General features: G+C 33.9%; 95 protein-coding genes, 1 tRNA gene, 1 other RNA gene and 2 pseudogenes. 11 read left to right on the plus strand and 88 right to left on the minus strand.

The annotated features are described in order from the left end of the window. Positions 1–180, minus strand: a pseudogene (locus tag BLV37_RS05770) (transposase); the annotation flags it as partial. A 185-nt stretch (positions 181–365) separates the two neighbouring features. Between BLV37_RS05770 and BLV37_RS05775 the strand changes: the two are divergent. Then, positions 366–653 (plus strand): hypothetical protein, encoded by a 288-nt coding sequence (locus tag BLV37_RS05775; protein WP_091728572.1) that lies wholly within the window; start codon positions 366–368, stop codon positions 651–653. Between the two features lie 117 nt (positions 654–770). On the opposite strand, the gene BLV37_RS05780 is transcribed toward BLV37_RS05775, so the two are convergent. The 4 genes from BLV37_RS05780 to BLV37_RS05795 form a co-directional block, all read right to left on the minus strand. Continuing rightward, positions 771–1,064, minus strand: a complete 294-nt coding sequence (locus BLV37_RS05780; RefSeq protein WP_091728575.1) for a sodium ion-translocating decarboxylase subunit beta — start codon at positions 1,062–1,064, stop codon at positions 771–773. 32 nt (positions 1,065–1,096) lie between these two features. Further along, the gene (locus tag BLV37_RS05785; RefSeq protein WP_091728577.1) at positions 1,097–1,621 is read right to left on the minus strand and encodes a hypothetical protein; all 525 of its coding nucleotides are present in this window, start codon (positions 1,619–1,621) and stop codon (positions 1,097–1,099) included. A gap of 753 nt (positions 1,622–2,374) precedes the next feature. Further along, complete coding sequence (locus tag BLV37_RS05790) at positions 2,375–2,659, minus strand: hypothetical protein (protein ID WP_091728580.1); 285 nt, start codon at positions 2,657–2,659, stop codon at positions 2,375–2,377. A 5-nt stretch (positions 2,660–2,664) separates the two neighbouring features. After that, positions 2,665–3,591 (minus strand): ParM/StbA family protein, encoded by a 927-nt coding sequence (locus BLV37_RS05795; protein ID WP_091728583.1) that lies wholly within the window; start codon positions 3,589–3,591, stop codon positions 2,665–2,667. Positions 3,592–4,162: 571 nt separating this feature from the next. On the opposite strand from BLV37_RS05795, the gene BLV37_RS05800 reads away from it, so the two are divergent. Further along, complete coding sequence (locus BLV37_RS05800) at positions 4,163–4,567, plus strand: four helix bundle protein (protein ID WP_091728585.1); 405 nt, start codon at positions 4,163–4,165, stop codon at positions 4,565–4,567. Positions 4,568–4,954: 387 nt separating this feature from the next. Here the strand turns inward: BLV37_RS05800 and BLV37_RS05805 are convergent, their stop codons facing one another. The 24 genes from BLV37_RS05805 to BLV37_RS05920 form a co-directional block, all read right to left on the minus strand. Beyond that, positions 4,955–5,518: a pyridoxamine 5'-phosphate oxidase family protein gene (locus BLV37_RS05805; RefSeq protein ID WP_091728587.1), complete on the minus strand. Its 564-nt coding sequence runs from the start codon at positions 5,516–5,518 to the stop codon at positions 4,955–4,957. A gap of 5 nt (positions 5,519–5,523) precedes the next feature. Then, positions 5,524–5,958 (minus strand): hypothetical protein, encoded by a 435-nt coding sequence (locus BLV37_RS05810; RefSeq protein WP_091728589.1) that lies wholly within the window; start codon positions 5,956–5,958, stop codon positions 5,524–5,526. A 35-nt stretch (positions 5,959–5,993) separates the two neighbouring features. Then, positions 5,994–6,449 carry a hypothetical protein gene (locus tag BLV37_RS05815; protein WP_091728592.1) on the minus strand — a complete coding sequence of 152 codons (456 nt, stop codon included), beginning with the start codon at positions 6,447–6,449 and terminating at the stop codon, positions 5,994–5,996. A 57-nt stretch (positions 6,450–6,506) separates the two neighbouring features. Beyond that, on the minus strand, positions 6,507–7,133 hold the full coding sequence (locus BLV37_RS05820) for a DUF6518 family protein (RefSeq protein WP_176967884.1): 627 nt from the start codon (positions 7,131–7,133) through the stop codon (positions 6,507–6,509). A 94-nt stretch (positions 7,134–7,227) separates the two neighbouring features. Beyond that, a complete protein-coding gene (locus tag BLV37_RS05825) occupies positions 7,228–7,680 on the minus strand; it encodes a hypothetical protein (protein ID WP_091728595.1) in 453 nt (150 codons plus the stop codon). Positions 7,681–7,683: 3 nt separating this feature from the next. Next, a complete protein-coding gene (locus BLV37_RS05830; RefSeq protein WP_091728598.1) occupies positions 7,684–8,043 on the minus strand; it encodes a hypothetical protein in 360 nt (119 codons plus the stop codon). A gap of 124 nt (positions 8,044–8,167) precedes the next feature. After that, complete coding sequence (locus BLV37_RS05835) at positions 8,168–8,392, minus strand: glycine zipper domain-containing protein (RefSeq protein WP_091728601.1); 225 nt, start codon at positions 8,390–8,392, stop codon at positions 8,168–8,170. A 28-nt stretch (positions 8,393–8,420) separates the two neighbouring features. After that, entirely contained in the window at positions 8,421–8,804 is a 384-nt protein-coding gene (locus tag BLV37_RS05840; RefSeq protein WP_091728604.1) for a hypothetical protein, read from the minus strand. An 82-nt stretch (positions 8,805–8,886) separates the two neighbouring features. Then, a complete protein-coding gene (locus tag BLV37_RS05845; protein WP_091728606.1) occupies positions 8,887–9,582 on the minus strand; it encodes a hypothetical protein in 696 nt (231 codons plus the stop codon). 138 nt (positions 9,583–9,720) lie between these two features. Continuing rightward, on the minus strand, positions 9,721–10,050 hold the full coding sequence (locus tag BLV37_RS05850) for a hypothetical protein (RefSeq protein WP_091728609.1): 330 nt from the start codon (positions 10,048–10,050) through the stop codon (positions 9,721–9,723). A 1,492-nt stretch (positions 10,051–11,542) separates the two neighbouring features. Further along, positions 11,543–12,142, minus strand: coding sequence for a recombination mediator RecR (recR, locus tag BLV37_RS05855; RefSeq protein ID WP_091728611.1), 600 nt, complete (start codon positions 12,140–12,142; stop codon positions 11,543–11,545). Positions 12,143–12,259: 117 nt separating this feature from the next. After that, positions 12,260–12,595 carry a YbaB/EbfC family nucleoid-associated protein gene (locus BLV37_RS05860; RefSeq protein ID WP_091728614.1) on the minus strand — a complete coding sequence of 112 codons (336 nt, stop codon included), beginning with the start codon at positions 12,593–12,595 and terminating at the stop codon, positions 12,260–12,262. A 16-nt stretch (positions 12,596–12,611) separates the two neighbouring features. Next, on the minus strand, positions 12,612–14,276 hold the full coding sequence (dnaX, locus tag BLV37_RS05865) for a DNA polymerase III subunit gamma/tau (protein WP_091728617.1): 1,665 nt from the start codon (positions 14,274–14,276) through the stop codon (positions 12,612–12,614). Between the two features lie 107 nt (positions 14,277–14,383). Further along, positions 14,384–17,035 carry an HD domain-containing phosphohydrolase gene (locus tag BLV37_RS05870; protein ID WP_091728620.1) on the minus strand — a complete coding sequence of 884 codons (2,652 nt, stop codon included), beginning with the start codon at positions 17,033–17,035 and terminating at the stop codon, positions 14,384–14,386. 224 nt (positions 17,036–17,259) lie between these two features. Next, positions 17,260–17,524: signal recognition particle sRNA large type (gene ffs, locus BLV37_RS05875), an RNA gene on the minus strand. Positions 17,525–17,535: 11 nt separating this feature from the next. Beyond that, a tRNA-Ser gene (locus BLV37_RS05880) sits at positions 17,536–17,628 on the minus strand. 70 nt (positions 17,629–17,698) lie between these two features. Beyond that, positions 17,699–18,364 (minus strand): molybdate ABC transporter permease subunit, encoded by a 666-nt coding sequence (gene modB / locus BLV37_RS05885; protein ID WP_091728622.1) that lies wholly within the window; start codon positions 18,362–18,364, stop codon positions 17,699–17,701. A 12-nt stretch (positions 18,365–18,376) separates the two neighbouring features. Further along, positions 18,377–19,210, minus strand: a complete 834-nt coding sequence (gene modA / locus BLV37_RS05890; protein ID WP_091728623.1) for a molybdate ABC transporter substrate-binding protein — start codon at positions 19,208–19,210, stop codon at positions 18,377–18,379. A 93-nt stretch (positions 19,211–19,303) separates the two neighbouring features. Further along, on the minus strand, positions 19,304–19,630 hold the full coding sequence (locus BLV37_RS05895) for a winged helix-turn-helix domain-containing protein (RefSeq protein ID WP_176967886.1): 327 nt from the start codon (positions 19,628–19,630) through the stop codon (positions 19,304–19,306). Between the two features lie 134 nt (positions 19,631–19,764). Then, a complete protein-coding gene (locus BLV37_RS05900; protein WP_091728628.1) occupies positions 19,765–20,220 on the minus strand; it encodes a hypothetical protein in 456 nt (151 codons plus the stop codon). 44 nt (positions 20,221–20,264) lie between these two features. After that, positions 20,265–20,669, minus strand: coding sequence for a YtxH domain-containing protein (locus tag BLV37_RS05905; protein WP_091728631.1), 405 nt, complete (start codon positions 20,667–20,669; stop codon positions 20,265–20,267). Between the two features lie 358 nt (positions 20,670–21,027). Beyond that, the gene (locus tag BLV37_RS05910; protein WP_091728634.1) at positions 21,028–22,047 is read right to left on the minus strand and encodes a calcium/sodium antiporter; all 1,020 of its coding nucleotides are present in this window, start codon (positions 22,045–22,047) and stop codon (positions 21,028–21,030) included. 295 nt (positions 22,048–22,342) lie between these two features. Continuing rightward, complete coding sequence (locus BLV37_RS05915) at positions 22,343–22,909, minus strand: biotin transporter BioY (protein ID WP_091728636.1); 567 nt, start codon at positions 22,907–22,909, stop codon at positions 22,343–22,345. A gap of 222 nt (positions 22,910–23,131) precedes the next feature. Then, complete coding sequence (locus tag BLV37_RS05920; protein ID WP_091728639.1) at positions 23,132–23,776, minus strand: peroxiredoxin; 645 nt, start codon at positions 23,774–23,776, stop codon at positions 23,132–23,134. Positions 23,777–24,006: 230 nt separating this feature from the next. Between BLV37_RS05920 and BLV37_RS05925 the strand changes: the two genes are divergently transcribed. After that, entirely contained in the window at positions 24,007–25,455 is a 1,449-nt protein-coding gene (locus BLV37_RS05925) for a S41 family peptidase (RefSeq protein WP_091728642.1), read from the plus strand. 60 nt (positions 25,456–25,515) lie between these two features. Here the strand turns inward: BLV37_RS05925 and BLV37_RS05930 are convergent, their stop codons facing one another. From BLV37_RS05930 to BLV37_RS05950, 5 genes are all read right to left on the minus strand, one after another. Continuing rightward, entirely contained in the window at positions 25,516–26,475 is a 960-nt protein-coding gene (locus BLV37_RS05930) for an ABC transporter ATP-binding protein (protein ID WP_091728644.1), read from the minus strand. Between the two features lie 55 nt (positions 26,476–26,530). Further along, the gene (locus BLV37_RS05935; RefSeq protein ID WP_091728647.1) at positions 26,531–27,307 is read right to left on the minus strand and encodes an ABC transporter permease; all 777 of its coding nucleotides are present in this window, start codon (positions 27,305–27,307) and stop codon (positions 26,531–26,533) included. Position 27,308: 1 nt separating this feature from the next. Beyond that, entirely contained in the window at positions 27,309–28,085 is a 777-nt protein-coding gene (locus tag BLV37_RS05940; RefSeq protein WP_091728650.1) for an ABC transporter permease, read from the minus strand. A 184-nt stretch (positions 28,086–28,269) separates the two neighbouring features. Beyond that, positions 28,270–29,106 (minus strand): YjjW family glycine radical enzyme activase, encoded by an 837-nt coding sequence (locus tag BLV37_RS05945; protein WP_091728652.1) that lies wholly within the window; start codon positions 29,104–29,106, stop codon positions 28,270–28,272. Continuing rightward, complete coding sequence (locus BLV37_RS05950) at positions 29,099–30,592, minus strand: YjjI family glycine radical enzyme (protein ID WP_091728655.1); 1,494 nt, start codon at positions 30,590–30,592, stop codon at positions 29,099–29,101. The genes BLV37_RS05945 and BLV37_RS05950 overlap by 8 nt, the downstream gene beginning before the upstream one ends. A 191-nt stretch (positions 30,593–30,783) precedes the next feature. Between BLV37_RS05950 and BLV37_RS05955 the strand changes: the two genes are divergently transcribed. Then, complete coding sequence (locus BLV37_RS05955; protein ID WP_091728657.1) at positions 30,784–31,713, plus strand: serine hydrolase domain-containing protein; 930 nt, start codon at positions 30,784–30,786, stop codon at positions 31,711–31,713. A 70-nt stretch (positions 31,714–31,783) separates the two neighbouring features. Here BLV37_RS05955 and BLV37_RS05960 read toward each other — a convergent pair whose 3' ends face one another. The 14 genes from BLV37_RS05960 to fabG form a co-directional block, all read right to left on the minus strand. Continuing rightward, positions 31,784–33,772: a methyl-accepting chemotaxis protein gene (locus BLV37_RS05960; protein ID WP_091728661.1), complete on the minus strand. Its 1,989-nt coding sequence runs from the start codon at positions 33,770–33,772 to the stop codon at positions 31,784–31,786. Between the two features lie 237 nt (positions 33,773–34,009). Then, positions 34,010–35,713 carry a methyl-accepting chemotaxis protein gene (locus BLV37_RS05965; protein ID WP_091728663.1) on the minus strand — a complete coding sequence of 568 codons (1,704 nt, stop codon included), beginning with the start codon at positions 35,711–35,713 and terminating at the stop codon, positions 34,010–34,012. 90 nt (positions 35,714–35,803) lie between these two features. After that, entirely contained in the window at positions 35,804–36,622 is an 819-nt protein-coding gene (locus BLV37_RS05970; RefSeq protein ID WP_091728666.1) for an alpha/beta fold hydrolase, read from the minus strand. Between the two features lie 56 nt (positions 36,623–36,678). Further along, positions 36,679–37,998: an acetyl-CoA hydrolase/transferase family protein gene (locus tag BLV37_RS05975; RefSeq protein WP_091728669.1), complete on the minus strand. Its 1,320-nt coding sequence runs from the start codon at positions 37,996–37,998 to the stop codon at positions 36,679–36,681. A gap of 113 nt (positions 37,999–38,111) precedes the next feature. Next, on the minus strand, positions 38,112–39,143 hold the full coding sequence (locus BLV37_RS05980) for a 3-oxoacyl-ACP synthase (protein WP_091728671.1): 1,032 nt from the start codon (positions 39,141–39,143) through the stop codon (positions 38,112–38,114). A gap of 17 nt (positions 39,144–39,160) precedes the next feature. Then, positions 39,161–39,985, minus strand: coding sequence for a methyl-accepting chemotaxis protein (locus tag BLV37_RS05985; RefSeq protein WP_176967887.1), 825 nt, complete (start codon positions 39,983–39,985; stop codon positions 39,161–39,163). A 372-nt stretch (positions 39,986–40,357) separates the two neighbouring features. Beyond that, the gene (locus BLV37_RS05990; protein ID WP_091728676.1) at positions 40,358–41,374 is read right to left on the minus strand and encodes a branched-chain amino acid ABC transporter permease; all 1,017 of its coding nucleotides are present in this window, start codon (positions 41,372–41,374) and stop codon (positions 40,358–40,360) included. Beyond that, positions 41,371–42,237 carry a branched-chain amino acid ABC transporter permease gene (locus BLV37_RS05995; RefSeq protein WP_091728679.1) on the minus strand — a complete coding sequence of 289 codons (867 nt, stop codon included), beginning with the start codon at positions 42,235–42,237 and terminating at the stop codon, positions 41,371–41,373. The genes BLV37_RS05990 and BLV37_RS05995 overlap by 4 nt, the downstream gene beginning before the upstream one ends. Positions 42,238–42,249: 12 nt before the next feature. Beyond that, positions 42,250–42,954 (minus strand): ABC transporter ATP-binding protein, encoded by a 705-nt coding sequence (locus BLV37_RS06000; protein WP_091728682.1) that lies wholly within the window; start codon positions 42,952–42,954, stop codon positions 42,250–42,252. Continuing rightward, complete coding sequence (locus BLV37_RS06005) at positions 42,938–43,708, minus strand: ABC transporter ATP-binding protein (RefSeq protein ID WP_091728685.1); 771 nt, start codon at positions 43,706–43,708, stop codon at positions 42,938–42,940. The genes BLV37_RS06000 and BLV37_RS06005 overlap by 17 nt, the downstream gene beginning before the upstream one ends. Positions 43,709–43,747: 39 nt before the next feature. Beyond that, a complete protein-coding gene (locus BLV37_RS06010; protein WP_091728687.1) occupies positions 43,748–44,971 on the minus strand; it encodes a substrate-binding domain-containing protein in 1,224 nt (407 codons plus the stop codon). 471 nt (positions 44,972–45,442) lie between these two features. Further along, a complete protein-coding gene (locus BLV37_RS06015) occupies positions 45,443–45,859 on the minus strand; it encodes a MaoC family dehydratase (RefSeq protein WP_091728690.1) in 417 nt (138 codons plus the stop codon). Positions 45,860–46,000: 141 nt separating this feature from the next. Beyond that, complete coding sequence (locus tag BLV37_RS15425) at positions 46,001–47,464, minus strand: sigma-54 interaction domain-containing protein (RefSeq protein ID WP_280140112.1); 1,464 nt, start codon at positions 47,462–47,464, stop codon at positions 46,001–46,003. 266 nt (positions 47,465–47,730) lie between these two features. Then, a complete protein-coding gene (fabG, locus tag BLV37_RS06025; protein ID WP_091728692.1) occupies positions 47,731–48,471 on the minus strand; it encodes a 3-oxoacyl-ACP reductase FabG in 741 nt (246 codons plus the stop codon). 394 nt (positions 48,472–48,865) lie between these two features. Between fabG and BLV37_RS06030 the strand changes: the two genes are divergently transcribed. The 3 genes from BLV37_RS06030 to alr are packed head-to-tail and all read left to right on the plus strand — an operon-like array spanning position 48,866 to position 52,557. After that, positions 48,866–49,948: a D-alanine--D-alanine ligase gene (locus tag BLV37_RS06030; RefSeq protein ID WP_091728695.1), complete on the plus strand. Its 1,083-nt coding sequence runs from the start codon at positions 48,866–48,868 to the stop codon at positions 49,946–49,948. Continuing rightward, positions 49,945–51,348: a UDP-N-acetylmuramoyl-tripeptide--D-alanyl-D-alanine ligase gene (locus BLV37_RS06035; RefSeq protein WP_091728698.1), complete on the plus strand. Its 1,404-nt coding sequence runs from the start codon at positions 49,945–49,947 to the stop codon at positions 51,346–51,348. The genes BLV37_RS06030 and BLV37_RS06035 overlap by 4 nt, the downstream gene beginning before the upstream one ends. Further along, positions 51,349–52,557, plus strand: a complete 1,209-nt coding sequence (gene alr / locus BLV37_RS06040; protein WP_091728700.1) for an alanine racemase — start codon at positions 51,349–51,351, stop codon at positions 52,555–52,557. 93 nt (positions 52,558–52,650) lie between these two features. Here alr and BLV37_RS06045 read toward each other — a convergent pair whose 3' ends face one another. The 32 genes from BLV37_RS06045 to BLV37_RS06180 form a co-directional block, all read right to left on the minus strand. Beyond that, on the minus strand, positions 52,651–53,442 hold the full coding sequence (locus BLV37_RS06045) for a CPBP family intramembrane glutamic endopeptidase (RefSeq protein WP_091728702.1): 792 nt from the start codon (positions 53,440–53,442) through the stop codon (positions 52,651–52,653). Between the two features lie 162 nt (positions 53,443–53,604). Next, positions 53,605–54,648, minus strand: a complete 1,044-nt coding sequence (gene hydE, locus BLV37_RS14995; RefSeq protein WP_176967888.1) for a [FeFe] hydrogenase H-cluster radical SAM maturase HydE — start codon at positions 54,646–54,648, stop codon at positions 53,605–53,607. Between the two features lie 12 nt (positions 54,649–54,660). Next, on the minus strand, positions 54,661–55,857 hold the full coding sequence (hydF, locus tag BLV37_RS15000) for a [FeFe] hydrogenase H-cluster maturation GTPase HydF (protein WP_176967889.1): 1,197 nt from the start codon (positions 55,855–55,857) through the stop codon (positions 54,661–54,663). Between the two features lie 12 nt (positions 55,858–55,869). Next, entirely contained in the window at positions 55,870–57,240 is a 1,371-nt protein-coding gene (gene hydG, locus BLV37_RS06055) for a [FeFe] hydrogenase H-cluster radical SAM maturase HydG (RefSeq protein ID WP_091728705.1), read from the minus strand. 13 nt (positions 57,241–57,253) lie between these two features. After that, positions 57,254–57,505, minus strand: coding sequence for a TM1266 family iron-only hydrogenase system putative regulator (locus tag BLV37_RS06060; protein WP_091728708.1), 252 nt, complete (start codon positions 57,503–57,505; stop codon positions 57,254–57,256). A gap of 283 nt (positions 57,506–57,788) precedes the next feature. Continuing rightward, positions 57,789–58,772, minus strand: coding sequence for a DUF3221 domain-containing protein (locus BLV37_RS06065; protein WP_091728711.1), 984 nt, complete (start codon positions 58,770–58,772; stop codon positions 57,789–57,791). A gap of 101 nt (positions 58,773–58,873) precedes the next feature. Continuing rightward, complete coding sequence (locus tag BLV37_RS06070) at positions 58,874–59,329, minus strand: zinc ribbon domain-containing protein (protein ID WP_091728714.1); 456 nt, start codon at positions 59,327–59,329, stop codon at positions 58,874–58,876. Positions 59,330–59,605: 276 nt separating this feature from the next. Further along, positions 59,606–60,286 (minus strand): putative periplasmic lipoprotein, encoded by a 681-nt coding sequence (locus BLV37_RS06075; RefSeq protein ID WP_091728717.1) that lies wholly within the window; start codon positions 60,284–60,286, stop codon positions 59,606–59,608. Positions 60,287–60,324: 38 nt separating this feature from the next. Next, positions 60,325–61,122 carry a class I SAM-dependent methyltransferase gene (locus BLV37_RS06080; RefSeq protein WP_091728720.1) on the minus strand — a complete coding sequence of 266 codons (798 nt, stop codon included), beginning with the start codon at positions 61,120–61,122 and terminating at the stop codon, positions 60,325–60,327. Between the two features lie 49 nt (positions 61,123–61,171). Beyond that, the gene (locus BLV37_RS15005; RefSeq protein ID WP_176967890.1) at positions 61,172–61,345 is read right to left on the minus strand and encodes a hypothetical protein; all 174 of its coding nucleotides are present in this window, start codon (positions 61,343–61,345) and stop codon (positions 61,172–61,174) included. Positions 61,346–61,447: 102 nt separating this feature from the next. Then, positions 61,448–61,738 carry a hypothetical protein gene (locus BLV37_RS06085; protein ID WP_091728722.1) on the minus strand — a complete coding sequence of 97 codons (291 nt, stop codon included), beginning with the start codon at positions 61,736–61,738 and terminating at the stop codon, positions 61,448–61,450. A gap of 114 nt (positions 61,739–61,852) precedes the next feature. Next, the gene (locus BLV37_RS06090) at positions 61,853–62,563 is read right to left on the minus strand and encodes a hypothetical protein (protein WP_208975210.1); all 711 of its coding nucleotides are present in this window, start codon (positions 62,561–62,563) and stop codon (positions 61,853–61,855) included. A gap of 77 nt (positions 62,564–62,640) precedes the next feature. Further along, a complete protein-coding gene (locus BLV37_RS06095) occupies positions 62,641–63,168 on the minus strand; it encodes a GNAT family N-acetyltransferase (protein ID WP_091728728.1) in 528 nt (175 codons plus the stop codon). 89 nt (positions 63,169–63,257) lie between these two features. Next, complete coding sequence (locus tag BLV37_RS06100; protein ID WP_091728731.1) at positions 63,258–63,605, minus strand: DUF6054 family protein; 348 nt, start codon at positions 63,603–63,605, stop codon at positions 63,258–63,260. A gap of 126 nt (positions 63,606–63,731) precedes the next feature. Then, a complete protein-coding gene (locus BLV37_RS06105; RefSeq protein WP_091728734.1) occupies positions 63,732–64,925 on the minus strand; it encodes a winged helix-turn-helix domain-containing protein in 1,194 nt (397 codons plus the stop codon). Positions 64,926–65,421: 496 nt separating this feature from the next. Then, positions 65,422–65,874, minus strand: a complete 453-nt coding sequence (locus tag BLV37_RS06110; RefSeq protein WP_091728737.1) for a GNAT family N-acetyltransferase — start codon at positions 65,872–65,874, stop codon at positions 65,422–65,424. Between the two features lie 107 nt (positions 65,875–65,981). After that, the gene (locus BLV37_RS06115) at positions 65,982–66,479 is read right to left on the minus strand and encodes a GNAT family N-acetyltransferase (protein ID WP_176967891.1); all 498 of its coding nucleotides are present in this window, start codon (positions 66,477–66,479) and stop codon (positions 65,982–65,984) included. Between the two features lie 51 nt (positions 66,480–66,530). After that, a complete protein-coding gene (locus tag BLV37_RS06120; RefSeq protein WP_091728743.1) occupies positions 66,531–66,764 on the minus strand; it encodes a hypothetical protein in 234 nt (77 codons plus the stop codon). A 17-nt stretch (positions 66,765–66,781) separates the two neighbouring features. Next, positions 66,782–67,111: a hypothetical protein gene (locus BLV37_RS15305; RefSeq protein WP_244270480.1), complete on the minus strand. Its 330-nt coding sequence runs from the start codon at positions 67,109–67,111 to the stop codon at positions 66,782–66,784. Between the two features lie 102 nt (positions 67,112–67,213). Further along, the gene (locus BLV37_RS15310; RefSeq protein ID WP_244270481.1) at positions 67,214–67,438 is read right to left on the minus strand and encodes a hypothetical protein; all 225 of its coding nucleotides are present in this window, start codon (positions 67,436–67,438) and stop codon (positions 67,214–67,216) included. A 93-nt stretch (positions 67,439–67,531) separates the two neighbouring features. Further along, the gene (locus BLV37_RS06130; protein WP_091728801.1) at positions 67,532–67,957 is read right to left on the minus strand and encodes a GNAT family N-acetyltransferase; all 426 of its coding nucleotides are present in this window, start codon (positions 67,955–67,957) and stop codon (positions 67,532–67,534) included. 277 nt (positions 67,958–68,234) lie between these two features. Further along, positions 68,235–69,305: a hypothetical protein gene (locus BLV37_RS06135; protein ID WP_091728746.1), complete on the minus strand. Its 1,071-nt coding sequence runs from the start codon at positions 69,303–69,305 to the stop codon at positions 68,235–68,237. 19 nt (positions 69,306–69,324) lie between these two features. Further along, positions 69,325–69,666, minus strand: coding sequence for an SHOCT domain-containing protein (locus tag BLV37_RS06140; protein ID WP_091728749.1), 342 nt, complete (start codon positions 69,664–69,666; stop codon positions 69,325–69,327). 2 nt (positions 69,667–69,668) lie between these two features. Continuing rightward, the gene (locus BLV37_RS06145; protein ID WP_091728751.1) at positions 69,669–70,118 is read right to left on the minus strand and encodes a MarR family winged helix-turn-helix transcriptional regulator; all 450 of its coding nucleotides are present in this window, start codon (positions 70,116–70,118) and stop codon (positions 69,669–69,671) included. A gap of 384 nt (positions 70,119–70,502) precedes the next feature. Further along, positions 70,503–70,967, minus strand: a complete 465-nt coding sequence (locus BLV37_RS06150; RefSeq protein ID WP_091728754.1) for a GNAT family N-acetyltransferase — start codon at positions 70,965–70,967, stop codon at positions 70,503–70,505. Between the two features lie 82 nt (positions 70,968–71,049). Beyond that, complete coding sequence (locus BLV37_RS06155; protein WP_091728756.1) at positions 71,050–71,598, minus strand: GNAT family N-acetyltransferase; 549 nt, start codon at positions 71,596–71,598, stop codon at positions 71,050–71,052. A gap of 16 nt (positions 71,599–71,614) precedes the next feature. Then, the gene (locus BLV37_RS06160) at positions 71,615–72,289 is read right to left on the minus strand and encodes a DUF998 domain-containing protein (protein WP_091728758.1); all 675 of its coding nucleotides are present in this window, start codon (positions 72,287–72,289) and stop codon (positions 71,615–71,617) included. Then, positions 72,286–72,927, minus strand: a complete 642-nt coding sequence (locus BLV37_RS06165; RefSeq protein WP_176967892.1) for a TetR/AcrR family transcriptional regulator — start codon at positions 72,925–72,927, stop codon at positions 72,286–72,288. Before BLV37_RS06165 ends, BLV37_RS06160 begins: the two co-directional genes overlap by 4 nt. Positions 72,928–73,034: 107 nt before the next feature. Then, positions 73,035–73,202, minus strand: a complete 168-nt coding sequence (locus BLV37_RS15010; protein ID WP_176967893.1) for a hypothetical protein — start codon at positions 73,200–73,202, stop codon at positions 73,035–73,037. A 931-nt stretch (positions 73,203–74,133) separates the two neighbouring features. After that, entirely contained in the window at positions 74,134–75,486 is a 1,353-nt protein-coding gene (locus BLV37_RS06170) for an RCC1 domain-containing protein (protein WP_091728763.1), read from the minus strand. Positions 75,487–76,081: 595 nt separating this feature from the next. Continuing rightward, on the minus strand, positions 76,082–76,987 hold the full coding sequence (locus tag BLV37_RS06175; protein WP_091728765.1) for an ATP-binding cassette domain-containing protein: 906 nt from the start codon (positions 76,985–76,987) through the stop codon (positions 76,082–76,084). 226 nt (positions 76,988–77,213) lie between these two features. Next, on the minus strand, positions 77,214–78,806 hold the full coding sequence (locus BLV37_RS06180) for an ABC transporter ATP-binding protein (RefSeq protein ID WP_091728768.1): 1,593 nt from the start codon (positions 78,804–78,806) through the stop codon (positions 77,214–77,216). 321 nt (positions 78,807–79,127) lie between these two features. Here BLV37_RS06180 and BLV37_RS15015 point away from each other — a divergent pair, with 321 nt between their 5' ends. Then, positions 79,128–79,298, plus strand: coding sequence for an antitoxin VbhA family protein (locus tag BLV37_RS15015; RefSeq protein WP_208975211.1), 171 nt, complete (start codon positions 79,128–79,130; stop codon positions 79,296–79,298). 1 nt (position 79,299) lies between these two features. Continuing rightward, the gene (locus tag BLV37_RS06185) at positions 79,300–79,932 is read left to right on the plus strand and encodes a Fic/DOC family protein (protein WP_091728771.1); all 633 of its coding nucleotides are present in this window, start codon (positions 79,300–79,302) and stop codon (positions 79,930–79,932) included. Between the two features lie 329 nt (positions 79,933–80,261). Here the strand turns inward: BLV37_RS06185 and BLV37_RS15020 are convergent, their stop codons facing one another. The 3 genes from BLV37_RS15020 to BLV37_RS06195 all read right to left on the minus strand — a co-directional run bounded on the left by BLV37_RS15020 (position 80,262) and on the right by BLV37_RS06195 (position 81,675). Beyond that, complete coding sequence (locus tag BLV37_RS15020) at positions 80,262–80,426, minus strand: hypothetical protein (protein WP_176967894.1); 165 nt, start codon at positions 80,424–80,426, stop codon at positions 80,262–80,264. Positions 80,427–80,511: 85 nt separating this feature from the next. Further along, complete coding sequence (locus tag BLV37_RS06190; protein ID WP_091728774.1) at positions 80,512–81,183, minus strand: hypothetical protein; 672 nt, start codon at positions 81,181–81,183, stop codon at positions 80,512–80,514. A gap of 33 nt (positions 81,184–81,216) precedes the next feature. Then, positions 81,217–81,675, minus strand: coding sequence for a hypothetical protein (locus BLV37_RS06195; protein WP_208975212.1), 459 nt, complete (start codon positions 81,673–81,675; stop codon positions 81,217–81,219). 214 nt (positions 81,676–81,889) lie between these two features. Between BLV37_RS06195 and istA the strand changes: the two are divergent. Continuing rightward, positions 81,890–83,456 (plus strand): annotated as a pseudogene (gene istA, locus BLV37_RS06200) (IS21 family transposase). Further along, positions 83,453–84,214: an IS21-like element helper ATPase IstB gene (istB, locus tag BLV37_RS06205; RefSeq protein WP_091728780.1), complete on the plus strand. Its 762-nt coding sequence runs from the start codon at positions 83,453–83,455 to the stop codon at positions 84,212–84,214. The pseudogene istA and the gene istB overlap by 4 nt, the downstream one beginning before the upstream one ends. A gap of 256 nt (positions 84,215–84,470) precedes the next feature. Here istB and BLV37_RS06210 read toward each other — a convergent pair whose 3' ends face one another. The 5 genes from BLV37_RS06210 to BLV37_RS06230 form a co-directional block, all read right to left on the minus strand. Continuing rightward, positions 84,471–90,266, minus strand: coding sequence for an S-layer homology domain-containing protein (locus BLV37_RS06210; RefSeq protein ID WP_208975213.1), 5,796 nt, complete (start codon positions 90,264–90,266; stop codon positions 84,471–84,473). A gap of 24 nt (positions 90,267–90,290) precedes the next feature. Then, positions 90,291–91,397: an S-layer homology domain-containing protein gene (locus BLV37_RS06215; protein WP_091728786.1), complete on the minus strand. Its 1,107-nt coding sequence runs from the start codon at positions 91,395–91,397 to the stop codon at positions 90,291–90,293. 40 nt (positions 91,398–91,437) lie between these two features. Next, positions 91,438–92,304, minus strand: coding sequence for a hypothetical protein (locus tag BLV37_RS06220; RefSeq protein WP_091728788.1), 867 nt, complete (start codon positions 92,302–92,304; stop codon positions 91,438–91,440). A gap of 54 nt (positions 92,305–92,358) precedes the next feature. Next, complete coding sequence (locus BLV37_RS06225) at positions 92,359–92,694, minus strand: helix-turn-helix transcriptional regulator (protein ID WP_244270484.1); 336 nt, start codon at positions 92,692–92,694, stop codon at positions 92,359–92,361. 155 nt (positions 92,695–92,849) lie between these two features. Continuing rightward, positions 92,850–93,137: helix-turn-helix transcriptional regulator (locus tag BLV37_RS06230; protein WP_143031485.1), on the minus strand; the 288-nt coding region annotated here is incomplete at its 5' end.

Consider the following 93,137-nt stretch of genomic DNA (forward strand, 5'->3'; position numbering starts at 1 on the left):
CATAACGATAAAGGATCTTAAAAGAGCATGAAGACAATAACCAGTAGGTCCAACTTTAGACGAATGATATTTTGGGAAACTAGACAAATCAATGATATCGAAGATTTTTTCATAAAATTTTGTTTTGCTATTAGATGTAAATAAATCAATGTTATTAAAGATTAATTGACGTTCAAACAAGGGCTTCGCCTCCTTAATATAATATTTGGTGGTACTTATATTATTTGACATAAAGAGGCGAAAACCCTTTTTGAAAATAGAAATATTTTTGAGTGATAAGAAAAAATCACTGTATAGAACACAGTGATTTCAAGCGTTGCAAGTTATGACAAACGCTATACCTTTAATAGAATGGAGGTGACATCATGAAAAACAAACATCTTAAACAAGAAATTAATAGACTGCTAACTTCTGTGATGCAAGCCTTTGGTAAAGATTCTAGGGAATATCGGGATGCCGAATACTACTTCGATGTCCTTGAAACGGTCTACCATTACAACTACAGTGATGGATTAGATTTACTGGATGAGTTAAAGAACTTGCTGGGCAAATTATCAGGTAGAATACCTGAATTATCATCTGATATGTTCACACAATGCTATCCAAATATCAGTGAGATGATAAAATGTCTTGAGGAATGGCTATCTGATTAATAATCTTATGGCTTTTCAGTTTTTTCTGAAAAGCCTTTTTACATAATATCACACTGTTTTTTTGCAATAAAAAACCTGCATTCTGCACACTTTTTATTGTTAAAATGTGGTTCTGGATTATGATTTTTTTACTGAATTTTTAACCGCAATTAAATATATAACTCCCAAAATCGCTAATGCTGCAAAGATAACTGTAACCCAGTGCGAAGAAATTTGACCTGACAAATAAATTGCTGTTGGTCCGTCTGCACCACCTATAATTCCTACTGAACCCGCATCTCTTATATCCTTATTAAGTTTATATGATAAGTATAATGGCAATAAGTAACTGGAAAATGCACTGATAACGGCTATTAAAGTGCATGTAACGGTAACTGCTGTAATTGCCTTCGTTAATTTCCTATTTTTCATATCTTACTCACTCCATATATATTCGTTTTTTATTAAGGCATCATCTTTTGCTGCTTACTTGTTTTTATGATATTTCTTTCATCTGCTTTATCAATGTCAAATAGAGAGTCATCGTTTATAACAGGACTATTAATCTGTGTAAAATCCACATCATTCCTGTCGAGAGTAATATCTAGAACTACTTTATTATCTTTTACAAAAATTAGTTTATGAAATATATCATCATCCAATGGGTGCTCTCCGAACCAAGTTTTATCACATATTAGATAACCGATATAAGTGTCCGCTGTAGTCCATTTTATGCCTATTACCTTCTGCATTTCTGTTCTGCTAATATAAGGTCGTATAACATACATCCTATCCCATTCAAAAGGAGTTATATTATTCATATCAAAAGATGAGTTTTGCTGGACAGTTGTCATCAGTTCACTTTTGAAACTTTCTAAGTGCTCATTATCGATTCTTTGACTACGATAATTTATATAACTTAATAAAAATAGTATCAAAGGTATTATTAAAAGTACTGATATAATGATAGTTTTCTTTTTGATTTTCATATCTTCCTCACCTCATAAAGGTTACATGTACTATCTCTCTACATTTTCCCAAGGTTATATATTTACTATTATATTGTATAACCGAAGTTATTAATAGAGTCTTTTCTATAGATTTTTAATAAGAAAATGGGTAAGAAAGAACGAACTGTTATTATTCGCAATACACTATATTCCACGACACCTATCTCCTTTTAACCAATAATCTCCCCTGTACCTATTATAGTTATATTTTAGAATCGCTTTTTATCCCCTAATACTTAAAAACCATTTCTAACCCTTTTTCCTTAGCCAAAGCATATAATACCTATCAAATTGCTCCGTTTCTGACGCAAAAAGGTGCATTTCTAATAATTCATTCTTATTACTTCTCTATATAAGAGTAACGTTTCTAAAATCGAGTTTCGCCCCTTAAAATGCAAAATATTTTAATATAAAAACAAAACAGAGGAAATAAATTGCTACAGAGCAACCATTTCCTCCATTTTGTCCGCTTATTAACACTCCCTAGAATGTCTGCATTAAAAGTATCATATTAGATGTTGATTGTAAAGAGTTTTATCCCTTTATTCCCTAAAGATAGAGTATTAGTTCCTTTTAGTTCCTAACTTTTTATTCCAGTTCGTTTGAGAACCCTTTATGTGAATGCAATATAGGGACTCGAGGGGTAAAGGATAAAGATTAAGGTTGAATACTAAAAATGTTCTATAGTAAAAAGAGCAGAAATAAGGCTAAACCTTACTCCTACTCTTCACATCATATCTGATTTATAATATCAAAAACATCATCAGGGATACCGTCTGCTATTTCTTCACCATTTGCTTTATTAACTGTAAAAACCCCTATTTCCTCAATGGCCTCCTTGAAAGCATCTTTTATAGTCTGCTTATCTATCGATTTGTTGTTCTCTAAATAAGCAAAGACAGTTTCTATAACAAATGCTGTTTTTGCAGAACGCTTGGATATTATGATTTCATAAACTTCTCTTGCTTTCTCGCTTCTCAAATCAAAACTAAGGTTTATTCTCTTTGTTTCTCCCATCCTTTTCACCTTCTTCTCAAGGCTTCTTTAATAAGCCTTTCATATCCAAGAGCATTAGCAATCTGACTTTCAGCAAGTATTTCAGTATATCCGATGCGATTTTGATGTTGTCCAAGGTCAAGGGTCTTTTGTACAATATAGGCTCCCCCACCCATCAACAAATTCATTGTTGCCTGAAGTTCATAGCCGTTTTCACGGAGTTCGTCCAGCATTTCATTAACAAAAGCAATAGTTGCTGTCTTTATGATTTTGTCTATCCTATCATCGAAAAACAATGCCTTTTTTCCTTGAAGTGTCATCTCAATTTGTTCCTCTGAAATTTCAATACCTGTTTCCTTTCTTATCTGTTCTTGTATCTTTTTAACTAGTTTTATCATTCCCCAGTTCAAACTAATTGCTGAATTAATAATTGGCTTCCCTTGATGTATTTTTACCGCATCCAAGGTTACCTGCCCAAAATCGAGCAGATTCAAGTAGTCAATTCCTCTATACTTTTCAAAGTGAAGCATGTAGCCTGAAATAGCCTGCGGGAAGCACATAACCTCTTTAATATTTACCTGGTATTTCTTCTGATTATAGGTAAAATCAATATTTTCCCTTTTAAAATAATTGATGAACTTTTGTTTTAGTTGAAAGTGGGATAACGGTAATCCAACTCCTAAAATTGCATCTGCACTTGTTAGTCCTTCTTTATTTAACCTCATAGCCAACGCTGGAAGCGTGAGGATAAAGAAAGTTTCATCTAACGTTTTATCATAACGATATTTAACTCTATTTCCCCCGATTGAATAGTATTTGTCGTTGTAATACAGTAAGTTTTCTGTTATAGGGGGAACAGTAAGGCTTTCAACATATCCTGACGAATAAATTCCTTCTAAAGACTTAATAAATCGGTTGCCGTGGTCAACTCCAATAATTGTTTTATTTTCCATATGCAGCACTCCTTTTCCAATTTTATTTATGAAAGGTCCTTCTTAGATTTATCAGGTTCCTTTATGTTCTTTTGCATCTTAATGAAACATTTTTTATGATTTCAAGTATTTCTGCAAAAAAAATTGCTTACCCGCAAAACCAGGTAAGCACAAAATTAAATAATACGGAGGTTATTTCATAAACATTGTAAAATGCCTTAATAAACGTAAACATATATTTTATAATAAATCATTCTATGCAAAGTCAAGCATTTTTTCTAATTTTTTGACTTTTTTCTCATTTCCTTTTACCTAAATCCTTTTTATATATTATGTATTTAGTAAATCTCTTCAAACCCTTTAATTCACGGCATTCGTAGAAGTTTTTAAGCGACAAAAACTAGTTTAGGGTATATTAGGGAGAAGGTTTATTGGGTTAAGGAACAAGTATATATATTGTGCTCCCCCTTAATACAATACCTTAACCCTTTTCCCTTCTAATGATTACCTTACAAAAATCCTTCTATCAAAATTTGACTTATCCCTGCTCTTCCGTATAATGTGGAAAATCAAACTTGAAAGGATGAATTCTATGAGTCAAAATTTATACATAAAAGACTTCAAAAGCCTAAAAGTTTGGCAGAAGTCGAATGCTTTGGAACAGGATATAGGGGAATTAGTTAAAGGATTTCCCAGTTATGAGCAATATAGGCTTACAGACCAGTTAGTACGGGCTGTTAGAAGCATAGGAGCAAATATTGCAGAAGGAAATACCCAACTGTTTATAAAGCGGGAATTATTCCATGCAAACGCTGCTTTAGGTAGTGCAGGAGAAGTAAGAAATCATCTTCTTACCGCTTTTCAGAATAATTATATTTCAAAAGAACAATATGAGATTCTAGATAATAAAACAACCGAGATTATCAAAATGCTCTATGGTTATATAAAAAGGTTGAAACTGGAGATAGGTAATGATTCAGATTTTAGTGACTCCTAATAATGGTACAAACAAGGGTTAAGAGTTTTTCCCTTTCTACCTTAACCCCTTATGCCTTATTCCTCCTTCTAGCCTTCCTATACGCATTTTTTAGCCCTACAGGTAATGTTGCCCCTTTTAAAATTAGTGCAATCAATAAGAAAAAACGCCTTGGAAAGACCGCTAATCCTCCAAAGCATTCTAAAAAATCCTAATAGTCCTATTATAAAAAAATGTTCCTAAAGTTAAGGTATTGACCCACCTTGGCTTTCACATTCCTTTATATATTATACTACATTTTACTCTTAATTTTCATAACTGTATAATAAATTCCCTTAATATACTTTAAGTTCCCGTAATGTACCCTATATTCCCGTAACGTACATAGAATATCCTTATCCCCGACACTTATTCAATTCTGCCCCACTTTAGTTCTTCTCCGTTTACATTATATTTCTTTCTTTTGGCTGTAATTTCTTCAATTTCTATAGAATATACATTAGTCCCTTTTAATCCTGCTTTAACTGCCATAGGGAAGTAAACCATCTTTGTTGGGGTGTATTTTTCACATATTAGCCTTAGTCCTCTGACCCTTTCTTCGTCATCCTCTACTAATTTCACCCTCCCTACTACAATAGCAGATTCAAATTCGGTAGTAAAAACTTTACTACTAAGTATTCCTGCTTTTGATTTATCTTTCATGATTTCATCTAATTCCTCGTTGGAGTAGATTTCTGGAATTTTTGTCTCCCCAACGAAAACTACACTAACCTTAGGATTCTCCTTAAGTGCCTTAACCTTTCTCCCATCCATAGCCGAATGAAAATATAACGTATTTCCATCTCTTGCAATAGAAAGGGGAACACCGTAAAGTTCATTATCATTATCTACCATCGAAAGAACTCCATATATGGATTTATCTATAACTTTAAGCCCAAATTCCCTGTCCATTTCTCTATCTTTTCTTCTCATAAATTTCACCTGCTTGTTCCATATTTTAACTTACTCCCAAGCCACCCATCCACACTTCTCCATTTTATATTTTTGGAAGAAAGCCATGTAACACTATTATCTCCTATCTCCCAATCCCCTGCTTCAGCCCAATAATATAAGCCATCCTTATAAACCAATGTTGTATCAAATATCATATACCAGTGATTTGGAGGAGTTGATATAATATTTATCTTATTGACACCCCAAAATAGCATTTCTATTGTAGAAGGCTCTTTTCCTTGCCTTTGAAATAATACTTTCGCATTAAGCATTCCATCTCCAGAATCCATGCTTAAATCTTCGTCTACATAATAATCATTCCAAAGATGCATTTCCCTTAAAACTCCATCATGGAATCCTCCAAAAGTCTTTAGCAAATCATTTATATCATTTTCTGAATTAATCTCTTTCCAATCCATCTCATTATCCTCCCATTTTACTGCTTAATTAACTTTCATAAATGCTTTTCTTTCAGTAGCCACGGCAGCGTAACTTCAAATTCTAATTGAAGTACTGGTCTTGGAAAGTTCTCTGATACAAGGTCCAACTCATCAGTAAATATAAACTTCACATTGTCAATTCCTATAATATTTAAATCATCCCACTTCCTAATTCCAGCACTAGGTCTTTTAACGATTTTACCCACCAAATGATACAACCCCATATATAAATGTTCATTAGTATTAATATCAGTTTCATACTCCATAAACTCCCCTTCTTTTCGAGGGTCAATTCCTAAAATCGTATAAAAGTCCATAACTTCTTTCGAAAATGTTTTACAATTCATTATGTAGTTTTTACAGTAATCACAGTCACAGCCTTCTTCAACTGTTATACTATTATAATATTCCTTAGTTTTTTCAACATCAATTTTAAGCACCCAATCTTGTAAATAAAAGGTCTTCATCATAACATTTTATTCCTTTCAGATTTCTTTAGCCTTATTCATTCTCTACATTTCATACTTCTATAGCCCACCAATTATATAAGACAACAAATCAAATTTACTGAGAAATACTGATGTTAATATTGTAAATATCGATACTTTTAAACATTGATATTTGTTTTTCGGTAAAATGCAAAAAAGTATAATAGAAGCAATTAAATCAAACCCTGAAACTGGAGAAAAGGTATAAAAAAAGTTGTACCCTTCTGAAACCAATAATCCAATAGGAAGGGCAGCACATAATGCTGAAATCCATCCATTTCTTTTGCTAAACCAAACAATATAGGCAGCCAACGGAGATAATAAGGCAATTAATCCCCAGCGAATGAAATAATATGTAGGAAAGAAATTAAATAATTTCATAGAATATATATAGTAAGCCAGCAGCATTCCGACGAAAAAAGCAAAAACATGAATTGCTCCTGCTTTGGGTGTTCTGCTCCATGCGGCAATAATACTAGCAATAAAGACCCATATTCCTATTCTGGAACTTATGTTGCTAATTATGTTAATTAGACTGCCAATCGTACCATTCGAAGGTATAGTATCAATATATTTTGCAAGAAATCCGGAAAGGATTCCTAAAACAAAAAATAACATAATTCGGGTTGCCTTTTGTTTGGTATTTAGCATGGTTTCATTCCTCATTTCACTAACAGCATTAATTTAATACTCCTCAATAATATTCTCTATTATCTATTAGGTGATTATATTAATCTCATCTACTTCATCACTATTAAAATTATCTATCGTACACATCAAAATGAAAATCTTTTGGTATAATTGAATGAATGTATTCAACCTCTTCTTTAGTCAAACATTCAGCAGCAAATTCACTACCATAATGCTCCGCTGAAAAAACATACTTATCCTCATCCATGAAAAAGATGCTAAACCATTTTATTTTGCCTTCCTCATCAAAAGGATTATGTATTAATTCAAATACAAATTCTTTTGTAATTTCTCCAGTGAAAACTTTCATGTTATCTATGCCTGTATCAAGAACTCTCCCAAAAACTTCTGCTCCTTCAATGGCTATTTCTTCATCAATCCAGCAGTCAATTCTAAAATGAGTACATTTTTTTATAAAATGAGATAGTAATGGTTCCCAAAAATTATAGTTAGTTGGAACTATCATCCCATTTTTAGTTTTACGTCCTTGTGATATCTCAAAATGTATAGAATACTTTTGCACTTGTTATCCCTCCATTACCTCTATAAAAGTTTCTTCAACAGCATTTCCGTATATTGTTCCTGATATTGTAATATGACCTGTTTTATCCAAACAAAATTGTATGTTAGAGCCGTAGCAAATATCATTTAGTTCTACCTGTCTTAATTTAAAATCATATAACTCTCTTATTTCCTTAACAAAACGTATAAAGTCTTTAATGTTGTATTCAAATTCAGAAACCCCTGTAAAATCTCCTGAAATTACTTTAACATTAAAAGTTGTATTATACGGATTCCCATTATTGAAATCTTCGTAGGAAACACTGATATTACTAATAATTAGTTGCTCATAGGGGTTCCCCGTAATAATAGAGTATGATTTCAAGTTTATCACCTCTTAAAACTTATATTGTACTTGGTAAGTATTTTAATACTGTTCTGTCACAACATAACAAGAATATGCATTAATTAATCACACATTATGCTCATAATCCTATTACCAAATACAACTATTTTTTCTGTTTAATGCTTGAGCCAATTGCCAATCCCAAACACATTCCAATACTCATACCTATACCTGTATTTTTAAAAAGCAAATTACCTACTATCATTCCAAGACACATACCCATGCACATTCCTACTGCCAAATAATTATCTTCTTCGTTTTCTTCAGAACTGTCGTTGTTTTCATCATCAATCTCTGTATCTTTATTTTCCTTATCCTTTTCATCCATGATTTCAATTTCCTCGTCTTTCTATTTTCTACTTAATATTTATAGGTATAGACTTCTCGAGACTTTCTCTATTCCCATCAAGATAATCAGGTAACCTTTCCTCTATACTACAACCATCTAGCGAATACCATGTTACTTTTTCAATAACATCACGCATACTTTTTCCATTAAAGACCTTTGCATTTATAATGTCCTCTAATCTAGTATAATCATATGCTTGTGAACCATCTGGAACCAACCCGTACCAGTATACTGCTTTTCTAGGATTATCTCTATCTGGCATTTTCCCCAGCCAGCAATCATCATACACTATATCGTTATCAATACAAAAATTCATTTCAATACAGGAATTATACTTTACTACATCTGTGTTTAAAACCTTTCTTAAATCTTGTAATTTGATTTTCGGCAATATTCTCACCCCTCAACATTTTCCTTTCTCTACATCTCATACTTCTATAACCCACCAGTTAGATAGGGCAACCAACCAAATTTCAAAACTTATATTCAAACCTATCATTAAAATTCCCATTAAAGCAGTAATATACTGTACGAAGATTCTTTGAGTAAACCATAGAAAAGTCAGTAACCCATTCCCCATTTCTTTGACTTACAGTGTCAAGAATACTAAATGCTGTTTCAATATTTACTTGCTTTGCTTTTTCTAATGCATAGGATACGGTTTTAAATCTGATGCAGTCACATTCAACATTTTCATATAAATTGTCCCATAACGAGAAATTCGTCATAACAAAAAATGGTGAAGATTTTGCTGGATTGCTTATATTGCCACGGCCAGGTTCTACTACCCAAACATTTGCATTTGAATCGCAAATCATATTATGACTGCTCCAGTTTGGAGTATTTACAACCTCAATGTTTTCTAGATATTCCCCCAGATTTTCCGTACAAATAACGCCATTGATAATATCTGTGATAAGTTTGGTGGTATGAGTAACTTTTTTGCTTGCTCTTTTGTATAAACCTTTCCCATTTGAATTGACTACAAGATTATTAAAAAACCTACCAAAACAATCCACTCCAAAAGATGGATATTTCCCATGTCCATTATCAACTTGTACAATAAACCAGTTAGGATTTTTAGTGTCAATAGAGTATTTCATACCATTGTTATCAAAATTCATTCCAATAATTGTATCTTGTCCTCGATAAATAAAACTTGTACACATAAATAACTCCCCTATACTTACATTGATTGAATAGCGATTTCTTCATCCAAATATCTCGCTATAAATAATCTTTATTACACAATAACATGTTGTTTTTCACGACATATAAATGGTGTGTCATAATAACTTCATTACATTCTAAAATTTCTTTAACAACAAAAGGTTAAAAAACCAAAAGCAAACCCCATATATAGCACCTGCCAAAGCAAGTACAGCAATCCAAATTATGATATTGGACATGCCTATTTCTAAAGTGATTTTGTTTTTGATAGCCAAGAAAAATAAAGATACTGCTATTCCACCAATTGTGAAAAAAAGAAAATTCTTTATAAATAAATTTTTCTTTTTTTCACGAAGTTGTGGTAAAAAGTTTTGCAAATATTTATATTGAATGAAGTCTAAAATTGCAATTAGTAGTATTAACCACAAAAAACCGATTGGCGGAGGAAAGTCTGCACCTAAAAACATTATTAATGTCCACCCACAAAAAAACAATACTGTGTTTATTAGAATGATTTTCAAATTACTCAAGCCACCATCTCCATTTCCATATAGGAAATTTTTATTTCGTACCACTATACCAATTCGTAATATTTATAAATTATCTTTGCTTCATATAATCCTACTGATATAACTAACTCATATATATTTCCATTATACATATATAAATTTAAAATAGTAGATTATATTTGGATAAAACTAGTATAACTTTATTTTCACTTTGATAGAACTTTCCTTACAGCAAAAATATTTTTTTGTTTCTAAATTATTATCCATATGAGTTTAAGAAACAGAAAAAATAGGGCATGTTCTATAGAGATGCAAATAAAGTCCTTATATGAATTCCCTACAATTACCAACCCTCTTGTACCTTAAACCATTATCAAATCTCGTATTCCCAATGCCTTTCCTTGTTCCTTATACCTTTAAATGACACAACTTTATTTTCATTATAAAAGAACTTTACCATCCATAAAAATATTTTTTCTTTTTCTAAAACTTATTTCTATCATTTCTGAAACAGAAAAAACATGCTAAGTTCTTATAAAAAGTAAATAATGTCCTAATTCTTTTTCCCTTTTATCCACAATTCCCTTATATTTTATATACTTTATCCCCATTCATGTATCAAAAAATGTGGGTAAAACACCATCTAAGAACTTTATTTTCTTTTTGTAACTACTTTTCTGCAATGCAAGGACTTTTCTGTTTCTAGAATTTTTCGCAACATTATTTTTAGAAACAGAAAAATAGGCCTATGTTATATAGTAAAAGTAAATAAAGTCATTTCACGAATTACCTTTAATCTCCATATTCTTTTAACCTTGGAACTTAACCAAACCCTGTATTACCAATGCCTTCCCTTATTCCTTATCCCTTCTAATACCACTACTTTATTTTCTTTTTACAACAACTAATTAACCCCTATATTCTGCCTAATTTATTTCCTATATTCCTTACCCCTTTTTCCTTGTTCCTAACTATGTGTTCATCAAACAAACTCCTCCTCTTTTTCAAATAAAGTTCTCTCACCAACGCCCCTCAAACCCTTGATACTACTGACTTGTTATTCTCTTCCAATTATCCATTTAATTCCTTAATCCTTGAACCTGACCTTATAAAGTACTTGTATTTCTTAAAAATCAGGGTAAAAAACGAAAATAAAGTTCTATTAGGATTGAGGAAATAATAGGATTTAGGAACTAGGGATAAGGGGAGATTTTGTCCATTTATTCTTCCATTTTCTTATCCATTCAATCTTCCAATTCATTGATTTATCTGACTTTTAGCCTTGTCTCCTTTTTCTATATCCGTCGTAAACTTCTAATAAAAAACATGGCCTACAGGGCTTTCCTTGACCCTAATAAACCATGTTTCCTAATACTACTTTATTTACTTCCTATCGAGAATTTGCATAATGATAGGACTTTATTTGATGGGGACATAAAAAAATTCCATGCTATATTTCCCTTCTACCCTCTAAAGCCTTAGAGATTGTCACTTCATCAGCGTATTCCAGGTCACCACCTACTGGTATCCCATGAGCTATTCTTGTGGTTTTTATGCCTAGTGGCTTTAGAAGCTTTGATATATACATTGCTGTGGCTTCTCCCTCTATGGTTGGATTAGTGGCTAGTATTACCTCTTTAATATCTACTACTTGTAGCCTTTGAAGAAGCTCTTTTATCCTTATATCCTCTGGCCCTATGCCTTCCATAGGGGAAATGCTTCCATGGAGTACATGATATAAACCGTTAAATTCCTTTGTTCTTTCTAGGGCTATAACATCTCTAGGGTCTTCTACAACGCATATTACAGTTTTGTCTCTTCTTGTGCTATCACAGATAAAGCAAGGGTCTTTTTCGGTAAGATTGCTGCATATGCTGCAATATTTAATATTTTTTTTCGCATTTATTATAGAATTAATAAATTGATTTACATCCTTTGTATCCATATTAAGCACATGAAATGCAAGCCGTTGGGCTGTTTTCCTTCCTATACCTGGTAGCTTTGAAAATTCTTCAATAAGACTTGCCAAGGGAGGCGCAAAGTACTCCATATACATCATCCTTTCAAATAAGCTGGTTTCAGCAAAATAAAACTAAAAAAAACGAGACCACAGGAAAGAAAATTAAAGCTTCTCAGTGGTCTTATTAATACTTATATACTGAAACACCTAGAATAGTCCTGGTATATTCATACCGCCAGTTACTTTTTGCATTTCTCTATTTACCATGTCATCTGCATTTCTTAGTGCTTCGTTTGTTGCTGCCATTATCAAGTCTTGTAGCATTTCAACATCATCTGGATCTACTACATCCTTGTCTATTTCTATTGCAAGTATTTCTTTTTTACCATTTACCTTTACAGTTACTGCTCCTCCTCCTGCACTTGCCTCTACTTCTCTTTCCTCTAGCTCTTTTTGCATTTCTGCCATTTGCTTTTGCATCTTTTGAACCTGTTTCATCATATTTCCCATATTTCCCATTCCTGGGAATCCACCTCTTGCCATTATTAAAACCTCCTCATTATTCTTCAATTTCTACTAAATCTTCTCCAAATAGGTCTATAACCTTTTGTATAAGCTTCTTGTCTTGTTCATCATCATTGTTTTCTAAGTTGTCCTCTGACATAATAAATTTGACTTTTATGTTTGCTTTTAGGCATTTACTTATAATACCTTCTACAATTTCCTTGTTTTCTGTTTTATCAATAGCTTCTTTATGAAACATAAATCCTTCATCAAAAGCTATCGTAAGTGTGCCAGTTTTATAGCCTACAGGCTTTCCCTCCATAATCAAGGCATGAAGAGCTATTCTCTCAGATTTTATAGCCTTTAATATATTGTTCCATTCCTTAATGATAGTGTCCATATTTATGTTTATATTGGCAGCATCCTTTATTTCCATAGAATCACTAGAAGCCTCTGTCTGTGTGTCTTGATTATCTTGATCTGGAGATGTGTTTTCTACAGGAGCAATCGGTCTTCTTTCTGCTCCCTTATTTATCTGTCTTTCTAAAGAAGCATTGCTATCAATATTGCCCTTATCAAGCCTTTCTTCTAAGGTATTTACTCTTTCCATAAGCTCCCTAAGCTCTAAACTAGATGATTCGTTTAGCATTCTTATGAGGCTTACTTCTAATATTATCTTGGGCTGAGATGACCACTTACACTGAGCATCTGCATCTGATAGAATTTTTAGTATATTAATTATTCTATTTATATCTATTTTATTTGATTGCTCTTTTAGTCTATCTATAATCTCCTCAGGCTCATCTATTATATTTTCCAGATTGTTAGACGCCTTTGCCACCATTAAATTTCTAAAATGGAGTATTAAATCTTTTATAAACTGATTTATGTCTTTACCATTTACATCTATATCATTTATTAGTTCAAGAGCTTTTTGAGTATTTTTTTCTATTACAGACTCTGCTATATTGTATATTATATCGTTATTTACTATTCCTAATATGGAAAGCACATGATTGTTGGTCAATTCGTCCCCAGAAAAAGAAAGACATTGATCTAACAAGCTGAGAGCATCTCTCATGGCTCCATCTGAATTTCTGGCTATTAAATTAAGTCCTTTTTCTTCTGCTTTTACACCTATTTCTTCTAGTATGACTTCCATGTTTTTTATTATATTTTTTACGGATATTCTTTTAAAATCAAATCTTTGACATCTAGATAATATGGTTGCTGGAAGTTTTTGTGGTTCTGTAGTTGCAAGGATAAATATTAAGTGCTTTGGTGGCTCTTCTAGAGTTTTTAAAAGTGCATTAAATGCACTCTTTGATATCATATGAACCTCGTCAATTATATAAACCTTGTATCGGCATTTTGAAGGTGGATATTTTGCCTTTTCTCTAAGGTCTCTAATATCATCTACACCTGTGTTTGAAGCAGCATCCATCTCTATGACGTCCATTATAGTTTCTTCTAGTAGCCCCTTACATGCTTCACACTCATTGCAGGGATTGCCGTCTGTATTATTAATACAGTTAATTGCCCTTGCAAATACCTTTGCAGTTGATGTTTTCCCTGTGCCTCTTGTTCCTGAAAACAGATAAGCATGAGATATGTTGTTGCTATTTATTTGGTTTTTTAAGGTTGTAGTTATATGCTCTTGACCCATGACATGGTCAAAGGTCATAGGTCTGAATCTTCTGTATAAAGCCTGATAAGCCATTTAATCACCTTCATGCATTTAATAAATATATTATACCAAATCTTTCAGCCTTATACCAGAATGTATTGACTAAAAAAAGATTAGCTTTGAAACTCTGCTAATCCTTTTTACATTGCATCACTTTCTATAATTGTATCAATTATGCTTTTGTTGCTCTTATATAAATCTGACATAATGTCTACTATATAAGGATGGAACTGTGTATTTTTATTTTGGATTAATTCTTCTATAGCTTCCTTTGGCGTAATGGCATTTTTGTATGCTCTATTTGTAGTCATAGCATCAAAAGCATCTGCTACTCCTATTATAGCTGCTTCTAAAGGAAGCTCATCAATATATATTTCCTCTGGATATCCTTTTAAATCATATCTTTTGTGGTGAAATTTGATTCCATTCATTATCACATCTGAAAATCCTACTACCTCTAGTATCTTGCTGCCTATCAAAGGATGCCTTCTAATCATTTCATATTCTTTTTCTGTTAATCTGCCTGGTTTTGTAAGCACCCCATCCTTTATTCCAAGCTTTCCTATGTCATGTAGTATACCTGCTACTTCTATTTCTTCACAGAATTTCTTTGGCATTCCCATGTATTTAGATATCTCTAGGCTATATTTAGATACTCTATAGGAGTGTCCTTCTGTGTATTCATCCTTTGCTTCTATGGCTGCTGCTAGTGTCTTTATAGTTTTTATATAATTTTGCTTTAAGCCTTCATAAAGTGCTATGTTCTCAGCAATCAAAGCTATCTGATTAGATATGGATGCAAGTATATGGAACTCTCCTTTTTCAAGACTTCTTTGGCTACCTACTACCATAACACCTGATATTTTACCCCTCGCCTTTATAGGAAGGGTGTTTAAATAATTTATTTTATTCGAGTCAATTATTCTCTCTGTATATCTGCTCTTTTTATATTCCCTGCCTACCTCAAAAATATGTAATCTACCAGTTTTAGCTACCTTGCCTATATCATCTTCATCTATTGGTATATCCTCTAATGTAATTAAATCCGAAGCATCTCCTGAATATGCTTTTAGCTTCAGTCTATCCTCATCTAAAAGCCTAATAGTGCATACAGGCACATCCATTAATCTTGTAATACCATCAGCAGCTCTTTGGGCTAAGGTTTCTATATTCATAGTAGTAGTTAATCCTCTGCTTACCCTATTGATTACTACTAGCTCTTCATTTTTTCTCTTTAAATTTTCTTCCATTTCTTTTCTTGAAGTAATATCTCTGATGACTCCATGTATGGCTACTAATCTATCATTCTCTATTACTCTCTTAGTATTTGCTTCTACAATTGATCTGTGTCCTTGTCTGTTTGCAAAGCTAATTTCTTTATTTCTTAAATCGCTACTTATTATCTCATTATAGAGCTCTTCTTTATTTTCTGTTACATAGCTTAAAATCGTTTCTAGATTGCTGCCTACAAAGTTTTCCTTGTTTGTCTTTAATACAGACTCTATTTGTTCATTTGCAAACACTACATTATAATCGCTATCCATAATCCATACTAAGTCATACATATTTCCTATAAGAGTTCTAAATTTCTGTTCTGATTCGTTTAACTGCTCAGTTGTTGCCATTAGCTGATTATAAGAAGCTTCTAGCTCCACATTCATATCCTGCAGCTGTTCATTGATTTCTAATAGCATTTCATTATTAGAGTTTAAGTCTTCGTATGATTTTTTTAGCTTAGATGCCATATCATTAAAGGAAAGGGCTACTTGCCCAAATTCATCATCTTTTTTGATATTAAATTTGTAGTCATAGTTACCATTTTGTATCTCTATAGCACCTTCTTTAAGCTTTTCTAATGGCTCTGTAAAAACCTTAGATATCATCATAGAAAGAAGTATTATGAATACAAAGGAAATCGCTGAGACATAAATAACATCTTTTATCAATACATTCATCCCACTATAAATATTAGATTTAGGGATAAGGGAAACAATTTTCCAGCTAGTAGAAGGAACTGTAGAGAATATAGCTAAATAATCCTGGTCAAGGGTAATATTTTTTGTTCCACTGTCTGTATAAGCTATCTCCCAGGCTAGGGAGGATATGTTTTTTTCATAGTGTTTTCCTGCCTTGTCTATGTCTATTAGTTCGTCACCAGAAACGTTTAACACTTTCCCCTGTCTGTTTAATACATACTTTATACTATTTCCCTCTGTTTCTATTTCAGTAATTCTTTTAAATATTCCTTCAAAGCTGAAGTCTACTAATAGGGCCCCTTCTATTTTTTCCTCCTTGTCAAAAAAGGGTATTGATGCAGTAATATAGCCAGGAGTATCGTATTCTCCTCCTTGCAATGTCCAAACTAACTCTTTTTTTAATAAGGCATTAATATAATCATGTTTAAGTCTGGGATCTCCTGAAGAAAGAATTGGTTTTGATGAATACTCCTCAGAGTTTTCAGTGACTATTCTTATATTAATTATTTCTTTTGAGGATTTTAATAGGGAAGAAAGATACTCATTAACTCTTTTTTTACCATCTGTCTGAATCATGAGTTCTTTTATTAGAGGATAATTAGCTGATAAATCAGATATTTTCTCAGCATTTACTGTAAACCATATATCAAGCTTTTCAGCTTCGCTTTCAAGGTGGAAATTTTTTGCCTTTATATTTTCTTCTACTATATAGGTGTTAATTTTTGTATATGTGCTAGCTGCAAATAATAAAATAGGAATAATAGCTATTATGGTAAATATTATTATCAGCTTTTTTCTATATGTATTTGAAAACATAAAGGTCACCTGCCATCATAATAATCGGGTCAAACAAACGAATTTTCCGCAAAGCACAAAAGCTTTGCATAATTCTACATGTTTCGCTAGAATTGTCCTCACAATATAAGGTTATTCTACAATAAAATAAAAAATCCTTTTTTTAACTAGATTTTAGTTAACAAATTATTTTTTACAAAAACAAAAAAAATAGACTATGGATATCCATAATCTATTTTTTAAAGCCGTGCACCCAGTTTTGACATACTGCTACAAGCGTTACCTAAGTAGTTAACTCGGATTAGGTACCCCTGCGGCACACGAAAGAGTCCACTTACCGCTGCTTCCTTCCGGACCTGGCGGGGTTCATAGATTTCCGTTGCGCAGGACCAAATCGTCAACATCACTTTCCTAGGGCAGACCTCACAACAGGATGCCTAGACTGGGAATTCAATCCTGCTATAGCGGGTTGCAGGTTACAGGGCACCGCTACCTCCCCATCTAGCACGGCAAAATTTAATTGGCGGAGAGAGCGGGATTCGAACCCGCGAGACGGTTTAGCCGTCTACCCGCTTTCCAGGCGAGCGCCTTCAGCCAGACTCGGCCATCTCTCCACATGCTAATGTGTTTAATTTATAATCACAGATTTATATTATAGCTTAAAATAGAGAGTATGTCAATCTATCAATTTTGTTTATCTTTTTTCTTTAACCACCAATTCATACCATAGACTACAGCAAAGCTAAAGATAATTACTATAGATACTAATATATTTGCAGTTTTGCTATCTCCTACTTCAACTGCATAGTATATAGCCAAGGGTATGTTCTGTGTTTTTCCAGGTATATTACCTGCAACCATAAGAGTAGCTCCAAATTCACCTAAGGCTCTAGCAAAGGAAAGAACTATCCCACTTATTATACCTGGCAGGGCAAGAGGAAGAGTTACTTTTAAAAACACCTTTATTTTATTGGCTCCTAGAGACATGGCTGCTGCTTCGTATACTGGATCTACTTTTAAAAACGCACTTTTGCAGCTTTGATACATAAGAGGAAGAGAAACTACGGAGGCAGCTATACAAGCTGCCACCCATGTAAAAATTAGCTTTACTCCAAATGCTTCATATAAAAATCTGCCTATTATTCCCCTTCTACCTATGAGAACTAGCAAACCATAGCCTACAACAGATGGTGGTAATAGCATAGGCAATAAGAGAAATGTCTCTATAGCATCTTTGCCTTTAAAATTAAATTTTACTAATAATCTTGATATTAATAATCCTACTATTAATGTGAAAATAGTAGATACTGTTGCTATCCTTAATGACATTAGTATTGGATTTATTATCATTTACATCCCAGCCTATTTTTCATATATCTTAAAACCATATTTCTCTAATATTTCTTTTGCTTTATCTGTTCTTAAATATTTTAAGAATTCTGATGCAGCCTCTTTGTTTTTAGTTGATGCAACTACTGCTGCAGGGTATACAATTGGCCTGTGAGTTTCTTCTGCAAAAGTTTCGGCTAGATAGCTTTGCTTTGCTCTAACTGCATCTGAGCTATAAACCATCCCCCCTGCTACTTCACCCTTCTCTACATATGCAAGCACTTGACTTACGTCCTTAGCAAATACTATGTTTGGCTCTAGCTTATCCCATATTCCTAAATACTCTAATGCATCCTTTGAATACTGGCCTACTGGAACTGTTTCTGGAACTCCCAGTGCTAGTTTTAAATCTGTGCCTACTATATCCTTTATAGATTTAATTTCATCCTTGTATTCTTCAGGTGTTATAAGTACTAGTTCATTTCTATATATATCTTCTCTAGTATCTTTTAAGATTAAATCCTTTTCCTCAAGTTCATTCATTTGCTTTTGTCCTGCAGAAACAAATACGTCTACTTCTGCTCCTTCTTCTATTTGCTTTTGAAGAGGTCCCGAAGCTGCATAATTAAATGTAAGCTTTACACCTTTTTCTAGCTCATATATTTCTTTTAGCTCGTTATATGCCTCTGTAAGACTAGCTGCCGCACTTATAGTAAGTTCTATAGGATCTTCATTTGTTTTAACGTTTTCGTTTTGACTAATATTATCATTTTGATTTGTGTTTTCATTTGAAGTATTGCCACCTGAACATCCATAAAGTCCAAAAGCTAATGTGAAAATTAATAATAAAGCGATTATTTTTTTCATATGCATCTATCCTCTCTTTTTTTCATATTAATTTAAATCCGTGTACTTCTTCAACTCGTTATGTATTAAAAAGTATAACGACTGCCAAAAAAATTAGAATATTTCTTCATAAATTTTTAAAACTGCCTCTTCTACTCTTTTTTCTAGTTCTTCATATTTTCTAATTAATTCCTTGCCTTCTTGTGTAAGTGTAGAGCTACCTCCATCTATCCCCCCTATTGTTTTGTCAAGTATTCTGATCTCTAATGCTTTCTCTAAGTTGGAAATAAGGTTCCAAGCTTTGCTGTATGACATGTTCATAGACATGGCAGCTTTTCTAAGAGAGCCCATGCTTTCTGTTCTAAGCAAAAGCTCCTTTGGTCCCTTTCCAAAGATTCTAGAATCTTCTTTTGATAGCCATATTCTCCAACCTAAATTCATAAATATCATACCACCTTGTATGTTATACATGCATTATAGCATAAGAGGCTTGTGATTACAATAACAAAGAACCTTTTGATTTTGATATAATTTTAAAAGCCAGCAGAAATCTATTATTTCTGCTGGCTTGCATACTATCTGTCTCTTAAAATTACCTGCTTTATGACCTTGATTATTTCTCCAACAAGCTTTATGTAATTAGTAGCTCCTAATGCACTATCTCTAATTGCCTCAACTGTATCACTTATGCTTTCACCAACTACTTCTACAGTTCCGATTGCTATATCCATGCCATCATTTACACTTTCAGTAATAGAATTAACATTTTCTAATATTTCTGGCAGTACTGGCTCTACATCTTGGATAATATCTTTAGTTTTTTCGGTTATAATATTTACGTTTTCGCTTATTTCTGGCAAATTTGAAATAGTCTCTTTTACAGCCTTCTCATTATCATCAATCATTTGCTTTACTTTTTTTAGTATCCCATTTAGGTTATTTAGCACTATTATCAAATATATACCAAAGCCTATGGCTACTAAGGATAGTATAAATATTAACAGTTCCTTAATGGTAATAGCAGTATCCATATTGCACCTCCAAATTTTTTTCTATATGTATTATTCGGTGCAGATTATTGGTTTTCCTCTTTTTCTTCTTCACAATCGCATTCTTGACATTCTTCTAAATCTTCGCAGCATTCTATTTCCTTATTTTCTTTTTTACTTTTCACTTCTTCAATTTTTTCTCTAATGTTTTTTTCTAGCTCTTCTTTTTTTTCTTTCATAACTTGAGCGGATTCTTTTAATGTTTCCTTTACTGTTTCTGTAGTTTCTCTCGTCTTCTTTGCTATATCTTCTCTAGTTTCTTTTCCAGACTTTGGAGCAAATAGTAGCCCTGCGAGAGCTCCTAATGAAGTGCCTATGGCTGTTCCTACTGCTGTCCCCTTAACTATTTTTTTAGCAACCTCTCTTTTTGCTCTTCTTTCCTTTAATTCTTTTTCTCTTCTTGATTTTTCGATTAAACTTTTAATTGGCATAATACGACCTCCTCAGTAAATTTAAATAATAAACTAAAAACTTAATACACTAACAAATATTTGCTTGTACTTAATAGTATTCAGTATATTAAATTTTTATTTTAAAAACAATCCTTCTTATATATATACACAAAAAATACTGCTATAAACATGTTTTCTCCTTATTTGTATTATTTTTAACACTTTTATCTCTGAAAAAAGCTTATGTTGAAGCTCATTTAAGTCAAGTCCGTTAAATAAACATATTAAAGTTGAGCCTCAATATCTAAACAAAAGAAAAAATAATAGAAGTTTTTACACCCTATTATTTTTTTCTTGAGTACCATATTAAGTTTATAATTATTCCCTATTTACTATATTATACATAGCTAATTATAGTTACTAAAGCATATGTTGCAAGTAATATGAAACCAAAAGGTCTTTTAAGACTGTCTTTTGAAACTATGGTTCCTACTCTGAATAAGGCCAGTACAAACATCATAGCAGGAAAATATAATGTGAAGAATTCTGGCGGCACTGCAATGCCTCCTTTTGTAACTGCTGTTGCAGAACCCATTACAAATAATACATTGAGGATATCTGCTCCAATGATGTTTCCTACAGCAAGCTCTCCATGCCCCTTAAGAGTAGCTGTGATTGCAGTTACTAGCTCTGGAAGTGATGTTCCAAATGCTACAAGAGTTGCTGCAATAATACTGTTTGGTACTTTCATTCTAATAGCTACCTCTGTTACGGCAGGGATTAGCACTTTTGAAGAAAGTATTACTACTGCCATTCCAATTATTAACCTTATAAAAACAGATACTTTGTTGATTTCAACAGATCCTTGGGCTATTGTTGCCGCTTCTTCTTCATTTTGATTCCTTGTCCATTTTATGGATATATAAATATATGCTGCTAACAAAGCTAACAGTAAAAAGCCTGATAATTGGTTTATACGTCCACCTTCTGATAATATCCCTTTGATATTGCTATATGGTAAGGAAAGTAATACTAGCAATATACCTGATCCTAATTGAATCCATCCATGTCTATTAACAATTTCTTTTTTTAATGGCAGTGGCGAAATCAAGGATGCAATACCAAGTATAAGGGCGGTATCACATATTATGGAGCCTACGGCATTTCCAAGAGCTAAATCTGCATTACCCTTTATTGCAGCCATAACTGAAACTGATGTTTCTGGCAGTGTAGTTCCTAAACTGACTATAGTGGCTCCTATTATCATCTTTGGTATTCCTAGCTGTTCTGATATAGATACTGCATTACTTACTAAAACATCTGCTCCCTTACTTAATGTGTAAAGTGATCCTGCTATTATTAAAAATATTACTGGTGATGATAGATTAATTATAAATCCTTCTAATAGCTTGTCCATTAAATTGCTCCTCTCTGTACTCATCTTGTAATATATTAAAAATAAAAGACCTGCGTATAACTTATTGAGTTATACGCAAGTCTCACTATTTCAAATTAAGCCAGATAATTTAAATAAATTATCACGATGTTGACTTAATTACACAATAACTGTGCTAGTTACTCCCCTGCATAAGTATATTGACTTTAATTATTATAATATACAATATTTGATATTTGTTGTCAAGCAGGTTAATGTTGTAATTATATTTCAAACTTTTTACTTGTTTTTGATTCTTATCAGATCATCTATTAAACTATGATTTCTTGGGAATATAACCCAAACGTCCTAATATAGGTACGATTTTAACTGCAGTAACTGCAACTATAATGCATTTTATTATATCTTGAACTATAAAAGGAATTAGGCCCATTTTTATAGCAGCTGAAAATGTAATAGGTACTTCTGCTACTCTATTTATCATAAAATAAAGATATGGTACTCCAATAATATAGACTGCAGTTAGACCAGCAATTGAAGCAATGAAAAATCTTATAAACCTGCACTCTTTAGCCCCTTCTGTAACTTTGCCTATTATGAAAGCACATAAAATAAGACCTAATATATATCCAAAGGTTGGTTCATATATATATGCAAGCCCACCGCCCTTAGAGAAAATAGGTATGCCTGCTAATCCAATGATTACATATAGTAGCTGTGATATTAATCCATTTTTTGAACCTAGAAAAACACCTGCATACGCACAAAATAATACTTGAAGAGTAAAAGGTACTACTGGTGTTGGAATCTTTAAAAATCCTCCTACTGCCGTAAGCGCAGCAAATAGTCCAATTAATATCATATCTCTTGTTGTGATTTTCATTATGTATTCCTCCTATGCTCTTTGTGAATTTATGCTCTAATTGTATATTAGAATTTCTTTATTGTCAACTATGTTTTTGTTTTTGGTTGACAATGAGTAAGAGCATTGATTTGTTATTTTATAAAAGAGAATCCTTTATTTAGGATTCTCTTGTTTAGCTATGATTTTGAATAGTTTTAAAAACAAATGTAGACATATTGTTATTGCTATCCACATTTATTTTTAGCTTAGATTTTTATAACACAAATACCAATCCATACAGCAAAGCCCCTCTTCTCCCTCTACTCTCTTTAATAAATCCTCAAAGGTTTGTGGTGCAGGAACTACTACAGGACAGCCTGGAACCCAATCAGCAGGAGTTGCTACTTTTTCTCTGTCTGTTGTCTGTAGAGCATCTATAATTCTAATCATTTCTGGCACGTTTCTACCATTTGTGAGAGGATAAACAAGTATGGCTCTAACTATCTGGTTTTCATCAATAAAAAACACATTTCTTACTGTTTGAGTTGTGCTTACGTCAGGAGCAAACATTCCATATTGTCTTGAAATACTTCCATCTCTATCTGTAATTATTGGGAAAGGTATTTGAATACCTGTGTTTTGATATATATTATATACCCAAGCTAAATGAGATGGATTACTGTCTATGCTTAATCCTAATAGCTGTGTATTTCTCCTTACAAATTGATTATTATGCTTTGCCAAAGCAATGAATTCTGTGGTTCACACAGGGGTAAAGTCTCCAGGATGTGAGAAAAGCACTACCCATTTTCCCCTAAGACTTGAAAATTTAAGTGGGCCAAAGGTAGTTTGAGCTGTAAAATCGGGAGCCTTCATTCCTATCTTAAGACAATTGCTATCAATCATAATATACACCACCAAATATAATATACTTTACTATATATTATGATTTAGATTTGTTTTGTGAGTATAATCATTAATAAATAGAAATATGAAAGCTTTAATGATTTTTGGAGAGTCTTACTATATAATGTTTGTTAAGTATAGTTTTGTTAAATGTTTGTCTATTGTAGATTAAAAGCTAATGCCTTAGCTTTACATATATAAACTATAAAAAGAAGATTTAGGAGGTATATATGAACAAAAATTTAAAATATTCATTAATAGTCTTGTTTAGTATAGTGGTAATCATAATAGGCATAGGATTTTTTATTCATAATAATGGTCTATCAAATATTGTATTTAAGGAGCCTGCCTATCCACAATTTGCAATAGGTAGGGGTATTGATGAAGTCCTTTCTCCAGAAGAAATGAAAGAAGACCTGCTACAGTTAAAAAAGGATTTAGAAGAAGTACATCCAAAAACAATAGAGGGACTTAGTGATGAAATGTTAAAGGCTTTTGAGGCTGCAAATGAAATAATAAAGGAGCCTATGACGGTTTCTGATTTTACAATAGTAGCCTCTGAGTTGGCATGTATGCTAGAGGATGCTCATACAGCTGTTAGAGGATTTTATTCCTTAGATTTGTCCCTTCCTATGGCTATTAAGGTAATTGATGATACATTCTATGTATTGGAAGGCAAAGACTTAGAGCCAAAGGATAAAATAATATCTTTTGGTGGAGTACCAATTAAAGAAATATATGAAAAGAGTCAAAAAAGAATACCCTCTGAAAATATATATTGGACAAATTATAATTTTGAGAAATACGCTTTACTTCAATCTACATTAACTCAAATGGGAGCGGAAATAAACAATAAAAAAATAGATGTGGTAGTAAATCGTAATGGAGAAAATATCACTGTAGAGATGAAGTTTGGAGATGTTTACTTTAAACCTATTAATGAAAGTCAAAGCACTAAAACATATAAGACTTATCCACAGGACACTGCCTATAATCCACAATTTTTATATCATTTAGATATGGATAATAGCCTGTGCCACTTTGTATTAAAATCCTGTGACAACTCTGCTGAATATAGACATTTCCTTCAAATTATGTTTGAGGATATACAGAAAAACAATATAAAAAGCATAGTGGCAGATGTTAGACAAAATACAGGTGGAAATTCTAGTGTTCTTGATGAGTTCTTAAAATATGTAGATGTAGATAAGTATGCTTCCTATGGCTCTTTAAGAAGACTATCCCAGCAAGGCTCAGAGCAAAGAGGATATGTAAAAACCAAAGGAACTATGAGCAATCCACCCGGTTTAAGGATGAATAATAAAATGAAGGACTTTCTATTTGATGGAGATATTTATGTTCTAATAGATAATGGGACTTTTTCATCAGGAAATTGGTTTGGAGTCATAATATCTGATAGTGAAATAGGCACCATTGTTGGTGAACCTTCTGGTAATGCACCTACTTCCTATGGAGATATACTTTCTTTTCAGCTAAAAAACTCAAAGCTTATGTACTTTGTTTCATATTCTCAATGGATTAGACCTAATGAAGCTAAAAGATATGAGGATGCCTTATACCCTGATTTCCAGGTAAGATACACAATAGATGATTATTTAAATAAAAAGGACCTAGCTATGGAAAAGGTTCTTGAGCTAATAAATGATAGTAATCAATAATTTGATGCATTTTATATTGATATAGTATTGGGGACGAAGAAAATCGTCCCCTAATTGTTTTTAGCTCGTATATATGGTTTTAATAACTTCTTCAATGCTAGGCTCTTGAACGCTGAAATCATCTATATCAAAGTTGTTAAAAAGAATCTTGGCTATTTCAGAAATCTCCTTTTTATTCTTCAGATTTAGAACAAGCTGTGATTTTTGGTCATCATAAGTACCTGAGTGTTGAGATATTATCTCCATAAATAAGTCATTGTAGCCATTTCGTTTCATTTGTGCAACAATTTTAATTGGTAATTTTCCTATCGTCTTAAGTTCTTCTACTTTACCTTTATATACAATATCTCCATGATTTAATACTAGCATTTCATTACATAATTTCTCTATATCTTTCATATCATGTGTCGTTAAAAAAATAGTCTTTCCTTTTTTATTAATTTCTTGTAAAAAATCTACAACCCTGTGCTTAGACACTACATCTAAACCAATGGTAGGCTCATCAAGAAAAAGTATATCAGGGTCATGAATCATACATGCACCTAGCTCGGCTCTCATTCTTTGACCTAAACTTAGCTGTCTTACAGGCTGTTTCAAAATATCTTGCAGAAACAGCTTGTCTACTAAATATTCTAATTGCTTTTTATACTTTTTTTCATCTACCTTATATATTCCCCTTAAAAGTTCATAGGTGTCTATTACAGGTAAGTCCCACCACATCTGAGTTTTTTGCCCGAAAACTACACCTATATTCCTTACATACTTTTTTCTATCTCTATAGGGTATGTACCCGTCTACTTTAACTATGCCATCGCTTGGAGTCATAATCCCTGTAAGTATTTTAATAGTTGTAGATTTACCTGCCCCATTTGGTCCTACATAGCCTAAAAACTCACCTTTTTTTACTGTAAAGTCAATCTCTTTAAGAGCTTCTATTTTTCTTTTATTTCTTCGAAAAAGATTTTTCTTCTCATATACAATATAATCCTTCTTTAACCCTTTTACAGTAATAAACTCCATTGCTATTCTCCCCCAATCATTTAATTTTGTTAGAAGTACAATAAAAATGTATGCTCTAGGTTCCCGTACTTGAATATCTTTTTATTCCTAAGCTCCATATTAAATATGATATGGGTGTCATAGCTATTATTCCAAATAAAGGAGCCAATAAGTAAAAGGCATTACCAGATCTCCCAGTGTAATATACTAGGGGATAGTAGGTTAAAGAAAAGAAAGGTATTACAAAGGTTAGTATATGGCGAAATATATTATTATAGATTGTTGCAGGGTATGCAGCAGCAGTTCTTGTAGAATAGTGTCCAAGTACTACTATATCCTCATTTTTTCCTGTCCAAAAAGCTACAGCTGCAAGTATGATGCCTATTTGCATATTAATTATTACAGAGGCTAGTAACAACAGGGGCAAATAAAAATAAAAACTGTTATTTATAAAAGAACATCTTTGTAGACCCCATATTCCTACCCCTAATGCTTGAGCTACCATACCAAGCCTTTTTAAATCAACTTTCTGTAACATAACTTGTACAAGTGCTGGTGCTGGTCTAATAAGCAATGTATCAAATTTGCCTGAAAGGATTAACAATTCAAAATTATTAAATCCATCGCCTATTAATCTATACATTCCAAAGCCAAATTCTATGACGGAATACATTAATGCAACCTCATGGAGAAGCCAACCGTTAATGTTTTTAAAACGCATTAATATAAACACCACAATAATAAAATCTCCTAGGAGTCCTAATATGTTTCCAAGTATATTGATAAGAAAGTCAAATCTATACTGAGCTTCACTTTTAAAAGAAGCCTTAAAGAGTGTTAAAAAGAGTCCCATGCTAACCTCCCTGAATAGCCATCTTTTTTGTTAATACTGATGTTAGTAAATAGGCAGTAATAAATAAAAATATTATCCATGCCCACTGATTTATGCAGGCATTTAATAGACTAAATTGTCCTTGATAAACTGCGGTAGGTACATATGAAGTATATGCGAAGGGCAAGTTCATAACTATGCTTTGAAAAGATACAGGATAGTATTTCAGGCTAATAAAAGCACCACTAAACAATGTGCATCCAAAATAATAAAGCATTTGAATACCACTAATAGATAGAAATTTAATACTCCAAAGCCCAATAAAATAGTTAATTAAAAAAGATATAAGAATTCCATTAAATAATGTTATTAAGTATGGTAAAATTTGATGAACACTTGGAAGAGAAACTCCCATGACTAATACACCGAAAAGAAAAATAGGTATTGAACGGAATAAGAAGTTGTAAGCAATATGACCTAAGATTTCAAAAAAGCTACCGTATAAGAGTCCATATGGTCTCAGCATCTCGTATGCAATTGAGCCATCTTGAACTTTTCTTGGTATGTAACATCCATAAGGAATAAACATTACAATCCACAATCCAGCCTGATTGACCATTTGATATGTTACTGCTTCCATGCCTTCACTTGTATTCCCTAATACTGCAAGCCAAATCCGAATGTTTATATAGCCAAATATAATACTGCCAATATTGTTAACAATATGATTTAGTAGATAGACACGATCCCTTTCAAAGGACTTTTTTGCAAGCTCTAATCCTCTAAAAATACTAACCACCTCCAGTATTAAATTGTAAATAGATTTTGTGAAATGCGATTTTTATTGGGTAGATAAGGTCCCAATAGTGAACGGATAATCAGTATATCATACATATTTTGTATGTTCAATATGTTTTAGAAGAATAAATAAAATAAAAAGCTTACCATTATATAATATTTAATGGCAAGCCTATTATTTTTCCTTATAATAGCACTATATCCTCTAAACCATTTCCTTTTGCTATACAATAAAGCTCTTTCATCATTTGGTCTGAGGGAGTATAGCTTTGTATTAAATTTGTTCTAACTCCTAGTGGTCTGTATTTTATAATCTTGTATCTAATTTTAGGATTTAGCTCTGCTATTAGTCTGCTTATATTATCAACATTATAATAATTCTCTAATACTTCTGGTACTATAACAGTTCTTACCTCGTAAAGCTTATCTATGCTAGCTAGGTATCTGATATTTTTTAGAACAGTTTCATTGTCTTTTCCAGTAAGCATTTTATGCTCTTCTCTATCAAAAGATTTCATATCTACCATAGCTTTGTCCATGACTCCTAAAAAGTCTTTTTTATCTTCAAGTAGTATATATCCATTTGTATCTACAAAGGTTGTTAATCCAAGTTTTTTCACTTCCCTAAATAGTTCCGTTAGAAACTCTGATTGAAGAGTACATTCTCCACCTGAAACTGTTATGCCTGATATAAAGGATTTTACTTTTTTTATTTCATTAACAACTTCTTCAACTGTCATTGAAGTTACTTTAGGTGAACTATTTCTATTACATGCCTTTATGCATTCATCACATTGTTGACAGGCATTTTTGTTCCATACTACCGCTCCATTTTCTATAGAGAGAGCATTGTAATGACAGGCATTAACACATAATCCACAATTGTTGCATGGATTTATAGTCTCTGGATTGTGACAATAAAGGCAGTTAAAATTGCAGCCTTGCAAAAATATTGCCATTCGATTCCCAGGTCCATCTACAAAGCTAAAGGGAATTATTTTATTTATTAACCCCTTAACCATTTTTCCTTACCTTTCTTTCAAGTATCCTAGCATTATTTGCAGAACCTAGTCCTAATACTACTGTATCTTGAAGAACTTGTTCGCCTCTAGCTAGTTTTTCCATGTCTGATTTTTTTACTAGATATCCTGTTATTCTTATTACATCACTGTCTGATGAATAAAGGGAGAAATATCTCATGCCTTCTCTAAAGGCTCCCTTGATAATATCTAATATAGATTCTGGATTTTTCTTTGCTGTTTCCTCAAATGGGAATATATCCCCTATGCCAGATGGAAAATATTTATGAAACATAGCTGTTTGAGGTATATGAATATTAAGATCAGGTTCTTCACCTATGGGTATTCTACAGCCTGGGCTTATACCATAGTCCGTTTCTATGCCTACTTGTGCATGAAGTAAATATTTACTGTCTGAAATTTGGCAGTATGGTGCATTGTGTTTATTTACCTCTTCCTCAAGTTTTGCTATTATCTTGACTCCTAATTCATTTGCTCTTTGGCTATGTCCAAATCTATCTGATTGTACTTCTGAATTTATAAAATAGTTAACAGCTTCTGCAAGTCCAAACATACCAAACATGGCTGTAAATCTGTCCTTATTCAATAAACCTTCTTTTACTAGAAAATGAGTTTCGAAAAAGCCACTTTCTTCAACTATGAATTTTACTCTTTCATCCATATATCCTGCCATTTTATCTACCGCATATGGTAAAACATTGTTTATAAAGTCTTCTGCATCTTTAGCTTTCTTTGCTAAACCTGCAAGATTAAGTCTTACTAATGTATAGCTGCCACCACCTATTGTAAGCCCATTATAGCAGCTTACTATGGCATAGTTGTTGTTAAATTCACTTGAAAACATTTCATGGTTTGCAAAGCTAGGCTTAGCAGTTACTAAGGCTGTATTTATAGAGTCAATTGCAAGTTCATCTGGTGTATTCAAACTATATTTTAATGTTATGTTTGGAATAGCTGTTTCTAGTTCTCTTTGCGCTTTTAATATTATTCTACCTGCTTTCGTATCCTCTGGTCCTATGTTTGCGTGGCAGAAGGAATCTGTAAGTGTTCTATCTATATGCAATAAAAACAGCTTTATAGCCTTATATGCTTCTTCTTCGTCTTCTATATATGGCTCTAATAATGTGTCTATGTTGCCAATATACACAGGAAAAGTTGTAATAGATGGTACATGCTTATAAAGAATCAGTAGATTGTTTGTAGCCTCCCATATATCATTTGCTGGCTTTAAGCCTAAAAATTCACTTCCTTTTTCCATGAATTTTTCATAATCAGGAACTATATACCTAGGTCTATAGGGTGCATTCCCTTCAAAAAGATCACATATTATGCCCTCATCTCTAAGCTTTTGGGCTTCTGGACTTATATCTAATACGTCTATACTATTTTCTGCAGCTTTTGCAAGGGAAACAACTCTCTGCTCAAAGGTTAAGGTTTTGTCTTTAATAATGTCTAATATATTGCTCATAGCCTTCACTCCATCTAAAATAATTTATATTTTATTTATACCCTAAGGTTTTTGAATGTATCATAGTTTTAGTCTGTCAATATATTTTAAACTTTTTGTTTAATTTTTACAAGTTCAATTGTCACAAAGCTTTAATAAAAACTTATGTAATAGTATAATAATAGTAATGTCTGTGTAAAGAAGGTGTTTGTATGAATGAAATTTTATTTGAAGACCTAATTAATAGGATAAAAAAAGAAAATATCCTAAACCTAGTTATAATGAAAGACGAAGAAATAGTAGCGGATTACAATAAAAAAGATGAGTATAAAGAGAGTAAATTTATAATAAATTCGTGTACTAAAAGTATAATATCTGCTCTCATAGGTATAGCTATAAGCGAAGGGTTAATATTAGGTGTAAACCAGCCTATCTCTGATTATTTTCCTGAGCTGAAAAAGGATAGTGTAGATAAGAGAAAAAAGGATATTACTATATATCATCTTTTAACTATGAGTAGTGGTATATCTTGGCCTGAGTTTAATAACTGGGCCTTTATTTCAGAGCTAATGCAAAGTCATAATTGGGTTAATTTTATTTTAGATAGACCTATGGAAGCTAATCCTGGTGAAAGGTTTAATTATAGCTCGGGAGGCTCTCATCTCCTTTCTGCTATTATAAGTCAGTCCACAGGTATGAATGCTTATACATTTGCACAAAAGCACTTATTTAAACCATTGGGGATTAATAATATTACATGGATGAGTGATCCTCAGGGTAATAGTAATGGCGGCTTTGGTATAGAAATGTCTGCCTATGACATGGTTAAGATAGGGAAGCTTTATTTAGATATGGGTAAATATGGAGATGCTTATCTTATTCCTAAAGAGTGGGTGAGGGAAAGCTTGAAGCCTGGAATGCTGGCTTCTAAAGCCATGGGGAATTATGGATACCAATGGTGGATGAAGGATTTTAAATATCCAAAGGAAATAGTTACTGTTTATTTTGCTATGGGTAATGGTGGGCAGTTTATTTTTGTAGTGCCTAGTAAGAATATGGTAGCTGTATTTATTTCAGATAACTATGAAGATTCCTTTAGACCTTTATATTATCTGAGAAAATATATATTGAAGATGTTTTAGAAGCCTGATGAATATAAGTTTAAAAAAGCCCTTATACTAGCTTTATTGCTTAGTATAAGGGCTAAATAATTTATATCTTAAATCTTTCAATTATTGATTTTAGAGTTTCTCCTAGGTTTGCTAGCTCTTCACTAGAGCTTGCTATTTCTTGTATTGAAGCAGTTTGCTCTTCCATAGATGCAGTTACCTCTTCTGTAGCAGCAGAGTTTTCTTGTGCAATTGCTGAAAGATTTTGTAGAGTGTCTAATATTTCATTTTTCATCTTTTCCATTTCTCTGCCTGTAGTATTTAGTTTTTCTATGGCTTTTTCTGTATCCTTCATTGATTCTAGCACTAATAGGTATTTATCTTTGTTGTTGATTACACTATGGCTTTGTTCTTTAGATATATCTGATACTCTTGCCATGGTTTTAACAGCATCCTGTGAATTTTTCAACAGTTCCTCAACCATTTCAAAAATTTCTTGTGTTGAAGATGAGGATTGTTCTGCTAGCTTCCTTATTTCTTCTGCTACTACTGCAAAGCCCCTTCCTAATTCTCCTGCTCTAGCTGCTTCTATGGCTGCGTTTAATGCCAATAGATTTGTTTGCTCTGCTATGGATGCTATTACATCACTTGCTTGTCCTATTTTATTTGAGCTTTCGTTGGTTTTTAATATAACCTCATATATTTCTTTTTGTGCTTTATTGCTTTCTTCTGTTATTTTAGATAAATTTTCAATCTCTAATAAGCCTTCATTTACAACCTCTGTTACTCTACTGGAAGCTGAGTTTAATTCCATCATATAGCCTAAATCTTTTTCTATACACTCTCCTAATTCAATGGCTTTATTAGAGCCTAATTCAGTATTATGAGCTTGATCAGAAGCACCCCTTGCTATTTCCTCTGCTGTTTTTGCTACTTCTTCAGCAGAAGCAGATGATTGATGTGATGCAGCTGATAGCTCTTCTGAGGTTTGATATACCTGTTCTGCAGAATGACCTATTTCACCTATTATACCTCTAAGATTGTCTGTTATGCTTTGCATTGATCTGGCTAAGTTGCCAATTTCATCCTGGCTTTTCAGGATCTTTTCTGGCAAGTCTTGAGTAATATCTAGGCCTGCTACTCTTTCCGTATGTTTAACAGCTAAAACAATATGCTTTGATATTTGGTTTCCTAATAAGTATGTAAGCACTATACATATTAATAAAATAATAACTGTTGATGTAAATACTGCTATTTGCATAGCTGAGATGGAAGATAGCATCTCCTGTTCATTTGCAACAGTAACCATTATCCAGTTGCTATCTTTTATAGGATAATAGCCAGCATATAATTTATTACCTTTAAAGGAATAAGGACTCACACCTTCTCTTTCTTCTAATATTTTCTTGAAAAGCTTAGCTACAGGTGCTAACTCTATATCCTCTTCTGCTTTTTCAATAGGATTTTCTTGAGCTAAAACTCTACTTACATCAGGATGTGCAACTACTGTACCTGTGTCGCTAATAATATATGAATACCCTTTATTCCCATAACCAGTATCCTGGATGGCCTCAGACAAAGCATTACCTGATATGCGGCCTACTAAAACACCGACTATCTTACCACCTCTTTCAATAGGTGCAGCATACATTAGAACAGGCTCTCCTGTTACACGACTTATTAATAGGTCTGATACATTAGCTTCTCCACTAAAAGCTTTTTTTACATAATCTCTATCACCTAGATTAGCAGTCGAGCCATCAGTATAATTAGCAGTACCATTAGGCTGAACTACTCCAATGTCAAGAAAGTCTGTTTTTGCAACTATTCGTTTAAGTACAGGTAACTGTGCATACCAATACATGGTCTGTATGTCCGTAACTCCCGATACAGTTTCTAGGATCCCTATTCGACCTTGTATTCGGGTCTCTATAAGCCTTGCACTTTCTGTAGCTAATGAGGAAAGTGTTTTTTCTGCTTCATTTGTTAGAGATTTACTAGACACATTTATAGCAATAAGTCCTGTGGCAATAGATGACAATAAAATCAAAATTGAAAAGTATACTACTAGCTTAGTTTTTATGCTTTTCATCTTGCTCCCCCCTTAATTTAAAGAAAACCCCTGTTCTGTTGAAAATCTGGTTTATTTATCGCTTCTAAACTTAATCATAACTGAAATATAGGTAAAATTCAACAATTTATAGTGAATTTTAAGAAATTTTGTAGCACTATTTCAATGTAATTGGTTCATTATACCACTTTTAGGATGCAAAAAAGTTTAAGATAATTTTTTTATCTTAAACTTTTTTAAAATTAATTAATATATTCTTTATAATCTAAATCCTGATATATTTAGCTGTAGCTCCTCAGCTAGTCTAGCCAATTCCTGTGCTGAATTAGCTATCTCTACCATAGCTGAAGCCTGCTCCTCTGAGGCTGCGCTTACTTCTTCACTTGAGGCTGCAGTTTGCTCTGCAATTGATGCAATATTTTCTATAGACTCATCTACAGATTGGCTGCCTTCGGCAATTTGTTGTATCAAAGCATTTATATGCTCTATTTCTCTTCCCATATTATTAATTTCTTTAAAAATTAGCTCAAAGGAGCTTCCAGCTTTACTTACTGCTTCTACTCCTTCTAATACCTCTTCCATTGTAATGTCCATAATCTTAACAACTCTATTAGTTTCATCTTGAATATTCTCAATTAAACTTGATATCTGTAAAGCAGATGCTGTAGAGTCTTCTGCTAGCTTCCTTACCTCTTCTGCTACTACTGCAAAGCCTCTTCCTTGCTCTCCCGCACGTGCTGCTTCAATAGCAGCATTTAAAGCCAGCAAGTTTGTTTGATCTGAAATACCCTTTATGACCTCTACTATTTCTCCTATTTTTACAGATTCATCTCCTAGGCTCCTTACGCTTACTGCTGATTCTTCTGTTATTTCTTTTATTTGGTATATTTTTTCAACTGCCTTTTTTGCCTCATCTAGTCCATTGTTTGCTTCCTTAGACACATTAAGGCTTATTGATAGAACTAAATTTGCATTGCTTGAAACGTTTTGAATACCTACAGCCATTTGGTGAACTACATCGCTTACTTCTGAGGCATCCTGAGCCTGCTTTCCTGCTCCTATAGCTAGCTGATTTATTGTAGACGCTACTTCTTCTGTTGAAGCTGTGGTTTCTTCTGAAGCTGCAGAAAGCTCTTGACTAAAAGCGGCAACCTGTCCCGAAGCATCTACTACGTTTCTAATTACTTCTCTTAAGCCTTCTGTCATTGCATTAAATGAATTTGCTAATTCTCCGACTTCATCTTTAACCTTTAATTTTATGCTTTGAACTGATAAATCTCCTTCTGCTATTTGCTTCGTAGCCTCTGCCATTCTTATTATTGGTGTGCCAATTGTTCTAGACATATAAAAGGCTATCCCTATTCCAATTAGTATATTTGATGCTATGATAATAATTGTTATTACTCTAATTTTAGAATATGCCATTTGACTTTCATTTGCAGCTTTTTGAGCTAATTCGTTTTTTAATTTGACTAGTAAATTGATTTTTACTTTGATTTGATCCATGATGATTAAATTCTCTAATGACTGCAATTGAGCATCTTCAACCTTGTCCTTTAAAACTAGGTCTATAACTTTTTCTTCTTTAGGTTTTAGCTGCTCCCATAATTTAAGTATTTCATCAGAGGTTTGCAAGCCTTCCTCAACTATTACAGTTTCTTTAAAGCTTTTTATATTATCTTCAAAGCTTTGAAAGGATTTCTGTATTTCCTCTGAATACCTCTTTTTTACTGTGGAGCCTAGAGCTAAAATTAAATTATTACGATCTTGACCTATGGTTACTAGGTTTACTTGTGCATCTTTAATATATTCAACACCTTTGAGATGCATATTATACAGGGTATTCATCTCATTATTTACCATAGCTAGGTTATAAACACTGAATGCCCCTAGTATAAAGGTTAAAATGTTTAAAGCACTAAACACAATTACTAGTTTTTTTCTTATAGTTAATTTAATCATCCATTATCCTCCCTGTAATAACATTTTGCTAGTCTTTTCACTATTCATACAAAAAGACCCAGAATAAATCCTAGATCTTTTTTGATTTCTTTAGACAACTTTAATTTCTTTATTATAGCTTTTAACAAAACCTAGTATTGCAGAGACAAATTCATAGGGCTTTTCATACATACTTGCATGTCCACAGCCTTGAATAAGGATTAATTTTGAATTTCGTATTCTTTTTTGTATCTCTTCCTGATACCTTAATGGTGTTGTTGCATCATATTCTGAGCTCATTATAAGTGTAGGCACTTTAATGTTATGTATTTCCTCAGTAATATTTAAATCTTCTGCACTTCTAACTAGCCTAATAAAGCCCTCATACCAGTCAGGTTTAAGAGATGCCGAAAATGCCTTCTCTCTATTCTTTAACCAATCTATATTCTCTTCATAAAACTCTGGTGAATAAATATATGGCATAGTTGCTTTAAAGAAAGTGCTTCCATCATAGGTTTTTGCTGCAGCTATCCAGCTCTCACCAATATCCTTTAGCATATGGTTAGTATAGCTAGTCGTATTGGCTAAAACAAGGCTATGAAGCCCTTCTTCGTATTTTAATGCATATCTTTGAGCTACTTCACCACCATAGGAAATTCCTATTAGATGAACTTTTTCAAGCTCTAGTATGTTGAACAGCTCCCTTAGAGTTTCAACATGTGAATCTTGAGTATATTGTTCTTCTGCTTTATCTGATTGTCCTTGATCTATGAAATCTACTAGCACTAGCTTATTGTTGCTTGAGAGAACATCTATAAAGGATGTCCAGCTTCCTGTGCTCATCATAATACCATTTAATAGGACTAGAGGTTCTCCTTCGCCATAGATTTCGTAATAAATGTTTTTTCCTTTTATCAGTACTTTAGGCATATTCAGGCCTCCTTAACACTTGCTATCTGACAAACCTAGAAAAATACTAAAGCCTTCTACCATATCATCAATTCTTTTGCTTCTTCTCTAAGCTCATCTCTAAAATCCGGATGTGCAATATCTATTAAAGCTTTTACTCTATCTCTTATTGATGTACCTCTTAAAGAGGCTACTCCATATTCAGTCACTACAAAGTCAACATCATTTCTTGAAAGAGAAACTGCAGCCCCATGTGCGAGTCTGGTGACTATCTTAGATATTGTCTTTCTTTCATCACTTCCAGGAACCCTTACATTAGCAGTAGAATATAAGGCTATTATAGATTTTCCACCTTTAGACATTTGAGCTCCTATAGCAGTATCTGCTTGGCCGCCAGTTCCACTGAATTGAACATGGCCTATTGATTCAGAGCAGCATTGACCTGTTAAATCGATTTCCAATGTAGTGTTTATAGAAACCATCTTATAATTTTGTCCTATTACATAGGGGTCATTTACCCAAGTACCTCTCATTATGTTAACAGCTGGATTATCATCTATAAAATCATATAGCTTTTGCGTTCCAAGAGCAAAGGTAGCAACCATCTTTCCAGGCATAAGAGTTTTATACTTTCCTGTGATTACTCCTGCTTCATATAAATCAACCATGCCATCTGTAAACATTTCAGTATGAATACCTAAATCCTTCTTGTGCATTAGCTCTGCTGCTACTGCATTTGGAATACCACCTATGCCTAACTGTATAGTTGAACCATCTTCTACTAGCTCGGCTATATATTTTCCTATTATTTTATCTTTTTCAGAAGGCTCTACTACTCCTAGCTGTGGTACTGGATAATTTGCTTCTATTATATAATCAATCTCACTAATATGTATTATTGTATCTCCAAAGGTTCTTGGCATATTAGGATTGATTTCAAGTATTACAATATCAGCATCTTCAATCATTTCCCTCTCATAAGTTGCACTAAGAGAAAGAGAAATATACCCATGCTTATCCATTAGAGAGCCTGTTCCTAAAAACACATTTGGCTTTCTGTGAAAATTTCTTTTTGGTGCCGCTAGGTGAAGATGATTAGGTATGAAAGACACATTACCATTTTTGTGAGCTTTTCTTATTGCTGGACTATAGAACCACCCTTCCATTAAGAAGCTTTCTCTATATTCCGGATTTACAAAGTAATCATAATTACCCATTGGAAGACAAGTAGCTACATTTACATTTTTTACTTTATCCCCTATTGTATGAAGCTTTGAAAGTATTTCTCTTGGCTCTGCAGCAGAAAGCGCAGATACAACATTGTCATCTGTCTTTATTTTGTTTAATGCCTCTTCTACTGTTATAAGCTTGCTTTCATAAATTTCTTTGATATTCATATGTCTAATCCTCCTATACAGTCGTTTTGTCACCTCTATTAGAGATTTTTATTTAGATGACTAAAAACTGTTAACTTAATATTTCTGTTATTCTTTCAGTTATTGTAAGGCTTTTATTCAGCTTTACCCCATTTAATAACATTAGCTGCCCATGCATATCCGATGCCAGCTGCTATCATAGATATAACTGTTCCGTCTTTAACTTTGCCTTGCTCTAGTGCTAGATGTAATGAAAGAATCTGATCTACTTGCCCCATATGACCATAATCAGAAAGATATATTGATTGTTCTTCAGTTAGACCAAGGGATTCAACCATTGCTTTGTGCTGTGAATATTTAAAATGTAGTACAGCTAAATATCCTAGCTCTTCTTTTGATACTCCTGATTTTTCAAAGGCTTTATCTATACAATGGTACCAGTTTGGCATAGAAACCTCATTCAATCTATCCTTCATATGCTTTGCATCAAATAGTCTTAAGGATTTGTAAGCTTCATCAATATTGTCACAGGTTATCGGCTTTGCAGTTCCTCCAAACTCTACTCCTGCATCTCTTGCCATAGTTCCATCTGTCATTATATGTGTGCCAAGCAGTAAATTCTTGTTATAGTTTTTCTTCAATATTATGGCTCCACCACCTGCTGAAAGATTATACATCATTGACATGTCTTTATCTGTATAATCGACAAAATCACCGTTTCTATATCCACCTACTACCATTACAGTGTTTATATCTTCATTTGCGATCATCATATCCTTAGCTATTTTCATGGCAGCAACAGTAGTACAGCATCTTTGCTGAACATCTATTGCCCAAGCTTTTGTTGCTCCTATTTTTTCTTGAATGTAAATTCCTGATGTTGTTAGAGGGTACTCCTTCCATTCTTCTCCCATACATATGACTAAATCTATTTCCTTTGGATCCACTCCAGTTCTTCTAAGTGCATCTAAACCAGCCTTTACTCCCATTTCTTGTGTACCATCATCTTCACCAGGCATAGGTTTTTCTACAATCCCTAATTTGTTTATTACTGCTTCTTCAGTCCAGTGCCCATTAGTAGCCTCTGAAATCTCCTTAGCTGTCATTCTGCCTTCTGGAATATATATACCTGTTCCTACTATACCTACATTAATTTTAGCATCCATCATAATCCCTCCTATTTTTATTCGCTCAATAGCTGAGCATTTTCTTTTAGCTTTTCTGCTCTTTCGTTTATATCTTTTACTAATATACTAATGTAATTGTTTATGTCTATTTGATTAGAGGAAATGCTTAAAAGCTCGTCAAGTCTTCCAGTAATTTTGCTAGTGGATTTTCTAAGCTCTCCAATAATTTTATCTGCATTTTTTATATATTCATTTGTTGCATTGGCCAAACTTCTGATTTCCTCTGCAACTACCATAAACCCACTGCCATCTTTACCTAGCCTAGCCGCTTCTATGGCAGCATTTAGACCTAGCATGTTTGTTTTATTTGAAATACTTGTTATAAAGCCAAGTATGTTTTCAGTATCCCTTACGCTTTTTAAGGATTCATCTGTAATATGACTAAGGCTTTCTCCTACGTCTTTAAGCTTTATAGAATTTTCTGAAATCGACTCAGTTATTGATACCATTTGCTGCATTGTATCGTGAAGATTGTCAGCTAATGCTAATAATAAATCTTGTCTATCTACAGCCTCAGTAAATACAACAGAACCAATAACCTTGTCATTATTATCACGAAGAGGAATTGCTATTGCAATGTAGGGAAACCCAAAGACTTCACTTCCTACTCTCCTAATAACCTTTTTCCCACTAATAATGCTTTCATAGGATACTGAGTTTTTTACATGAGGAGAACCACTCCTTATTTTATGATCCTGCTTTTCACTTGGAACATATATAAGACATTTTTCAAGATCACATACTGAAACAGAAAAATCAGTGTTTGTAAGTTGGTTTATATAGGGAGCAACAGCTACAAAACTGTCCAGAATATTACTCATCTTTTTCCCCCTTTTCATTTATCTAAATATAATTAATTTTCTATCTAATTTAATATATCAGCAATTTTTATGCCAGTTTTATACTTTAATTCGTTTCCTAGAATGATTTTTTCTAATGTGTATAAATACATAAGACTATATGTTTTTTGTCCATTAATGACACAGATGTATTATCTTTTTATGTTTTATATATGTACTCTTTTTAAAACATGTATGAAATAAGTACATTATTAATGAGTTATGGGCAAAAAAGAAGCTACCTTACACAGCAGGGTAGCATCTTTTTTGCTATATCTATAAATTTCCTGGGGGAAATTAATGTTTCATTGCTAGCCCTACCCACAGAAAATTTCCCAATATTTTTATACAGAATTAGCTACTGGAACTAGCCTCTATTTTAGCTGTTTCCTTATCTTTTCTTTTTTTATTTTCACGATATTTGAGCCATAGCCCTACAAAGCCCTGAGGCATAAAAAGAACTACCAGTACATACATGGAACCAAAGAATATTAGCCATCTTTCAAATATAGGATGTACTGAACGCAATGTTAATAGAATATTTTGGACCACATTCACTACAGCACTACCTACTATTCCACCATATAAGGTTCCAGTTCCACCTACTAAGGTATACAACAATGCATTTAATGTCTGCTGTATAGACAATAAGTCTGTATTGGCAAATCTATTGAATATACCAAACATTATCCCAGCAAGTCCACCAGCAATTCCAGCTACCTGTAAAGAAATAAGCTTGTATTTTTCAACATTATAGCCAAGAAACTGTGCTCTTTGCTCATTTTCACGAATAGCTAAAAGTACTCTACCTGTTGGTGACATTATAAACTTCCTTAACACTATTGCCATTACTATTAAAAACAGTAATGCAAAGTAATAAAACATTAATCTATCTCTTAGGATATCTGGAACTCTAAATGTAAGTCCGTCAGCACCATTCGTTACGCTTCTCCATCTCTCAGCACTATTTCTAACTATTTCACCTAAGGCCATAGTTATCATTGTAGCTGTAAGCACATTTCCGCCACCTCTTAGGGAGATCTTTCCCATAAGAAATGCGCATATTGATGAAAAAACTACTGTAACTATAATTGCTAAAAGAAATACTGGTATATTAGCCCCGAAGTTTGTAAATAGAATCCCAACTATATATGCTCCGCTCCCAAAGAACATCGCATGCCCAAGATTAATAAATCCCGTATAACCCCTTAAAATATCATAACTCATTCCATATACTGCTAAAATAAAAATTCTAGTGAACAAATTGATAATTGATAATGAAGAAAAAAATGGAATCACCGATAGTATAACTAGCAATATTATTGTAGGTATAATGTGTTTTCTATTTAAGCTTTTTCCTAATGTCATCATTTCTTCACCGCCAATCCAAATAATCCTTGTGGTTTAAAGGCTAATACTAATGCCATTAGCGTTACGTTGGCTACAACAGCAAGTGATGGTGCATACCAGCCTATTATTGCCCCCATTAGTCCTAAGAAAATACTTCCCATTGCCGAGCCTATAAAGCTGCCCATACCGCCAACAACAACCACTATAAATGCTAATATCTGGTTATATACTCCGGCTGTAGATACCATGTTGCCTACTAGTGGAGCATATAAAGCACCGCCTAATCCTGCTAATGCAGCTCCTCCTGCAAATACTAAGGTAAAGTAAAGTCTGATATTTTTACCTAATGCCTGTACCATGTCCGGTCTTTGTACTCCAGCTCTTATTACCATACCTACCTTAGTGCGATTTAATAGGAAGTGTATTCCTAACGCAACCACTAGCCCTACTGCTATTAAGAATATTCTGTAATGAACTATAGTAACTCCGCCTATTATAGTGGTACCTGAAAGAAAATCTGGTCTAAGTACAGCAATAGGAGTTGCACCCCAGAATAAACGTACCAAGTCTGTAAATATTACTTGAAGCCCAAGTGTAATAAGTATTTGTGCAGGTACATTACCATATACTCTGCTTACAAATAGCTTTTCGAAGAAAATTCCCAGCAAGAACACTACTACTATAGCGGCTAGTATGCCTAATATAAAGCTGCCTGTCATATGATATATCCATATGAAGACATAGCCACCCCATAAGAATAAGGTTCCATGTGTGAAGTTTACAACTCCCATTAAGCCGAGAATAATAGACAACCCGGATGCCATCAAGAATATTAATGCACCTTCTGCAAAACCATTTATTAAAAGTGTTACAATAATGTCCATAGTATCCTCCCTCTAAATTCCAAGATGCTTTGCCTGAAGCTCTGTATCTTTTATTAGGTCCTTTATAGTCCCATCATGCACAGTTCTTCCCTCGTCGATAATATAGTATCTTGATGCTACTGCACAGGCTAAGGCAAAGTTCTGCTCTACTAACAGAATAGTACTTTCCTTGCTGATTTCTCTAAGTGCTAGCCCTAATCTTTCAATAACTACTGGTGCTAGCCCCTTACTAGGTTCATCAATTAGTATAATCTTATTATCATTTAATAAAGCTCTAGATATAGATAGCATTTGTCTTTGTCCCCCGCTAAGGGTTTTAGCTAATCTTTTATAGGCTATTTTCAGGTCAGGAAACAGGTCAAGTACACGTGCTAATCTATCAAGTGTTACCTTGTCTTCCTTCCACATTGCAATTTTTAAATTCTCTTCAATAGTTAATTCATCAAATACTCCATAATCCTCTGGAACGTATCCTATTCCTTTTTTTGCTATATGATAAGTTGGTACCCCAACGATTGATTCACCATCTAACATAATAGATCCACTTCGGGTGTTCACTAGTCCCATTATTGTTTTTAAAAAGGTGGTTTTCCCTGCACCATTCCTACCTAAAATAGCTATGGCCTCACCTTTATTTACTTCTACATTAACACCCTGTAAAATAGTATAAAGTCCGATATATGATACTAAATCTTCTGTTTTAAGAATTGATGTCATCTAGAACCCCTCCTCCCAGATAAGCCTTAAGAACCTCAGGATCTTTTGAAACTGCTTCTGGATCCCCCTCAATAAGCTTCATTCCATTAACTATAATAATTAATTTGTCTGAAAGGGTCTTTACCATGTCCATCTTGTGCTCAATCAAAATTATAGTAGTTCCCTGCTTCTTCGTTTTTTGAAGTATGTCTATCATAGTTGGTACTTCTTCTATAGCCATGCCGGCAGTAGGCTCATCTAATAATAGTACCTCTGGGTCAAGAGCTAAAACCATACCTAATTCAAGCTTTCTCTGCTCACCATGACTTAATTCACTTGCTTTAAAGTCTTTTTTATCCTTTAATAGTACTCTTTCTAGGATTTCTTCTGTCTTTTCGTTTAACTGACTATATTTCCTATGATCCGTAAAAATCTTATATCCTACATTTTCACGAGCCTGCATAGATAATCTAACGTTTTCGTAAGCTGTTAAGCTTGGAAAAACATTTGTTAATTGAAACGACCTGCCCATGCCCATTTTTACTCGGTCAATAGGGGACAGACTTGTAACGTCTGTCCCTTTGAAAAAGATTTTTCCCTCTGTAGGCTTTAAAAGACCACTCATTAGGTTAAATAAAGTTGTCTTTCCTGCCCCATTAGGTCCGAGTATGGTAGTAAACACGTTTTTCTCTAATTCGAGATTAACCTTGTTTACCGCTTTATGGGCTCCGAAACTTATGCCTAAATTTTCAGTACGAATTAATGTTTCACCCATTTCATACATCCTTTCTGCTATTAGCCATTTCTATTGGTTTTAACGCTTTGCATCAGCTGGAACTGTTATTGCTGGTGCTATATCTTCAGCTGGTATTTCACGTACTAGTTTTGGTACTGGATGGTCTACGCCATCTACTTCTGTAAGTACGATTTCATACAATGGTTGTATTGCTTGATGGTCTTCTTCACGGAAGTATCTCTTACCAGTAGGGCTATCAAATTCCATTCCCCTCATGGTTTTGATTAGCTCTTCTGCATCAGCATTTCCGCCAGTTTTTTCTAAAGCTGTAACTACTGCCATAGCACATGCCATACCACCAGATGTAAATAAATCTGGAACTGAGTTATATTTTTCTTTATGTTTTTCAACTAGCCAATCATTAACAGGGTTTTGTGGAACGCTGTTATAATATACAGTAAATCCAGGCATACCTATCATTGGTTGCATCATTCTTAATGCTGCAATTTCTGGAGCACCTGTAGTAATTTTAATTCCATGGCTTTCAAGGTCAAGCTCCATTAATTGTCCCCATGGGTTATTAGCTCCAGCCCAAATAACGTATAGATAATCTGGTTTTGCTTCTCTAATTCTTAATATATAAGGAGTAAAGTCTGTAGTTTCTGCTGGTGGGAACTCTTGATGAATAAGCTCAGCTCCACCATCTTGTAATGCACCAACAACTGGGTCAACCATTGAACGTCCAAATGCACTGTCTGGTGCTAATGTAGCAACCTTCGCACCTGGCTTATTGTTAATAATAACGTTTGCCATAGCTTTAGCATCCTGTGCTGAGTTTCTTCCTGTACAGAATGTATATCTATTCCAAGCAGGTCCAGTTAAAAAGTCTGCAGCTGCAGGATCAATAACTATTACTTTTTTGAATTCTTCTGCAAGCTCTAATATAGCAGCAGCATCAGATGATGATGCAGGCCCTACTAATATATCTACTTTGTCTACGTCTAATAATTTAATTGCTCTTTCTCTAGCTACATCAGGTACAGTAGTAGTGTCTTCCCAAATAACTTCTATCTTTCTACCTGCTACTTCCATAGTTCCCTTTGTTGCATATTCTAATCCTAGCTCAAAGCCTCTTTGCATTTGTTGACCATAATCTTGTAGGGCACCACTCAAAGATGTAATTCCCCCGATTCTAATAGGTTCGCTTTTGTCTACGCCACCAGTTGTCTTGCCTGCACAACCTGTTAAGAACAGTGACAATGCAAACGTTATCACTAATAGTAAAGAAATTGCTCTTTTCAAAATAAAACCCTCCTTAAAATTATATGTTTATTTTTTATAAATTTTAGGTTTTAAGACCTTGTCTAAAATAAATTGCAATTCTTATGCCATTTGATAAGAATTGATGCAAAGTATTTTTCTCTTAGCTTGTCTGCTTTTAAAATAGCCTTGATAATTAGTGCTTTATACCTAAAACCCCTGTTGATTTATTTGTTATAATTTTGAATTTTATTTTCGAAGTATATTTCTAGGTATAATAATTTTGTATATTACTAGGAGTTTCCTGTGTTTATTTCGTACATGTGTATGGATTTCATACACATTCCATTTCCTTATAAATAACAAGATATTTTACTTTTCTTTAAAATTTCTCCAATAATTCTTTTTTATTTTACCTGTATGTAGCTTATTTACCTACTTAAAAAGCACTGTGTGTTTTTTATACACTACTTATGGCTCAATACTCTCTATAAAGGTTAATGATTCTTAACCTTATTTTGGTGGCATTACTGTAGCTACACCATCAAGAACTATGTCCCCATTTTGATTTATGCAAGTAGTTCGTAATTTCAGTCTATTTTTTTCTGTTACAATTTCAGTTACCTCAACTTCTGCCTTTATAGTATCTCCTATTCTAACAGGTGCAGTAAATTTTAACTCTTGCCCCATATATATTGTACCTGGCCCAGGCAGCTTCATTCCTAAAACTGCAGATATTAATCCAGCAGTTAGCATTCCATGTGCAATCCTACTTTTAAAGAATGTATCTTTAGCATATTCTTCATTTATATGGGCTGGGTTTAAATCCCCTGTTATACCTGCATAAAGATACACATCTGTTTCAGTGATTGTTTTCTGGAAAAAAGCCTTCTCTCCCAATTTTAGCTCCTGTATTGTTTTACCTTTCATTTTATTTCCTCCTTTCTTTTTTACTCTGTTAAATAAATTATGCAATTATTGTACCAATTAAAATACAAAACAGCCTTTTATATTATTTGTATTTAACTGGCAATAAAAAAAGGAAGAAATTATTCTTCCTTGATTTTAGTTTTATGAAATTCCATACTTCTCTAGCTTATCATACAAGCTAGAACGACTTATCTCTAGTAGCTTAGCAGTTTGTAGCTTGTTCCCATCAGTATATTCTAAGCATCTTGCTAAGGCTTCTTTTTCCGTATCTTCAATTATGTCCTTTAATGGTCTTATAGGCCCATCTACTATTCTTCTTGTGTGCTGCTTTAAGTATATTGGTAGATGGACAGGTAATATAGTATCTGAGTCAGTTAGATTAATAGCTCTCTCTAGTACATTTTCCAGCTCTCTAACATTTCCTGGCCAGCTATGTCCTATTAAGTGCTCCATAGCATTCTCAGATATATTAGATACATATTTCCCAAGCTGATTTGAAAGCTTATTAAGTAGTATTGAAACAAGCTCTCCAATATCTCCATGCCTTTCTCTTAAAGGTGGTATCTCTATAGTCATTACATTAAGTCTATAGTATAAATCTTCTCTGAATTTTCCTTCATCTATTAACTGTCTTAGGTCTTTGTTAGTAGCAGCAATAACTCTAACATCAACCTTTACTATATTGTTCCCGCCAACTCTTTCAAATTCTTTTTCTTGTAAAACTCTTAATAGCTTTGCCTGCATTTTAAGTGGCATGTCTCCTATCTCATCTAGAAAAATGCTTCCTCCATTAGCCAGTTCAAACTTACCTATTTTTCCTCCTTTTTTAGCACCTGTAAATGCTCCCTCCTCGTATCCGAAAAGCTCTGATTCTAGAAGCTCTGAAGGTATTGCTGCACTATTTACTTTAACAAAAGGAGAAAAATTTCTCACACTGTCATTATGTATCGCATGGGCAAATAATTCTTTCCCAGTACCACTTTCTCCTAGGATCAGTACATTAGAGTTTGTTTGAGATGCTCTTCTCCCTATGAATTTTGCAGCTGACATTTTTTCGCTGTTGCCAATTATATTGTCCCAGGAATATTTAGCTCCGTGCATTTCCTTTAGCTGGTTTTTGTACAGATAAAGCTCTGTTTCTAAAAGCTTATTTTTTTCAATAATATCCCTAAATTGATGAAGGTCTTCAAAAAGTACCATTCCAACTCCATATTTTATTTCTCCGTTTTCATCAAGAACAGGAAGTCTATGTACTATTGCAGTATGTCCATTTTCAAAGGTATGCTTCCATGCTATTTCCGCTTTTTTAGTTTTAAATACATAGGGAAATCTAGAATACTTGTCTACTTCTAGTACAGGCTTACCTATTATCTCTTTCTTAGAAAAACCTAGGTAATCTGCAAAAACTTGATTAATCATTCTAACTCTGCTATCTTTGTCTAGCAAAATAAATGGTACAGGAAGGGGATCAAATATTTTGTTCATCATTGTAATAAAGTATTCACTTAATATAGAATCTTCACTTAACACTAATGAGTTATTATGTAGGTTTTGGAATTCTTTAGCTCCTTCTTGCATTTTAGTGTTTATTTGCTTTCCACTCAACAAAGTCACCTCCGATAGAACGTTTTCCTAATAAAAAACCTAGTAATCTAGTTATATATTAACACAGTAGCAAACAAATAGCGACTATGCTTTGTGTTTTTTTCATACACATTTTAATTGGCATTTGTTTTCCTTCTCAAAAAAATAGAACTGTCACCTTTTAATACCGGTGACAGCTCGGAGGATATTAAGTAAACCAATACTTAATTAGATAAAATCTTAGAATTAATATTTATCTGGTGAATTTTTGTCATCCCTTATTAATATTATAGCACTACTCCACCTGTAACTTCTAATACAGCTCCTGTAATGAAGCTAGCCTCATCAGATGCCAAGAAAGTATAAGCATTTGCGATGTCTTCTGGTGTTCCTAATCTTTTCAGAGGAGCTTTGTCCTTCATCATGTCTAATACTTTTTCAGGCATTTTTTCTGTCATTGGAGTTAGAATAAATCCTGGTGCAACTGCATTGACACGTACACCTTTTTTCCCAAGCTCTTTTGCCCATGTTTTTGTCATACCTATGACTCCCCATTTTGTAGCTGCATAGTTTGTTTGTCCAAAGTTTCCATATACACCAACTACTGATGAAGCATTTAATATTACTCCTCCACCTTGTTCTGCCATTACTTTTGCAGCTTCCTGTCCGCAATTATATACTCCCTTTAGGTTTACATTAATAACTCTATCAAATTCAGCTTCTGACATTTTAACTAATGTATTATCTGCAGTAATTCCAGCATTATTAACTATTATGTCAAGTTTTCCATACTTTTCAACTGTTTCTTTAACCATTTTGTTAACGCTTTCCAGACTGGTAACATCAACAATTGCTCCTATAGCTTCTCCACCCATAGCTTTAATTTCTTCTACTGTTCTGTCAACATCTGCTTGGCTTATATCTGCTATTACTACCTTTGCTCCTTCCTGTACAAACTTTTTAGCAGTTGCCTCGCCTATACCCCTGCCTGCACCTGTTATTATTGCTACTTTGTCTAATAATTTCATTATTCTTCCTCCTTTAAATATATAATTTAATAATTATTTCACATCAATATCTATTTTATATAAGCAAAATGCGTGCCACATGTATTTATATTTTAATATTCTATGGAATTTCCAATATCAGTGAATATTGTGAATATTTTCACGTGTTTTAGTGAATTTTTAAATACTCATTTTTTTGTCCAGAATTAATACACTTTTTGTAAAATTATATCTTAACCCTTGGTAAATAACAGGTTTGTGTTTTATATGTATGTTTTTTAGTACATTTGTATGAAATCTAACACATAATGGATGTCTAGATTAACTTTAAGAAATTTGTAAGAAAAATGAAGAGTATATTGTAAAAACTTCCTTATACAATTAATGCATAAATAATAGACCAAAGGGGGAAAAAATGAAAACTAACATTTATGTAATCTACGGTGGAAAGTCAGTTGAACATGATGTTTCCTTGCAAAGTGCATTTTCTATAATCAACTCTCTAGATAAGGCTAAATATAATGTTTATCCAGTATATATCACTAGGGAAGGGGTCTGGTGCAGTACAAAAATAGTTAAGGAAACAATAACTGAGCTAAAGGAGCTTAAGCATTGCAACTTTAATAGCATTTCGGGCTCTTTAGGAGATTTTTTATCCAAGCATTTCAAAAAAGGTGAAAAAAGTATTGCTTTCCCAGCTCTGCACGGATCAAATGGTGAAGATGGAACAATTCAGGGATTATTTGAAATGTTAAATCTTCCCTATGTAGGCAATGAAGTTCTTTCATCAGCAGTGGGAATAGATAAGGTTATGATGAAGGATTTACTATCTTTAGGTAATATACCTCAAGCAAAGTATACTTCTCTCCTCCTTCATCAATGGCAGGAAAACGAGGAAAAAGCTCTAGAAGAAATTGAAAATATTATTGGATATCCTTCCTTTGTTAAGCCTGCAAGGCTAGGCTCTAGCGTTGGCATCAACCGGTGTAAAAATAGAAATGAATTAATTAGTGCAATAAAAGAAGCCTTTCTTTATGATCATAAGCTTATTATAGAAAAAGAAATAATCGGAAGAGAAATGCAAATAGCTGTAATAGGTAATAACTGTCCTAAGGCTTCTGTAGTAGGTGAATATATACAGGAAAGAAAGTTCATGGATTATAATGCTAAATATGTGGATGGAAGGCTAGTTCCTGTTATTCCTGCTCCTTTGTCTGATAATATAAGTGAGGCTATGAGGCAAACTGCTATCAAGGCCTTTAAGCTACTAAACTGTAAGGGGCTTGTAAGAGTGGATTATTTTGTTACTGCCCAAGACGCATATTATATTAATGAAGTAAATACTATGCCAGGCTTCACTAAATATAGTATGTTTCCTGCTCTCTGGGAAAAAACAGATGGCACCAGCTATAGTGAATTAATCCAAATATTAATAGGTTTAGGATTTGCTAGACATGAACAGAAGAACTCTATTTTGCATATGAGGTGGGAAGCATGATAAGTCGTGTATTAAAGGAAATAGAAATCATGGCAAAGGGTCATGGTCTCAAAGGGGAGTATGAAGAAATTAAAATAAAGGGTGTTTCCACAGACTCTAGGAGAATAAAATCTGGTCAGTTATTTGTTCCTATTGTCGGAGAGAATTTTAATGGGCATCAGTTTATTAGTGATGCTATAGAAAAAGGAGCAACAGGAGCAATTTGGTGTGAAAGTGAACCTATTCCAGATATAGATTTCCCATTTATATTAGTAAAGGATACATTAACCTCTATTCAAGAACTGGCAAAAGCATATAGAAATCAGTTAGATACAAAAGTTATAGGCATAACAGGAAGTAATGGAAAAACTTCTACTAAGGATATTTTAGCTAGTCTATTGAAAACTAAATATAAAACTCATAAAACCTTTGCTAATTTAAATAACCATTTAGGAGTTCCATTAACAATTTTAGAACTAGAAGAAGATACTGAAATGGCTGTAGTTGAAATGGGCATGGATCACCTTGGAGATATCGAGTTACTAACTTCTATTGCTTCTCCTGATGTAGCTGTTATTACTAATATTGGTGAAGCTCATTTAGACTACTTAAAAACAAAAACCAATATTGTTAAAGCAAAGCTTGAAATTTTAAAAGGCTTAAATCCTAATGGTTTATTTGTATATTTTGGAGATGACCCTTTGTTAAGTAATACTATTAAGAATATGAATACTAATTATAAGACAGTAACCTTTGGGAAAAATCTAACTAACACATATATTCCCGAAATCATATCTATTGAGGAAAATGGCACTTATTTTAGGTTAGATAAATTAGACTGTCCAACTTTCTTTTTGTCTATGGTTGGTAAGCATCAAGTATATAATGCTACTGCTGCAGTTACAGTGGCCAGGTATTTCGGAATATCTCTTGAGCAAATTCAAGAGGGCTTATCAAAGATAGAGGTTACAGGAATGAGAAACGAGCTAATATATACTGAAAAATATACGATTCTAAATGATTCATATAAATCTAATCCTACAAGCCTATTATCAGCATTAGAAACTCTATATAGCTTTAAAAATTATAAGCAAAAGATTGCAGTCCTTGGTGATATGAATGGTTTAGGCATTGAAGAGATAAATATGCATATGGAGATTGGAAAGAAAATTGAACCTGATAAAATTGATTACCTTATTACAATAGGTTCTCTTGCAGCAAACATAGCTAAGGCTGCAAAATCAAGATTCCCTGATAATAGAGTTTTTTCCTTTACAAATAAAGCTCTTCTAGTAGAAAAGTTAAAAGAAATTATTCAATATAAGTCTATGGTATTAATCAAAGGTTCTCGTGAACTTAAACTAGAGGATATTGTTAAAGCATTAATCTCTGAAAATCCATTGGAAAAGGAGGTAATATAAATGGATACCTCTATACTTCATAGAGATACATGGTTAGAAATACATTTAGATAAAATTGAAAATAATATTAAGCAATTACGTGAATATTTGCCTCCATATGTTAAATTTATGGCAGCAGTAAAGGCAGATGCATACGGACATGGTGATTTGCAGGTTGCAAAAATAGCTTTAAAGGCAAATGTAGATGCACTAGCTGTATCCATATTAAGTGAAGCCTTATATTTGCGTAAGAATGGTATTAAAGCACCTATTTTAGTACTTACACCTATACTCCCTAGTGATGTGAATATTGCAATAGAATATGATATATCCATTACTGTTTTTCAGCTTTCTTGGCTTAAAGAAATGAGACTATATAAAGTAGGCAGAAAACCACTTAAAATACACTTAAAAATAGATACAGGCTTAGGTAGAATTGGTTTAAGAAATAAGGAAGAGCTAGAGGCTATGCTACCACTATTAACTAAGGAGGATATAGTCATAGAAGGAGTATATACCCATTTTGCTACAGCAAACAGTAAAAACTCTGCCTATTTTAATAAACAGCTGGAGGCATTTTCAGACATGGCTCAATGGATAAAATCCGAAGGTCTAGATGTGTCTATTTTCCATTGTGCCAATAGTGCTGCAGCCTTAAAGTATAGTAACAGCTTTTTTGATATGGTTCGCATAGGTGTAGCTATATTTGGAATATATCCATCTGAAGATATAAGAAAGACAACTCCAGTACATTTAGAATCGGCACTTTCTCTACATTCAAAGCTACTCTGTGTTAAAAAAATGAAAAAAGGAAGCTTTGTAGGATATGATACTGCTTATGAAACAAAATCTAATGAATGGATAGGAACGGTTCCTATAGGCTATGCAGATGGGTGGTTCCGTTGTTTTCAAGGCTTTCATGTTCTAGTAGATGGACAAGAAATGCCCATCATAGGCAAAATCTGTATGGATCAGTTCATGGTTCGTTTACCTGAAAAATATGCTATAGGTACTCCTGTAGTATTGATTGGCAAGGATGGAAGTAATGAAATTACATTAGAGGACCTTGCTAATCACATAGGCAGTGTTCCCCAGGAAATCCCTTCTATGATTACTTATAGAGTGCCAAAGGTTTATTATTATAAAGGTAAGATTGTTGAAGTATTGACAGAAAGAAGCTGGCAGCCTAGTAAATATCCATTTAATAAAGCTATAGCCGATGCTAAATAAATACACAAAGACCATAAAAAAAGTAATCCCTATAATTTGTACAAAAGGGCGCTTTTTATATGGTCTCCATGTTTAACTTGTTCTTTTGAATTATCAATGAAGGATTAAGCCTCCGGATATGAACATCATCCCAATATTAAAGCCTATGTGAGCTATTATACAGCTTTCTAATCCAAGCTTTTTATACATTCCTCCCAATACTAATCCTACAGGAAATATCTGAACAAACTTAACCCATTCAGGATTTAGAACATTTGCATGTGCAAAAGTCCACAATAATGATGAAAAAGCAATTGATATCCAATATTTATGATTCTCAAGCTTGAATTTATTCGCTAGATAATTAGGTATTACAAATCGGAATGTTATTTCTTCAATAATAACAGTAGCCATAATGATTAATATAATACTTATAGAAGGTGGACTGCCAAACTCATTAAGCCCTCCTGTTCTTTCTAAAACCATCTTATAGGTCTCTGAAATTCTTGGAGAAGTGAGTTTAAATAGACCATATGAGAATGCCACTGTTCCAACAATTACAGTCGCTACATTTAAAGAGTATTTTTTTATATTTATTTTTTCTATGCCCTCATGACTAAAAATTTTTCTTAGTAAAGGCAAATCTATCAAGCCTAATCTTTCACATAAATGCATTCCTACACATGTGTGAATATATATTTTTATAAGATTTATTGCAAATAACAGCATAGTGGGTACTTCAAATCCTCCACCTAAGATTATTAAAATACCACATGCTGCAGACATAAATATTCCATATTTAATATAATAGTTTACTTCTTTAAGATTTTTAAAATAATACACTAGTATTGCAATGCCTATCACAAAATTAAATATTAATAATAATGTTGAAATAATAGTTATCACACTCCCTAATGAATATTGATCTCCTCTTATATTATATGTTACCTAATTATAAAAAGCATTGCAACATTAGCAATTAATACTTCACAGAAACCATTATGGATATCATATTATTAAATCACTAATAGCGAAGCAATCTAATCCAAGCATCTGCCTGGCATATAATCAACTTTGTATATTCATTCCTATATAATCTCCTCTTGAAAAATCAGGCTGAAATCCGGCTGCCTTTATTCTTTCTTCTATGCAGTATCTGCACTCTGCTGCTTCGTCTCCCGTACATATTTTGTTATCATAAAGAGAGTAGTCTTTTCTTACAGATATAGGTGAAAGATTGGGCATAACTACATTGGCTCCTGCTTTAAGGCCTTTTTCCCTTCCTAGAGAGTCTATGGTTCCTAAGGCTGTAGTAGCAGGAAGCAAAGCTTTAGGTAGTAGGAGTCTAACTATTGCTATCATTAAAACCGTCATATCTAAAGCACCTGCATTTTCATCTGCAAAAATAGTGTCACTATGAGGTATAAAAGGTCCTATGCCTACCATATGAGGCTCCAATTCCTTTAAAAACAACAGGTCGTTAGCTAAATTCTCTATTGTTTGATAAGGAGATCCTACCATAAATCCTGCTCCTACTTGGAAGCCTATTTCCTTTAAATTATATAGGCTTTTCTTTCTATTAGAAAGACTCATGTTGTCTGGATGAAGCCTTCTGTAATGATCTTCTGTAGCAGTCTCATGTCTCAATAAATACCTATCTGCACCTGCCTGAAAATATTTTTTATAGCTTGAATAAGATTTTTCACCCATAGACAATGTTATTGCACAATCAGGATATTTGCTTTTTATACTATCTATTAAATCAACCATAATATTATCTGTATAATATAAATCCTCTCCGCTTTGTAGTACAAAGGTTCTAAAGCCTAGCTCATATCCACTTGCACAGCAATCTAATATATCTCCCTTTTTCAATCTATATCGTTGAGCATTAGAATTGCTTCTTCTTATACCGCAATAATAGCAATCGTTTTTACAATAATTACTGAATTCTATTAAGCCTCTAAAAAACACTTTCTTGTCGTAGTAGACTTCTCTTATGCTAGAAGCAGCCTCTAAAAGCCTATTGTCTATTCCATTAATATTTTCTCTTATTAAAGCTATTAGCTCATCCTTGTCAAGAGAATGAGTGTTATATAATTTATCAATCATAAAAATTTCCTCCTATGCCTTGTTAAAAATCTCACTACATCTTGGCAATATGCCATTTAAATGTGCTAATAATACGCCATAGTTAGTTACAGGAATATTTTTATCCTTACATATGGCGAGTCTATTAGTTACAGCTTTTTTATTTAGCATACATCCTCCACAGTGAACTACCATATGATACTCCTCTAAATTATCTGGGAAATCATATCCTACACAATAATCAAAGCTAAGCTCTTTGCCTGTATATTTTTTCATTAATGCTGGTATCTTTACTCTCCCTATATCTTCATGAGTATGATTATGAGTGCAGGCTTCAGCCATAAGTATTTTTGAATTGTTCTCTAAACTATGAATTTTTTCTGCTCCCTCAATAAGAAGCCCTATATCTCCCTTTTGTCTTGCTAGTAGCATTGAAAAGGATGTAAGAGGTATTTCCTTAGGAACAATGGTACTTACTAATTTAAATATTTGAGAGTCCGTAACTACTAAGTCTATCTTTTTTAACTCTTTTAAAGCTTCAGGTAGCTCGCTTTCCTTTGTTACAAAGCATTTGATATTATGGTCTAGACAATCCCTTATAAGCTGAACCTGGGGTAATATTAATCTTCCCTTTGGTGCAGCAGAATCAATAGGAACAACTAAAATTACTGTGCTATTTTCTTCTAATAGATTCCCTACAATGGTTTCATCTTCATCCTGAAGCTTTTCTAGCTCTTGGGCTATTTTCCTCTTTAGAAGGGATACATCATTTTCATTAGAGCTATCTACAAATATTGAGTCCTTATATTTGCTTTTAAGCTGACTTTTTTCTATTTCAGGCACCATATCCCATTTAGTAAAAACTAATATATAGGGTATGGATTTTTCTTTAAATAATCTAACTGTTTTTTTATGATTATCTTCATCAAAGGCACTTGCATCTACAACATAAATAGCTAAATCTGTACGATTAAGTATGTCATTAGTTCTTTTCATCCTCTGCTTTCCAACTTGACTAATATCTTCAAAGCCAGCAGTGTCAACTAAGGCAATAGGTCCAAAAGGAATAAGCTCCATAGCCTTTACTACAGGGTCAGTTGTGGTTCCTGGCTGTGACGATACAATTGCCGCATCTTGCCCTAAAATAGCATTAAATAGGGAAGATTTCCCTGCATTTACATTGCCAAATAATGATACATGCTTTCTTGAAGCAATTGGAGTTTTCTGCATTTGGTTTCCTCCTTATATATATAAATCTCTCTCACCTTTTTTAAGCTTCTCTATGTTATCCATAACTAATTGTCTAACCTTCTCGTCTTGAATTTTAGGTATTTCTCTTTGAATAATTTTTTCTACTTTCGCCTTAAATTCTTTATCTCCATAGTCTAGCATATACTCGTATAAAGTCATGAGACCATTGGGCACACAGACATTTTTAATATTTCCTGATTTAGCTAAGGACATGAATCTATCTCCAGTTCTACCTTTTCTATAGCAGGCAGTACAAAAGCTTGGAATTAGTTCATCGTCTACAAGCCAATCAATTATCCTTGCCGCACTTCTATTGTCTGTAACCTGAAACTGTGATTTGTTATGCTCTCTTGCAGTGTAGCCTCCAACCTCTACTGTTGACCCTGCGCTTATTTGAGAAATACCTATTTTAATAAGTTCCTTACGCATATCTATGCTTTCACGAGTTGACAATATCATTCCTGTAAAGGGTACTGCTAATCGTATAATAGCTACAATCTTTTTAAAGGTTTCATCATCTACAATATGCTTATACATAGATAAATCAGCACCTTCAGCTCCACATATTCTCGGTACGGAAATAGTATGAAAGCCTACACCATATTTTTCTTCTAAATGCTCATTGTGAAGCATAAGTCCTAAAACCTCAAAATATGGATCATATAGTCCAAATAAGACTCCTCCGCCCACATCATCTATTCCTGCTTCCATGGCTCTATCAAAGGCAGTTAAGTGATATTCATAGTTCTTTTTTGGGCCTGACATATGCATATATTCATAGGTTGGCTTATGATAGGTTTCTTGAAATAATATATATGTTCCTATGCCTATTTCCTTTAATTTTCTATAATTTCCAACTGTTGTAGCTGCAATATTCACGTTAACTCTACGAATTTCACCATTTTCAAGCTTCATATCATATATAGTCTGCATGCAATCTAATATATAATCTATACTGCAATTTACTGGATCCTCTCCAGCCTCAAGAGCTAAACGCTTATGTCCCATTTTTTCTAAAATAGCTACTTCAGCTCTTATTTCCTCCATAGTCAAGCGACGTCTAGGAAATTCGTTGTCATGATTATATCCACAATATCTACAGCGATTTACACAGTAATCGCTTACATATAGGGGAGCAAACATAACTATACGATTTCCATAGATATGCTCTTTAATCTTTCCTGCTATTTGAAATATTCTCTTTATATGCTCTTTGTTATCTGTCATAAGTAGTGCAGCAACTTCTTTATGAGTAAGCCCCTTGAATTCTGCTGCCTTATCTAGTATTTGATCTATTTCGTTTTTTGTTATTTTTTTAACACTTTCGAGTAAATCGTTAATATATTTTTCGTCTATAAACATATTTATCTCCCCTTTATATTTCTTTTTTAGAAATGGCTGTCTTCACAATTACATGAGGTATATTGCCTAGCCTTCCTGTTAGACTATTGATTTCATTTAGTTCTCCAATTACTACAATTGAAATTATGGCAATTTTCTCTTCTGAAAATGGAATGCCTAATCGTCCTTTTATAATCCCTTTAAAGGATGAAACCACGTTATTAAATTCCTGCTGTACTAATTCCGGTTCCTCTAATATGGCACTTATGGCTGCTATTTTTTTCATATTTTATCCTCTCCTATTTTTAATCAAAAATATAAAACGCACCTTCCCTCAGAAAGATGCGAATAGTAAACATATGCCATTAACCACATGTCATTCATATTATCCGTCACCTTTCAAATCAGAGCATAGCTCTTTTTCGTTAGGAAATAGGGTATTGTGAACATCTATGGAAAGATTTCTCTTGCCTTAGATGAACTGTATTTAATATCATATTATATTGTTGATATTTTTTTGTCAATAATTAATGCAAAATTAGCTTTTATATTTCTATAAAAGCCTTTTTTCAATAAATATATGTCAATATTTCAATTTTCTCAGGTTCTTTATAATAAGCTCTATTGTAATTTAGCTTGCCATCATCATCCCAGCTTATAAGTCTTAGAGAATATTCTGACGTACCTTTGTCTATTAACTGTTTTTCTTTTGTTTCTATGTTAAGCAGATATACGTCTGTAGTTCCCTCTAGCTCAGTTTCTACTACTGCTTTTACCTGGCTTTCCTGTATCATAGCTATGTGTTTTGAATCAGGTGACCAAAGAACTCCATCTATATAGCCAATGTTATAAAGCAATTCCTTCTCCTTTACATCGACAACATAGCCTCCCCTAGCCACTGAGGTGCCCACATCTGCAATAATATATTCATTATTTGGAGACCATTTAAATTCGCAAATAATATCATTTACATCATCTATCCTTACTGGTTCATGATTACCAGTCTGCCATAAATACATTTGGCTTTCTCCATCTCCATTATCTATTGCAAAAGCAACTTTAGATTTGTCAAAGCTCCACTGAATCACAATAATATCTTTTTTAGCATTCAATATATTATCTATGGTGATATAATCACTTTCCTGTAGCTTAAATGCTTCTATGCTTTTTTCTTTTAGAGCCTCGGATACTTGGCTATCTTTATCCTGTTCAACAATTCTAATTATTTTTGCAGTTGCCTGCACTGGATAAGATTCTGCAACTGGACCTTCAAAGGTAACTTCTACTATCATTCCTTCTTTAAAATGTTCTGCAGAAGCCTTCTCTTTTGTTTTACCTATATATATTTTTGTGCTATTGTCTATTCTTATACTTGCTTTATCATAGGATGTATCTTCCTCAAGCTCCCCTTCAACCATTATACTGGAAATTTTATCGGACATGTTTATGCCAGTAATTGACCCTCTTATATCTACTTTTTCTTCTTTTTGACAGCCAGTAAGGGTTATAATCATTATGATTAAGGCTATAAGTATGAATTTTTTATAGTTCATAAATAGTCCTCCTTTTCTATTGTTAGCTTATTAGACCTTTGTATTGTTAGTTTTGTTCCCTTTTAGGCTATATTAAACTTTTCTCAAAATAAATAGATGAGTTATATTGTCTTTCCACAAGATTTACAGAATTTTGCATCCTCATCATTAAGCGCACCACATTGTCTGCATTTTATTTTTATTATTTCCTTTGTTTCTCTTTCAGCGTTTTCTCCCTTTATGTTCTTAACTACATCTATATTTTCAATGACATCATTTATCATTTTTCCCTTTGCAGCATTAAAAGGCTGTAAGTCTTCTCTTGCCTTTTCTGGATCTAAAATAAGTCCTGAGCCTGCAACACCTTTTGCCCCTATACTAACAAGTACATTTCCTATAATAATACATATCATCCCTACTACTGCTCTTAGAAAGAAGGTTGGTGGTCCTCCAAAGCTTGAGTTCATATCTATTGCAACTGTGATAAATGAGGAAAGAAACAAAATAACTCCTAGCACTATAAGTCCTAATCCTACATAGTAAATGGATTTTCTTTCTTTAGAAATTTTATTTGACATTTTATGACCCCCCAGTCTGTATTTATTCTTAAATTTATTTTTTCTATATTAGGATTGTTTTTAGAGAAGATGCTGTCTGTATAAGTAGTAATTTTTTTCCTTAAAATAAAAACAAGACTATTGTTGAAAATAGAACTAGAATAACTAATATTATAGAGCCAATATTCTTTGTATTATTTCATCATATTTACTAGTATAACTGTTTAAAAGCAATCAATCAAATAGATACTATTCTAGCTCTAAATTATGTTATTTTATCCATATTGTTTAATTGCTTTATTTAACTATTTCTTTAAGTAAGCCTTTATCATACATATATTTTTTTGGTTTATTGGGCTGAAAGTATATCTCAAACAGCTTTTTATCTCTATCCTTTAGAATTGATGACTCTGCTCCTATAGATTCATTAATGTCACAAGCATAAATTTTATTTTCATCTAATATGTATATTTTAGTTTGGGGAATTGTACCTAAAGTTGAAACAATTTCTTGCTTACCATCGTTATCTAAGTCAATTTCTGTTGTATTCCCATCTACTTGTATTATAGACCCCTGGAAATCTTCTTGTGTAAACCAATAAAATGCCTGGGCATAACTTGTGCCTAGTATTCCATAAATCTTTATTGCTTCCTTTCCGAATACTTGGACTTCTTCTATACCCATTAAATCTTCTGGTGTATTTTCAACGGATACTTCACCTATTTGATAATATTTATCCCTTAAATTAATTCCACCATTTATTTGACCGTCTTCTTTATCTTTAAAAATTAGTACCCTAGCCCCATTATCAATTGTTCTCTCTTGAATAATTTCATCAATAGTGTCCAATTGCAAATCATTGATTCTAACTTTGTTAGCTTCAATAAAAGCTAAAGGAAGCGTGCTATTTTCTGGTTTACTGCATCCACTAAGCAAGAATACTAAAATCAACAACATTATCCATACTTTAACCTTCATATTTTCCCCCCTTATGATAAGAAACAACTATTAAAATCTTATTTTTGTGCAAGGAACAGCAAGTGATTGCTCCATCCTAAAAACTCTGGCTTTTCACTATAATAGAAATGAAAATTGAGCCACAGCTCATAGCTTTCTTCGTCCATATTATTTATTTTGTCCGCCAGCAATTCACTTAGTCCATCTGCTGCAACTTCAGCCACAATTGTTAGTCCTGATTTTTTGATTAATTCTCTCGCTTGATCAACAGTTGCAAATACAAAAGGAAAGTCTTTTACCTTGAAGGTTTTATGATTATATTGCTCTCCTTTTAAAAAGCCTGATTGATAGCACATGGTTTCCGTTACAATGACCATATCATTGCTAATAAAAGCAAAAAACATTATGCCATCATTTTTACATACTCGTTTTACTTCTTCAATACATTTGAAGCGATCTTCTATGTTCTCCAAATGATATAAAGGGCCAAAGCACAATACAATGTCATAGTTATTATCCTCAAGTTTAGAAAGCTCTAAAGCATTACCTTGAAATACTTTAAGCTTCATATCTGGTCTTTTCTTTTCTCTAATACGTTTCACATGCTTTTCAACTAGTTCTATCGAGGTCACCTCATAACCTTTTTCTGCAAAGTACAAGCTATGTTCCCCAGCACCTGCTCCTAAATCTAAAATTTTCATTCCAGGCTGTAAATGTTTTTCAATTTGCCTAACTGTAGTTAAAAACTCAACTCTAGTTGCTTTGGAAGATAACCTGGAATCTTCATCAAATATTTCATAAAGAGCTGAAACCCTCTCTTCTTCACTTTTAATTCCTAATAAGTCTTCTATTTTCAATTTATAGTCACCTCTGCTAATTTAATTGATTGATTCACACAAATAATATCTAGACGTCAAAATCAAACTCTATTATTCTCCAGCCTTCCTCTAGTTCCCTAAAATATAAATTCAAAAAGGTTGGCGGACTAACCGGTTCATTATATTCGTCCACATAGAATTCTCTTATATGAATTACATATGTATTATTCTCTTCATAATATCCATATCCTTGAATAACCATATCTTCATATCCAATTTCACCATCATTATTATATAGTAAATATTTTATTTCGTTTCCGTATACTTCATATTTGCCATAAATTTTATTTTCCTCTTCTATTATTTAGATACTATCAGATATAATTTCTTTTAACTTCTCAATATTACCTTGAGTATGTCCTCTAACAAATTCTAAAGCTATATTGCTTAGTATAGGGAATATGGCTTGTTGTTGCTCCAGCTTTTCAATATAATCATTTTTTTCTTTTAAATCAGATTCTAATCTTTTAATGCTTTTTTTTAATTCTTGTATTTTATTGTTTTCGTCATTATCTGTATTTACTGTATTGCCGTTGTATGTGCACCCAGATATAAAAAGAATACATATGATAGAAATAAAAGCTATCTTTTTCATAATCGTAACTCTCCCATATGAAAACTCATTATCAATTTCTTTTAAAAGGTAATGCTATTTGACTATTATTTTAATTCTCTCTTTTTTAGACCATATTATTGAATGAAAGGTTCCTTAATAATACTTTATGATTTTAGTAAACTCCTGCTCGATATCATTTTCTGTTTCCATATATATTAATTGAATTGATAAATAACTATTATCAAGCCACTCAGACAGCTTTGCTATTGTGTGAAATTCCCCTTGAGGTTGTTTTTCGGCTAACTCTTCCTCTAGCAATTCAGTACTCGTTATAGAAACTACTTTTTTAAGACTACTTGAATTGATTATATATATATCATATTCACTAATGTTTGAGATCAATGTGTAAGCAAAGTAGTTTTCATCAGGAGACCAAATAATCTCTTGTACCTGACCAATAAAAGGACCTTCAACAAAATCTATATTACTGTTCTCTACATTTAGTACACCAGTTATAGTGGAAAATGAAGCGGCAAGGTATAGGTGAATTGAAAAAGCTACTTTTTTCTTGGAAGGTGAAAGGACGGCATTGTCTATAAAGTCAAAGGATTTAGGCTCTAGCTCTATAGTATCATCATGAAGTTTTGCTCCATTTACGTCAATGGTCTTTCCCCACTCTTTCTCTAAAGCAGAGATAATATTTTCGACATTAAGTATTAGTTTCTTTTCTTCTAGGTTGTAAACATTGTTAGAGTTGAAAATTAATAAAGGGTAATTTATTTTGACATGACTGAAGCTCATGGCTTCTAAAAGTTCTTCTGGAAGCTTAGTAGCAGTATTATGGTTCCTGTAACATTTTACCATGGTGTGAAAAGTGATAAAAAAAGAATCGTATTTCATTTATCATCTAAGTCCAGCTTTTAGCTTGCCTTAATCATGGTTTATAGTTTAATCCAATATCTTTGAATAATTTCAGAAAAGGTTTCACTAAAGATTTCATTTTCTAATACTCCATTGTTTTTTTGAATAACCCTAGCAGATGCGACATTTGCTTTATCACAAGTGATTAAGATTTTATCTAGGTTTATCTCTCTGCATTTTTGTAAAGCTGACTTTAGCATTAAAGTTGCATATCCCTTTTTTCTTTCAGTAGGCCTTATTGAATAACCTATATGACCACCCTCGTTCAAGAGAAATTCATTCAGTTTATGCCGTATATTAATCATTCCAACAATTTTGTTGTCTAATGATCTAACAAAAAAGTAGGTATTTGCAGGTACTCTTCCTTCTGGAATATTAGGTAAATCTAAATCTTTCTCTAGCTTTAGTAGCCATTCATCATAATTGTGGTAGCTATCAAGTCCACCTGTTCCGTTGATTTCTGAATTGTACTCTATAAATTCCTGTATATATTCATAAGCTTCTTTTTCATATTCTTTGGAAGGTAATATCAATCTTATATCATTCATTTATTCACCTCTTAATTTGAACAAGTCATCATACTCATAATATATAAATGTATTTCTTGACTATTAGATTCTTTATTTTATACGACAGGTTACTGGCGCTTCAATATATAATTTTCCACTGAATCCCTACACAATTCAAGAAAAGTTTCTTCTCCTATTGTATTGATTTTGAAGAAAACTGCCTGGCTACCTCCAGAGGTGATAGCAGAAATAAATATTTCTTGTTCTTTTCCTACAAGCGTAATATTAAGACTTACACGGTTACTTCCTGCCATGCTATAACGCTCATAAACTCGGACGGCCATTTTCACATCTCCCATGGTAATATCACTTCCATCTTCGTAACTAACTGAAACACTTCCATTAGTAATGTCCCTGTGTAACCAATCTAATAACTCATTAAAATTCCCTTTGAGCCTTCTCTCATATTTTGCCATATTTACACCTCTTTTTAAAAAATAATTAATTTTAAAAATAAAGATAGCTCTTATCGCTGTTTCACTTCCTCAAAAGCAGTGTTACGACTTTAACAAGGCTTGAGAATGCAGCATTGATGTTAGCTGTTAGATAACAAACTTTTTACACTCTAAGACAATATCTTTACAATTATTGAAGCTTGCAAACCTTTCAATACAACCTCTAATATCCTCATAAAGGTCATTATGGATGTCAACGGCATTTTCAAACCAAAAGTTCTTAACTATAAGCTGTTTTGATTTTCTATCATTTATTACTTCTATTCTACCAATAAAGCTGTCCCCAGCTAGAACAGGTAACACATAATAGCCATATTTTCTTTGAATAATAGGCGTATATATTTCCCATTTATATTCATAATTAAAAATTTTATTAATCAGCTTTCTATCCCAAAGCATATTGTCAAGAGGAGCTATGAATTCAGTTCGACCTATAAATTTACTGTTATTTAGCACCGCTTCAATTAGAGGTTTGTCTTCTGATAGGCAATAGAATTCTTCAGATATTCCTTCAATAAGGATTTTGTTAATCCGACCTTCTTTAAATAATTTTTCAAATATAATATTGCGACTTGATGATTTTAGTCCACCAATCCCAAGCCATGCATCTGATGGTTTGTTCCAAAGAATTCCCACTGCACCAATACGTCTCAAAATTCCCCACTGCAAATACTCTTCTTGTGTTATATTAGGGTCATGAGCATTTAATATCTCTTCTGGAATATATCTATTAGCAAGAGAATAATGCTTGATTGTCCCTTTTTTATGATGAATAATAAGTTCTCCTTGAAAATACAATGTTTCTAGTACTGCACGAGATAAGGTTGTGGGGCTCCAATACCAATCTACTTGTTTATTAAAATTGACATCCTTTGAAGACACAAAGCCTTTTTCTATAATAATTGTCTTTATTTCATCTATAACAGCATAGATTTGCTCCTTGCTTCTGACATTTTGTTTGTAGACAGCCCGTTGACGCGAAAAATATTTCCAGTCTTCTATGCTGAAAATAGACATATTCTTATCAAAATAATCAACAAGCTTTCTGTCTGTGTATAAGAGTTTATAAAGCATATCCTTAGAAAATCCTTTTACTCTCGATTGCAATACTATCTCAGGATTTTTCCCACAAACATCAATAGGATCAAACTGGATGCAGCCTGCTTGCTTTATATAATCGCATACCCCTTGTTCTCCAATAAATTTGTAATTATCCATTAAGCCTTGTTTTAATAAGATAAAATGCCGAGCTTGCTTATTTGTAAGCTTAATTTGTTCCATCTTTATCCCCCCTAATAATTCCATTATATTCTAAGTAATATAACTTTTCAAACATATGTTCTTTAAAATACAATACTATTAATTTTATAATATTAAGGGATAACTCTATATCCAATATATAGGTGAAAACTCCAATCAGAGAGAGCTTGTACCCTTAGATTAGTTTAGGGAGAATCCCTCTGGAATTCTCCCTAATTATTTAAAATGTTCACTATCATTACTGTCCAAATTTCTTTGTTTTTCCCAATAACCAGAGGTTTTCAATTTATTATTCCGTTATCATTATTCCCCTGTCTCCATACGATATTTATTTAAAGAATACTGTGCTTACTCTGTACCCTTTCCAGGCGATATCCATGGTAAACCTTACCCAAAAAATTCCTTTTTTAACTGTATTGCAATCTACCACCAACTTTTATCACATTTATTATAATTAGAATATTTTATACCGGTATCATAATTATGGTTATTTTCTATTGGGTAATATATATTAACTTTATAATGTTATTCTAAAAATTCCAGATGATTCTCCCCAGGGATGATAGCCTGTTCCAATCCTTGAAAATCCGTATTTCTCGTAATACCCTACGTGATCGGAACAAAGATATAAATTACTGAAACCTCCTTGTTTAGTATCTTCTTTAGCCTTCTCCAACAATAAGGCTCCATACTCATTACCTCGGTACTCTTTTTCAATGTACAATGCGCAAACCCAAGGATATAAATCCATCCTACTTATGAAATCATTAGTTATCAGACCTGCGCAGCCAATTATTTTATCCCCATTCATTAATAAATACCACTGTGGCAAAGGTGCTACTGCATCAATGCAGTGTGTTATACAATCTTCATAGACTATATTACTAGCTTCATTTCCCCATTTATTTTGAAAGTATTGAATTGCTAAATCCTTGTACTCTGGATTTTCTCTTACTGATACTAAATTCATTTTTATCTCCTCCTAACCTATTTAAACCACATAAATTTATGCTTATTATTACTTCATTTTGGTTCCTATAAATACTAAATATTCGTATGCTTTTCTTATAATACTTGCTAAATGGTACTTTTAATATCTTTTGAGTAAATGAAAAACTCCTCTGTCTTATTTGAAAATTTATCAGTTTTATAAAAACCTATCTTTTTATAAATATTAATAGCGACACTGTTATCATCATGACACGATAATTTTATTGAATCTGCTTCACCAAATGGTTTAGATTCTATATAATTTAACACCTGGTAGAGTGCCTCTTTACCATATCCCCTGCCTTGGTATTTGGCGTCAATCATTATTGCATCAATCATGTAGGAATTCTCTAAAAAATAATATGGTTCAACATTCTTGGGTACATATACTATCTTTGTAAATCCAACGGGCTGTGATTCGTTGAATAAAGCAAAACATATGTCAGGATACCTCAATTTTAAATTAACATAAGCCTGTGACATAAAAACAGAAATTGATGGTAGATACTTACCTTGAGATTCACTTGGTTTTAGATCCACTACCTGCCAGAAGTTTTCCCATGTTATTTCTTTTATTTCTATCATGAATGCACGCCTCCTTGTCTTGATATACATTTGGAAATAAAGGTCCCTATATCAAATCAACCCTTTGCATATACAAACTATAAATGCGTTTTTACTATTAATTAGTGTTTTTATAGAACTATATACAAGAAGAGGAATAGCAAAAATCATTATAATACCCATCAACCTTACTAATATATCTGGTAATTCAATCCCAAGAAGTGACGAAAAAGAATTTATAATAGTTGCAATCCCAACAATCAATAAACTAATTCCCCAAATTGTTTTGTTTCTCTTACTATCCATTAAAAACACCTCCACTTCTACTCCATAACTCCCGCATATTTCAATGTCCAAGGACAATTCACCATACACTTTAAGGGGCAAGAACATTTAAATACATCAATAAGATTTTCTCTGCCACTACTTAGAGTCCATTCATTTCCATGTATAGCTTTTGCAGGACAAATCCTCTTACAAATATGACAACTACCACATCTTGAAGAAATGAGAGGATATTTTTCTACTTGAATTGGTGCATCAGTCAACACTGTACACATGCAAAACCCACAGCCGTAGTCTTCTGTCACAAGCAAGTTGTTTTTACCAATGAACCCCAATCCCGCAAGCCGTGCTATTGTCTTATGTGGCAAAGCACTTGTTCTTGTCTTCTCATCATATCTTCCATTTTGTAAATTATTATTTTCTGATTGAGCATAGGCGCGATAACCTCTTTGTTGAATGTATATCGCGAGTCATTCAGCTAGTTCATTTACTTTTTGATCCTTTTCTAGATATTCATCATGTGCCATCTGTATGTTATTGAAAGTATTTATAATAAATCTTTTAGATAATGCCAAGCAGAATATAATCGCCTTAGTAAAGCCTTGTGTTTGCTCCAATGGTAGTTCAGATATATCAACATAACGGACAATATCTGCACCTTTTTCGTACATAATGTTCCTTAAAACATTATTCATTTAAAATCTCCCCTCAATTCAAATTAAGTTTTTCATTGCCTCCAAGCTTAAAGATAACCCCTCTAATTTCTATATTATGTGTGATAAGAATGCCTATAGATTTTTACTCATAAAATAACGTTTATGTCCTGCTGGGCAATTATCCAGTTCTCCAAAGATTTCATATCCATGACGCAAATAGAAATCCTTTGCTTGAAAGTCAAAGGTATCTAAATGAACTAAATTACACCCCTGCTCTTTTGCTACCTTCTCTACTTCCTTTAAAAGTATTGATCCATATCCTTCTTTTCTATATTCTTCTTTAACCCATAAAATATCTATATATAAACACTTCCAACAATATAAGATGCTAATTATTCCTGCGATTATATTCCCTTCATCATCTTTCAACACTCTATTAATTGAAACAAATGGAGGTTCTTGGGTAAATGGTGCCTTCTCCAAATTATATTTGATTATTTCGTCATCAATTAAATCTAATTCTTCTTTTGTTCCTTTTTCTATTGTATATTTAATCATTTTGTTACCTCCATCATTAACCTTATCCTTATTGGTTTTATTCAGGAAAATTATTTTCAAGAACTCATTTTCAGGATTGTTTTCTGACAAAATAATATTGTACTGTGATGCAAATTCAAATCCAAATTGAAAATAATAATCTCCACCTATTAATGCAACCCATTCATTGAATATTTCATTTTTGTCTTCACGATAGAAAGCGGATTTTACAGTTGATTTTATCTCCTGTAAATCCTCTATCCTTGCTCTTATAACCTCTACCAAGATAATCCCTCTTTTAAACTAAACTGTTTATCCATTCTGATTTAGACCTTAAGCTGTCCTTTTGAATTTCCTGCATATAATTATACGATTTCGGCCATGTACAAAAAATAGACTTAGGTCCTAAAATCATCTTGGTAATAACAGAATTTGGTACTGATGTCCATCCTTTATCAAGTGATAAATTTATAATAAAAGTTCCATTTAGCTGTTCCCAATGATATATTCCCTCCATTATCCCCATAGTCGAATCCGTAGTCACGAAAAATTTACCTTTAACCTTCTCATCATTTTTTTTCTGTATTGGTAAAGGTAGATCAAAATGCATTTCTAGCTTATGTTTTTTATCATGTACTTCTATTGATTTTAATGACACTTCTCCCTTATTATTATCAAAGTAATATGTTGTCTGTCCTTCAGTGTACGAATAGTCTTCGTCTAATTCTACCAATGTTAATATTCTGTCCTCAGATTTAGCAAGTTCAACCATTTGACAATCCATAGAATATCTAGTGTAATATCTCCATTGTAATTCTTTGGTTAGTGGAAACGGAAAATTATCTACCTTTCTTTTATTTCCATCTATATCGATTGATATTTGTGTTTTATGCTTCCTGATAAAATCAAATTCATATAGAAAAAACAATGGAAATGAGGTAGGTTTTTTAGAGCCTGCACCAATAGGAGCCAATAGATTCATAGCTTTGCTGTGCCGCCTAGTATTTTCGTGTATCTGCACTGAGATATTTCTATTAAACATGTCTTTGAAAGAGAAGCAGATATGTGCGCCATACTCATTTTTTTCAAACCTCACTTCACGAATTTCTGTTTTTGCATAGTTAGCCAATCCATTTTCTGCAACGTCAAATTTTTCGTTTTCAATGGTATTTAATGCATAATCATCATAGACATCTACATAGTTGTCATATCTATAAGCAATCACACGCCAACCTATGCCGTATGGTTCCCCATCAAGGTATTGAAGCTCCAAACCCCTATATACATCGTCAGGATCCTTTTCAAAATTAATCAAAGCTAGTTTTTTTATAGGAATTAGTTTTAATTTAAAAGGAATTATAGCCTTCATGAAAATCCCTCCTTTTTGTTCATAAATCTTTTTCAATTATTTCGTGGCGTTTTTTTTCATATTCATTTTCTGTAATAAGACCATCTTTTAATAACTTCTTTAAATTCCTTAATCTTTCTTCTGCATCACAAAAATCTAAATCCTGCTTATGTATCTTTAACTTCTGCAAATTCATGAGACCATTTACTATTAAACCACTTGCAATAACAGCTATAAGTAGACCCGCAAACCTGTTTTTTGGAATAACTAAAGCATTGTAAGTAATTAGTATAATTCCAGATATTAGATTTAATAAATATCTAACTTTTAGTCTTTCTTTCCTATTCATCAAAATTACACCCTGCATAATTAGTTGCTTCATATTTATTTATCTTCCTTAAGACATATTTCTGCATTTTGAAGAATTCTACCTAGCAGAAATGCAATCTGTTCTGTTTCTTCAGTAGAAAAACCTGCGAAAAGTTTATCTAACAGTAGATTTCCAGCATCATCTTTTGATTCAAAGTATTTCAAACTCTTCTGAGTTAACGTTACATATATTGCGCGCTGATCCGTTTCTGAAGGCTTCAATTCCACCATTCCCTTTTTATTTAGAGCTGATATCATTTTGCTAACGTTCTGCCGTGATGTTCCAACTGCTCCAGCTATATCATTATAATTGGGAAATTCTTCTTCCATTTGGCTTAAAATATTTAATAAAAACCATTGTTTAAGTGTAATTTCCCCTGTTACCTTATCCCCTAGTAACTGAAGTTTATTAGCTAGAAGAAATATAATGCCGAAAATAAATTGCTGATTTCCTTTCTCTGTCATATTAGCATCCCCTTTCACTATGCAACCTATTGCTTATTATATGCAATAGGTTGCTAATTGTCAACAGTCAATTTAATATTATTTTTTTAAAATCTAGATAAAAAGATATGGTGAGTATAACCATATCTATATTTATAAAAAAGGTTTATTTATTTATTGATTTCATAATCTCTTACAGGCTATTTTTTATTTATAAGGACAACCGTCTCGCAATGCCTTGAGGTGACAATAAAGATGTCGTAAGGAGACAGTAACCCCTTGATGGATACCTTTATTTAATTATTAAACCAAAATGTAAATGAGCATCTATTATTTTATATTGCTTGTTTTTAACCTTTATCATGTGTTTATCAACCCTCCTTACCAAAACCACCTGAATAAATACTAAACTATGTGTTGAATCATTATAAGACATGGATTTTCTCTTCCCCATAATTCTGGTAAGCATTCTAAGGGTTTAAATCCAACTGATGTATAAAATTTTCTTGTCTTCCCATAGTGAAAATCTGGGTGAGAATCGTCCAAAGTCTTTACCTGTAAGAATTCATATCCTTTTTCTTTAGCCCATTGTAAAACTCTATTAAGTAAAGATGTCCCAATCCCTTGATTGTGACAATCAGGAAGAACCCCCATAACATAAATCTCTGCAGTATATCGATTATTTTCTTTTATTGAAATAAAACCCAATGGCTTTGATTCATCGATTGCTGCGAAAAATGGTAGATTGCTGCTTTCACTAATATACTCTTGTGTAGATTCTTGTATCCCGAACCAATTAGGAAGTGATTCCAAGATACTGGTCGATATTTCTTTCTTTTCTTGTTTATCATTTATTTCTTTTATAATCATCTTTTCATCACCTAAATATATATTTTATTTATTGCATATAATTTTACTGGTACGACCTATTTTATAAAACATGTGAACTACTTTATTTAATACTAAATTTGTAGTAGGCTAAAGCATGATCATCATAAAGATGTTCAAATCCCAATTTCCCCAAAATATGTTTGCTTCTATGATTTCTATGTACTGCATCTGCATAAATAGTCTTAAGACCTAATGTATTTAGTGCATAATCAATTAGTAAGCGCTGTGCCTCTGTACCATATCCATTTCCTTTAAATTCATCATTAACTAAGTGAATACTTAAAGTACCACATAGTTTTTCTTGGTTTATTCGTTTTATTTGAATTTCTCCAATAGTTTTATCAATATTGTCAATATGACATATTGCAAAGAAAATCCTACTTGTATCTAAAACTTTGCTATGATAATATTTATCGACTTTCTCTTTATCATAATTATAAGTATCATAGGTCATTGCAGGGTCAGCAACATAATTTTTATAAAAAGTGTGACATCTTTCTATTGTATATGGCACTAACATGATCTTTTCTCCTTGTAAAACCATCTTAACCACCTCATTCTTATGGAATTTTACTTCGCCGTATCCTACAACTACGCTAAAAAATTCCATTTGTTCTTTAGTAATTTTATTCTGATTCTAGCGCTAATGGGGAAAGTAGACTACGCATCCAAAGTGCCAACACAACATTTAGAATCATTAATGAGTATAAATTTATTCGCTCAATCAACCCTACATAGGATGGCAAAACTTGAGTTGCTAAAATTGTAAAAAAACCTGATACTATAAAAATAATACTAAATCTCTTCAAAAACCGAGTCATTTTCGGATATGTTTTGGTCTTAGCCAAACCAAGGGCTAAAAGAATCGATAACACAATGTAACTGAATACAATAACAGCTGTTATCGCATAATGCATGGTGTTTTGAAAAGAATTACCCCAGGTTGTGTCTGCTAAAGGAAAGATCTTATATCCGAATGTGGAAAGTAATTCCGCTAATGCTTTTAAAACCAAACCACTGTAAAATATCTTATTAATAGGAAAAAACCTTTTAAAAAAGACAAGAAGTATTCCACAAAAAAGCAAATTGAAGACATTGTACCCCCAGAGAATCCTTGATGCCACCGGCTGGCTAATAGATGAAGCAGCTGTAAGATCACTAATTGGTTGGATTAAAGGGTTATAATCACTCCAAACCATTCGCCCTCCAATTACATGACTTAGATAAAAGATTGTAGCTAAAACACCAGAGAGTACAAGAGTTCGTAGAGCTAAAAATTTACCACCTTCTATTTCATTCATAAATTCGTTTCCTCTCTTTCTATAGAATTTCTACGATAAATAGCATTGTATTGATTTGCATGTTTTTTTAGTGCCGTAATGGCTTGTTCCTCGCTTTCAGGACAATTATCATACTTGTATAGCAGCAAAAATACCGGAGAATAGAAGTGCAAAGCCATTGTGTAGGCATCCCCTTGGATAAACCTTCCACTATCAATAAATTTCTGTAGTACTTGTCTTTGAGTTTCTAAAATCCTATCTATGAAGACATGTCTAAAAGTTTCTCCTATCTCTTTATTACCATATTGCTCAATGGTTAATAGACGCCTTAACTTTGATATATAATCATCCTTTAGGTAAAACAAAAATATCTTTGTACACATATCTAAGAATGCGTCATCAGTAATATTATCGTAAAGCTCTGATACATTATCATCCTCTGATTGTGGCAATTTGATGTTTTCTAAAACCTCGTAATATCTCTTAAGTGTCTCATCAATAATTTTATTAAGGATATCCTGTTTGTTCTTAAAATGATTGTAGATTGAACTTTCTTTAATTCCAACTGCTGAAGCTATTTGCCGAATGGTAACAGCATCATAGCCTTTAACAGAGAACAAGGATAAAGCCTCATATATGATTTTTTCTCTAGTAGGCAATAATAGCCCTCCTTTGTATACTTTTTGCAAATAAAAACAATAACTAATCTCGACTAACTATTGTTAGTTTAACAATAACTAACGCCTGTTAGTTTGTCAAGGTATTTTTATGAAATAATTGTAACAGGTATCGTGCTAGGAATTCCCAAGAACTCGACCATAGGAAGAAGTGATTGGAAACATTCTACGGCTAGCTGCTCTATTCCCTCCAAGGATGTTCCATACATAAATAATTTTGACATTGTTCTCATTGCTTTCTTTCTGTTTTTGGGCATAAAAACAGGGCAAAGCTTACTTGGTCTTGACTGACCTAAACCTTGCCCTTGTTATACTCTCTATTTAATTTTGAATTATATAAAAATGAATGCAGAGATTTTTACACCCTCTACATCCATTGTTTTCTTTTTTATCTTGTTAGTGCACATTTTATAAAGAATGTGTCATTATGCAGGAGACCAACAGTCTCCTCTACGCATTGATATGCCTATTGTAGGGGCTAGCCTTGCTGGCCCGCTTACGGCACACTTATCTACCAATGTTCATCTTTAGTATATAATTCATCCACCACAATATCAACCAAGATACCCATTCATCTCTCAAACATCCCCAATTATCCAATGTCATCTGTCAAATGCCCTATTTTAATATTTTGTGCTCAAGTCCTATTCTTTCTCCCTAGAACCACAATACGTCATCAGAATTGCTGCTTAAGCCGTAGCTTGCTGCCAATCAGCCTTCGCTATCGCTCGTCTTCTTGGGCAAGCCTGACATGAGACGTACATCGACTTCTTCAGTCGTTTCACTCCCTCACAAGTCGTGTTACGGCTTCAACGTGGGTTGAGAGGTCAATAAAGATGTCGTATGAAAATATTAACCCCTTGGTGGGTATCTCCTTTTAACTTTATAACACCCATATCCGAATTAAATACACCATGTTAATAGGTGTATTTAAAGTAAATTCTCATATTTTTGTTTCCCATACAGAGCTCCTATGATAATAATCTGATCATTTTCTTCCTCAATTAAATAAAGCACAATATTCATCTTTATAGTATTATTTACCATACCTATCTTTCAAACTTTCAAATACTGCCTCTGCATCTGAAAGCTTTTCTCCATTATTAATGTGATTTTCAGATTCTGCTAACTTCTCATATAAATCTGCAAATGTATTATCTTATATCAATTAATTAGTTTTGCATTTGATTATGAATTGCTATTGCTCTTTTTCCTTAAAGCAACTCCTAAAATCATAATAATTACTACTAATAATCCAATCACGATATATAGTAATTTATTTTGACCATAAGCAGTATCTTGGCTTTCAGATATTATATTAGAAGTTTCAATTTCAATATCTTCATCTACTACATTTTCTGTTGGCTCTAATACTTCTTCTACCTCTTCTACCTCTTCTACTTCTTCAGCAATTTCAACAACATTTAACAACATTCCATCTGTTAGTTTTTTCGGAAATTTAATTGATAATTCTTCCTGCCCAAAACCTAATGCACCATCGTGATCCTGACCCCAAACCCATAAACTGCCATCATTTTTTACAGCCATACTAACGTCAGCTCCAGCAGCCATTGAATTCACATCATCTAAAATTTTTGTAGGTATATGACTTTTCTGACCATCACTACTTCCTATATTCCAACCTCCCCAGGCCCACAAACTACCATCTTTTTTAAGTGCTAAATAAACTCCAATTTTTGAATCAATTGCTATTACATCATCCATAATTTTCTTAGGAATACTTCTACCTTTTTCTGAATCATCTCCTAAATATTCCCTTGAACCATACACAGTATTGCCATTAGTGTATAAACCCCCATCCTTTTTTAATATCATAGTGGTAGTATCAGTTAAACTAATATCTATGACATCATCCATAACTTTTATAGGCTCAAGGCTATTATCTTCTGTTCCGTTCCCAAAATTACCATGCATATTGCTTCCCCAAGCCCATAAACTGCCATCTTCTTTTATAGCCATTGAAGTATGAGCGCTAGCTTTTGCAATAACCACATTATCCATTATATAGGTTGGAAGTTTTCTATTTTCCGTTGATCCATCCCCTAATTGACCACCTGAATTATTTCCCCATGTCCATAAACTTCCATCCTTTTTTACTGCTAATGAATGATTTTCTCCTGCACCTACATAGGCCACATCATCCATAATATATATAGGCTCCTCAGTATCAAATTCATGCCCTTCTTTTGTTAGATATCCTAATCGCCCATCTCCACATAGCCCCCAAATCCAGAGGCTGTCATCTTCTTTTATCACCATATTGTGAAACGAACCTAGACTAACTCCCTTTACATTATCCATTATTTTGATAGGTTCATAATGGAGTTCTTCCTTTGTGATTCCAGGTCTTCGGGCAATATTGCAACCAGAATACCACAAACTATTATCATCCTTTATAAAAAAGATACGTCGATTTTCTGAATCCATATTTTGAACATTTGTTACCATACCATAGGTGGGAAGGGTTGATAGTATTATTAAAACAATTACTAAAATCATGATTTGTATACTTTTTCTCATTTGTATACCCCCTTTTTAATATTTTATTACAAGGATATTATACAATAAGTTTATGTTTTACTCAATTACAATTAGCCTTCCCTTTCGCCCATCTTCTTGGACAGTCCAGACATGAGACATACCTCTACTTCTCAAAACGGGACAGCAAGGCCATCCCTACATCCAAGCGGGTTGGGATGGAACCTAACCCCTACTTTCTCACTAATTTGCAGATTACCTCACAATGCCTTGAGAGGTCAATAATGATGTCGTGGCTTGATATTACCCCCTTGGCGGTGGCTTGTATTTTTAAATAAAAGTTATATTATGATTTTTTAAAGCTAGTGTAAAACCGTGATATATAATCTTTTATTATTATCTAGTTTTATCCCTAAATTTACACTAACTCTTTAAATTGTGATAAATAAAATCCTCAAAATATATTTGTCTTTTGAAGACTTTATTCATCGCAATCTGTATATTATATTATTCTAGGCTTAGCTTCCATCTAATTTATTCTCTTTTTACAGTAATCAATTTAAATCTCATTATTTTATTCTTAGTTTATATAGCAAATGCACCGAGGTTTTTGCGTCCCGATGCATTTACTAAATGGTTAACCCTTAATTCTATTTATTTTCCTATCTTTTATTTCATAAATAATATCTGCTACATTATTGATTAGAATAATATCATGGGTTACAAATATTATAGTTCCTTTATAATCCTTCATCATTATCTCCAATGCATCAACAGCATAGGTGTCTAGAAAAGTAGAAGGTTCATCCATTACAATTATATTATATTCTCCAGATAATATTTTTAATAGCATTAACTTGGTTAGTTCTCCTCCGCTTAATTGGAACAAAGACTTTTTAATATCATCCTTTTCAAAACCCATCTGAACCAGCATGGCTATTAATTCACTTGGTTTATAATCTGAATCTTCTAATAAAAATTCTATTAGAGTTTCTTTACTAGTTGATACATAATTTTGTTGCTCAAAATATCCAATTCTTGCTTTTGGCGCAATTGTAAAGGCTTCGTCCTTAGAAAGAATCATCCTTAGGAGTGTCGTTTTGCCTGCACCATTATCACCAATTATTGCAACTTTTTTTGCTAATGGAATAGTGATAGTTGCATTTTCAAACAGGTGGTTATTACCTAATTTCTTATTAATATTATCACCCATAATAGGATAATTGTTATATAACTTAATGATTTGACTTTGCCTAAATACTACTTCTCTTTCCTTTCTGAGTGGGGCGACTTCATCTAAGTTCTCCAATCTCTGTTCAATATTTCTTGCAGCTTTGTTTATACTTTTTTCTTTACTACCTACAGGTTTTTGCATACTTAAGCGTCCACCTTGCTGTGTTTTGTTTTTGGATGTCTTTCCTGATCCATTATTGCCTACTAAACCAATTCTTTCTCCTTCATAAACAGTAAGTTCCTTTATATTCAAAATTTCTTTACCACTGTACTCAAGGTATATATCTTTTGCTTTTATTACTTCACTCATAACTTTACCCCCTATTAAATTGGAGCAACCAATATAATGTAGGGAGCTAATCTATAGCCTCCTATTCTTTTTTAGCAATAGAAGGAGGCTGCTCATATGCCTTCTATCGCTATTTAATAGAAGTCCATATCCAAGGTTTTGCCATGACAAATCCCTCCTTTTAAGTTTTTATATCTACATCTATATAAATCCATAGCAAGAATACATTCCTGCTATGGATTTTTTATTACTTAAATTCTATTATTTCATCTAATTTACTTATATTCTCTGAACTAAACTGATGAGAAATAATTATTAGAGTTCTATCTTTAATTGATAATAATTGTGATTCAATTGCTTTAGCATTTTTTTCATCAAGGTTAGCTAATGGTTCGTCCAGTATTAATATGGGCGTTTCTCTTAGTATACTTCTTGCAAGAGTAACTCTTCTTTTTTCTCCCCCCGAGAGGTTAGTCCCTCCCTCATGAATTAACATGTCTAAACTATGGTGATTAGCATATCTATCTAAACCTACTTTAGATAATACACCAATTACCTTTTCATCAGAAACTTCTTGATACATTGTAATATTATTTCTAAGGGTATCTTCGAACAATATTGCGTCTTGCCTCATTACAGTGATAATCTCGTTCAAGTTTTTAATTTCATTTACTGGAATATCATTAATTTTTACAGTACCAGTACTTGGCTTGTAATAATCAAGTAGGAGATTCATACTGGTAGTTTTACCAGAACCACTTACTCCTTTTAATAAATATTGTTTATCTCTTGAAAATTTCATGGTTAGATTATTAATTATGTTTTCATGATTCTCATATCCAAAAGATACATCTTTAAACAAAACTTCTTCGAAGTCCTCCTTAGGTATATCTATTGTTCCATGCTTTATAGGTTCTTCATTTATAAACTCTAATATAGACATATTTACAGGTTTTACAGAAACTAAATCCTGTATAAAATAGGATAAAGATATTATGGGATATGATAATTGGTCTATCATACCTACTGCTATGAAGAAATCTCCTGCAGAAAAGTCTCCCCTTAATACTAAATATGCTGCAAAGATAAGTATTATAAAGTGAGAGAAATATGAAAGCAAGGCTGATATACTTCTAGTTAAATATCCAATCTGTCTTTTTTTTAAATTTTTTTCCATAGTATGATTATTTGATTCTATAAACTTTTCTTTAATATTCTTTTCAATTGAAAAGTTTTTAATTATTTCAAAACCATTTAGCCAATCAGTTATAGCTTTTATATGGTTTTCAAATTGTTTCACAAATTCTGTTTGTGCAGTTTGCAATCTCTTATCCACCAGCTTAGGCACATACAAAGGCATAGTTAGTAGAAACAAAGTGATTATGGCTATCCTATAATCTAATATAAATAATGATATACTCACAATAACAATTTTAATTATTATCTCAGCTAGCATTGGAATTGTACCAAAAAATTGGTTTTCAATTATCTCCATTTCATTGGTATATTGTGCAATGTACTCCCCCTGCTTCTTTTTTAAAAAGCTTGGATAGTCTTTATCTAGTAATCCTTTGAAGTAGTCTAGCCTTACTTCCTTCATAGAATTTACAGCAAACTTCCCTCTTTTTCTATCATAAAAATAGAAAAACCCAAGCTCCAAAACTATGAAAACACCAAGATAAAGTCCGTATCTTAAAGTATTATCAAAGTTTCTCAACAAAGCATAATCAAGAACATCTCCTTTAAGAAATTGAACTCTTACTGCAAAAATTGAGGCTAATACCGAAAAAGTAATAGCTAGTATTAATGGTTTCCAGTTACTCTTTATATATTTTTTCATTTTAATCCTCCTATTTATTATTTATCTAAATAACAATAGAAGGCCTATATTATCCTTCTACTGTATTAGAAGGATTTTCTTAGTCTAACCACTTTTATCACCTCATTTAGAGCGTAATTTAATTAAATATATTGTATCACACAAGCTACTAGAAGTCATTGCCAATTGTCTGATTTATCTCATAACTTCTTAAAAATTTCTTTAAATTTGCCAATCATTTAACTGTCAATTCTAATATTTATCTAATTCTAAGTATACAAATATGATATAATATATATAGTATAGAGTTAAATTTATTATGAAATATTAGGAGGGATCACTATGGATAATGATAAAGCTTGGGAATATGCCTTAGGTATGATTAAGGTTGATGGTTTGGAGCCTTCTAAGGAATATTTAGAACTAATTGAAAAAGAAAAAAAAGGTGAAATAACTACAGAAGATATAAGGAAAGTATTAGATAAAAAATATAGAGCAAAGGACTCTAATTAGTATGAAAGATCCATATCTATATCCTAATACAGAGATAATGATAAATAAATTCAACATTAAAAATAGTAAAGAGCTTAATTCCATGGAGGCAGATTTTACAAGTTCCAGATTGAAAGACATTATACAATATGGTTTAGAAGGCAAGTTTGACTTGGAACATTTACTAAAATATCACTTTACAATATTTCAAGATATCTATTATTGGGCTGGTCAGTTACGAACCATCAATATAGAAAAATCCGAGCCTGCACTAGGTGGTATATCTATTGAGTATTCCGATGTTGATAATATCAAATCGGACATTGTTTTTATCTTATCTAAAGTAAAATCTATTTATTGGAATGAATTAAATATAGACAATAAATCAAATTTGTTTTCAAGGTTTATTGCTGATTTATGGAAGGTTCATCCTTTTCGTGAAGGTAATACAAGAACAATAATTACTTTTTGTTGTAATTACGCTGAAAAGGAAGGTTTCCCTTTAGACACCGATTTATTAAAAGATAATTCCGATTATGTAAGAAATGCTTTAGTAGCTGCATCTGCAAAATTTCATGATTTAGGTGATAAATCTAACCTAGAATATCTAACTAGAATAATAGAAGATGCTATAGAAAGAGGTAAAAATAAATAAATCCTGTTAAGACTTAATTGTTTTAGCAGGATTTATTTATTTTACACAAAAGTAACGAATTACTACTTTTCTAATCTACAAACTACCTCGATATGCCTTGTTGCTGTGATTCTGATGACCATCGAGCCTGGTACCCCCTTGGCGTAAGGGTATATTTTCAATAACTCCAGCGCTAAACACTTGTTTTTACAAAATAGTTTTGCTAATTATAACATGGCAACTCTTGTTTTTGACATTTGATTTAACAAAGATAAAAGCTGCCAACAACAAAACCCTCAGAGCACTGAAGGTTTTAGTCTTAGCAGTTTTTAATACAACCAACTAATTGTTCATTCATAAAGATGTGCATCTTTCTTTGGTACTGATTTTGCCACACCAGCATCTTTATCAAAAACTATAACATGCGTATATTCATCTTTGTCATTAGAGCAAAACGGGCATTTTGCATATTCAGATTCATCATAAACTTTCATGCAGTTCCCACACATTTGCATTTTCTCACACTCCCTTCCGTTGATTTCACCACAATCATCGAACTCGTTATTAACCTTTATTTATGACACTGTTTCAAATTAATAACTAGTTCTCACAATCTTCCTCGACACCAAACAAAGCCTGCAAATCGTAGAAATTATATGGATAAGAATTATCCCCATCAAAACGAACCTTCCTGTGTCCGTTGTCATATTCAATTTCAATTTCCCATTGTGTACCGTCTAAAACCATGTGGCCAAAACGCTCCGGGGAATAGCTTCTCTTCCATTCTCCCATATGCAGCTTTCGAATTCCTTCGAGAAAACTTTCCTTTGTCAGAGGCTCACCATCTTTATTGAAAACCTTCATCGGTGTTGAAGCCTCTCCTTGTTTTGATTCAAATTTTAGTTCATTGCCAGATAAGTCAGCAATGTATGTATTATATCCACCGAAGAATCCTCCAATGGAAAATGTAAACTTGCTGATATGGTTAACATTGCTTATAAAATCCAATGTGCGAAGTTCCGTTCGCGAAGGGTTGTAGGTGCCGCCCACTTCGACAAGTGCCTGTTTTGCTCGTTCAAGGTATTCACGGGTGCACGATAATCTGACTGATTCACTTGGGCACACTTTTGACTCAGTGCCATAATCCGGATGTTCCATGATATTCTTTAAATGACTCATTTCGTTTTTTAATCCACGGATAATGGATAAGATTTGCTTAGCATCCTTTTCTCTTAGATACTCTTCACAATAGTTTTCTGGACTTATCATCATAGTCGGCACACCTCCTTTATTTCTTGCACCACATTACTTAATTTTCTTTGTAGCTTCCTTTGCTCTGCGTTCCTCGATTTTGGTAATATAGCTGTTAGCCTTATTTAAATAGTAAGACCCCTTGGTTTTCTTTATTTTTTGCACAATGGCTATAGCATCATCATATCTTTTGGCCTTGATGTACAAATCCGGCAGCCTGAACATCCATCCAGAGCCTTCAAACTTGGGGCCACCATCCTTCCATATTTCCTCCCAAAAGTTGATAATCCAATCAATATCTTTATCTTCAGCATACTTCTCATCAGTAGCCTGAACAGCTTTTATCTGCTTGTCCTGACTTTTCAACAACCTATAGCCTTCCGGATCAATCACTTTCAATTCTTTCATGAAAGACTTATTGCTATCTTCATTCCCGTTATCAATATCAGCATGTTTTTTCTCTATGATTTCCATATAATTGCTTTTATTGCCAGTGCCTAACAATTGATTCAAATCCCATACGGTAAATGTAGTATATTTGCTGTGACGGTGCATATACGGTACATATGCATTCTCTTCAAGTTCAGTTTTACCGAGATTTGTAAGCTCGTATTTACCTGTTTTATCATTAATAATTAGGAAACCACGAGTACCCCGAATAATAATTGAAAATTCCTCTAGAGGAAATATATAATATCCCTATGACAACTCATAGGGGGGCTAGGGGATGATAAGTTTAATGGATAAACAGAAGATAATAATAGATGGATTTTTAGGTGGCAAATCTCAATGGGGAATCCATAGGGAAACTGGAATAGATAGAAAAACTATTAGAAAATATATTAGGGAATATGAAGAAAAGAAATCTCAGTTACTAAAAGGTGAAGGTGATAAATTAATATTAACTGAAGAAATAATATAATCACCAAAATATGATTCAAGCAATAGAACAAGAGTAAAGTTAACAGAGGAAATAATTTTATCTAGAGGAAAATGAGGGAAAAAGAAAAACTGGTAAGAGTAAACAACAAAAGAAGAAAATAGATATACATGAATCTTTAGTGGAAGATGGCTACGACATAAGTTATTCAACAGTTTACAATTATATCAGAAATAAATTAAATGAAAAGAAGGAAGCATATATCAGGCAAGAATATGAATTAGGGTATGTAGCTGAATTTGACTGGGGTCATGTTAGATTAGAAATAGATGGTGAAGATAAGAATATCCAAATGGCTGTAATGACAACAGCTAAGGGAAATTACAGGTTTGCATATCTTTATCAAAATCAAAAAATGGAAAGCTTTTTAGACTCTCATGTTAGATTTTTTAATCATATAGGAGGTGTTCATAAGGAAATAGTATATGACAATATGAAGGTAGCAGTAGCAAGATTTGTAACAAGAACAGAAAAAGAACCTACAGAAGATTTATTAAAACTATCTATGTATTATGGATTTAATTACAGGTTTTGTAATGCCAGACGTGGAAATGAAAAAGGTCATGTGGAAAGATCAGTAGAATATATAAGAAGAAAGGCATTTAACAAAAAGGATAAATTTGAAACACTAGAGGAGGCCAATAAATACCTAGAGGAAGAATTAAATAAACTAAATTTAAAACCACAAAAATATAACGAAAATAAAACAGCAAAAGATATATTAGTAGAGGAATTCCCCTACTTAATAAAACTTATGCCTACTTATGATATTTCAAGGGTAGTAGAATTAAGGGTAAATAAATATTCAGTAATAACAATAGATGAGAATAAATACTCAGTACCAGACTCTCTAGTGGGAAGGTTTGTAACAGCAAAAGTATATCCAAATAATATAATCATCTACCAGGAAAATGACAAGGTAACTGAGCATAAAAGGAGTTTTGGATTAAGTACATGGAATATAAAAATAAAACATTATCTAAATACATTAAAAAAGAAGCTTGGGGCAATTCATAACAGCACAGCCATGCGTCAAATGAATTCCAAGCTTCAAAACATCTACAATCAATATTATATCCAAAATCCAAGAGATTTCATAGACCTAATTGAATTGATTTCAGAGGAAGGTTTGGAAAAGATAGAAAATATAATAAAAGAATTAGAAAAAATAAACCCATTAAATATAGATACAGAAAAAATAAAGCTTCTATGCTATAGAAAAGATGAACCAATAGCGAGGAATAAACACCAGAATACAGAAATAGAGAGACAATCAAAGCTAATCCTAGATAATTATGGTAAATTGCTCAAAAAATCAACTGTAGAATTTGATAGGGAGGCTCTGATAATATGAAAAAGGATACGATTAAAACTAATATTAAAAACCTAGCAAAGGATCTGAAATTACCGTATATAAGTAAAAGCTTAGAGGAAGAAATAAAAGAGGCAAATATAAAAAACCTAACATATGAAGATTTTCTTTTATCAGTATTAGAAAATGAACATGATTTAAGAAAAGCCAATGGAATAAAAAATAGAATTAGGCAAGCAAGATTTCCATATAAAAAATATATAGAAGACTTAAGCCTAGAGGATTTACCCCAAGATGCAAGAGATAAAGTAAAGATCTTTTCATCATTAGATTTTATAGAAACAGGTCAAAACATAATACTAGCTGGTAACCCAGGAACGGGTAAAACACATATGGCTATCGGCATTGGCATCAAAGCTTGTACTAGAGGATATAAGGTGCTATTTACGACAATACCACTGCTAGTAAATGAATTAAAGGAAAGTAGGTCCAATAAGACCTTACGAGCATTTGAAAACAAATTTGAAAAATATGATTTAATCGTGGCAGATGAATTGGGCTATATTTCTTTTGATAAAGAAGCCTCAGAGCTTTTATTTACTTATCTGTCACTAAGAGCAGGAAGAAAATCTACGATAATAACTACAAATTTATCATTTGAAAGGTGGGATGAAATATTTAAAGATCCAGTAATGACAGCTGCAATGATAGATAGGCTTACTCATAAATCATATATAGTGAATATGAATGGTAATTCTTATAGATTAAAAGAGACTCAACTTTGGCTAGAAGAGCAATAATTTTTTTATCCAACTAGGGGAATTTTGGATTAAAATATAGGGGAATTTTCAGTTGACAAATACATTTTCTGCATGATACATACTTTGTCTGGAAATACACTGCAAAAAATCGGCTCGCTACCACCCGCGCACAATTAAAAAGGCATTTGACAAATCAAAAATCCGTACTGGGCTTTTGAGAAAAGCAAACTGAATACGGAAAATAGTGGAGGGAACCAACATCTGGTTTCCTCCACTGCTTTCTAAATATTCATCGCTACTTTGTTTTTCTCACACCGTTTTCATCGACCTCGTAACCGTTGATCTTCGTACCTTTGGCAAGGGAGCCATCGGCATTGAAGTAATACCATTTGTCGCCAATCTCCAGCCATTTTCCAGCTACCATAATGCCATCCTTGGTGAAGTAATAGGTTTTGTTGTTGCCGTTGGTGCCGATGTCCCAAAAGCCCACCAGCATGGTATTACCGGAGTAATACCTCCAGTTGTTGGCATCCTTGACCCAGCTGGTTTTCAGCGTGCCATCGGTGTTGAAGAAGTATTTCACGCCGTCGATGATCTGCATCCCGGTGAGAACTTTGCTGTTCTTGTAGTAGAGATACTGTCCGGCGTCATTCAATGCCCAGCCATATGCTGTTTCAGGGTCTTGAGTTAACTTAATATATCGCTGAACCATAGAACTGACTTCAGCTCTAGTAGCACTCTTCTTTGGATTAAATTGATTTTTGGTGTCTCCTATCATGATTCCTGCCTGCTGCATGGCTTTGACAGCTGGCTGATAGTAGCTACCTATATTTGTAGTATCAGCATAGGTAGTCACCTCACGGATGATAGGCAGTCTGTATCCAGTAGCCTTGGCATAGTTTACAAAGATGACTGCAATTTCCTCACGAGTAATCGCCCTATTAGGTGCAAATCGTTGATTGCCTATACCCTTAACAATATCTTTTTTGTATGCCCATTCGATATAAGGACGGAAAGGACTATCAACATTAACATCGATGAAACTATTTGTATCATAGGCTTTTTCATCTACTCCCGCCAGTCTACCTAATGCTGTTACAAGCATTCCCCTTGTCATTGCCATGTTAGGAGCAAAGGTAGTTTCTGAAGTACCTGTGAGCAAAGCTCTAGCTACTACATAGTCGATAGACTCTTTGGCCCAATGGTTTTCAATGTCAATGAACTTTGAACTAGGTTCTTTATAGCCCACACCGTGATTCAAGATATAACTAGTTGAGATTATCATTTCTCCCTCATTAATATCATAAGCTGAGCCATCAATCAGATTGGCATTACCCCTTTCATTTACATATGCGCCGTAAAGGTAACCTACAGCTTCATTTTTATCTGGTTTATATTGTATGGTAATAGTTGCAATACCACCATTCAAATCTGAAATCAGAATAGGTTTTCCATCCTTTAGATAACTAATCGTAATATTATATACAGGCCTTTTACCTATGACCTTCTCCGCTGCTGTATTGAGGTCTTGAACCGGTTTGATCTCAATGGTAACATTACCTTCCCTCTGATTATTAATTTCTTCCAATGCCTTTTCATCGAAACTAATTGTTACAGGATAGCCATTGATTTTAAAACTTTTAACTCCTGTGTTTACAAGTTTATCAAGGGCGCCTTGAGTTAGGGTTATCCCCAAAGATCCTGTGTCCTTTGGTAAAGTGAGACTCAATTCTGTAGAAATACCATTTTTAGTTTTGCCCTGTTCCTTAGCATAAGATTGAGCCTTATTTATTGCATCGGTAATAAGCTTATGGGAAATGATTGTATTGGCGTGACCCTTTTCTTCTGCTGTTACTGTAACAAGAGCTGCCACTGTTACAGGTTGGTCTGGTTTCTTTTCTGGTAAAATTGTGGTCTGTGTCGTCGGACTTTCAGTCGAGCTTCCGCCAGAAGATGAGCCATAGCCGCCTCCGCCACCTGTACTTCCGCCGCCACCACTGTTATACTTCCAATTAGCGGTCACAGTGGTGTTGCTATTTGGCATAATGAAGGTGGTACTTGCACTGTTGGCATTGGTGAAACTGCCTTGGCCTGATGTTGTCCAGCCAGCAAAACTATAATTGTTTCTGCTTCCTGCATGGATGGAGACCTTTGTTCCTGCTGCATATTTGCCTGCTCCGCTGTTTTCTGCATAGCTGCCCTTCACTGTCAAGGTGTAGGTTTCTATAGGTTCATCTTTATAAGTCGCTGTGATAGTCACTGGATTTGATGGCATGGTGAAGGTGGTGCTGGCACTGTTTGCATCTTCGAAGCTGCCGCCATTACTGGTGGTCCACTTATCAAATAATTTTCCTTGCACGGGGGGATTTGCCGTAATGGGCACTTGTGCACCCACCGCATAGGTTCCGCCCCCGGTTCCGCTCACGACAGTCAAAAGATAGGCGGGTGCAGAATCGCCTACACTACCGATCCAGACAGTGCTTTTGCCATCGCTATACACAAGAAAGCCGTCCGCTGTTTTTGTACCTTGTTCGGCAGTCATCTCGGTACTTCCCACAACAATAAACGGAGTTCCCGCTGTAAGACTGCGAGTAATTCCTACCTCGCCCCTACTATCACAGTACACCCCCTGGCCGGATGAAACCAAATTGCCGTCTATTCTAATGATACCACCAGAAACATGAACACCGGTGCAGTCGGCTCCATTAACGGTTACATCACCTACAACCTCAACAGTATTTCCGCTATAGGCTCGAATTCCTACAGGCTCACTACCCGGTGTATGATCAATAACAGTGATATTACCGTTTACAGTAACCTGAGTATCCTGATTGGCCCATGTTGACACACCGGTTGAACTAGACGTTATATTACCGTTGACAAGGACTTGACCGTTTTTTGCGTTAACTGTCACGCCGGAGTTCGCCTTGATATTGCCATTTACCGTGATCGAGCCGCCGTCCAGAGCAGGGCCGGAACCGTACATGTACACTCCGATACGACCACCCTCAACATTATTAACAGTTGCTGCCGAGTTTGCCCCGAGAATCGATATGGCAGACATGGCAGTAGAAGAGCCCTTCACATTGAATTGACCCGTTCCCGTACCGATTAGATTTACCTTGCCGCTGCCCTCTACCGTAAGTGCAGGTTTATTTGGGGATTCGGAGCTTGTATCAAGGAAAAGATTATAGTCCCCCAAATCGAAGTTGATTGTCTTCCCGCTAACCTCAATGGAATCGGTATAAGTAATATTTTGAAGCAGTTTGATGGTTTCGCCGCTCCTTGCCGCCGCCAACGCTTCTGTCAGCGAGGTAAACTCTTGGGCGCCAATTGTGCAGACAGCATTTTTTTTCTTAATCCGTACGATGCCGGCTTTCTCGCCATCTTCGCTATCCATGTATTTTAGGTAAGCTCCATCGAGAACGCCTTCGTTTTTGCTGCGATACCCATTGACGAAGCGCACATAGAGGGTATCCGAAGCCAAAACCGTTCCATCAATGGTAACCGTACCGTTGGAAGGAGTCCCATTGCCGTCGATTTCTACCGCAGTGCCGCTGCCGTTATCTGCATTGACATTGCCGCTGATGACGATGGACCCCTTTTCGTATAGATAGACTGCTGTGTTCTTACCTGTAACAGAACCCCCGATGGTTGCACTGCCATTGACGCAATACACGGCATAGCCATTTGGCGCATCGGCATTTCCGGAAATTTCCACTGTGCCTCCCACTTCGGAATGGACAGCTTTACCGTTGATTGCTGTCGCTTTTGCGGAACCAGCGGTAATTTTACAGTTGTCATTCATGGCGTAAACACCAGCGGTGGTGCCTTGTGCATGGGCCGTTACCGTGACCTCGCAGGATTTATCAAATGCGCAAAAAGCCTCTACACCTGCTCCGGCAGTACCCGTCGCTGAATATACGGAAATGATACTGTTTTGCGCCTGAACGCCTTTCGTTCCGGTGGCATTCAACTCACCATCACCCGAAACCGTAAGGATGGCATCCTTTATATTAATGCCAATACCTGTGTTGTTCACGACATCCAGCGTATGGTTGCCTAAATTCAGACAAAAGCTCTTACCGTCAATGGCAATGCCTTTATTGTAATTAATATTCGCCATAAGCTTGATGGTATCTCCATCCCTAAAGCTACCCAAGGCATTTTCTAGCCCTTCATCATCAGATACTTCCCAAACTTTAGCTGCCAGTGGATCTTTGACCCAGACCACGCCCGTGGCACCGGAACCACTGTATTTGAGATAGCTGGACTTCCCGGGGTCGGATACGCCCGCATCCTTTTCCAGCCTTACATTGTTGATGAGCACATAGCTGGCCGAGCTTTTGGGTGTGACGGTGCCCTCCACCGTGATGTTGCCACTGCTACCATTTGTAATGACAGCGCAGTGGTTGTGGGAGGAAAGGTCGCCCTTAACGGTGATGCTGCCGCCGGCGCCTTCGGTGAGTGCACCAGCACGGAGGCCGTAGACGTTACCATCTACGGTGATGACTCCGCTGTTGGAGGTACGAGCACCGTAGCCAGAAATAGCAGACACATTGCCCCCTACAATTACCTCGGCCTGATTCTGGGCATGAGCTGCCCCTTGAATCTGCCCATCTGTGGAGGTGACGTTTCCGTTTACTGTGACCATGGTGCCAAAATCGGTGGCGTAAACGCCGTTGTCCTGCCCGGTGGCATTGCCGCGCACCGTTACTTTAGAGCCGCCCATGGCGTAAACGCCGATGCCATCGTTGCCGCTGGCAGCGGTGTCAACCGTAACAGTACCTTTGTTCGCCCACACACCGTAGAGCTTGCCGGTTGCGTTGAGCTTGCCTTCGCCGGTAAGCGCCACGGTTCCCTCTGTCACCTTGAGCCCTTCATTGGCGGTTGTGTCAATGGTGAGGATTTGGCCGTTTAAGTCAAAGATGATATGTTTCCTGTCGATGTTAACACCTTGAAGGGTTGTGAAACTTTTGAGCAATTTTATGGTTGCTGTAGAACCAGCCTTCTCCACAGCCTCCTGCAGTGTCGCATATTCCGTGCCGTCCATTTCGCAGAGCTTTTCCCCTTCTATATCCGGCGGGGTAGTAACATCTAGCTTGACAACATCCGTGCAGTTAGCCAACGGATTGCCATAATGAGTGTTACCTACCACCATGTAAAGGTCATAATCTGTTCCTCCTATAGCACCAGTCACTAAAAAACTATCATTAATACCTGGCGCGAATTCGGGTCTACCTGAACTTATTGCAGGGTTATTATCACTGTCCGTACCTTGAGCTATTTGTTCAATACTAGGGATATTTGCTTCATTAGGCAATAACACCCAATACACTTTACCTTTTTTACCGCTGTCGATATTTTCTAATTGTATCTTTACCTCAACCTGTTTGCTACCATCAGGCTGAACAGCCCCATTCATAGGGAAATCTGGTGCAAGGTACTCAGCAGCATCTGGAGACTTAAAATCTACCTTGAGTAGCTCAGATGTGTTATCTGCATCATCCTTTAATACTACATAGACATCATATTCAGTACCATGCTGAGGCACGAAACCAACTATATGCATATTAATCTCTTTATTATTGTTTTTATAAACTCTTAAAGCTGGATTGCCATCTGCATCCTGTCCAGCTATAACCTGTTCTTTGGTAGGTAGATTAGCTCCATCTGGCAAAAGAACTGCATGAAAATATGCTTCTTCCTGTGCTTTGACCAAAATGTATATCTGCCGAGAACCTTTTAATTGTGGGCTAATTATTGGATTACCATCAAAGGTCGGCGGCGTGGTATCATCCCCAAAAAGCCCGATCCCAGCTGGTGCGGCGCCCGTCGGTGAAGCGGACTCTTCTGGCGGCCTGCCGCTATCTATTGCCTCGCTTGTTTCAAGGGGTGCCTCTTTCGGAACACCACCGTCCATCTCCGAAATTGTATCGGGGGAAGTATCGCCCGGGTTAACTGACTCAGTCAACTGGGCGCCTTCCATTGCATAAGCTTGCACGGTGCTAAACGGTGCGGCTATAAGTATGGTAAGTGCCAGAAACATGGCAAAAGCCTTACTATACCATCTTTGTTGATATTTGATCATCATGATTACCTCCTAAATAATTTTTTATTTCACTTCATTTATTCTTTCAACTGTTCGCACGCTCATGGCAAGGGCCTGCTCCCGGGATGTGTTGGCGTAGCCCGCTGCGGCTTGGGCCTGCGTCACAGCACGGGGCATGAACTTCCCGTCGCTGCCCTTGATAATACCAAGCTTAGCAATATAAAGGCAGTCGTTTAAAGCCCAGCCGGAGATATCTGCCTGATCGGTAAAGGTTGGTGCTCCCGCAGTGGAGTAGTCGGCATTCGGAGCAATGAGCTTGATGGTGCGAACCAGCATTGCTGCCACTTGCTCCCGATTGATAAGGGTCTTAGGAGCGAATGTTGTCGCGCTGGTGCCCTTGACGATGCCTAATTGATAAGCTTTTAAAATCTGCGGGTTTTGCGTGTCGGTAAAAGGGTTCGGGGCAGCGGGCGTACCCGTTATACCAGACGCTTTCTGATACATTAAAAGAGCAACTTCAGCAAACTCCTCACGAGTAATAGGCTTTGTCATGTCTGCACCCTTAAGAATTTCTGGTATTAGTCCTTCTTCCCCGGCTTTTTTGAGTTCAGGTGTTGCCCAATCACTGGCTGTACTCCAATAAGCAGGGTTACCAATGGTAACGATATTTGAATAGTCAGAGTATATCCTTTCATTCATCCATCCGCCTTCATATCCCCATAAGACGAAAAATCTTGCCCTAAAAGAATATACTTCACTTTTAATGTCAATGTCCTCAAACTTTGTGGAACTATCAAAGGGATAATATTCATAATGCCCATCTTCAAGTAAGTCAGCTAGGTACATACTTGTATTCCAATAGTGTGATAGCCCTTCATTCCAGTCATAATCAGCATATTTGTATTCGAAATGAACTTCTACTTCTTCAAAAATTTTCCCCTCAAAGTAATTTGAATCTTCCAATAATTTTTCATTTAAGTCTTTAACGCTTTTTGGAACGTCCAATGTAAGTTCAAAGTATGGCATCCCGTCTGAATCTTCCTTTAGCTCAGCTCTTAAGTTTGTTGGTGCTTCAAGTGTTGTAGGAGCGCTATCAGCAATGGCTCTTAACGGGAGTAATCCTATTATTAATAAGAGAGACAAGAAAAAAACTAAAATTTTATTTTTCATTAACCTCTTCCTCCTTGAATTTATTTCATTTACCTATAGACTAAAAGCTTTCTCCAGCCAACTCTCCAGTGAAATTACCATCTTTTATGGTTAACCAATCATTTGCTCCCTTAATGAAGTCTTCTGCATCAGGTACATTGCCAATAATACTAGCTGTTTCCTCTACATCTACAAATCGTGCTTTAGACCCGTTAAGGCCTGAAAAAATAATTTTATAAGCGGACATGCCCCTCTGTGGTGCCCCATAGGACCCACCAATAATGGTTTCAAAATAGTATTGTGCTGCATATCCATCCTTTGTCTTGGCATATTCAAATACTAGTTCAAGCTTGCCATTACTCACTGTTTCTAGCCGTACTGCATCAAGATCTGGATAATACTCTATCTCAGTGATGATTACCTCACCATCATGTGTCTCCTTTATGACCCTATACCTAGTTTCACTTTCCCGTTCAAGGTCGTATTTTCGATAACTCCTATCCTCACCTACAAAAATACTAGTTGAAATATCCTGCATTTCTAATTCTTCGTTGTCTAGTGTTTCACCCCAAATATAAAGTGGCATGGTATTGTCAAGAACTGTCATATCAGTAATGGAGACAGCATTTTGATATAGGTATACAGCTTCAACCTTACTACTATTTTGAGATATATGGTTGTTAAATTCTGTCTCAGCATCGGAAAAATTCGTAAAATTACTTGTGTTAAGGTCAGAAAGCTTTGGAGAGTTAGTATCCTCATTAGCCTCATAATCCTCGTAAGAATCTTCAAAATCCCCCTCATCAAACTCAGTATGGTCCTTTGAGTCTTCTATTAAAGTGGTAGGATTATCTGTTTCTTTCCCACCACAAGCAGACATAGAAAGAATCAATATCAAGCAGATAAAGATGATTAGCATTTTTTTCATTAGAAACACCTCCTTAAAATATTATTGAAATACAATTGCCATGAAAAACCCATATCACTCCTCCCTTGTTTCCCATAAATCTCTAAAATTGATTATCAATTCTGCCCGTGAATTTACATGTAGCTTTTTGTAAATTGCTGTTTGATAGGTATTGGCAGTGGAATAGCTTATACCAAGTTGTTTTGCAGCCTCTTTCAGGCTATAGCCTCCCAACAAAATAAGAAATGTCTCTTTTTCTCTGGGTGTCAGGTTTTTCACCAATTTTGACTTTTCGTCGGGGCTGAGATTCAGCTTTTTTCCATAACTTGTTTGAGAACCAAAAATTGTTGTTTCCTTCTCATACAACTCCGCTGTTTCGAATTTTGATTTCAAGAGTTTGATCTTATCCATCAACCCCAAGTAGATCACCTCCTAACTAGCGTCTGGGGATACATAAACTATAGCCTCAGAAATACACGGTGTCACTTCAGTAGTTTACGTGACATACGCAAAAACCCCCTCTCATTAGAACTAATGAGAGGGGGTTAGATGGGTTGTGGTATCCGCTATTTCTTGTATTCTTGGAGCAGTATCAATAACTCGGTACGGCTGTTGATATTTAGTTTCCGATAGATAGAAGTGCAGTAGGTATTGATAGTCGAATAGGCTTTGGATTGTATGCCTGAAATCTGCCGAAGCGTATATCCATCAAGAAGAAGCCTACATACCTCCATTTCGGCGGGAGTAAGCTTATAATCTTTCAGTCTGGCCTCCAGCCTCGAACACTGACTGATATCCCCGCGGTAAGCATCGTCCATCCATTCGCCAGAGTACAGCATCTTAATAAAGAAAGG

The organism is Proteiniborus ethanoligenes, from assembly GCF_900107485.1.
Classification (GTDB): Bacteria; Bacillota; Clostridia; order Tissierellales; family Proteiniboraceae; genus Proteiniborus; species Proteiniborus ethanoligenes.

Bases quoted from the DNA above. Each gene is read 5' to 3' on its own strand.
- fabG (WP_091728692.1), bottom strand. From the start codon at position 48,471: ATGAAATTATTAGACAAAGTAGCAATAATAACAGGTGCAGGCAGGGGT.
- BLV37_RS05860 (WP_091728614.1), bottom strand. From the start codon at position 12,595: ATGGCAAGAGGTGGATTCCCAGGAATGGGAAATATGGGAAATATGATG.
- BLV37_RS05895 (WP_176967886.1), bottom strand. From the start codon at position 19,630: ATGAATTTAGGTTGGAGAATATGGCTATCAAAAGAAGATTCTAGAATC.
- BLV37_RS06220 (WP_091728788.1), bottom strand. From the start codon at position 92,304: ATGAAAAAAATGCTAATCATCTTTATCTGCTTGATATTGATTCTTTCT.
- BLV37_RS06115 (WP_176967891.1), bottom strand. From the start codon at position 66,479: ATGATAGAAATAAAAGAAATAACATGGGAAAACTTCTGGCAGGTAGTG.
- BLV37_RS05970 (WP_091728666.1), bottom strand. From the start codon at position 36,622: ATGCCTAAAGTACTGATAAAAGGAAAAAACATTTATTACGAAATCTAT.
- BLV37_RS06060 (WP_091728708.1), bottom strand. From the start codon at position 57,505: ATGAAAAAAATAGCAGCCATAAGTGCCATATTAGAGGAACCGGAATTA.
- BLV37_RS05870 (WP_091728620.1), bottom strand. From the start codon at position 17,035: ATGTTTTCAAATACATATAGAAAAAAGCTGATAATAATATTTACCATA.
- BLV37_RS06175 (WP_091728765.1), bottom strand. From the start codon at position 76,987: ATGAGTGAAGTAATAAAAGCAAAAGATATATACCTTGAGTACAGTGGT.
- BLV37_RS05975 (WP_091728669.1), bottom strand. From the start codon at position 37,998: ATGAATATCAAAGAAATTTATGAAAGCAAGCTTATAACAGTAGAAGAG.
- hydG (WP_091728705.1), bottom strand. From the start codon at position 57,240: ATGTTTATAGACGAAAAATATATTAACGATTTACTCGAAAGTGTTAAA.
- BLV37_RS06015 (WP_091728690.1), bottom strand. From the start codon at position 45,859: ATGAAAGGTAAAACAATACAGGAGCTAAAATTGGGAGAGAAGGCTTTT.
- BLV37_RS05995 (WP_091728679.1), bottom strand. From the start codon at position 42,237: ATGGACATTATTGTAACACTTTTAATAAATGGTTTTGCAGAAGGTGCA.
- BLV37_RS05775 (WP_091728572.1), top strand. From the start codon at position 366: ATGAAAAACAAACATCTTAAACAAGAAATTAATAGACTGCTAACTTCT.
- BLV37_RS06145 (WP_091728751.1), bottom strand. From the start codon at position 70,118: ATGACAGAGAAAGGAAATCAGCAATTTATTTTCGGCATTATATTTCTT.
- BLV37_RS06035 (WP_091728698.1), top strand. From the start codon at position 49,945: ATGATAAGTCGTGTATTAAAGGAAATAGAAATCATGGCAAAGGGTCAT.
- BLV37_RS05960 (WP_091728661.1), bottom strand. From the start codon at position 33,772: ATGAAAAGCATAAAAACTAAGCTAGTAGTATACTTTTCAATTTTGATT.
- BLV37_RS15020 (WP_176967894.1), bottom strand. From the start codon at position 80,426: ATGCAAATGTGTGGGAACTGCATGAAAGTTTATGATGAATCTGAATAT.
- BLV37_RS06130 (WP_091728801.1), bottom strand. From the start codon at position 67,957: ATGATTAAATATACAATAGAAAAAGGAACAAAAGAAGAATTAGATTTA.
- BLV37_RS05965 (WP_091728663.1), bottom strand. From the start codon at position 35,713: ATGATTAAATTAACTATAAGAAAAAAACTAGTAATTGTGTTTAGTGCT.
- BLV37_RS06190 (WP_091728774.1), bottom strand. From the start codon at position 81,183: ATGATGATAAGTCCAGAAAACTATTGTGAAGAGTATCTAAGAGAAAAG.
- BLV37_RS05820 (WP_176967884.1), bottom strand. From the start codon at position 7,133: ATGAGGAATGAAACCATGCTAAATACCAAACAAAAGGCAACCCGAATT.
- BLV37_RS06225 (WP_244270484.1), bottom strand. From the start codon at position 92,694: ATGGATAAGATCAAACTCTTGAAATCAAAATTCGAAACAGCGGAGTTG.
- BLV37_RS06100 (WP_091728731.1), bottom strand. From the start codon at position 63,605: ATGGCAAAATATGAGAGAAGGCTCAAAGGGAATTTTAATGAGTTATTA.
- BLV37_RS05935 (WP_091728647.1), bottom strand. From the start codon at position 27,307: ATGGGACTCTTTTTAACACTCTTTAAGGCTTCTTTTAAAAGTGAAGCT.
- modB (WP_091728622.1), bottom strand. From the start codon at position 18,364: ATGATAATAAATCCAATACTAATGTCATTAAGGATAGCAACAGTATCT.
- BLV37_RS06150 (WP_091728754.1), bottom strand. From the start codon at position 70,967: ATGATTATAAAAGAAATAAATGATAAACAAGAAAAGAAAGAAATATCG.
- BLV37_RS06075 (WP_091728717.1), bottom strand. From the start codon at position 60,286: ATGAAGGTTAAAGTATGGATAATGTTGTTGATTTTAGTATTCTTGCTT.
- BLV37_RS06000 (WP_091728682.1), bottom strand. From the start codon at position 42,954: ATGACATCAATTCTTAAAACAGAAGATTTAGTATCATATATCGGACTT.
- BLV37_RS06070 (WP_091728714.1), bottom strand. From the start codon at position 59,329: ATGTCAAATAAAATTTCTAAAGAAAGAAAATCCATTTACTATGTAGGA.
- BLV37_RS06120 (WP_091728743.1), bottom strand. From the start codon at position 66,764: ATGGATAGTAAGAGAAACAAAACAATTTGGGGAATTAGTTTATTGATT.
- BLV37_RS05990 (WP_091728676.1), bottom strand. From the start codon at position 41,374: ATGATGACATTAGGAAAAAGCTTAAATAGAAAACACATTATACCTACA.
- BLV37_RS06180 (WP_091728768.1), bottom strand. From the start codon at position 78,806: ATGAAAAAATATATAAAGAGTAACTGGAAACCATTAATACTAGCTATT.
- BLV37_RS05925 (WP_091728642.1), top strand. From the start codon at position 24,007: ATGAACAAAAATTTAAAATATTCATTAATAGTCTTGTTTAGTATAGTG.
- BLV37_RS06110 (WP_091728737.1), bottom strand. From the start codon at position 65,874: ATGAATTTAGTATCAGTAAGAGAAAATCCAGAGTACAAGGATTTAGCA.
- BLV37_RS05945 (WP_091728652.1), bottom strand. From the start codon at position 29,106: ATGGTTAAGGGGTTAATAAATAAAATAATTCCCTTTAGCTTTGTAGAT.
- BLV37_RS05910 (WP_091728634.1), bottom strand. From the start codon at position 22,047: ATGGACAAGCTATTAGAAGGATTTATAATTAATCTATCATCACCAGTA.
- BLV37_RS15310 (WP_244270481.1), bottom strand. From the start codon at position 67,438: ATGAATAATGTTTTAAGGAACATTATGTACGAAAAAGGTGCAGATATT.
- BLV37_RS05915 (WP_091728636.1), bottom strand. From the start codon at position 22,909: ATGAAAATCACAACAAGAGATATGATATTAATTGGACTATTTGCTGCG.
- BLV37_RS05800 (WP_091728585.1), top strand. From the start codon at position 4,163: ATGAGTCAAAATTTATACATAAAAGACTTCAAAAGCCTAAAAGTTTGG.
- BLV37_RS06135 (WP_091728746.1), bottom strand. From the start codon at position 69,305: ATGAAGGCTATAATTCCTTTTAAATTAAAACTAATTCCTATAAAAAAA.
- BLV37_RS05785 (WP_091728577.1), bottom strand. From the start codon at position 1,621: ATGAAAATCAAAAAGAAAACTATCATTATATCAGTACTTTTAATAATA.
- BLV37_RS05805 (WP_091728587.1), bottom strand. From the start codon at position 5,518: ATGAGAAGAAAAGATAGAGAAATGGACAGGGAATTTGGGCTTAAAGTT.
- BLV37_RS06095 (WP_091728728.1), bottom strand. From the start codon at position 63,168: ATGAATGATATAAGATTGATATTACCTTCCAAAGAATATGAAAAAGAA.
- BLV37_RS06215 (WP_091728786.1), bottom strand. From the start codon at position 91,397: ATGAAAAATAAAATTTTAGTTTTTTTCTTGTCTCTCTTATTAATAATA.
- BLV37_RS05980 (WP_091728671.1), bottom strand. From the start codon at position 39,143: ATGGATGCTAAAATTAATGTAGGTATAGTAGGAACAGGTATATATATT.
- BLV37_RS06160 (WP_091728758.1), bottom strand. From the start codon at position 72,289: ATGAATGAAATAGAAGGTGGTAAATTTTTAGCTCTACGAACTCTTGTA.
- BLV37_RS05835 (WP_091728601.1), bottom strand. From the start codon at position 8,392: ATGGATGAAAAGGATAAGGAAAATAAAGATACAGAGATTGATGATGAA.
- BLV37_RS06030 (WP_091728695.1), top strand. From the start codon at position 48,866: ATGAAAACTAACATTTATGTAATCTACGGTGGAAAGTCAGTTGAACAT.
- BLV37_RS06085 (WP_091728722.1), bottom strand. From the start codon at position 61,738: ATGAAAAAGATAGCTTTTATTTCTATCATATGTATTCTTTTTATATCT.
- BLV37_RS05810 (WP_091728589.1), bottom strand. From the start codon at position 5,958: ATGGATTGGAAAGAGATTAATTCAGAAAATGATATAAATGATTTGCTA.
- BLV37_RS06090 (WP_208975210.1), bottom strand. From the start codon at position 62,563: ATGGTAAAATGTTACAGGAACCATAATACTGCTACTAAGCTTCCAGAA.
- hydE (WP_176967888.1), bottom strand. From the start codon at position 54,648: ATGATTGATAAATTATATAACACTCATTCTCTTGACAAGGATGAGCTA.
- BLV37_RS15015 (WP_208975211.1), top strand. From the start codon at position 79,128: ATGGATAATGATAAAGCTTGGGAATATGCCTTAGGTATGATTAAGGTT.
- istB (WP_091728780.1), top strand. From the start codon at position 83,453: ATGAAAAAGGATACGATTAAAACTAATATTAAAAACCTAGCAAAGGAT.
- BLV37_RS05780 (WP_091728575.1), bottom strand. From the start codon at position 1,064: ATGAAAAATAGGAAATTAACGAAGGCAATTACAGCAGTTACCGTTACA.
- BLV37_RS15005 (WP_176967890.1), bottom strand. From the start codon at position 61,345: ATGGTTATTCAAGGATATGGATATTATGAAGAGAATAATACATATGTA.
- BLV37_RS05845 (WP_091728606.1), bottom strand. From the start codon at position 9,582: ATGTGTACAAGTTTTATTTATCGAGGACAAGATACAATTATTGGAATG.
- hydF (WP_176967889.1), bottom strand. From the start codon at position 55,857: ATGCAGAAAACTCCAATTGCTTCAAGAAAGCATGTATCATTATTTGGC.
- BLV37_RS06105 (WP_091728734.1), bottom strand. From the start codon at position 64,925: ATGGAACAAATTAAGCTTACAAATAAGCAAGCTCGGCATTTTATCTTA.
- modA (WP_091728623.1), bottom strand. From the start codon at position 19,210: ATGAAAAAAATAATCGCTTTATTATTAATTTTCACATTAGCTTTTGGA.
- BLV37_RS06185 (WP_091728771.1), top strand. From the start codon at position 79,300: ATGAAAGATCCATATCTATATCCTAATACAGAGATAATGATAAATAAA.
- recR (WP_091728611.1), bottom strand. From the start codon at position 12,142: ATGGAGTACTTTGCGCCTCCCTTGGCAAGTCTTATTGAAGAATTTTCA.
- dnaX (WP_091728617.1), bottom strand. From the start codon at position 14,276: ATGGCTTATCAGGCTTTATACAGAAGATTCAGACCTATGACCTTTGAC.
- BLV37_RS06170 (WP_091728763.1), bottom strand. From the start codon at position 75,486: ATGAGAAAAAGTATACAAATCATGATTTTAGTAATTGTTTTAATAATA.
- BLV37_RS05955 (WP_091728657.1), top strand. From the start codon at position 30,784: ATGAATGAAATTTTATTTGAAGACCTAATTAATAGGATAAAAAAAGAA.
- BLV37_RS05900 (WP_091728628.1), bottom strand. From the start codon at position 20,220: ATGGATACTGCTATTACCATTAAGGAACTGTTAATATTTATACTATCC.
- BLV37_RS05985 (WP_176967887.1), bottom strand. From the start codon at position 39,985: ATGAGTAATATTCTGGACAGTTTTGTAGCTGTTGCTCCCTATATAAAC.
- BLV37_RS05905 (WP_091728631.1), bottom strand. From the start codon at position 20,669: ATGCCAATTAAAAGTTTAATCGAAAAATCAAGAAGAGAAAAAGAATTA.
- BLV37_RS05930 (WP_091728644.1), bottom strand. From the start codon at position 26,475: ATGGAGTTTATTACTGTAAAAGGGTTAAAGAAGGATTATATTGTATAT.
- BLV37_RS15010 (WP_176967893.1), bottom strand. From the start codon at position 73,202: ATGCCCAAAAACAGAAAGAAAGCAATGAGAACAATGTCAAAATTATTT.
- BLV37_RS05790 (WP_091728580.1), bottom strand. From the start codon at position 2,659: ATGGGAGAAACAAAGAGAATAAACCTTAGTTTTGATTTGAGAAGCGAG.
- alr (WP_091728700.1), top strand. From the start codon at position 51,349: ATGGATACCTCTATACTTCATAGAGATACATGGTTAGAAATACATTTA.
- BLV37_RS06155 (WP_091728756.1), bottom strand. From the start codon at position 71,598: ATGGAATTTTTTAGCGTAGTTGTAGGATACGGCGAAGTAAAATTCCAT.
- BLV37_RS06065 (WP_091728711.1), bottom strand. From the start codon at position 58,772: ATGAACTATAAAAAATTCATACTTATAGCCTTAATCATAATGATTATA.
- BLV37_RS05815 (WP_091728592.1), bottom strand. From the start codon at position 6,449: ATGATGAAGACCTTTTATTTACAAGATTGGGTGCTTAAAATTGATGTT.
- BLV37_RS05795 (WP_091728583.1), bottom strand. From the start codon at position 3,591: ATGGAAAATAAAACAATTATTGGAGTTGACCACGGCAACCGATTTATT.
- BLV37_RS06140 (WP_091728749.1), bottom strand. From the start codon at position 69,666: ATGAAGCAACTAATTATGCAGGGTGTAATTTTGATGAATAGGAAAGAA.
- BLV37_RS06005 (WP_091728685.1), bottom strand. From the start codon at position 43,708: ATGGGTGAAACATTAATTCGTACTGAAAATTTAGGCATAAGTTTCGGA.
- BLV37_RS05950 (WP_091728655.1), bottom strand. From the start codon at position 30,592: ATGAGCAATATATTAGACATTATTAAAGACAAAACCTTAACCTTTGAG.
- BLV37_RS06210 (WP_208975213.1), bottom strand. From the start codon at position 90,266: ATGATCAAATATCAACAAAGATGGTATAGTAAGGCTTTTGCCATGTTT.
- BLV37_RS05850 (WP_091728609.1), bottom strand. From the start codon at position 10,050: ATGTTTTTAGGTGCAGACTTTCCTCCGCCAATCGGTTTTTTGTGGTTA.